This is a genomic window from Kribbella steppae, assembly GCF_004342025.1.
Classification (GTDB): Bacteria; Actinomycetota; Actinomycetes; order Propionibacteriales; family Kribbellaceae; genus Kribbella; species Kribbella steppae.
Window position 1 is genome coordinate 172615 of sequence record NZ_SLWN01000004.1, and the last position, 115343, is coordinate 287957.

General features: G+C 68.6%; 112 protein-coding genes (1 of these 112 running past the window's edge). 29 read left to right on the plus strand and 83 right to left on the minus strand.

What is annotated here, in order from left to right:
• Positions 1–384, plus strand: partial view of a GNAT family N-acetyltransferase gene (locus tag EV652_RS12845; protein ID WP_132209326.1) — the 3' portion only. 195 nt of this gene lie to the left of the window's left edge; 384 of the gene's 579 nt are visible here — the last part of the coding sequence; the start codon falls outside the window, past its left edge; the stop codon is at positions 382–384.
• A gap of 37 nt (positions 385–421) precedes the next feature.
• Here the strand turns inward: EV652_RS12845 and EV652_RS12850 are convergent, their stop codons facing one another.
• On the minus strand, positions 422–1903 hold the full coding sequence (locus tag EV652_RS12850) for a rhamnogalacturonan lyase (RefSeq protein ID WP_242001725.1): 1482 nt from the start codon (positions 1901–1903) through the stop codon (positions 422–424).
• Entirely contained in the window at positions 1866–2264 is a 399-nt protein-coding gene (locus tag EV652_RS45205) for a rhamnogalacturonan endolyase family protein (protein WP_242001726.1), read from the minus strand. The genes EV652_RS12850 and EV652_RS45205 overlap by 38 nt, the downstream gene beginning before the upstream one ends.
• Positions 2265–2407: 143 nt before the next feature.
• Between EV652_RS45205 and EV652_RS12855 the strand changes: the two genes are divergently transcribed.
• The gene (locus tag EV652_RS12855; protein WP_132209327.1) at positions 2408–3202 is read left to right on the plus strand and encodes a GNAT family N-acetyltransferase; all 795 of its coding nucleotides are present in this window, start codon (positions 2408–2410) and stop codon (positions 3200–3202) included.
• Positions 3203–3250: 48 nt separating this feature from the next.
• Here EV652_RS12855 and EV652_RS44015 read toward each other — a convergent pair whose 3' ends face one another.
• Together EV652_RS44015 and EV652_RS12860 are read right to left on the minus strand one after the other, a co-directional pair.
• Positions 3251–3427: a hypothetical protein gene (locus tag EV652_RS44015; protein ID WP_158441154.1), complete on the minus strand. Its 177-nt coding sequence runs from the start codon at positions 3425–3427 to the stop codon at positions 3251–3253.
• A 120-nt stretch (positions 3428–3547) separates the two neighbouring features.
• Positions 3548–4045, minus strand: coding sequence for a MarR family winged helix-turn-helix transcriptional regulator (locus EV652_RS12860; protein WP_242001727.1), 498 nt, complete (start codon positions 4043–4045; stop codon positions 3548–3550).
• Positions 4046–4142: 97 nt separating this feature from the next.
• Between EV652_RS12860 and EV652_RS12865 the strand changes: the two genes are divergently transcribed.
• Entirely contained in the window at positions 4143–4955 is an 813-nt protein-coding gene (locus tag EV652_RS12865) for a hypothetical protein (protein WP_132209328.1), read from the plus strand.
• Positions 4956–4964: 9 nt separating this feature from the next.
• On the opposite strand, the gene EV652_RS12870 is transcribed toward EV652_RS12865, so the two are convergent.
• Both EV652_RS12870 and EV652_RS12875 read right to left on the minus strand, forming a co-directional pair.
• On the minus strand, positions 4965–5708 hold the full coding sequence (locus EV652_RS12870; protein WP_242001728.1) for a YqjF family protein: 744 nt from the start codon (positions 5706–5708) through the stop codon (positions 4965–4967).
• 4 nt (positions 5709–5712) lie between these two features.
• Positions 5713–6039, minus strand: coding sequence for a hypothetical protein (locus EV652_RS12875; RefSeq protein ID WP_132209329.1), 327 nt, complete (start codon positions 6037–6039; stop codon positions 5713–5715).
• Positions 6040–6099: 60 nt separating this feature from the next.
• On the opposite strand from EV652_RS12875, the gene EV652_RS12880 reads away from it, so the two are divergent.
• Positions 6100–7182, plus strand: coding sequence for an epoxide hydrolase family protein (locus tag EV652_RS12880; RefSeq protein ID WP_132209330.1), 1083 nt, complete (start codon positions 6100–6102; stop codon positions 7180–7182).
• On the opposite strand, the gene EV652_RS12885 is transcribed toward EV652_RS12880, so the two are convergent.
• From EV652_RS12885 to EV652_RS12935, 10 genes are all read right to left on the minus strand, one after another.
• The gene (locus EV652_RS12885; RefSeq protein ID WP_132209331.1) at positions 7179–8180 is read right to left on the minus strand and encodes a sugar phosphate isomerase/epimerase family protein; all 1002 of its coding nucleotides are present in this window, start codon (positions 8178–8180) and stop codon (positions 7179–7181) included. The genes EV652_RS12880 and EV652_RS12885 overlap by 4 nt on opposite strands.
• A 228-nt stretch (positions 8181–8408) precedes the next feature.
• Positions 8409–13790 carry a ThuA domain-containing protein gene (locus tag EV652_RS12890; RefSeq protein WP_132209332.1) on the minus strand — a complete coding sequence of 1794 codons (5382 nt, stop codon included), beginning with the start codon at positions 13788–13790 and terminating at the stop codon, positions 8409–8411.
• A gap of 124 nt (positions 13791–13914) precedes the next feature.
• Positions 13915–15075 carry a xylose isomerase gene (gene xylA / locus EV652_RS12895; RefSeq protein ID WP_132209333.1) on the minus strand — a complete coding sequence of 387 codons (1161 nt, stop codon included), beginning with the start codon at positions 15073–15075 and terminating at the stop codon, positions 13915–13917.
• Entirely contained in the window at positions 15072–16235 is a 1164-nt protein-coding gene (locus EV652_RS12900) for a Gfo/Idh/MocA family protein (protein ID WP_132209334.1), read from the minus strand. Before EV652_RS12900 ends, xylA begins: the two co-directional genes overlap by 4 nt.
• Before the next feature lie 26 nt (positions 16236–16261).
• Positions 16262–17305: a substrate-binding domain-containing protein gene (locus tag EV652_RS12905; RefSeq protein ID WP_132209335.1), complete on the minus strand. Its 1044-nt coding sequence runs from the start codon at positions 17303–17305 to the stop codon at positions 16262–16264.
• Positions 17306–17315: 10 nt separating this feature from the next.
• Positions 17316–18359, minus strand: coding sequence for an ABC transporter permease (locus EV652_RS12910; protein WP_132209336.1), 1044 nt, complete (start codon positions 18357–18359; stop codon positions 17316–17318).
• Positions 18356–19858 (minus strand): sugar ABC transporter ATP-binding protein, encoded by a 1503-nt coding sequence (locus EV652_RS12915; RefSeq protein ID WP_199238156.1) that lies wholly within the window; start codon positions 19856–19858, stop codon positions 18356–18358. Before EV652_RS12915 ends, EV652_RS12910 begins: the two co-directional genes overlap by 4 nt.
• On the minus strand, positions 19855–21126 hold the full coding sequence (locus tag EV652_RS12920; RefSeq protein ID WP_132209337.1) for an ROK family transcriptional regulator: 1272 nt from the start codon (positions 21124–21126) through the stop codon (positions 19855–19857). Before EV652_RS12920 ends, EV652_RS12915 begins: the two co-directional genes overlap by 4 nt.
• Before the next feature lie 580 nt (positions 21127–21706).
• Positions 21707–22396, minus strand: coding sequence for a hypothetical protein (locus tag EV652_RS12930; protein WP_132209338.1), 690 nt, complete (start codon positions 22394–22396; stop codon positions 21707–21709).
• Positions 22397–22640: 244 nt separating this feature from the next.
• On the minus strand, positions 22641–23450 hold the full coding sequence (locus EV652_RS12935; RefSeq protein ID WP_132209339.1) for a dienelactone hydrolase family protein: 810 nt from the start codon (positions 23448–23450) through the stop codon (positions 22641–22643).
• Between the two features lie 178 nt (positions 23451–23628).
• Here EV652_RS12935 and EV652_RS12940 point away from each other — a divergent pair, with 178 nt between their 5' ends.
• Positions 23629–26484: a S8 family serine peptidase gene (locus tag EV652_RS12940; protein ID WP_242001729.1), complete on the plus strand. Its 2856-nt coding sequence runs from the start codon at positions 23629–23631 to the stop codon at positions 26482–26484.
• Between the two features lie 51 nt (positions 26485–26535).
• Here EV652_RS12940 and EV652_RS12945 read toward each other — a convergent pair whose 3' ends face one another.
• The 5 genes from EV652_RS12945 to EV652_RS12960 form a co-directional block, all read right to left on the minus strand.
• On the minus strand, positions 26536–27909 hold the full coding sequence (locus EV652_RS12945) for an amidohydrolase (RefSeq protein WP_132209340.1): 1374 nt from the start codon (positions 27907–27909) through the stop codon (positions 26536–26538).
• A 610-nt stretch (positions 27910–28519) separates the two neighbouring features.
• Positions 28520–29272: an aminoglycoside phosphotransferase family protein gene (locus tag EV652_RS12950; protein ID WP_132209341.1), complete on the minus strand. Its 753-nt coding sequence runs from the start codon at positions 29270–29272 to the stop codon at positions 28520–28522.
• 16 nt (positions 29273–29288) lie between these two features.
• Complete coding sequence (locus tag EV652_RS45780) at positions 29289–29420, minus strand: hypothetical protein (protein WP_255512592.1); 132 nt, start codon at positions 29418–29420, stop codon at positions 29289–29291.
• Positions 29421–29529: 109 nt separating this feature from the next.
• The gene (locus tag EV652_RS12955; RefSeq protein ID WP_132209342.1) at positions 29530–30447 is read right to left on the minus strand and encodes an NADP-dependent oxidoreductase; all 918 of its coding nucleotides are present in this window, start codon (positions 30445–30447) and stop codon (positions 29530–29532) included.
• 201 nt (positions 30448–30648) lie between these two features.
• Positions 30649–31281, minus strand: a complete 633-nt coding sequence (locus EV652_RS12960; protein ID WP_132209343.1) for a dihydrofolate reductase family protein — start codon at positions 31279–31281, stop codon at positions 30649–30651.
• A 215-nt stretch (positions 31282–31496) separates the two neighbouring features.
• Here EV652_RS12960 and EV652_RS12965 point away from each other — a divergent pair, with 215 nt between their 5' ends.
• The gene (locus tag EV652_RS12965; RefSeq protein WP_132209344.1) at positions 31497–32141 is read left to right on the plus strand and encodes an alpha-ketoglutarate-dependent dioxygenase AlkB; all 645 of its coding nucleotides are present in this window, start codon (positions 31497–31499) and stop codon (positions 32139–32141) included.
• A 10-nt stretch (positions 32142–32151) separates the two neighbouring features.
• Here the strand turns inward: EV652_RS12965 and EV652_RS12970 are convergent, their stop codons facing one another.
• On the minus strand, positions 32152–32604 hold the full coding sequence (locus tag EV652_RS12970) for a hypothetical protein (RefSeq protein ID WP_132209345.1): 453 nt from the start codon (positions 32602–32604) through the stop codon (positions 32152–32154).
• A 155-nt stretch (positions 32605–32759) separates the two neighbouring features.
• Here EV652_RS12970 and EV652_RS12975 point away from each other — a divergent pair, with 155 nt between their 5' ends.
• From EV652_RS12975 to EV652_RS12985, 3 genes are all read left to right on the plus strand, one after another.
• A complete protein-coding gene (locus EV652_RS12975) occupies positions 32760–34037 on the plus strand; it encodes an MFS transporter (RefSeq protein WP_132209346.1) in 1278 nt (425 codons plus the stop codon).
• Entirely contained in the window at positions 34037–34675 is a 639-nt protein-coding gene (locus EV652_RS12980) for a pyridoxamine 5'-phosphate oxidase family protein (protein ID WP_132209347.1), read from the plus strand. Before EV652_RS12975 ends, EV652_RS12980 begins: the two co-directional genes overlap by 1 nt.
• A 78-nt stretch (positions 34676–34753) precedes the next feature.
• Positions 34754–35893, plus strand: coding sequence for a sensor histidine kinase (locus EV652_RS12985; protein ID WP_242001730.1), 1140 nt, complete (start codon positions 34754–34756; stop codon positions 35891–35893).
• A 1-nt stretch (position 35894) separates the two neighbouring features.
• Here EV652_RS12985 and EV652_RS12990 read toward each other — a convergent pair whose 3' ends face one another.
• Positions 35895–37112 carry an alpha-hydroxy acid oxidase gene (locus EV652_RS12990; protein WP_132209348.1) on the minus strand — a complete coding sequence of 406 codons (1218 nt, stop codon included), beginning with the start codon at positions 37110–37112 and terminating at the stop codon, positions 35895–35897.
• Positions 37113–37228: 116 nt separating this feature from the next.
• On the opposite strand from EV652_RS12990, the gene EV652_RS12995 reads away from it, so the two are divergent.
• On the plus strand, positions 37229–37927 hold the full coding sequence (locus EV652_RS12995) for a FadR/GntR family transcriptional regulator (RefSeq protein ID WP_132209349.1): 699 nt from the start codon (positions 37229–37231) through the stop codon (positions 37925–37927).
• Here the strand turns inward: EV652_RS12995 and EV652_RS13000 are convergent.
• Positions 37924–38352, minus strand: a complete 429-nt coding sequence (locus tag EV652_RS13000) for a DUF6069 family protein (RefSeq protein ID WP_132209350.1) — start codon at positions 38350–38352, stop codon at positions 37924–37926. The genes EV652_RS12995 and EV652_RS13000 overlap by 4 nt on opposite strands.
• Before the next feature lie 150 nt (positions 38353–38502).
• Between EV652_RS13000 and EV652_RS13005 the strand changes: the two genes are divergently transcribed.
• The 6 genes from EV652_RS13005 to EV652_RS13030 all read left to right on the plus strand — a co-directional run bounded on the left by EV652_RS13005 (position 38503) and on the right by EV652_RS13030 (position 43402).
• Entirely contained in the window at positions 38503–39654 is a 1152-nt protein-coding gene (locus EV652_RS13005) for a sensor histidine kinase (RefSeq protein ID WP_132209351.1), read from the plus strand.
• A 76-nt stretch (positions 39655–39730) separates the two neighbouring features.
• Positions 39731–40378 (plus strand): response regulator transcription factor, encoded by a 648-nt coding sequence (locus tag EV652_RS13010; protein ID WP_132209352.1) that lies wholly within the window; start codon positions 39731–39733, stop codon positions 40376–40378.
• 22 nt (positions 40379–40400) lie between these two features.
• Entirely contained in the window at positions 40401–41066 is a 666-nt protein-coding gene (locus EV652_RS13015; RefSeq protein WP_132209353.1) for a response regulator, read from the plus strand.
• 33 nt (positions 41067–41099) lie between these two features.
• A complete protein-coding gene (locus EV652_RS13020; protein ID WP_132209354.1) occupies positions 41100–41561 on the plus strand; it encodes a hypothetical protein in 462 nt (153 codons plus the stop codon).
• An 88-nt stretch (positions 41562–41649) separates the two neighbouring features.
• A complete protein-coding gene (locus tag EV652_RS13025) occupies positions 41650–42567 on the plus strand; it encodes an ABC transporter ATP-binding protein (protein WP_132209355.1) in 918 nt (305 codons plus the stop codon).
• The gene (locus EV652_RS13030; protein WP_132209356.1) at positions 42557–43402 is read left to right on the plus strand and encodes a DUF2705 family protein; all 846 of its coding nucleotides are present in this window, start codon (positions 42557–42559) and stop codon (positions 43400–43402) included. The genes EV652_RS13025 and EV652_RS13030 overlap by 11 nt, the downstream gene beginning before the upstream one ends.
• On the opposite strand, the gene EV652_RS13035 is transcribed toward EV652_RS13030, so the two are convergent.
• From EV652_RS13035 to EV652_RS13050, 4 genes are all read right to left on the minus strand, one after another.
• Positions 43395–44675, minus strand: coding sequence for a glycoside hydrolase family 125 protein (locus EV652_RS13035; RefSeq protein ID WP_132209357.1), 1281 nt, complete (start codon positions 44673–44675; stop codon positions 43395–43397). The two genes, EV652_RS13030 and EV652_RS13035, sit on opposite strands and share 8 nt — an antisense overlap.
• Positions 44676–44684: 9 nt before the next feature.
• On the minus strand, positions 44685–45881 hold the full coding sequence (locus tag EV652_RS13040; RefSeq protein ID WP_132209358.1) for an ROK family transcriptional regulator: 1197 nt from the start codon (positions 45879–45881) through the stop codon (positions 44685–44687).
• Between the two features lie 71 nt (positions 45882–45952).
• A complete protein-coding gene (locus tag EV652_RS13045; protein WP_158441155.1) occupies positions 45953–47518 on the minus strand; it encodes an alpha-amylase family protein in 1566 nt (521 codons plus the stop codon).
• A gap of 39 nt (positions 47519–47557) precedes the next feature.
• Positions 47558–48760: a cysteine desulfurase-like protein gene (locus tag EV652_RS13050; protein ID WP_132209360.1), complete on the minus strand. Its 1203-nt coding sequence runs from the start codon at positions 48758–48760 to the stop codon at positions 47558–47560.
• Positions 48761–48888: 128 nt separating this feature from the next.
• Between EV652_RS13050 and EV652_RS13055 the strand changes: the two genes are divergently transcribed.
• Positions 48889–49839: a DMT family transporter gene (locus EV652_RS13055; RefSeq protein WP_242001731.1), complete on the plus strand. Its 951-nt coding sequence runs from the start codon at positions 48889–48891 to the stop codon at positions 49837–49839.
• On the opposite strand, the gene EV652_RS13060 is transcribed toward EV652_RS13055, so the two are convergent.
• The 4 genes from EV652_RS13060 to def are packed head-to-tail and all read right to left on the minus strand — an operon-like array spanning position 49828 to position 53717.
• Positions 49828–50817 carry a DMT family transporter gene (locus tag EV652_RS13060; RefSeq protein ID WP_132209362.1) on the minus strand — a complete coding sequence of 330 codons (990 nt, stop codon included), beginning with the start codon at positions 50815–50817 and terminating at the stop codon, positions 49828–49830. The two genes, EV652_RS13055 and EV652_RS13060, sit on opposite strands and share 12 nt — an antisense overlap.
• A 49-nt stretch (positions 50818–50866) precedes the next feature.
• Positions 50867–52246 carry an RsmB/NOP family class I SAM-dependent RNA methyltransferase gene (locus tag EV652_RS13065; RefSeq protein WP_132209363.1) on the minus strand — a complete coding sequence of 460 codons (1380 nt, stop codon included), beginning with the start codon at positions 52244–52246 and terminating at the stop codon, positions 50867–50869.
• Positions 52243–53172: a methionyl-tRNA formyltransferase gene (gene fmt, locus EV652_RS13070; RefSeq protein WP_132209364.1), complete on the minus strand. Its 930-nt coding sequence runs from the start codon at positions 53170–53172 to the stop codon at positions 52243–52245. Before fmt ends, EV652_RS13065 begins: the two co-directional genes overlap by 4 nt.
• On the minus strand, positions 53169–53717 hold the full coding sequence (gene def, locus EV652_RS13075; RefSeq protein ID WP_132209365.1) for a peptide deformylase: 549 nt from the start codon (positions 53715–53717) through the stop codon (positions 53169–53171). Before def ends, fmt begins: the two co-directional genes overlap by 4 nt.
• Before the next feature lie 162 nt (positions 53718–53879).
• Here def and EV652_RS13080 point away from each other — a divergent pair, with 162 nt between their 5' ends.
• Both EV652_RS13080 and EV652_RS13085 read left to right on the plus strand, forming a co-directional pair.
• On the plus strand, positions 53880–55172 hold the full coding sequence (locus tag EV652_RS13080; RefSeq protein ID WP_132209366.1) for a C39 family peptidase: 1293 nt from the start codon (positions 53880–53882) through the stop codon (positions 55170–55172).
• A gap of 4 nt (positions 55173–55176) precedes the next feature.
• The gene (locus tag EV652_RS13085) at positions 55177–56316 is read left to right on the plus strand and encodes a hypothetical protein (RefSeq protein WP_242001732.1); all 1140 of its coding nucleotides are present in this window, start codon (positions 55177–55179) and stop codon (positions 56314–56316) included.
• Here EV652_RS13085 and EV652_RS13090 read toward each other — a convergent pair.
• Both EV652_RS13090 and EV652_RS13095 read right to left on the minus strand, forming a co-directional pair.
• Positions 56309–56929 (minus strand): HAD family hydrolase, encoded by a 621-nt coding sequence (locus EV652_RS13090; protein WP_132209367.1) that lies wholly within the window; start codon positions 56927–56929, stop codon positions 56309–56311. The two genes, EV652_RS13085 and EV652_RS13090, sit on opposite strands and share 8 nt — an antisense overlap.
• A gap of 105 nt (positions 56930–57034) precedes the next feature.
• Complete coding sequence (locus tag EV652_RS13095) at positions 57035–58246, minus strand: MDR family MFS transporter (RefSeq protein WP_132209368.1); 1212 nt, start codon at positions 58244–58246, stop codon at positions 57035–57037.
• Positions 58247–58318: 72 nt separating this feature from the next.
• Between EV652_RS13095 and EV652_RS13100 the strand changes: the two genes are divergently transcribed.
• Positions 58319–59308, plus strand: coding sequence for an ArsR/SmtB family transcription factor (locus EV652_RS13100; RefSeq protein ID WP_132209369.1), 990 nt, complete (start codon positions 58319–58321; stop codon positions 59306–59308).
• Here the strand turns inward: EV652_RS13100 and EV652_RS13105 are convergent.
• The 11 genes from EV652_RS13105 to EV652_RS13155 form a co-directional block, all read right to left on the minus strand.
• Positions 59305–61329, minus strand: coding sequence for a primosomal protein N' (locus EV652_RS13105; RefSeq protein ID WP_132209370.1), 2025 nt, complete (start codon positions 61327–61329; stop codon positions 59305–59307). The two genes, EV652_RS13100 and EV652_RS13105, sit on opposite strands and share 4 nt — an antisense overlap.
• Positions 61330–61422: 93 nt before the next feature.
• A complete protein-coding gene (gene metK, locus EV652_RS13110; RefSeq protein WP_132209371.1) occupies positions 61423–62616 on the minus strand; it encodes a methionine adenosyltransferase in 1194 nt (397 codons plus the stop codon).
• A 182-nt stretch (positions 62617–62798) separates the two neighbouring features.
• Positions 62799–63914: a winged helix DNA-binding domain-containing protein gene (locus EV652_RS13115; RefSeq protein ID WP_132209372.1), complete on the minus strand. Its 1116-nt coding sequence runs from the start codon at positions 63912–63914 to the stop codon at positions 62799–62801.
• Between the two features lie 40 nt (positions 63915–63954).
• Entirely contained in the window at positions 63955–64443 is a 489-nt protein-coding gene (locus EV652_RS13120; protein ID WP_199238159.1) for a GNAT family N-acetyltransferase, read from the minus strand.
• Between the two features lie 12 nt (positions 64444–64455).
• Positions 64456–65754 carry a bifunctional phosphopantothenoylcysteine decarboxylase/phosphopantothenate--cysteine ligase CoaBC gene (gene coaBC / locus EV652_RS13125; protein ID WP_132209373.1) on the minus strand — a complete coding sequence of 433 codons (1299 nt, stop codon included), beginning with the start codon at positions 65752–65754 and terminating at the stop codon, positions 64456–64458.
• Between the two features lie 39 nt (positions 65755–65793).
• Complete coding sequence (gene rpoZ, locus EV652_RS13130) at positions 65794–66096, minus strand: DNA-directed RNA polymerase subunit omega (protein WP_132209374.1); 303 nt, start codon at positions 66094–66096, stop codon at positions 65794–65796.
• 2 nt (positions 66097–66098) lie between these two features.
• On the minus strand, positions 66099–66710 hold the full coding sequence (gene gmk / locus EV652_RS13135; RefSeq protein ID WP_132209680.1) for a guanylate kinase: 612 nt from the start codon (positions 66708–66710) through the stop codon (positions 66099–66101).
• A gap of 71 nt (positions 66711–66781) precedes the next feature.
• Positions 66782–67096: an integration host factor, actinobacterial type gene (gene mihF, locus EV652_RS13140; RefSeq protein ID WP_132209375.1), complete on the minus strand. Its 315-nt coding sequence runs from the start codon at positions 67094–67096 to the stop codon at positions 66782–66784.
• A gap of 103 nt (positions 67097–67199) precedes the next feature.
• A complete protein-coding gene (locus EV652_RS13145; protein ID WP_242001733.1) occupies positions 67200–67574 on the minus strand; it encodes a hypothetical protein in 375 nt (124 codons plus the stop codon).
• A 188-nt stretch (positions 67575–67762) separates the two neighbouring features.
• Positions 67763–68131, minus strand: a complete 369-nt coding sequence (locus EV652_RS13150; RefSeq protein ID WP_132209377.1) for a hypothetical protein — start codon at positions 68129–68131, stop codon at positions 67763–67765.
• 8 nt (positions 68132–68139) lie between these two features.
• Entirely contained in the window at positions 68140–69153 is a 1014-nt protein-coding gene (locus EV652_RS13155; protein WP_199238160.1) for an EamA family transporter, read from the minus strand.
• Between the two features lie 68 nt (positions 69154–69221).
• Here EV652_RS13155 and EV652_RS13160 point away from each other — a divergent pair, with 68 nt between their 5' ends.
• On the plus strand, positions 69222–70076 hold the full coding sequence (locus EV652_RS13160; protein WP_132209378.1) for a LysR family transcriptional regulator: 855 nt from the start codon (positions 69222–69224) through the stop codon (positions 70074–70076).
• Here the strand turns inward: EV652_RS13160 and EV652_RS13165 are convergent.
• The 9 genes from EV652_RS13165 to pyrR are packed head-to-tail and all read right to left on the minus strand — an operon-like array spanning position 70073 to position 80762.
• A complete protein-coding gene (locus EV652_RS13165) occupies positions 70073–71083 on the minus strand; it encodes a DUF4037 domain-containing protein (RefSeq protein ID WP_132209379.1) in 1011 nt (336 codons plus the stop codon). The genes EV652_RS13160 and EV652_RS13165 overlap by 4 nt on opposite strands.
• Before the next feature lie 20 nt (positions 71084–71103).
• Positions 71104–71940 (minus strand): orotidine-5'-phosphate decarboxylase, encoded by an 837-nt coding sequence (pyrF, locus tag EV652_RS13170; RefSeq protein WP_132209380.1) that lies wholly within the window; start codon positions 71938–71940, stop codon positions 71104–71106.
• A gap of 23 nt (positions 71941–71963) precedes the next feature.
• Entirely contained in the window at positions 71964–72986 is a 1023-nt protein-coding gene (locus tag EV652_RS13175; protein WP_132209381.1) for a quinone-dependent dihydroorotate dehydrogenase, read from the minus strand.
• A complete protein-coding gene (carB, locus tag EV652_RS13180; protein WP_132209382.1) occupies positions 72986–76291 on the minus strand; it encodes a carbamoyl-phosphate synthase large subunit in 3306 nt (1101 codons plus the stop codon). Before carB ends, EV652_RS13175 begins: the two co-directional genes overlap by 1 nt.
• The gene (gene carA / locus EV652_RS13185) at positions 76291–77412 is read right to left on the minus strand and encodes a glutamine-hydrolyzing carbamoyl-phosphate synthase small subunit (RefSeq protein WP_132209383.1); all 1122 of its coding nucleotides are present in this window, start codon (positions 77410–77412) and stop codon (positions 76291–76293) included. Before carA ends, carB begins: the two co-directional genes overlap by 1 nt.
• Entirely contained in the window at positions 77409–77903 is a 495-nt protein-coding gene (locus EV652_RS13190; RefSeq protein ID WP_132209384.1) for a PH-like domain-containing protein, read from the minus strand. Before EV652_RS13190 ends, carA begins: the two co-directional genes overlap by 4 nt.
• Positions 77900–79210, minus strand: coding sequence for a dihydroorotase (locus EV652_RS13195; protein ID WP_132209385.1), 1311 nt, complete (start codon positions 79208–79210; stop codon positions 77900–77902). The genes EV652_RS13190 and EV652_RS13195 overlap by 4 nt, the downstream gene beginning before the upstream one ends.
• Positions 79207–80151, minus strand: coding sequence for an aspartate carbamoyltransferase catalytic subunit (locus EV652_RS13200; RefSeq protein WP_132209386.1), 945 nt, complete (start codon positions 80149–80151; stop codon positions 79207–79209). Before EV652_RS13200 ends, EV652_RS13195 begins: the two co-directional genes overlap by 4 nt.
• On the minus strand, positions 80148–80762 hold the full coding sequence (gene pyrR, locus EV652_RS13205; RefSeq protein ID WP_132209387.1) for a bifunctional pyr operon transcriptional regulator/uracil phosphoribosyltransferase PyrR: 615 nt from the start codon (positions 80760–80762) through the stop codon (positions 80148–80150). The genes EV652_RS13200 and pyrR overlap by 4 nt, the downstream gene beginning before the upstream one ends.
• Before the next feature lie 205 nt (positions 80763–80967).
• On the opposite strand from pyrR, the gene bldD reads away from it, so the two are divergent.
• Positions 80968–81480: a transcriptional regulator BldD gene (gene bldD / locus EV652_RS13210; protein WP_132209388.1), complete on the plus strand. Its 513-nt coding sequence runs from the start codon at positions 80968–80970 to the stop codon at positions 81478–81480.
• Between the two features lie 262 nt (positions 81481–81742).
• On the opposite strand, the gene nusB is transcribed toward bldD, so the two are convergent.
• Positions 81743–82153: a transcription antitermination factor NusB gene (gene nusB, locus EV652_RS13215; protein WP_132209389.1), complete on the minus strand. Its 411-nt coding sequence runs from the start codon at positions 82151–82153 to the stop codon at positions 81743–81745.
• A gap of 34 nt (positions 82154–82187) precedes the next feature.
• On the minus strand, positions 82188–82721 hold the full coding sequence (efp, locus tag EV652_RS13220; protein ID WP_242001774.1) for an elongation factor P: 534 nt from the start codon (positions 82719–82721) through the stop codon (positions 82188–82190).
• A gap of 186 nt (positions 82722–82907) precedes the next feature.
• Between efp and EV652_RS13225 the strand changes: the two genes are divergently transcribed.
• A complete protein-coding gene (locus EV652_RS13225; RefSeq protein WP_132209390.1) occupies positions 82908–83594 on the plus strand; it encodes a hypothetical protein in 687 nt (228 codons plus the stop codon).
• Here EV652_RS13225 and fxlM read toward each other — a convergent pair.
• Together fxlM and EV652_RS13235 are read right to left on the minus strand one after the other, a co-directional pair.
• Positions 83578–84777 (minus strand): methyltransferase, FxLD system, encoded by a 1200-nt coding sequence (fxlM, locus tag EV652_RS13230; RefSeq protein WP_132209391.1) that lies wholly within the window; start codon positions 84775–84777, stop codon positions 83578–83580. The genes EV652_RS13225 and fxlM overlap by 17 nt on opposite strands.
• Before the next feature lie 4 nt (positions 84778–84781).
• Positions 84782–85279, minus strand: coding sequence for a MarR family winged helix-turn-helix transcriptional regulator (locus EV652_RS13235; protein WP_132209392.1), 498 nt, complete (start codon positions 85277–85279; stop codon positions 84782–84784).
• 72 nt (positions 85280–85351) lie between these two features.
• On the opposite strand from EV652_RS13235, the gene EV652_RS13240 reads away from it, so the two are divergent.
• Together EV652_RS13240 and EV652_RS13245 are read left to right on the plus strand one after the other, a co-directional pair.
• Positions 85352–86245 carry an EamA family transporter gene (locus EV652_RS13240; RefSeq protein WP_132209393.1) on the plus strand — a complete coding sequence of 298 codons (894 nt, stop codon included), beginning with the start codon at positions 85352–85354 and terminating at the stop codon, positions 86243–86245.
• Positions 86246–86247: 2 nt separating this feature from the next.
• Complete coding sequence (locus tag EV652_RS13245; protein WP_132209394.1) at positions 86248–86859, plus strand: NAD(P)-dependent oxidoreductase; 612 nt, start codon at positions 86248–86250, stop codon at positions 86857–86859.
• A 144-nt stretch (positions 86860–87003) separates the two neighbouring features.
• Here the strand turns inward: EV652_RS13245 and EV652_RS13250 are convergent, their stop codons facing one another.
• The 9 genes from EV652_RS13250 to EV652_RS13290 all read right to left on the minus strand — a co-directional run bounded on the left by EV652_RS13250 (position 87004) and on the right by EV652_RS13290 (position 95944).
• Positions 87004–87747 carry a helix-turn-helix transcriptional regulator gene (locus EV652_RS13250; protein WP_242001734.1) on the minus strand — a complete coding sequence of 248 codons (744 nt, stop codon included), beginning with the start codon at positions 87745–87747 and terminating at the stop codon, positions 87004–87006.
• Positions 87748–88022: 275 nt separating this feature from the next.
• Positions 88023–88463 carry a type II 3-dehydroquinate dehydratase gene (aroQ, locus tag EV652_RS13255; protein WP_132209395.1) on the minus strand — a complete coding sequence of 147 codons (441 nt, stop codon included), beginning with the start codon at positions 88461–88463 and terminating at the stop codon, positions 88023–88025.
• Complete coding sequence (locus EV652_RS44585) at positions 88460–88630, minus strand: hypothetical protein (RefSeq protein WP_199238161.1); 171 nt, start codon at positions 88628–88630, stop codon at positions 88460–88462. Before EV652_RS44585 ends, aroQ begins: the two co-directional genes overlap by 4 nt.
• A gap of 29 nt (positions 88631–88659) precedes the next feature.
• Positions 88660–89745: a Gfo/Idh/MocA family protein gene (locus tag EV652_RS13265; protein WP_132209396.1), complete on the minus strand. Its 1086-nt coding sequence runs from the start codon at positions 89743–89745 to the stop codon at positions 88660–88662.
• A 54-nt stretch (positions 89746–89799) separates the two neighbouring features.
• Entirely contained in the window at positions 89800–92589 is a 2790-nt protein-coding gene (locus EV652_RS13270; protein WP_132209397.1) for a carboxypeptidase regulatory-like domain-containing protein, read from the minus strand.
• Positions 92590–92676: 87 nt separating this feature from the next.
• Positions 92677–93777, minus strand: coding sequence for a 3-dehydroquinate synthase (gene aroB / locus EV652_RS13275; RefSeq protein WP_132209398.1), 1101 nt, complete (start codon positions 93775–93777; stop codon positions 92677–92679).
• Between the two features lie 118 nt (positions 93778–93895).
• Positions 93896–94393, minus strand: a complete 498-nt coding sequence (locus EV652_RS13280) for a shikimate kinase (protein ID WP_132209399.1) — start codon at positions 94391–94393, stop codon at positions 93896–93898.
• The gene (aroC, locus tag EV652_RS13285) at positions 94390–95595 is read right to left on the minus strand and encodes a chorismate synthase (protein ID WP_132209400.1); all 1206 of its coding nucleotides are present in this window, start codon (positions 95593–95595) and stop codon (positions 94390–94392) included. The genes EV652_RS13280 and aroC overlap by 4 nt, the downstream gene beginning before the upstream one ends.
• An 88-nt stretch (positions 95596–95683) precedes the next feature.
• Entirely contained in the window at positions 95684–95944 is a 261-nt protein-coding gene (locus EV652_RS13290; protein ID WP_132209401.1) for a PIN domain-containing protein, read from the minus strand.
• Between EV652_RS13290 and EV652_RS13295 the strand changes: the two genes are divergently transcribed.
• Positions 95937–96677 (plus strand): siderophore-interacting protein, encoded by a 741-nt coding sequence (locus EV652_RS13295; RefSeq protein ID WP_132209402.1) that lies wholly within the window; start codon positions 95937–95939, stop codon positions 96675–96677. The genes EV652_RS13290 and EV652_RS13295 overlap by 8 nt on opposite strands.
• 143 nt (positions 96678–96820) lie before the next feature.
• Positions 96821–97939, plus strand: coding sequence for an ADP-ribosylglycohydrolase family protein (locus tag EV652_RS13305; RefSeq protein WP_132209404.1), 1119 nt, complete (start codon positions 96821–96823; stop codon positions 97937–97939).
• Here the strand turns inward: EV652_RS13305 and EV652_RS13310 are convergent.
• The 11 genes from EV652_RS13310 to EV652_RS45220 form a co-directional block, all read right to left on the minus strand.
• The gene (locus tag EV652_RS13310) at positions 97924–98172 is read right to left on the minus strand and encodes a BBE domain-containing protein (protein WP_242001735.1); all 249 of its coding nucleotides are present in this window, start codon (positions 98170–98172) and stop codon (positions 97924–97926) included. The two genes, EV652_RS13305 and EV652_RS13310, sit on opposite strands and share 16 nt — an antisense overlap.
• A 54-nt stretch (positions 98173–98226) precedes the next feature.
• Entirely contained in the window at positions 98227–98934 is a 708-nt protein-coding gene (locus EV652_RS13315) for a prepilin peptidase (protein ID WP_242001736.1), read from the minus strand.
• Positions 98935–98965: 31 nt separating this feature from the next.
• Positions 98966–100009 (minus strand): DUF2330 domain-containing protein, encoded by a 1044-nt coding sequence (locus EV652_RS13320; protein ID WP_132209406.1) that lies wholly within the window; start codon positions 100007–100009, stop codon positions 98966–98968.
• A 9-nt stretch (positions 100010–100018) separates the two neighbouring features.
• Complete coding sequence (locus EV652_RS45215; RefSeq protein WP_242001737.1) at positions 100019–100423, minus strand: BBE domain-containing protein; 405 nt, start codon at positions 100421–100423, stop codon at positions 100019–100021.
• Complete coding sequence (locus EV652_RS13330; RefSeq protein WP_132209407.1) at positions 100410–101234, minus strand: shikimate dehydrogenase; 825 nt, start codon at positions 101232–101234, stop codon at positions 100410–100412. Before EV652_RS13330 ends, EV652_RS45215 begins: the two co-directional genes overlap by 14 nt.
• A gap of 1 nt (position 101235) precedes the next feature.
• Complete coding sequence (gene mltG / locus EV652_RS13335; protein WP_132209408.1) at positions 101236–102429, minus strand: endolytic transglycosylase MltG; 1194 nt, start codon at positions 102427–102429, stop codon at positions 101236–101238.
• Positions 102426–102884 carry a Holliday junction resolvase RuvX gene (ruvX, locus tag EV652_RS13340; protein ID WP_132209409.1) on the minus strand — a complete coding sequence of 153 codons (459 nt, stop codon included), beginning with the start codon at positions 102882–102884 and terminating at the stop codon, positions 102426–102428. The genes mltG and ruvX overlap by 4 nt, the downstream gene beginning before the upstream one ends.
• A gap of 10 nt (positions 102885–102894) precedes the next feature.
• Entirely contained in the window at positions 102895–105564 is a 2670-nt protein-coding gene (gene alaS / locus EV652_RS13345) for an alanine--tRNA ligase (protein WP_132209410.1), read from the minus strand.
• A 5-nt stretch (positions 105565–105569) separates the two neighbouring features.
• Positions 105570–105809, minus strand: coding sequence for a DUF6167 family protein (locus EV652_RS13350; protein ID WP_132209411.1), 240 nt, complete (start codon positions 105807–105809; stop codon positions 105570–105572).
• Positions 105806–106228 (minus strand): DUF948 domain-containing protein, encoded by a 423-nt coding sequence (locus EV652_RS13355; RefSeq protein ID WP_132209412.1) that lies wholly within the window; start codon positions 106226–106228, stop codon positions 105806–105808. Before EV652_RS13355 ends, EV652_RS13350 begins: the two co-directional genes overlap by 4 nt.
• A 144-nt stretch (positions 106229–106372) precedes the next feature.
• Complete coding sequence (locus EV652_RS45220; RefSeq protein WP_132209684.1) at positions 106373–106525, minus strand: excalibur calcium-binding domain-containing protein; 153 nt, start codon at positions 106523–106525, stop codon at positions 106373–106375.
• Between EV652_RS45220 and EV652_RS45225 the strand changes: the two genes are divergently transcribed.
• Complete coding sequence (locus EV652_RS45225; RefSeq protein WP_242001781.1) at positions 106497–107351, plus strand: hypothetical protein; 855 nt, start codon at positions 106497–106499, stop codon at positions 107349–107351. The genes EV652_RS45220 and EV652_RS45225 overlap by 29 nt on opposite strands.
• Here EV652_RS45225 and EV652_RS13365 read toward each other — a convergent pair.
• From EV652_RS13365 to EV652_RS13380, 4 genes are all read right to left on the minus strand, one after another.
• Complete coding sequence (locus EV652_RS13365) at positions 107348–107674, minus strand: nuclear transport factor 2 family protein (RefSeq protein WP_132209413.1); 327 nt, start codon at positions 107672–107674, stop codon at positions 107348–107350. The two genes, EV652_RS45225 and EV652_RS13365, sit on opposite strands and share 4 nt — an antisense overlap.
• The gene (locus tag EV652_RS13370) at positions 107671–109038 is read right to left on the minus strand and encodes a replication-associated recombination protein A (protein ID WP_132209414.1); all 1368 of its coding nucleotides are present in this window, start codon (positions 109036–109038) and stop codon (positions 107671–107673) included. Before EV652_RS13370 ends, EV652_RS13365 begins: the two co-directional genes overlap by 4 nt.
• A 173-nt stretch (positions 109039–109211) precedes the next feature.
• Positions 109212–111641 carry an accessory Sec system translocase SecA2 gene (gene secA2, locus EV652_RS13375; RefSeq protein WP_132209415.1) on the minus strand — a complete coding sequence of 810 codons (2430 nt, stop codon included), beginning with the start codon at positions 111639–111641 and terminating at the stop codon, positions 109212–109214.
• 52 nt (positions 111642–111693) lie between these two features.
• Positions 111694–112491, minus strand: coding sequence for a GNAT family N-acetyltransferase (locus tag EV652_RS13380; protein WP_132209416.1), 798 nt, complete (start codon positions 112489–112491; stop codon positions 111694–111696).
• Positions 112492–112595: 104 nt separating this feature from the next.
• Between EV652_RS13380 and EV652_RS13385 the strand changes: the two genes are divergently transcribed.
• On the plus strand, positions 112596–113198 hold the full coding sequence (locus EV652_RS13385; RefSeq protein WP_199238162.1) for an AMIN-like domain-containing (lipo)protein: 603 nt from the start codon (positions 112596–112598) through the stop codon (positions 113196–113198).
• Positions 113199–113264: 66 nt separating this feature from the next.
• Here the strand turns inward: EV652_RS13385 and EV652_RS13390 are convergent, their stop codons facing one another.
• On the minus strand, positions 113265–115280 hold the full coding sequence (locus tag EV652_RS13390; protein ID WP_132209417.1) for a GxGYxYP domain-containing protein: 2016 nt from the start codon (positions 115278–115280) through the stop codon (positions 113265–113267).
• Positions 115281–115343: the final 63 nt, after the last annotated feature.

A 115343-nucleotide genomic window follows, 5' to 3' on the forward strand; every position in this document is an offset into this window, starting at 1 on the left:
AGCGCCGTCGCCGTCTGGACCACGCCGGCCACTCCCCCGGACGCCTTAGCCGCGTACGCCGACGAACTCACGAGACTCGCGGGGTCGCGGGCAGCACTGGCCAAGGAGTGCGAGCAGGCAATGGGCGTCTTCCGGCCGCGCGAGCCGGTCTGGTTCCTCGCTCTGGTCGGCGTCGATCCGGACCGCCAGAACCAGGGACTGGGCCGAGCCGTCATCACTCCCGGCCTGGCCGCCGCCGACGCCGAGCACTCCCCGGCGTTCCTCGAAACCCACGAACCCGCCAACCTCACCTTCTACGAGTCCCTCGGCTTCACGGTCACCGCCGAACTGGAACTCCCCCACCACGGCCCCATCCACTACGCCATGTACCGCCCACCCCACTGAGGAGAGGCGCCCCGCGAGACGCCTCTCCCGGGCCAGGTCAGGGGTTGAGGAAGCTGGCGTGGGGTGGTTGGTTGTACGCGGTGTTCTGCCAGGCGACGGCGACCCGGTACATGCGGTCCTGCATCAGGGAGACGCGCGAAATACTCGTCGAGTCGGTGGTCGAGTAGATCCGCAACGCCGTGTCGTCCGAGGTCGGCCAGATGACCTCCTCGCGCCAGTCGCCGAGGATGTCGGCCTGCAGCGCCGGCGTGGCCTTGGTGCCGTTGTTGGAATGCACGCCGCTTGCCGTCAGCAACCGGGTGTCGCCGGCGGTGCCGTACTTGTCGATGTGGGTGCCGTCCAGCAACTCGCGCTGCCCGTCGCCGTCCCACCAGATCACGAAGTTCGTCGACCCGGGTTTCCGGCCGGCGACCTGCGCACCGTTCGTCGCCGAACGCAGCCCGGCCACCGCCGACGACCACACCTCGGCGCCGGCATTGCCTGACCAGATGTCATCGCCAACAGCACGACCGTTGTCACAGCCACACGAGGCAGCACGCCATATTGTCTGACCAGTACGCGCGTCGGCCACCCAGTCAGCGGGCTTGGAACTGTCCTCGGACGGTTTGAACACCTCGAGACCGGCGCGACTCGGCACCAGATCGCCGACGTGGTACGCGTCGCCGTGACCCAGTCCGTTGGTCCACAAACCGTTGCCGTTGTCATCGATCGCCATCGCGCCGTACATGATCTCGTCGCGGCCGTCGTTGTCGACATCGGCGATGGACAACTGGTGGTTGCCCTGCCCGGTCCACGCCGACCCGTTGGTCGAACTGTTGCTGTCGAACGTCCAGCGCCGAGTCAGCGTCCGGTTCGAGTAGTCCCACGCGGAGATCACCGACCGGGTGTAGTAGCCGCGGGCCTCGATGATGCTCGGCCTCGCTCCCGAGACGTACGCCGTACCGGCAAGGAACCGGTCGACACGGTTGCCGTACGAGTCGCCCCACGACGAGACCGTGCCGCGCGGCGGGACGTAGTTGGCGGTCGCCAGCACCTCACCAGTGGTGCCGCTGAACACGGTCAGATACTCCGGACCGGTGAGGATGTAGCCGGACGAGTTCCGGTGGTCGGCGTTCGCGTCGCCGATCACCTGGCCGGTGCCGGAACGCGAGCCGTCGGCGGTCTTCACCGCGACCTCCGCGCGGTTGTCACCGTCGTAGTCGAAGACCTGGAACTGGGTGTAGTGCGCACCCGCGCGGATGTTGCGGCCGAGGTCGATCCGCCATTTGCGGGTGCCGTTGAGTTCGTACGCGTCGAGGTAGACGTTGCCGGTGTACCCGGCCTGCGAGTTGTCCTTCGCGTTCGTCGGGTCCCATTTCAGGACGATCTCGTACGCACCGTCGGCGTCGAGGTCGGCGACGGACGCGTCGTTGGCCGTGTAGGTGTAGGCAACACCGTCGGGCGTCGTACCGCCCGCTGGCTTCTGGATCGGGACGTCCTGACTAGTCGCCAGGGTGGACACCTCGCCATCGGCTGCCATGGTTTCCATACCGCCGGCCAGCGGGTGAACGCTGTAGCGCGTTGGCCGGAGCTCCGGGGTCGAGGTAGTTGGTGACCTTGGTCGTCGCGATCCGGGTGGCGTCGCGATAGACGGCGTACTCGATCCCCGCGGGATCGTCGTGCAGCAACCGCCAGGACAGGAAGTTGCCCTTGGCCGTCCGCAGGCTGACCAGACCACGATCGAGGTTGGCCGTGTCGGTGGGGACGATGTTGTTCAGGGCCGTGGCTGGGTCCGAGGTGGGTTCGGCCGCCGGCGTGGCTTGCGCGTGGACCGCCGTGAGTCCGGCGGTGACGGTGGTGATCGCGACCGCAGTGGCGACAAGAGGATTGAGACGTTTCATCGTGACCATCCAGGTGTGGGCGGGGACTGGAAAGCGTTTCCCGAAAGGTAGAAGACGCCTCTGTGCGTGTCAATAGCGCTACCCAGGGTGAATCGTTCGAATTTGACGAGCGGTGAACCGGGTCGGCGTGTCAGAGTCCTGCGGTGACCTCGACGAATGAGCAGGCTGCCGCGTTGCTGGCGGCGTACGACGACCAATTGCGCGGCGCGGGCGAGAGCGCTGACGTACCGACGAGCCAGGACGGACCGGTGATTCGGGTCGAGTACCCGAGTCGCGGGTTCGCGAGCTATCGCTCGCTCGAGGGCCTCGACGGCGCCGAGGTGGATGCGTTGATCGCACGGCAGCGGGACTACTTCGCCGCCAAGGGCAAGGCGGTCGAATGGAAGCTGCGCGGCCATGACCTGCCGGCGGACCTTCCGGACCGACTGCGTGCGGCCGGCTTCGAGCCCGAGGACGAGGAGACCGTCCTCATCGCAGAGAGCGCAGCGATCGCCGAACGCCTCCGCGGCCGCGAATCCGTGGACGGCGTCACTGTGCGCCTGACCACGGACGAGGGCGACTTCGCGCGAATCGCCGCGATGGAGTCCACCGTCTGGGGCGAGGACTGGTCCTGGCTGACCGACGAGCTGGTCCGACACAAAGCGAGCGGACTCACCGACATCTTCGTCGCCGAAGCCGCCGGCCAAGTCGTCTCCGCGGCGTGGGCCGTCTACAAGAAGGGCACCGACTTCACCGGCCTCTGGGGCGGCTCAACGCTCCCCGAATGGCGCGGCAAGGGCATCTACAAGGCGCTCGTCGCAGTCCGCGCAGCCCGAGCAGTCGAACTCGGCTACAAGTACCTCCAGGTAGACGCCTCCGCCGACAGCTCCCCCATCCTCCAACGCCTAGGCTTCCTGCCCGTCACCACAACCACCCCCTGGGTCCACACCCCCGCCTAACACTGGCGCTGGCGGGGATGCTCCACCCCCCGCCCAACCACACCGGGGTTAGCGGGAGGCGGCGGGGCGGAGCCAGCGGAATGCGCGGCGGGCGGTGCTTGTGTCCTGCGCGGGCTGCGGCTGGTTGCGACGCTTGGCCGCGCGACGGCTGGGTTGCTTGGGTGGGATGGTGGGCTCGGTCTTGCCGAAGTGGCTGAGGGAGACCATCAAGTTCAGCGGTTCCATCTGTCCGTCCTCCAGATCCGGGCGCCCCTGTGGGTGCCTACATCCAGACGTCGGAGCCGATCGCCACTTCTTGACATCCGCGTCGCGTCGGAGTCGAAACTCACTCTCCGTGTCGCGCGGTCACTCGGAGTCCTTCTCGGTGGCCTGGACCAGGCGGCGGAGGAGGGCTTCCAGCCGGATTTGGTCGCTGGAGGAGAGTTCGTGGATCAAGGTCTGCTCGACGTGCTGGATCTGGTCGATGCCTTGTTCCCAGAGCTTGTGGCCGGCGGGGGTGAGAGTCGCGCCGACCTTGCGGCGGTCGTCGCGGTCGTGGGTGCGTTCGACGTAACCGCGTTTCTCGAGGGCGTCCAGGCGGTTGGTGAGTGCCGCCGCTGACATGCCCAGCTGCTTGGCCAACTCCCCCGGCGTGGCGCGGTACGGCGTACCTCCGCGACGGAGCATGTGGAGCGTCTTGAACTCCCACCACTGCAATCCGTACTCCGCCAGCACCGCGTCCCGGTGCCGATCAAGGTACTTCGCCAGCACCTGCAACCGAACCGCGATCCCTTCGACCCGCCGATCCAGGTCGGGCAGCTCGTTGGCCCAGAGGTCGACATGGTCATCCACTGAATCCTTCACCCGTCTAACTTTTCAGCGACTGAAGGTTAGTTGTCAAATATTTCGACGTCGAAATACTCTGCGGGCATAGTCACTGCTCACCCCGTGAGGACATTCCATGGCCCAGCTCGCCGTACCCGCAGCCATCACCGCCGCCACCCACCTGATGCGCGCCGCTCAGTGGACCGCCGCAACCGACCTCCTCCGCGCCACCACCACCGACGACCCAGCCGACCAGCGCGCCTTGAGCCTTGCGCTGGCCGAGGTCGCCGTAGACCGAGACTTTGCCCAGCAGACGGACCATGCCACCCCGGCGCTGGCCGCCGCGGCCGAAGCCCTCAACGCGTTGCCCGACACGACGGCTGCCTGGGACCTGGAGCTGCTCAACCTCCGGAAGACGTACTCAGGCCAGCTCTTCCGCGCATCGCAGCAGCCGGACACCGGAGGCGGTGGTGAGGAACAGGACCCGCACCGTGATCGGGCGGAGCTGGCGGAGTGGGCGGACAGACTGCGGGAGCGAGCGCCTGATGGGGTGCGGCGCGGGATGACGTGCTTCTACGCGGGAGTCATTGCCGACAACCTGCTCGGCAAGCACGAGACTGCGTTCGCCTGCTACACCGAAACCCTCGAGCTCGGGGAAGCAGGTGGGGACGATCTGCTGGCTTCGTTGGCGTTGCGGCACCTCGGGGACCATGCGCACACGGCCGGCGATCTCGCGCTGGCGCGGCAGCAGTGGGAGCGGTCGACGGAGCTCCGGCAGAAGGTGGGTCACCTCTTGGGTGCGCTGGCCCAGCAGACGTTGCTGGCGGTGCTTCTCCGGGATGAGGGCGACGCGGCCGGCTCGCGTGCACTCGCGACCGAGGTGCACAGGTGGTCCGGCCAGGTGGGCCTGTCGTTCATCAGCAACCAGACCGCCGAGCTGATGGGCTGAGTGCATCGCTCAGGGTCGTGCGGGAGTTCCTGGGGCGGCGAACGGGAGGCCGAACTCGGCGGGGACGCCGGGGCTGTACATCACGTGGTTGGGCGGGCCGGTCAACCCCATGAGACCGACTGAGGCCAGGAGGCCTTGGTCGTCGAACCGCACCAACTCGGCCGTGTGGAGGGACCAGGGCGGGTGTTCATTGGGGAGGTACCAGGTGCGGCGGGCTCGGCGGGTGTGGAGGCCCCAGCGGGCGGTGAGGAAGTGTTCGAGGGGGCCGGGCTCCAACGGTTGGCCTGTCCGTACGCCGATCGTGCTGGCGGCTTGGACACCTGGCCAGCGGACGGTCGACGTGTAGGTGTGGTGGTTGCCATCAGCAACATGAGTCATACGGGCCCAGCGGTACGGGAGGCCGAAGACGGTTCGGGCGGCCGCAACGACGGCCAGGCGGTCGGCGTCCAGGCTGAGGAACACCACACCGCGACGGCCCGAGGTGTCGACGGAGTACAGGCGGATGTTGGTCTCCAGGAACGTGCCCCAGTACGGGACGGCCGGGCCGTGCGCGAGGCCGGTGTCGACCATCCGGAAGGGCACCAGGCCGACGTACGTGCGTCCCTCGAAGGTGTCCGGCGCGACACCGGGTGGGAAGAAGTTCGCGACCTCGGACGGGTCCACGGACCAGTGCAGGAAGGTCAGGTCACGCCACCCCTGCCGCAGAATCCGCGGTCGCCGAAGCGCAGGTGCCTCGGGCCAGATCGAGTCCACCGGCTCAGTCGGCGTTGGGCCGGACCTCGCAGGTCGGGCGGCCGTCGTTCAGTTGGCAGACGATGTACGGCGTACCGTCGCCGGACTCACCGGTCGCACGCCACGGCATGACCGCGTCGCCACTGAGCAGCGTGTCGAGGGTCTGGAGCTCCGGATCGCGCTGCTCGGCGTGGTGCCGGTACCCGGCGGCTCCGAGCGCCAGCGCGATCGCCATGCCGAGCAGATTCACCTCGGTCGGCTGATCCGGAGCGACCGAATCAGCCGCCGGCTCGAGCCTGATCCCGTGATCCGGAACCTCGACGATCCGCGCGACGTACCTGCCAGCTGTCATGGCACCGAGCGTAGACCCAGAGGTCACCAACTGTCCGCTACTGCTCCTACCGTGGGTGGAATGGAGATCAGGGAGTTTCGGGCCGAGGTTCCGCAGAGTGAGCTGGACGAGCTGCAGCAACGGCTGGAAGCGACCAGATGGCCTGATCAACTGCCGGATGTGCAGTGGTCGTACGGCGTGGAGCTCGGCCGCCTGCAGGAGCTCGTCCACCATTGGCGGACGTCGTACGACTGGAGGCGGCTCGAGCAGAGGATCAATGCATTGCCGCAATTCGTGACGGAGATCGACGGTCAGCGCGTGCACTTCATGCACATCAAGCCGGGGGTCAAGAACCCAGTCCCGCTGCTGATGCTGCATGGGTGGCCAGGTGCGGCCAGCGACTTTCTCCAGCTGGTCGAGCCACTCAAGGACAGCGGGTTCGAGCTGGTGATTCCGACGATGCCCGGGTTCGGGTTCTCCGGGCCGACGGCGACGACCGGGTGGGGTGTCGACCGGATCGCCAGGGCGTGGGCCACGTTGATGGAACGGCTGGGATATCAGCGGTACGGCGTCCACGGCTACGACTGGGGTGCGCGGATCGCCCCCGCGTTGGCCCGCCTCGTGCCGGACCGGGTGATCGGGCTGCATCTCGACAGTTTCGTCGCGTTCCCGACCGGCGACGAGGAGTTCACCGAGGCGGAGCGCGAGCGTCTGGCCGGCCTCGATCGGTGGGCCGGCGAGCGATCCGGATACGCGTCGATCCAGGGCACCCGGCCGCAGACCCTCGCCTATGCGTTGGTCGACTCCCCCGTCGGCCAGCTCGCCTGGAATCTCGAGTGGTACGACGACTACGGCCATCGAGTCGGTGTCATCGGCAACGACCCGATCCTGGACTCGGTGACGCTGACCTGGTTGACCGGCACGGCGGGATCGCAAGCACGCCTCTATCGCGAGGCGCAGTCGACCTGGACAGCTGAGATCCCCTACTGCCCCGTGCCGACCGGGATCGTGGTCTTCCCCGGTGACGCGACCGTCCGCAAGCTCGCCGAGCGCGAGCACAACGTCGTGCACTTCCAGGAGTTCGACCGCGGCGGACACTTCGCCGCCCTGGAGGTCCCCGACCTGGTGATCGGAGACCTCCAACAGTTTTTCAGAGGACTCTAGGAAGAGAACGCGGCGTCGAAGGAAGCGGTCGGCGGGTCGAAGGCCAGCGAGCGGACGAACTGGAGCGCTTCGGCCGCGCCGACCAGGCGGTCCATCCCGGCGTCTTCCCATTCCACCGAGATCGGGCCGTCGTACCCGATCGTGTTCAGCATCCGGAAGCACGCCTCCCACGGGACGTCGCCGTGACCGGTGGACACGAAGTCCCAGCCGCGGCGCGGGTCGCCCCAGGCCAGGTGCGAACCCATCCGGCCGTTGCGTCCGTTGCCGACCTGGCGCTTCGCGTCCTTGCAGTCGACGTGGTAGATCCGGTCCTTGAAGTCCCACAGGAAACCGACCGGGTCGAGGTCCTGCCAGACGAAGTGTGACGGGTCCCAGTTGAGCCCGAACGCCTCCCGATGCCCGATCGCCTCCAGCGTCGCGGTGGTCGACCAGTAGTCGTAGGCGATCTCGGACGGGTGCACCTCGTGGGCGAACCGGACACCGACCTCGTCGAACACATCGAGGATCGGGTTCCACCGGTCCGCGAAGTCCTTGTAGCCGGCCTCGATCATGGCCGGCGGCACCGGCGGGAACATCGCGATGGTCTTCCAGATCGCCGAACCGGTGAACCCGACGACCACGTCGACGCCGAGGGCGCGAGCCGCCCGAGCGGTCGTCTTCATCTCCTCGGCGGCACGTTGCCGCACACCCTCGGGGTCGCCATCGCCCCAGATGTGCGCCGGCAGGATCGCCTGGTGGCGCTGGTCGATCGGGTCGTCGCAGACCGCCTGGCCGAGCAGGTGGTTGGAGATCGTCCACACCTTGAGGTTGTACTTGTCCAGGATGTCGCGGCGGTCGCGGACATACGCGTCGTCCTCGGCGGCACGCCGTACGTCGAGATGGTCACCCCAGCAGGCGATCTCCAGCCCTTCGTAGCCCCACGAGGCAGCCAGCCGGGCCACCTCCTCGAACGGCAGGTCGGCCCACTGGCCGGTGAACAGGGTGATCGGTCGAGCCATGTCCTCTACTCCTTCGTCGAACCGGTTCTTCTGGTACTGCGTTCAGCCGGGGCGAGCTGTGGATCGGAGATGCCGGGGTGTCCCCGGCGGCGCCTGGAGCGCGGGGCGGCGCCGGGGACGGGGACCGGGTGGTCCCCCGCCGGCCGCGGGAGAGCGCGCTGCCGACCCCTGCTGGGGCCGAACCAGCCGGGACGGCGGCAGGTGTCGCGATCTCCCACGGCGACGTCATCAGGCCAGCCCGGCCTTCAGGTCCTGGCCGACGGCGGTGAGCAACGTGCGGGCCGGTACGTCGCTGACAGTCCGGGCCTTGGCGAGGAACAGGTCGAGGGCGACGGCCGCCACAGCCGGCTGGTTGCGACGGACAGCACGCTCCGCCAAGCCCAGCTGGACTTTCATCACCGTGGCAGTTGCCAACGGCACCGTCCCGGCGACCTGGTAGCGATCCACCAGCTTGACCGCCTCCGGGTACGACACGACCACCGTGAACGGCACCGTGGTCACCGACTTGTTGCCTGCGACATCCACAGCCGACGCCGTCAGCTCGTGCGCCCCAAGACCGAGGACTGCACCGTCGAGCTTCCCGGCCGGCGACAGCGCGCGGCCATCGACCGCGAGCGTCACGTCCCCGGCCGGACCAGACAACGCATCCGACGCCGTGGCCGCAACCGCAGCAACCGAGGCCACCCCGAGCGACCCGCCGGCAGCCACCCCGGTGACCGCTACGACAGGCGCCGTACGGTCGATCTTCACCGTGGTCGACTCGGCCGTCGACACGTTCCCCGCAGTGTCACTAGCCCGCACCTGGATCGTGTGCGTGCCGTCAGCAGACAACGTCACCGGAGCCGTGTACTCGGACCAGTCGCCGGTACCGACCTTCTGCTCCACGTACACCTGCCCCGCCTGGTCGTCCGTCGCCATCGCGGTAGCAACAACGGGAGCGGTCCACCACCCACCGAGCCCGGAAGGGGTCGACGGATTCAGCGACAGATTGACCGACGGAGCCACCGTGTCCCGGACCAACTTGAAGTAGTCGAACCGCGCCGTCTTCGACGCGACCTGATCCGCCCCGAAGGCGTACACACCGAACGAGGCCGACTCGAGCGCCGGGTTGGTCACCGCCGGCAGCGCGGTCCACGCCACGCCATCGGCACTGTAGGACCCGGTGAACGTCGACCCGCTCTTCGCCAACCGCAGGTGCCAGACACCCTGCGTCGCCGCAGCGTTCGGCGCCGGCTCGACCACCGCATCCGCGACCTCACTCCGCAACTCCAGCCCACGTGTCACCGCGGACCCGGCTGCGTTGGTCGTCAGATAGTCGAGCTTCACGTAGTTGGCGTCATCGGCGTACACCATCAACCCGGCCTGCTGGTACCGCTCGTCGAACGCCGACGCGTCCACCTTCGTCTCGATCGTCCAGTCACCGTCCGGCGCCGGCTGCAGCATCAGGTTCTTCGGATTGGTGTTCCCGCCCTGGTAGATGTCGCCATTGCCGGTGTCGATCTCCAGAGCATCACCCGCCACCCGGAAGGCCGCCGGATCGGGCCGTACGACGCCCGACCACCGGCACGCGTCCAGCGTCGTACCCGCGAACTCGTCATCCGGGGCCGGCTGCTCGGCGGTGTCGTCCGGCGTGATGATGAAGTGGTCGAACGACGCCGTGATCGGCAACGCCTCGGCCCGGTTCGTCAGCCCGAACAGCCCGATCCGCGGATTCGAGATCCCGGCCAGCTGCTTGGTCTCCGGCATCTCCGTGAACGTCGCGCCATCCGCACTGTAGGCAGCCTTCAAGGACGACCCGTCCGAGGTGAACCGCACCCACACGGTGTCCGGGTACGACGCACCCAGGTTGGCCGTGTTCGACGCGGCGACCTCATTCGGTACGCCGGCCTCCTCGCGAATGAACTGGAAGATCCGGTCCGCCGCCGACGGCGATCCGGTCGACCGGCCCTGGAGCACCATCTTGGCGTAGTTGTCGTCGTCGCCGTACACGATCAATCCGGCTTGCTGATACGCCAGCCGGGCGGGCAACGTGAGCTTCGTCGTCGCCTGCCAGGCACCCGCCGGCAACGGCTGCAGCACGATGTTCGGCGTGCTCGAGTTGCCGGTCCCGTAGATGTCGGTCGCCGTCAACGGGATCGACAGATTGCCGTCGGCAACCGACAGCTCCTGGTTGCCCCGGACAACAGCGGACCATCGTTCGGTGTCGAGCGCCGTACCGTCGAACCCGTCGGACCGTCCGGTGAGACAGGCCGGCAGCGAAGGCGAATCCACAGTCACCGTCACGGTCACCGAACCCGCTGCACCGCGGGCATCCGTCACCGTCACCTTGGCAGCGAAACTCCCAGCCGTCGTGTAGGTGTGACTCACCGACGCACCGGTAGCGGTGGCTCCGTCTCCGAAGCTCCATGCGTAGGTCAACGGCAGGTCACCCTCGGCATCGGTCGCAGCCGCTGTGAAGTCGACCTTCAACGGAGCCTTGCCCTGCGTCACCGATGCCGATGCGGTGACCGTGGGCCGCTGATTCTCCGTCACACCCTTCCCGATAAAGCGAACCCAGTTGACGTTCAGCTGCCCGGTCGTCTTGACGAAGTACAGCGGACCGCTCGCCAGCGAAGCCCCACTGACGTCGCCCGTGAAGTCGCCGTACGTCTGCCATCCACCTGTCGGAGACACCTGAATCGTCGCCACCACCGGGCCATCAGTAGGCGAACCCTGACGGACCTGCACCGTCGCGCCCGCCTCCGGGGATGCAGCCCGCAACTGAATCTGATCGATCAGCGTCAGGTTGGTCGGCTTCCAACCCCACCAGTCGCCGTCCTCGATCCACCCGATGTTCTTGCCACCGCCGGCCACATCGCCGGTGTCCTCAACCTGTACGCCGGGTGTCGATCCTGGTCCGCCGGTCTCGGTGAAGTACTCCGCCTCACGCGTCTTCGGCTGCAGTTGCACGACCTTCTGCGTGGTGATCGTCCCCGTCCCCGGCGCGCCCTTGTCCGTGTACGTCACGGTGACGATGCCGAAGATGTTCGCGCCGACGTGCCCTTGGTCGCCAGGTAGCGGGAATGTCCCCTCACACCCGCGGTACTGCTCATAGCCGTGCGCGTGCTCATCATGCCCGAGCGCCGGCTGGGTGATCACGTCATTGCAATCGACCACCCCGTCCTCGGGGTCGGTCACTGTCACCTTGTAGCGGATGGTGTCCCCGAAGTCGAAGAACCCACCGTCAACCGGAGCCTGCACGGTGATCGTCGGTGCCGTGTTCCCGGCCGTGATCGTCCGGTTCGACACCGCCGTACGCCCGTCCGGATCGCTCACCGTCAGGCGAGCCGTGAACACGCCAGGCGTCGCATAGGTGTACGACGGTTTGGCCTCGGTGCTGTCCGTCGTACCGTTGCCGTCGAAGTCCCAGGCCAGCGTGATCGGTTGTCCGTCCGGATCTCGCGAACCGGTCGAGTCGAAGGCAACCGTCAGCGGCGCCGGGCCCGACGTCTTGTCCGTGCTGAACTGCGCGATCGGCGCCCGATTCCCTTGCACGTAATCGATCCGGTAGATCCCCGAGTCGGCGTTGTTACCGCCGAACCCGCTCCCCCACTCGATCACATACAAGGCACCATCGGGTCCGAACTGCAGTGCGTGCGGCCGGATGAAGCTCTGCTTCTGCAGCATCCGCGACACGTCGACCACACCGCTGCGCTCGTCGTTCAACTGCACCGAGAACAGCCGGCTGTCGTTCCAGTCCGCCCACACCGCCTTGCCGTCGAAGTACGCCGGCCACTTCCGATCCGACGTGCTGTCGGCGTTGTACTGATACGCACCACTCGTCATCGGTGCACCACTGCCACCGATCTCCGGTACGCCGGTCGTCGACTTGCCCATCCACAGAGTCGCCGGGATCGCCGCCGGCAACTGCGTGATGCCGGTGTTGTTCGGCGACTCGTTGACCGGTGCGTTGCAGTTGAACACAGCACCCGACGTCCCGGTGGCGAAGTCGTGGTCGTTGTACGGCGTGTTGTTGCCGACGCAGTACGGCCAGCCGTAGAACCCCGGCTTGTCGAGGATGTCCCACTCGACCCGCCCGTCCGGCCCGCGCGTCGGAGACACCCCGCCCGCGTCCGGTCCGTAGTCCGCGACGAACAAATGGTTCGTGGTTGGGTCGATCCCGATCCGGAACGGATTCCGGAAGCCCATCGCGTAGATCTCCGGCCGCGTCTTCGCCGTACCCGCCGCGAACATGTTGCCGGCCGGGATCGTGTACGTGCCGTCCGCCTCCGGGTGGATGCGGAGGATCTTCCCGTTCAGGTTGTTGCTGTTGGCAGCACTGCGCTGCGAGTCCCACGCGGCCCGTCCGGACCGCTCGTCGATCGGCGTGTATCCGTCGGAGTCGAACGGATTGCTGTTGTCGCCGGTGGCCACGAAAAGGTTGCCCTGACCGTCGAACTCCAGCGCACCACCCGCGTGACAACACTGATCCCGCTGCGTGTCGATCCGCAGTACCTGCTTCTCACTCGCGAGGTCGAGGGTGTCACCAGTCACCTTGAACCGCGAGACCCGGTCGAAGGGCTCGGTGCCCGCCGGGGAGTAGTACAGGTATAGAGAGCCGTTCTCGGCGAAGGCAGGATCCAGCGCGATCCCGAGCAGCCCGAACTCCTGCCCGGTGTAGACGTTCAGCGTGCCGGCAGTCACCACGGAACCGTCCGGCTTGACGATCTTCACCGCGCCGTTCCGGTCGATGTAGAAGACCCGGCCGTCACCGGCGATCGCGAGCTCCATCGGGTTCGACGTGTCGTCGTCCAGCGTCACCTTCTGGTAGCTGTCACTCAGGGACGCGCCACAGTCGGCGGCCTCCACACCAGCGGCAGTCTTGATCCCGCCCAACAACAGCTGCCGGAAGGCCGGTTCGGCGTACGACGCGATCGTGTGCCCCATGCCCGTGTACCAAGCCCGGCCACCGTCATAGTCCTGACACCACGTGATCGGGTGCTCCGGACCCATGTTCCCGCCCGTGTACGACGATTCGTCGAGCGAGGCGAGGACGTGGACCGAGTCGCGCGGGTTGGTGCGGTAGTTGTACCACTCGTCCGTGCGCTGCCAGATCGTCGGCGCTTCCGCCGTCGACGGGTGGGCGTGGTCTTCAACCTTCACCGTGCCGGCCGGCGTACCCGGTGGGTGACTGTCGAAGTAGCTGCCGACGAGCTCGCCGTACCAGGGCCAGTCGTACTCGGTGTCGGACGCGGCGTGCACACCGGCGTACCCGCCACCGGCCCGGATGTACCGCTCGAAGGCGGCCTGCTGGTCGGCGTTCAGTACGTCGCCAGTCGTCGACATCCAGATGACCACCTCGTACTTGGCCAGCTCGGTGTCGTTGAACAGCGACGCATCCTCGGTCGCGGTGACGGTGAAGTTGTTCGCCGCGGCGAGTTCGGTGATCGCCTGGATGCCGGCCGGGATCGAGTCGTGCCGGAACCCGGCGGTCTTGCTGAAGATCAGTGCATTGAACGTCTCGTCACCGTGGCCGGGATGAGCCCGGGCCGGTAGGGGTATCAGCAGTGTCGCGATCAGGGCGAGCACGAGCGCACGAATCACCGTGCCGTGCCTGCGTAGCTGGATCATGCGGAGCTCCTCATGGGTCGGATAAGGTGCGCGCTCCATCAGTCGGGGCGGGAAAGACCCCAGCTACTACAAGTCCCGTGCTCTGCCCTGCGCGGGAGTCAGTACTCTCTCCAAATCAGGCTGGTCAGCGAACGCCGAGCAGGTGCTCCATCGCCAGCTGGTCCAGCTTCTCGAACCCGAGACCGCGCTCGGCCAGCGCCTCCCGGTCGTACTTCTCGTTGCGGAGGTCGGCCAGCGTCTCACCCTCGGCCAGGGTGGGCTCGGACAACTCCGCGACCTTGGCCGCGGCCAGCGCCTCGGCCACCTCCGGGTCGGCCCGGAACGCCGCCACCTTGTCGCGAAGGATCAGGTAGTTCCGCATACAGCCACGCGCGGTCTCCCAGACGCCTTCCTCGTCCTCGGTCCGCGGCGGCTTGTAGTCGAAGTGCACGTAACCGTCGTACCCGGGCCGGCCGTCGGTGCCCTGCAGCACGTCGACGGTCCAGAACGCCTCGCGCAGGTTGCCGGCGCCGAAGCGCAGGTCCTGGTCGAACCGCGGACCGTGCTGCCCGTTCAGGTCGATGTGGTACAGCTTCCCGTGCCACAGCGCCTGAGCGATACCGTGCGCGTAGTTCAGCCCGGCCATCTGCTCGTGCCCGACCTCGGGGTTGATGCCGACCAGTTCCGGATCGGCGAGATCGTTGATGAAGGCAATCGCGTGGCCGATCGACGGCAGCAAGATGTCACCGCGCGGCTCGTTCGGCTTCGGCTCGATCGCGAACCGGATGTTGTAGCCCTGCGCCCGCACGTACGCACAGAGCAGGTCCATCGACTCCTTGTACCGGTCGAGGGCCGCGTTGACGTCCTTCGAGCCGCCGGACTCGGCACCTTCACGACCGCCCCAGAGCACGTACGTCGACGCGCCCAGCTCAGCCGCAAGGTCGAGGTTGCGCAGCACCTTGGACAGTGCGTACCGCCGTACCGACCGGTCGTTCGCGGTCAGGCCGCCGTCCTTGAACACCGGGTGGCTGAACAGGTTCGTGGTCGCCATCTCGACCACGATGCCGGTGTCGGCCAGTGCCTTGGTGAACCGCTCGAGCACCTGCTGCCGGGTGCCGTCGTCGGGCACCACGTCGTCGTCGTGGAACGAGATCGCCGCGGCACCCAGTTCCGCGAGCTTCTCCACCGCGTAGACCGGGTCCATCGCCGGGCGGACCGCCGTACCGAAGACGTCGACGCCCTGCCAGCCGATCGTCCACAGACCGAACGAGAACTTGTCGTCCCTGGTCGGGGTATAGCTCTTCATTCAGGAATCTCCTGCCATTGTCGTGAGGTCGAACTGGCCTCGACCGCGGCCAGCACCCGCTGGACCCGCAGCCCGTCGGCGAACGACGGTGTCGGATCGGCTTCATCGGCGATCGCGGTGACCAGGTCGACGACCTGATGGGTGAACCCGTGCTCGTAACCGAGCAGGTGGCCGGGCGGCCACCACGCTCCGACGTACGGGTGGGCGGACTCGGTGGCGAGGATCCGCCGGAAACCGGCGGTGCGCGCGTCCTCGGTCGCGTCGTAGAAGTGCAGGAGGTTCATGTCCTCGAAGTCGAACGCGAGGCTGCCCAGGCTGCCGTTGATCTCGATCCGGATCGCGTTCTTCCGGCCGGTGGCGAAGCGGGTCGCCTCGAAGACGCCGAGTGCACCGGAGCCGAACCTGGCCAGGAACACGGCCGCGTCGTCGACCGTGACCGGTCCCCGTTCGCTGCCCGCCGTACCGGCCAGACCGGAGTGCTCGGCCGCGACCGGGCGCTCCTTCACGAACGTCTCCAGCTGACCGCTCACCTCGGCGATGTTGTCGCCGGTGATGAACTGGGTCAGGTCGATGATGTGCGCACCGATGTCACCGAGCGCGCCGGAGCCGGCCTTCTCCTTGTCCAGCCGCCACGACAGCGGCGCCTCCGGGTCGGCGATCCAGTCCTGCAGGTACTGCGCCCGGACGTGCCGGATCGTCCCGAGTTTGCCCTCGGCGACGAGCTGGCGGGCCAGCGCGATCGCCGGCACCCGGCGGTAGGTGAACCCGACCATCGACCTGATCCCCTTGGCCGCCGCCGCGTCGGCCGCCGCCGTCATCGCCTCGGCCTCCTCGACCGTGTTGGCCAGCGGCTTCTCGCACAGCACGTGCTTACCGGCCTCGAGGGCGGCGATGGCGATCTCGGCGTGGCTGTCCCCCGGCGTACAGACGTCGATCAGCTGGATGTCGTCGCGGCCGAGCAGCTTGCGCCAGTCGGTCTCGGTCTCCGTCCAGCCGAGCTTGGTCGCCGCGGCCGCGACCGCCTCGGGGTTGCGGCCGCAGAGCACGTTCATCGCCGGATTCAGCGGCAGGTCGAAGAAGCGCGGCGCGCTCCGCCAGGCCTGCGAATGGGCCGCACCCATGAACGCGTAGCCGATCAGGCCGATGCCCAGGTCTGTCATTGTCGAGACTCTCCTTTAGCTCGCAGTCAGCTTTCGAAGGCAGTGGGCAGGTACTGGTCCACGTTGTCCTTGGTCACCACCGGCGCGTACAGCTGGATGGTGCGCGGCACCTCGACCTCCACCAGGTCGCCGAGGGCCTTCTTCTGCACCAGCAGCCGGGCCAGCCGGACACCGTCCGCACCCTGCGTGGACGGGTAGATGACGGTGGCCCGCAGCAGGCTGGTGCCGGACTTGATGTCCCGCATCACGTTCGCCGAGCCGGCCCCGCCGACCACGAAGAACTCCTTGCGGCCGGAGTTCTTGATCGCGGCCATCACGCCGACACCCTGGTCGTCGTCGTGGTTCCAGATGGCGTCGAGCTTGGGAGCCGCCTGCAGCAGGTTGGCGGCGGCCTTCTCACCGGACTCGACGGTGAACTCGGCGGCGACCCGGTTGCTCACCTTCAGGCCGCAGTCGGCCAGCGCCTCCTTGAAGCCCTGGCTGCGGGCCTGGGTCAGCGGCAGCGAGTCGATCCCGGCGATCTCGGCGATCACCGCGTCCTTCTTCCCCTTCATCTCCTTGCAGATGTAGGTTCCGGCCGAGACCCCCATCCCCTTGTTGTCACCGAGGATCGTGGTCCGGGCGGCGAACGTGCTGTCGAACTCCCGGTCCACGTTCACCACCGTGATACCGGCCTCCATCGCCTTGATCGCCACCGGGGTGAGCGCGGCGCCGTCGAACGGCAGCAGCACGATCGCGTCGACCTTCTGGTTGATGAAGGTCTCCACCTGGCTGATCTGCAGGTTCACATCGTTGGTGCCCTCGGCAACGATCAGCTCGACGTCGGAGTACTTCTTCGCCTCCGCCTGGGTGGCCTTGGTGATGGCACCCATCCAGCCGTGGTCGGCCGCCGGTGCGGAGAACCCGATCCGGACCTTCTGGCCGGGTTCGTCGTTCTTGCCGGACGCGACCCCCTGAGGTGCGGCGGCGTTGTCTTCCTTCTCGGCCTCCGGGGTGTTGCTGGTGCATGCTGCCAGCGCGACCATGCTCAAACCGGCGATGATCAGGGTACGGACGGAACGTGCGGACATCATTGTCCTCCTAGGTGTTCAGAGTTCGAGCGGCGAGACGTTGCTGCAGCAGGACCGCGATCACGATGATCAGACCCTTGGCCACCGACTGGGCGGAGATGCTCAGGTTGTTCAGCGTGAAGACGTTGTTGAGAGTGGTGAAGATCAGGACGCCGAAGACGGTGCCGACGATGGTCCCGCGACCACCGGACAGCAGCGTGCCGCCGATCACCACGGCCGCGATCGCGTCCAGTTCGTACAGCTGACCGTGGGTCGCGCTGCCGGTCGTCGTCCGGGCCATCAGCATCACCGCGGCGATCCCGCAGCACAGCCCGCACAGGACGTAGAGGGCGACGGTGTGACGCTGGACCTTGATCCCGGCGAGGCGGGCGGCTTCGGCGTTGCCGCCGACGGCGAAGGTACGGCGGCCGAAGGTGGTCCGGTTGAGCAGCACCCAGCCGGCCGCGGCGACCAGCACGAAGATCCAGACCAGCACCGGTACGCCGATCAGCGAGCCACCGAAGAAGTCGACGAACGCGTTGACCGAGATGATCTGCGTCTTGCGATCGGCGATGATCTCGGCCAGACCGCGGGCGGCTGCCAGCATCGCCAGGGTCGCGATGAACGGCACGATCTTGCCGTAGGCAATGAGCACCCCGTTGACCAGACCACACGCCGACCCGACCACGAGCGCCGTGGTGACCATGAAGATCCAGTGGAAGTCCGCCGCCATCTGCTGGGTCGCCAAGGTGGTCGCCCAGACCGACGCGAGCGCGACCATCGCACCGACGGACAGGTCGATCCCGCCGCCGGTGATGACGAACGTCATGCCGATACTGACCACGCCGATGACGGCGGCGAGCCGCAGGATGGTCAGCACGTTGGCGCCGGTGGCGAACGTGTCGCCGGCGGTGACGATGCCGACGATGCAGAGCAGGACCAACGCCACCACCAGGCCGACGTTGCGTCCCGCACCACCCCTCAGCAGACCGCGCGACCGCGGCGCCGCAGGCGGAGTGACGGTCGCTTGCGACGACGCGGTTTGTTCAGGTGGGCGTGCGATGTCATCACTCACACGGCACTTCCTTCCATCACCAGGTCGAGTACCTGGTGCTCGTCGATGTCTTGCGCGGGTCCGCTGTACACGGCCCGCCCCTCCCGCAGTACGACGACCCGGTCGGCGAGACCGAGCACTTCCTCGACCTCGCTGGAGACCATCACGATCGCGACCCCATTGGCGGCCAGCTTGTGAATCAGGGCGTAGATCTCGGACCGCGCACCCACGTCCACACCCCGGGTCGGCTCGTCGAGCAACAGCACGCGGCAGTCCCGCAACAGCCAGCGGGCCAGCACGACCTTCTGCTGGTTGCCGCCGGACAGGTTGCGGACCGGCTGGTCCACGCCGACCGGGCGGACATCCAGTGCTCTGGTCAGTTCGGCGGCCGCTTCCCGCTCGGCCCGGCCGTTCAGGAATCCCCCGCTGGCGAACCGCTGCATGGTCGACACCGTGATGTTCTTGTACACCGCCTCGTCCAGCAGCAACGCCTGACTCTTCCGCTCCTCCGGCGCCAGCCCGACACCCGCCTTGACCGCGGCCTGCACCCGGCCCGGTCGCAGCGTCACGCCGTCGACCCGTACCGACCCGGTTGCTGCCCGGCGAGCGCCGTACACGGTCTCCAGCACTTCGGAACGACCCGAACCGACGAGCCCGGCCAGGCCGAGGATCTCGCCGGCCCGGACGGTGAACCCGATCCCGGCGAACTCGGCCGGCCGGGTCAGGTCGGCCACTTCGAGGACGACGGGCGCCGTACTGAGGATCTCCCGGCGCGGCGGGAAGACGTACTCGATCGAGCGGCCGGTCATCAGCCGGATGAGTTCCTTGGTCGGCGTCTCCCGGGCGTCCAGACCGGTCGCAACGGTGGCGCCGTCCTTCAGCACGGTGACGCGGTCGCCGACCTGGCGGATCTCCTCGAGCCGGTGCGAGATGTAGACGACGGCGACACCGCGCGCGGTCAGGCCGCGGATGACCCGGAACAGGTTGGACACCTCTTCGGGGTCGAGCACCGCGGACGGCTCGTCCATCACGATCAGCCGGGCGTCCCGGGACAGCGCGCGGGCCATGCTGACCACCTGTTGCCCCGCGGACGGCAGTGAGCCGACCGTGCGGTGCGTCGGGATCTCGCTGTGGCCCAGGCCCTGCAGGATCTCGCGGGCCCGAGCAGTCGCCTCGTGCCGTCGGCTGAAGCCGAACCGGGCCGGCTCGTGACCGAGAAAGATGTTCTCGGCAACGGTCAGGTCGGGCACCAGGTCGAGTTCCTGGTAGATCGCGGCGATCCCGCGCTGGATCGCGGCGGTCGGGGTGTTGAGCTGCACCTGTTCGCCGTTGATGTGGATCGTGCCGGCATCGGGTTGGTGGGCACCGGTCAGCACGCGGATCAGCGTGGACTTGCCGGCGCCGTTCTGGCCGAGCAGGCAGTGCACCTCGCCGGAGCGGACGTCGAGGTCGACGCCGTCGAGTGCCCGGACGCCCGGGAACTCCTTGACGATGCCGGTCATGGTCAGCAGGTCGGTCATTGGGCGACCCCCGTTTCGGTCCGGCCGATCACCGTCGGGTCGACGAAGACCTGGTCGAGGGAGATCTGCGCACCACCACGCACCGCCGCGGTGAAACCGAGCTCCGACCTGACCACCCGGCAGCCGCCGCCGTCCGGGGCGATCACGCGGTCGCGGATCGCCGTCTCCAAGGGTTCCTTCAGCCACGGCCCGAGCACGGCGAAGTAGCCGCCGAGCACGAGCACGTCCGGGTTCAGGATGTTCACCAAGATCGCTCCCCCAATTCCCAGCCACGTTCCGACGTCCTTGAGTGCCTTCAGCGTCCGGGGCTCCCCCGCCTCGGCCCGCGTGGTGATCTCGGCCAGTCGTCGCTCCACGTCCAGCGACGGATCACGGACCGGATCGTCCTCATCCGTTGCCTTATGCAACAGTGCGGTCAGGCCGACGACCGTCTCCCAGCAGCCGGTCCGGCCGCAGCCGCAGATCCGACCTTCCGGCGCGACCGGCATGTGCCCGACCTCGCCGCTGTACCCGCTCCCGCCGCGGAGCAGATGCCCGTTCGACACCACCCCACCACCGACACCGACCGCACCGGTGAGCAGCACGATGTCCTGGATCGGCTCGGCCTTCCGCAGTTCCGAGTACGCCGCCAGCGCCGCGAGGTTCGCCTCGTTGTCCACATGCAGCGGGTACGCCGGTTCGCCCAGCCGCTCGCGCATCTCGCGGATCACCGGGACCTCACCCCAACCCAGGTTCGGAGCCAGCTTGAGTTCACCGGTGTCGCCTTGGACCAAACCGGGGACGGCGAGCGTCACGCCGGCCACCTGGCCGCCTCGAGCATCCACAGCCGCCACGGATTCGCGCACCAGGTCGGCCAGCCGGTCGAGCGTCGTACCCGGGCCGAGGTGGGCGACGTCCAGGGGAATCCGTCGTTGGCAGACCGTGTCGCCGGCCAGGTCGAGGGCGGTGACGGCGAGGTAGTCGACGTTGATCTCGGCGCCGACGCCGCAGACTCCGGTGCCGTCGAGTTCGACGAGCTGTCCGGGGCGGCCGAGGGCACGAGTGGAGTCGGCCGGGCCTTCGCGGAGCAGGCCGCGCTCGACGAGTTCGGCGACCAGGCTGCTGACGGTCGCCTTGTTCAGACCGGTGTCGGCGGCGATCCGGGCCCGCGATCGCGGGCCGAGGTCGCGGACGTGACGCAAGACGACCGAGAGGTTGTTGCGGCGGAGCGAGACATGGTCCGCGGCAACAACCCGGTTGCCCGGGCGGCGGCCGTCCGTCAGCGACATGCGACTCCCACCCCATCCCCTTGCTGTGAGCCCGGTCACAGACTTTGTCTGTTGAACCAACAAACTAAGTAGGGGCGGGAACTGGCGTCAAGATGTTGCGACCAAGTTTTCGCCGACGCTACTGGGGAAGCGCTCTCTCCGACTAGAGCCGGGGTTGGTTCCGGAACTTGCGCGAAGCTCGTTCGACTCTTGCGCGGTCCATCGAGCGTTTGTACGCTCGGCCCACTCTCCTGACCGCCCCACCAGGAGCTTCACATGACCTTGTCTCGTCGCACTTTCCTCGCCGCCACCGCCGTGACCGCCCTGGGCGGCACCCAACTGGCTTCGGCCGCCAGCCCGGATCACGCGTTCAACATGCTCTCGCCGTGGATGGTCGGGGCGGATCAGCGACATCGCGGGCGCGGATCACTACTACAACAACGTGAATCAGCAGGACCAGGCCGGCTGCAACGCTTTCGGGATCGACTATCAGCCCTGCGTCATTCCGGGTGATCTGCAGTCCGGGCATCGACGCCACGGCGACCTATGTGGCGGCAGTTCTACAACCTGGCCCGCGTCGGTGTGCAGGGTCTCCGACGACTTAGAAGAGCTCGAGGCTGTCGGAGGCGAGGGTGATGACGGCGTCGTCGAGGTAGAGCCGGCAGGCGATCGCGTGCCCGGCGCAGGTGAGCAATGCCGGGCCGGCCGCGTCGACGACGCGGTAGGCGACAGGGTGCTCGCAGCGCTCCACGGCGCCCTCGTTCTCGCGGTGGCAACCGAGCACGTGGCAGGAGACGGTCTCGCCGACGTTCATCAGGGTGAGGCCGTGCTCGGGGCAGACGCCCCAGCCGACGCCGCACGACTGGCCCTCGCTCGCGGCCAGGCGGATCAGGCTGCCGGCGGTCGCCTCCAGCTCACCGGCGATGGTCCGGAAGGTGCTGGCGGCCTGGTCGAGGTCACGACGGAAACGCCGCAGTTGAGGGGTTTCCGGCATCCCGCGAGTGGCTGCCTGCAGGTTCTCCGACAGCGACATCGCGGCGACGGCGATCTCGTCGACCCGGACCGGGGTGTTGAACTCGCCGAGCGCCGTACCGTTCACCCGGCCGTTGGGTCGCGGGGTCCACTCTGGCTCACGAGTCTCGTCCGGCGCGGGCCTCGGTTGCTCCTCCGCCTCGTCCGCCGGCATGTGGTTCAGGTGAGGCTCCGGTTGCGAACCGTGACCATTGGTCCCGTTCGCAGCCGCGGTCCCGTTCACCGGGATCCGGCTCTCCTGCGCTGTCCGCCCGTTCATACAGCCTCACTCGTCAAATGCCTGGCCATCGCCATGCCCGCCCCCTGATGTGCCTCCGGTGGCCGATCGTGCCATGTCCCCGGTGCCCACGACCAGAGGAAATCACCCAGCGTCACGCACTGCTCCCCCTCACTTGCACAACGCAACAATCCGCCCCAGACTTCGGACACATTCCCCACTCAGCGTTGACATAGTCACACGCTGAGCATTCCTCAACGTTGCTTTAACATTTCCGCACGCACTGTCACCGCGAGGTAGCAGTCAGGTGCTGACGGAGAAATTCGACGGTTTGGGCGCGTGCCGACAGCGCCGAGTGGGGCGGGTCCTCGCTCAGGTCGCGGGTCAGCACCGAGTGGGCCATCTTGCGGTAGCCGTCCGGGTTGCCCGGACTGCTGTCGAGCTCGATCACCTCGAACGCGTCGCCGAGCTCTTCGCTCAATGTGGTGAACCGTTCCGTCGGTGACACCCGGTCGTGGCTGAAGCGCAGTCCCAGGACGCACAGACCGTCCGTGCGCGCCCGTTCCTTGACGACCTCGAGCTCCTGCCGGGACAGCCCCGGATCGCGCCGCAGCCGGCCGGTGACGGCGAATGGCGTCGACGGCTGGCTCAGCACCGGCGCCTTCACCACGTCCTCGACCGCGGCGGCGAGTGCGAAGCCGCCGGTGAAGCACATCCCGATCACACCGACGCCGCGTCCCGGCGTCCGCACGGCCAAGTCGGCGGCGACGGCCCGCAGATACTTCGTGATCGGTCGCTCGGCGTCGGCCGCGAACGCGCGGAACTCCTTCGCCACACACAGCCGCGCGAGCACCCCCAGGGCGTAGCCGGTCGTTTCGGGGCGTCCCGGCGTACCGAACGGGGACGGGATGACGACCGTGAACCCCTCGCTGACGAGGTGGTCGCCGAAACCGAGCACCTCGGGGGTGAGTCCCGGGATCTCGGGGATCAGGACGACGCCCGGCCCCGCGCCCTTCTCGAAGCAGTCGTAGGTCAGCCCCGCTCCGGTGAACGGCGCCCGCCGCCAGCCGGTCAGATCGGAACTCGGTGCCGTCATCGCGCCTCCTCGGAAGGTGGTGCCCAAGCTTAGAGTGCCCGGGCGGCGACAACCTGTGCCCGAACGGGCTGGCGGAAACGTCGATTGCAGCTTTTGACAGTTGCTTCGGGGAGCGAACTGGACCAGACCTCTGACATACTCCGGGCGACTATCACTTTGAGACCCTGGGGGGGTCCCCGTGTCTTTCCGTCCTGCCCACTTGCTGCGCCTGGGTCTGCCCGCAGCCATGGTCGCGGCGACGCTGGTAGCGGTCATCGGTTCGTCCGGTACCGCCGAGGTGTCCGCCGAACCACGCCCGTTCCCGGCGAAGTCCCGCCCCGACAGGGTGAGCGGACCCGCCTACGAGGCGAAGTCCGTGATCGTGAAGTTCAAGCCGAAGGCGACCACCTCGGCCCGGAAGGCCGCACTGTCCAAGGTCAAGGGCACGCCGGACGTGTCCGTCACCTCCGACGTGGTCACCGTGACCGGTGACGGGCCGGCTCCCGAACTGCTGAAGAAGGTCAAGGCCGACCCGGCGGTCGAGCTTGCCTCGCTCAACTACATCCGGCGCAAAGACGCCACCCCGAACGACTGGCTCTACGTCAACTACCAGAAGTACCTGCGGAACGTCCGAGTCAACCAGGCCTGGGATCTGTCCAGGTCCGCCGGCACGCAGACGGTCGCCGTCCTGGACACCGGTGTCGACGCCGGCCACCCGGACCTGGCAGGCCACCTGCTGCCGGGCTACAACACCTTCAACACGGCTCTGCCGCCGAACGACGGTGACGGCCACGGTACGGCGGTGACCGGCATCATCGGGGCCGGGACCGGCAACACCATCGGCATCGCGGGGGTGGCCTGGAACGCGAAGGTCCGGCCGGTGAAGGTGCTCGACGACACCGGCAGCGGTAGCGACGCGAACGTCATCAACGGCATCAACTGGGCGGTCAAGAACGGCGCCCGGGTGATCAACATGTCGCTCGGCGGCGACGGTGACAACCCGATCCTGCACACCGCGATCAAGAACGCGGTCGCCAAGGGCGTCGTCCTGGTCGCCGCGGCCGGCAACACCGGTGTGTCGGCCCCGCACTACCCGGCCGCCTACCCGGAGGTCCTGTCGGTCGGCGCCACCAACTGGTACGGCGCGCTGACCGACTTCAGCACCTACGGGGACACGGTCGACATCGCGGCCCCCGGCTTCAACATCACCAGCACGGCACCGCGCGCGCAGACCCCGCCGGGCTACGACCCGTACTGGATCGGCCTCAGCGGTACGTCGTTCTCGTCGCCGATCGTCGCGGGTGTCGCGGCGCTGGTGCGGAACAAGTGGCCGTCGTTCACGCCGGCGCAGGTCATGGCACGTCTTAAGACGACCGCCCGTGACGCCGGGCCGCGCGGCAACGACCCGTACTACGGTGCCGGCATCCTGGACGCGTACTACGCCCTCGGCGGCAAGTGGACCACCGACTACCCCGTCGCCGGTGCCGACGGCAACGACCAGCCGGGCCGGGCGAGGGCGCTCACGGCCCCGGTCAGCTCCACGATCGCTGTCGAGGGTGACGTCGACTGGTACGTGGTGACCTCGGCCGCGGCCCGAAACCTCAAGGTGTCGCTCACCGGCTCGGAGTTCAACCTCGACCTCCCGGTGAACATCGGTCCACGCGTCGAGGTGTACAACGCCGAGCTGGAGCCGCTGGCGACCGCGGTGAACCCGTTCCCGGCGAACCCGAACGTCCCGGTGCCGTTGACCGCGACCGCGAACGTCAGCGTCGCTGCAGGCGCCACGTTCATTGCCGTACGCAACGACAACGGGTCGCGCGACACTCGCCCGTACACGCTGAGCTTCACCGAGGAAGGATCGGGCGGCACGAGTCCCGGGACCGCGTACCCGGTGCGGGACGTCGATCCGCCCGACCTGTCGGCGGGGATGTTCGTGACCACCAAGCCGTCGGTGACGTTCGCTCGTGCGGTGCTCGCGACCAGCGTCACGCCGAGCACGGTCCGGCTGGTGAACGGCAAGACCGGTTCCACCGTGGGCGCCACCGTCCAGTACGACGAGGCGACCAAGAAAGCCCAGATCACGCCGACCGCTCCCCTGCTGGACGCCGCGCCGTACCGGATCGTCGTCAATGGGGTCCAGGAGGCCGGCGGTACGCCACTTGCACCGTTCAGCAGTGTGTTCTCGACGATCGACCAGGCGCCGGCGGCGCCGGTGTTCGACGCGAGCGGCGCGTACCTGGCCGCGAACCTGGCGTGGAAGTACTCGACGCCGCTCTCGGATCTCGACCAGGTGATCGTGCGCCGCAACGCCGGGAGCGCGGTGCCGACGTTGACCACCGGCACGCTCGTCTACGCGGGTACGGCGTCGGCGGTCAAGAACACCGGCCTCGCGCAGAACACGACGTACACCTATGCGGCCTGGGTGAAGGACCGTACCGGCAAGGTCAGCCCGGTGGCGGTGTCGCGACTGTGGGGGATGAAGACGGGCATCGCGATGTCGACGACGCTGCTGAAGTACGGCGGCTCGCTGACGATCAAGGGCAGCACGCTGCGGATCGACAACGTGCCGTACGCCGGGTTGCCGGTCAACCTGTACGTGCGGCCGAAGAACGGCACCAAGTTCACTCTGCTCGCGGCGCTGAAGACGTCGTCGACCGGGAACATGTCGTTCGTGCACAAGCCGCTGGTGTCGTCGGTGTACATGCTGACGTTCCCCGGGAACGCGGATCTGATGGGGACCCGGACGGTGGACGTCACCGTGCAGGTGACGCCGACGATCTCGGCGACCCTGGCGCCGGCCGCGATCAGGCTCGGCCAGGTGACGAAGTTCAACGGGTACGTCGCTCCGGCACACTCCGGTCAGTACGTCTACCTGCAGCAGTACGGGAACAAGGTCTGGAAGTCGATCGCCTGGATGAGGATGAGTTCCTCGGGCGGGTACGCGTTCGGCATCAAGCCGGCCGTTCGTGGCCAGATCGCCTACCGGGTCTGGTTCCCGGGCGACGCCGACCACACGCAGGCGTTCACCGTGAACAAGATCCTCACGATCAGCTGATCAGTTAGCAGCATCGGTACGCCCCGGCCGCTCTGGCCGGGGCGTACTGCGTTAAGGGGCGTAGTGCTGGACCGCGCCTCCCTTGGAGAGGTCGACCAGCGTGTGGGCGAGGTCTTTTGCGTCGGCGAGGACCTCGTCCAGATTCATCGTGGTGAGTTGCCGATCGCGGACCACGACCTGACCGGCGACGAGGACCGTGACGACGTCGGAGGACCGGACCGAGTAGACGAGGGCTGCTCTGGCGTCGTGGACCGGTTGGCAGTGCGGGCCGGAGAGGTCGACGAGGGCGAGGTCGGCTTGGCGGCCTGGCTCGAGGGCCCCGACCTGGTCCGCGAGGCCGGCGGCTGCCGCGCCGCCTCTCGTGGCCAGTCGGAGGGTGTCGGAGACGTTCATCCACTCGGCGTCCTGCTCGCGTTGCTTCTGGGTCAGCGCGACCATGCGCAGAGATTCCCAGACGTCGAGCGTGTTGTGGACGGCCGCTCCATCCGTCCCGATACCGACCTGCAGACCGATGGACTGCAGGCCTTTGATCGGCGTGACTGTGCCCATCGCGAGCTTGAGGTAGACCTTCGGGCAACTGGCGACGGTGGTGCGATCGGCGTACCGCTCGAGGATCGGCAGGTCGGGGTCCCGGATTCCGCAGCCGTGGGCGATGAGTGCGCCCGCGTCGAGTACGCCGGTTCGCTCCAGCACCTGCATCGGTGTCACGCCGAGCCGGTCGAGCGACGACTGTGTCTGATCCTCGGTCTCGGCGGCGTGCAGGTGGATCCGGAATCCCTCCGCTCGCGCGATGTCCGCCGTACGACGTAAGTCCTCGTCGCTGACCGTGTAGGTCGCGTGGGGGCCGAGGCTGGACGTGATGCGCGGGCCTAGGGTGGGGAGGTCGCGAGCTGTGGCGATGGCGGCTTCGATCGCTTCGGGGCCGGTCGACGAGAAGAACGTGGGCGCCAGGTCGGCGCGGATGCCGGACTCCAGGGCCGCTTCGGCGATCTGGTCGGCGTGGAAGTAGTGATCGACGAACGTGGTCACGCCGGCGAGCAGCATCTCCGCACACGCGAGGCGCGCGCCGACCCGGACGCGCTCGGGGGTCAGATTCACCTCCATCGGCCAGATCCGCTGGTTGAACCAGTCGTCGATCGACAGGTCCTCGGCTGCGCCGCGCATCATCACCATCGGACTGTGCGTATGCGAGTTCACCAACCCCGGCACCGCAATCAACCCGGTCCCGTCGATCACCTCCGAAGCCGCCTCGGGTGCCGCCGCTCCGTCGTCAGCCTGCGCCGCCGCGCTCGGGGTGACGCCGGTGGCGGTGATCGCGGTGATCTGGTCGTCCTCGATGTGGATGTCCTGCCCCTCGTCCACGCGGCAGTCGCCGGACTCGGGCACGATCAGGACCGACACATTACGGATCACCAGGTACGACATCCATCCTCCAGCCGGTCGTCGTACCGCAGTCTTCCAGGGACGTGGTTCGCGACGCGCCGCCGCGACCTCGCCGCCGTCGGCAGGTGGACTCGACCGCGCAACCCAGCGCTGTACGACGTACCTCTCCTGACCTTCGATGCCTAGGTCGTGCCTTCGCCGGCGACACGCGGGTCGACCCAGATCCACCTGTCGCCGCCATCCCCAGCTGGACGGTAGCCGAGTGCCCAGCCTCGAACGTCATCGGCTGTCCGCCCCATGCGCTCCGCGGCGCGACGACGTTCCTCCCAGTCGTCGACGTAGAACACTTGGCCGTGACCGGGACCACCGGACAGCCTGACTACCTGGCGGCTGTTGGCCATTTCAGACCAACCGCCGACCACCCTCGCCCATAACGGCATGATCGGTGCTGCCACCGACAATTCCAGCTGTTGGCGGTCATCAATGTCCGGTCAGACGTAACAGTTCCGTCGGATCACGGCGAGCCCCTTGTGTCGCGGTTCGCGAGGCGCTGCTGGTTCGCGTCGCGGCGGCGCTCCGCGATCGTCACGTTCGGGTCGTGCGGGCCAGTCCACCTGGCAGCACGGCCTTTGCCGCTGGCCTTCCGTGCGCCCTACAACGCCCGACGCAGAGCCGGCGTGATCGAGTCCAGCCTCCGCAGCTCACCGGCGAGGAACTCCAGCGAGCCGGCAGCTCCAGCCGCGTCGATCGGCCAATGCTGCACCTGCTCGACTATCTTCAACTTCGCCTGCTGCAGCGCGGGGATGATCGTCGGCCGGTCGGTGAGTCCGTAGGCGTCGACCAACACCCGGAGGCGGTGGGGCAGGTCGGGCAGCGGATCGAAGCCGGTCTCGGCGAGCTGACGGTCGGACTCCAGCGGCAGGAATGCCCAGGCGGCGGATGCGAGATCGAGCAGCGGGTCGATCGGCCCGGCTGCATCCCAGTCGATGAAGGCGACCGGTACACCAGCTCGATAGACGGTGTTCCACGGGCCCAGGTCGCCGTGCGACACGATCTCGCCGGGATTGGGCGCGTGGGGATGGAAGCGGTAGCCGGTGTGCTGCGGCTGGAAGCTGCGGGACGCCTCGTGCAGGTCGCGAAGCAGGTGCCCTACGGCGGCCAGTGCATCGTCTGTCCGGGCGTACGCCGGGAGCGGGTTACCGCGCCCCGGCTCCCACTCCGGATCCGCGAGTACGTCGCCTTCGAGGAACGTCAGCACCTCATGGTCGCCCTCGATGCCGACGACCCGGGGTGCTCCGTGGAAGCCGACGGCCTCGAGGTGCGTCAGGTACTCGTGCACGGCCGGCGTCCACGGGCCGACCGGGCGGAGCAGGTCGGAGCCGCGGCGCTCGAGACCGCTCGTCATCCGGCCTCCCAGGAGCTCATCCAAGGCTCGGTGGCCCCGGCTCGATGCGGGAGGTCGCAAGCACGGCAGCGGTCGCCACCCAGGAGACCGTGTCGGAGTCGGCGAAGGCACCGACGTTCGGGATGTTGATCGAGAAGCGCCTCGTCACGCGCCCAACCGTAGTAGGACGAACTGGATCGTGTCGCCCGGGAGCAGGTCCGTCTCCACTTCGACGAGCCCGTGCCAGCTGCTCGGCGTACTCGAGCTGGGCGTCCCGACTAACCGTGCTCTTTCACCGTGATGATGATCCTGCCGCGCGTGCGCTCTGCGAAGGCGGCGGGGGCGGCCGCCAGGTCGCGGACGGTCGTGACAAGCGGTGTGAGCCGCCCATCGCGGAGGCGAGCGGCCAACTGCGCCAACTGTTCGCGGTTGGGCTCGACAACGAAGAAGATGGCCCGGCCGTCACTGGGATGGATGGTCGGCGGATCGGCGATGGTGACGAGGGTGCCGCCGGGGCGTAACAGCGTGGTGGAGCGGTCGCGGATCTCGCCGCCGATCACGTCGAGCACCACGTCGACCTCGCCGGCGTCCTCGAGGCGGTCGCCGTCCAGGTCGAGGAACTCGTGGACGCCCATGGTGCCGGCCAGGTCCCGGTCGGAAGCCCGGCCGGTGCCGATGATGTGGGCTCCGGTCTCGCGGGCCAGTTGTACGGCGACCGAGCCGACGGAGCCGCCGGCGCCGTGGATGAGGACGGTTTGGCCTGTCTGCAGGTGAGCGTGGTCGAACAGCGCTTGCCAGGCGGTCAGACCAGAGATCGGTAGGGCGGCCGCGGCGATGTGGTCGACGTCGGCGGGGAGCGGAGCCAGGTTGCGGGCCTCCACTGCGGCGTACCCGGCGAGCGAACCGTTGCGGGCCCAGTCGGCCAGCCCGAAGACCCGCTGACCAACGGTGAGACCGGTGGTGCCGTAGCCGAGCTCGACGACCACACCGGACAGCTCGTGGCCGGGGACACTTGGCGTGCGGTCGCGGCCGGCTCGGTCGGTCCAGGTCCCTGGCCAGTCCAGCTCGCCGCGGGTGAAGCCGGCGGCGTGGACTTGCACGATGACGTCGTTCTCGGCGGCGTGGGGGTAGGGCAGCTCGGTCAGGGACAGCCCGTGGCCGTCGGCCTCACGGTCCCGGGCAGTGATGGCACGCATGAAGGTCCTTTGCAGTGGTCGTTGTGCTGGCTCGAGATCGACCCTACGTAGGCGTGGCCCGCGATCGGTGGGCCATTCGGCGGCGGTTTCGATGGGCCACTTGGGCGTGTGATTGGCCTACTCCCAGCATTACGCGCGGACCTCCGGCCGGAAAAGTACGGCGGCAGATTCCATCCGCCGGGCCATGGGAGGGGACGACGTTCAGATGCCTGCGCGGGTGAAGGTCAAATGCGTGACTCCGCTGGGCGAGGAGGTGGCCTCGACCTTGTAGTCCTTCTCGACGCCCTCCAGTCCGTCCCAGAGCCGCATGCCACGGCCGAGCAGGATCGGGACCACCACCGCGTGCAGGTAGTCGACGAGCCCGGCGGCAAGGAAGTCGCGGATCATGGTCGGACCTCCGCCGAGGCGTACGTCCTTTCCGCCCGCAGCCTCGCGAGCCGTCTCGAGCGCCTCGGCCGGCGACGCGTCGAGGAAGTGGTAGGTCGTGCCGCCCTCCATCTCGATCGACGGGCGCGGGTGATGGGTGAGGATGAAGACCGGGGTGTGGAACGGCGGGTTGGGACCCCACGCGCCCTTCCACTCCGGGTCCTCGTGCCAGCCGGGGTGGCCGAACTTCCCGGCGCCCATGATCTCGGCGCCGATCCCCGGATCGTGCTGCCGGACGAAGGCGTCGTCGACGCCGCCGCTACCGCCGGCCTCCCACGACCGGGTGGCGAACATCCATTCGTGCAGCCGATCCCCGGCGTGACCGAAATGCGCGTCGGCGCTCTGACCCTCACCGGCGCCGAAGCCGTCGAGCGAGATGGAGAAGTTGTGGACGCGGGCGAGTGACATAGAACCTGCTCCTTCGATCATCGTGGTCGTAGATCCGGTCGCTGTCGTGGTCGTGTCATTGAGCGTGCACCGAGTCGACCCATACGTCTAATGCCAGTCTTCGTGCCGATCCATAGAAAACGTTGATATCGCTGGTCGCCACTCAGCGGGCGGTGTCACCACCACGGCGGTTCCGCCATGGGAACATCTGTTCGAATCTCGGGTATGGTGGGGTCATGGCGGGTGATCTTCAGGGCTCGTTGCTGGATGCGTTCGAGGATCCTGCGCTGGGCCCGGTGGACGGGGTCCGGCGGACGGACCTCGGTCGCGGCGCGTGGATCGACGTACTGCCGCGCTGGCTGACCGGGGCGGATCAGGTGTACGAGCGGTTGGCGCGAGACGTGCCGTGGCAGGCCGAGCGGCGGCAGATGTACGACCGGGTGGTCGATGTGCCGCGGCTGCTCTGCTTTTACGGGGAGAACGAGGAACTGCCGTTGCCGATCCTGGACGAGGCCCGCGACCTGCTCAGTGAGCACTACGCGGAGGAACTGGGCGAACCATTCTGTACCGCGGGGTTGTGCTTCTACCGCGACGGACGCGACAGCGTGGCCTGGCACGGCGACCGGATCGGGCGCGGCGACCGCGAGGACACGATGGTCGCCATCCTCTCCGTCGGCGAACCACGGGTGCTGGCACTGCGACCGCGCCCCGGTGGCTCGAGCGGCCCGGTCAGCTCGACGGTCCGGTATCCCCTCGGCCACGGAGATCTCATCGTCATGGGCGGCTCCTGCCAACGCACCTGGGAACACGCCATCCCCAAAGCGTCCGGCCACATCGGCCCGCGCATCAGCATCCAGTTCCGCCCCCGCGGCGTCCGCTGAGTGCGCCATGTCAGGCGGCGGCCTGGGCCGGTTGGAGGGGTTGGTAGACGTGGTGAGCGGAGGCTATGTAGAAGCCGAGGAGAGGGACTCCGGCGGCTCGGCAGGTGTGGGTGGCGGCTGTTGCCCATTCGGTGTCCAGCTCGGGCCAGGTAGGTGGGCCAGGGCGGCCTAGAGCCAAGAGCAGGGACGTGCCGGGAGCGGTGCGGACAGCGGGCATGATCGGGGTCAGGGCAGACGTGCACATGTCGCCGGCCTCCAACGAGCGGCTGCGATGCTCGAACTCCGAGGGCAGGTCGACGGCGACGGCGGCTCGGTAGCGGTTGTCTTCGTCGCACAGGACGACGGTGAACGTGCCGCGCTGGCGGTCGCCGAGGCTCACCAGGAGGTCGACGACGTCGGCGGCCAGGTCGGGATCGGAGAGTGGATGGTCGGTCCAGGTCTGTGGGAGGTCTTGGAAGCTCATACCTACAAGGTGCCGTCGTTTCGACCCCCGATCTGAGTTATCCACAGACCAATTTCGGCCCAGCAAGTGGCCCATCAACTGGGTCCTGAAGTGGATCTGCCCGCTGGGCCGCCACGCTCCTAGGCTCAAGACATACCGAGTCGAGGGAGACGACGATGAGCATCACGATCGACCGCATCCGCAGCGGACGCGACAGCGTTCTCCCGCCGGCCGGTGCGCCGCGCGACCTGGCGATGGCGCAGCTCGCCAACTCGGTCGGCGATGGGGCGTTCATCGTCACGAGTGCGCTGTTCTTCACCCGCCTGGTCGGGCTCTCGACGGCCCAGGTCGGGCTAGGCCTCACAGTCGCTTGGTTGGTCGGGTTTCTCGTGGGTGTTCCGCTGGGCAATCTCGCCGATCGGAAGGGCGCCCGCGGGGTTGCGGTGGTCCTGGCGTTGACGACGGCGGCTTCGGTCGGGTCGTTCACGGTCGTGCGGAGCTTCCCGCTCTTCCTGATCGCCGCGATCGTCTACGCCAGCAGCCAAACCGGCCTCACCGCCGCCCGGCAGGCTCTCCTCGCCGGTCTGGTCGATCCAGCCGAGCGCACCCGCATTCGCGCGTTCCTCCAGTCCACAGTCAACGCCGGACTCGCAGTCGGCGCGGCACTCGGCGGTATCGCGCTCCACTACGACACCGCGACGGCGTACCTGACTGTCTTCGCACTCGACGCCCTCAGCTTCCTGATCGCCGCCCGACTCCTCCACCGAGTGCCACGCATCGCAGTCAGCACCAGGGTCAAGGGCGAGCCGCGCCTCGCCGTACTGCACGACCGTCCGTACGCCGTACTCGCGCTGCTGAACGCGATCATGCTGCTCTTCATGCCTCTCCTCAGCCTGGTCGCGCCACTGTGGATCGTCACCCGCACCGACGCACCGGACTGGGTCGTAGCGTCGCTCCTGATCGTCAACACGATCGGAGTCACGCTCTTCCAGGTGCGGGCCGCACGCAGCGTGCGAGACCTCCGCACAGCCACCCGCTCGGTCCGGTACGCCGGAGTCGCCATGCTGGCCGCGTGTGCGGTGTTCGCCATCTCCGCCTTCGACATGGGCGCTACGACGGCTGCCGTCGTGCTCATCAGCGGTGCAGCACTTCTGACGCTGGGCGAGATGAAGCTGGCCTCCGGCGCGTGGGAGATCAGCTTCGGACTGGCGCCGGCCGACAAGCAGGGGCAGTACCAAGGCTTCTTCGGCACCGGCCCCGCCATCGCCCGCATGCTCGGTCCGGCGCTGCTCACTACCGTCGTCCTTGGGTGGGGTCCGATCGGCTGGATCGCTGTGGGTGCAGTGTTCCTGGGTACCAGTTGCGCAACTGGTCCCGCCGTACGATGGGCTGCGCGGACGAGGGCCGTCAACGAGGACGCCCTGCCGTCGCTGGTAGAGGAGAACGCCGCCTGATGGAGATCCCCGGACTGGTAGAGATCACGACGTACGACGAGCTGCGGGAGATCGTGCCGGCACCACTGGCTGCCGCCGCGGGCAAGACCCGCAAGGAGTTGCACGAGCTGGACCGGCAGTGGCTGGCCGCGTCGCCGTTCTGCCTGATCGCCACCTCGGCGGCGGACGGCACCTGCGACGTCTCCCCCAAGGGCGACCCGGCCGGGTTCACCAAGATCTTCGACGACAGCACGATCGCCATCCCGGAGCGGGCGGGCAACCGGCGGGTCGACGGGTTCACCAACCTCCTCAGCAATCCGCACGTCGGCCTGATCTTCTTCATTCCCGGGCGCGGTGACACGCTCCGGATCAACGGACGGGCCCGGATCGTCAAGGAGGCACCGTTCTTCGACGAGATGATCGTCCGGGGCAACCGTCCGCAGCTGGCCCTGCTGGTGGAGATCGAGGAGGTCTTCCACCACTGCTCGAAGTCGTTCCTGCGGTCGCAGCTGTGGAAGCCCGAGACCTGGGAGCCGGACGCGATGCCGAGCCGGGCGAAGATCTCGAAGGCGCTGGAGCGCAAGGACGAGGACCTGGCCGAGCTGGAGGCGTACTACAGCACGGCGTACGAGGAGAAGATCTACCAGGTCAAATACTGAACTACCGCGGAGGGAGCAGTCCGGGATACTCCGTGGCGACGATGACACCCACCTCCCGGACCTCTACGGTTTCGTACTGTGACCACGACTGAGCCGATCGCCGCGCCGACCTGGGGAGCCCGGGTACGGCGGATCGCGCTGCCCGTGGTGCTCAGCGTGTTCATGGTCGTGGGCTCGTTCGGCGCCGCCAACGGTCAGCCGGACCGCCGGGAGCCCGACTGGTTCATGGTCGTGCTGCTCCTGATCGGGTCGGTGTCGCTCTACTGGCTCCGGACCCATCCGGTCCCGGTGCTGTGGGCAACGGTCGGGTCGACGCTCGTCTACATGCTGATGGAGTACCCCTGGGGTCCGGTCATCTTCTCGTTCGTGATCGCCGCCTTCTCGGTGATCCGCCTCGGTCACCGGCTGCAGGGTTGGATCGGCATCGCGACGCTGTACGTCGGCCATGTCGGCGGCCGGATGATCCTCGGCATCAACGAGCAGGGCGTGTACCAGATCCTCCTGGTCGGCACATGTTTCGTCGTCCTGGGATTCACCGCGGAGCTCTTCCGCGCCCAGCGGGACCGGGCCGCGGCGACGGCCAGAACGCGGCGGGAGGCCGAGCTGCGGAAAGCCGGCGAGGAGCGGCTGCGGATCGCGCAGGAGTTGCACGACGTGGTCGCGCATCACATCTCACTGATCAACGTGCAGGCGTCGACCGCGCTGCACCTGGTCGATCGCCAGCCTGAGCAGGCCGGTCCGGCCCTGGCCGCGATCAAGGACGCGAGCAAGGAAGCGCTGGTCGAGCTGCGGTCGATCGTCGGCATCCTGCGGCAGTCGGACGAGTCGGCGCCACGGCAGCCGGTGGCCGGCCTCGAGCGGCTCGAACACCTGGTCAGCCGGACGTCACGCGCCGGTCTGGAGGTTCACACCATCGTCCACGGCGATCCACACCCGTTGCCGACCGGGCTGGACCGCGCGGCGTTCCGCATCATCCAGGAGTCGCTCACCAACATCGTCCGGCACGCTAAGGCGAACGCCGCGACCATCCGCATCCAGTACGGCGACCAAGCGCTCGTACTGCAGGTGGACGACGACGGTCAGTCCCTCACCGGTCCTCCCAAGGAGGGCAACGGCATCATCGGCATGCGAGAACGAGCCACCGCCCTCGGCGGCACCCTCACCGCCACCCGCACCCCCGCCGGCGGCCTGCGCATCACCGCCCACCTACCGCTGTAGGTCAGCTGGACGGCAGGCGGACGTGGGAGGGGTTGAGGTCGGCTACTCGGGAGACGCCTAGGAGGGCCATCGTGCGGCGGACCTCCTTGGTGAGGATCTCGGCAGCGCGGGCAACGCCGCGTTCACCGCCGGCCATCAGGCCGTAGAGGTAGGCACGGCCGACCAGGCAGGCGTCGGCACCCAACGCAATGGCGGCGACGATGTCGGCACCGGAGAGGATGCCGGTGTCGAGGTAGATCTCGGCGTCGCTACCGACTGCCTTGCGGACGTCGGGAAGGATGCGCAGCGGTGTGGGCGCACGGTCGAGCTGGCGGCCGCCGTGGTTGGAGAGCACGATCGCGTCGGCGCCCGCGTCGACCACCCGGCGCGCGTCCTCGACGGTCTGGATGCCCTTGACGATCAGCGGGCCGGACCAGATCGACCGCAGCCAGTTGAGGTCGTCGATCGTCATCGTCGGGTCGAACAGCTTGTCCAGCAGTTCGGCGACCGTACCGTCCCAGTTGGACAGCGAGGCGAACGTCAGCGGCCGCGTCGTCAGTAGGTTGGCCCACCACGCCGGGTGCAGCGACGCGTCCAGCACCGTCTTCGCGGTCAGCGACGGCGGGATGGTGAAGCCGTTCCGTACGTCGCGCAGCCGGGCCCCGGCCACCGGTACGTCGACCGTCAGCATCAGCGCCTCATACCCGGCCGCGGCCGACCGCTTCACCAGGTCCTCACCCGCGTCGCGGTCCTTCCACACGTACAGCTGGAACCACTTGCGCGCATCCGGCGCGGCGGCCGCGACGTCCTCGATCGACGTCGTCCCCATGGTGGACAGCGCGTACGGGATGCCGATCTGCTCGGCGACCTTGACGACCGCGCTCTCGCCCTCGTGGTTCATCATCCGGGTGAACCCGGTCGGCGCGAACGCGAACGGCAGCTCCGAGCGCCCGCCGAGGATCGACGTACCGAGATCGATGTCGGAGACGTTGCGCAGGATCGACGGCTGCAATTCCATCTCGGCGAACAGCTGCCGGGACCGGCGCAGGCTGATCTCCGCCTCGGCCGCACCGTCGGTGTAGTCGAACACCGAGCGCGGCGTCCGGCGCTTGGCGATCGCGCGCAGGTCGGGAATGGTGAGCGCCTTCTCCAACCGGCGGTCGGTCGCGTTCACCGTGATCGGCTTCGGCCGCAGCAGCGGCTTGAGCTCGGACCATTTGGGCAGCTGTCGATCGGTCATCAGAACTCCGGAACGGCCGGCAAGGGTGACCAGGCGGCACCTGATCGTGTGGTCGGACCACAGCATAGCCTGTGGTCCGACCACACAGGTAGAGTCGTCCACATGGGGAGCTGCGCGTGAAGAACTACGAGCTGGTCCTGCATCGGGTCGAGGCCGAACTCGCGGCGGGACGACTGCGGATCGGCGAGCGGCTGCCCGGGGAGCGGGTGCTGGCCGAGCAGCTGGGGATCAGCCGGCCGTCGGTGCGGGAGGCGGTCCGGGTGCTGGAGGCGATGGGCGTGGTCCGGACGGCCACCGGGTCCGGTCCGGAGGCCGGTGCGGTGATCGTCGCCGAGCCGGTGTCGCCGCTGACCGCCGTCCTGCGGTTGCACCTGGCAACCAATCACCTGCCGATGGGCGACGTCGTCCAGACCCGCATCCTGCTGGAGTCGTGGGCCGCCCGGGAAGCGGCCGGCCGGCCGGTGGAGGGCGGTGAGCTGAAGCTCGCGGAGGACTTGCTCGACCAGATGGATGCTTCCGGGTTGTCCCCCGAGGAGTTCCATCTGCTCGACGCAGAGTTCCACGTGGCGTTGTCCGGTCTGGCGGGGAACGTACTGATCGCGGCGGTGATGGCGTCGTTGCGTTCGGCGATCCACGGCTACGTGCTGGCCGCCGTACCCAATCTGCTGGATTGGGAGGCGACCACGGTTGGGCTGCGGGCCGAGCATCGCGCCATTCTGAAGGCGATCCGGGCCGGCGAACCGAACGCCGCCGCCGACCTGGTCACCGCCCACATCCGCGGCTTCTACCAAGCCGCCCGCCTCAATATGCCTTAGCAGCGCTCGGTGGCGGATAGTGCGGTGCGGCGGAGGCCGAGGATGACTGTGGCGCCGACGATGAGGTGGAGCGAGGCCAGGCCGAGCTTGGCGCCGATGCCGACGCCACCGACGAGTGGGCTGCCGAGCGACAGGATGCAGGCGGACACGGCGAGAATGGTCCAGACCTTGCGGGCGTTGGGGCTGCGGCGTTCCAAGAACGCGAGCAGGCCCCAGCCGGCGAAGGCCATCGCGGCCGACGCGAAGAAGACCGAGCCGGCGCCGACGTGGATCTGACGAGAACCCTGCATGGCTTCGAGGTCGATACCGGCCACCGGTGCAAGGATCGCCCACACTGCGAGTGCGGCGACCACGGTGATTCCGATGACCGCGAGCCGGCTGCGGCCTTCCACGCGGATGGGACGGACATCGAGTTGGACTGACATGAGTTCCTCCTGAGGGTTGGATCCCCAACGTCGCCGATCACCCGCTCCGGCGGCATCGGCCACAGGGCTCGGCCGACCTGATCCGAAGTCGGCGAGGCATCGACTTTGGTCGGTGGTGACGGACCGCGGTCGCGGCCTAGGGTCGGCGGCATGCAGGAGAGTTGTGCACCGGTACGCCGGAATCGCTGGGCCGACCTGATCGCGATCGTCGCGGTCGGTGGGTTGTCCGCGGCCACGATCGTCGGTCGGCACTCCAACGGCGCGGAGCGGCAGTGGCTGATCCTCGACATCGCGGTCGGGATCGTTGCCACCGGCCTCATTCTCGTCCTGGCCCGTCGCCCGGTGACGGGCGCGCTCGTGCTCGCCGGACTCGCCGCCCTCTCCCCCGCCGCGACGCCGCCGTCCACCGTCGGCACGCTGACCGTCGCACAACGCCGTCCGCTCCGTACGGCGGTCCTCATCGCGTTGGCGGGGACAGTCGGTCACCTCATTCAGGGGCTCTGGCGGCCGATCGGCAACCTCCCCTTCTTCTGGTTCGCCGTCCTCGACTTCGCCGTGCACGCCGCGCTCCTCGGCTGGGGCCAATGGACCCAGGCCCGACAGCAAGTGCTCGACTCACTCCGCGAGCGTGCTCAGCGGGCCGAGGCCGAGCAGGGTCGCCGGGTGGCCGAGGCGCGGGCGCTCGAGCGCACCAAGATGGCGCGTGAGATGCACGACGTACTCGCGCATCGGCTGTCACTCCTGGCGACGTACGCCGGTGCCCTCGAGTACCGGCCCGATTCGTCACCCGAGAAGCTGGCCAAGGCGGCCGGGGTGATCCGTGCCGGCGTCCACCAGGCGCTCGACGAACTGCGCGAGGTGATCAGCGTGCTGCGCGACACCGAGATCGACGAGCTCCCCGGCGGCCGCCCCCAGCCCACCTTCCAGGACCTCCGCGCGCTCGTCGAGGAGTCCCGCGAAGCCGGTACGACGATCGCGTACGACGACCGGGTCACCGACCCCACGACGTTGCCTCCGGCAACCGGACGAACGGCGTACCGGGTCGTGCAGGAAGGACTCACCAACGCGCGCAAGCACGCGGCCGGGCATCCGGTGACAGTCAGCGTGACCGGGGAGCCAGGTGACGGGCTGCGGATCGAGCTGACCAACCCTGGTTCGAATGGCACCTCGCTCACCCCCGGTAGCGGTACCGGGCTGGTCGGCCTGACTGAGCGGGTCGAGCTCGCCGGCGGCACGCTGGATCACGGGAAGCGGCCCGGTGGCGGGTTCCGGCTCGAAGCCTCGCTACCGTGGCCGTCGTGAGCGAGCGGAGCGAGGTCATCATCAAACACAGCCCATCTTGTGCCTCATCCGCGCCCGGAGCGAAGCGAGGACGTGGATGAGTATTCGCGTATTGGTTGTCGATGATGACGCGCTGGTCCGGGCGAGCCTGGAGATGATGCTCGACGGGACGAACGGTATCGCGGTGGTCGGCCAGGCGGCCGACGGGGACGAGGTGCCGGCGGCGGTCGATGCGCACTTCCCGGACGTCGTACTGATGGATCTGCGGATGCCGCGGGTGGACGGGATCGTGGCGACCCGGCGGGTGCGGGCCCGGACCAATCCTCCGGAGGTCGTCGTCCTGACGACGTTCGACACCGACGAGAACGTGCTGCACGCCCTGCGCGCCGGGGCGAGCGGGTTCCTGCTGAAGGACACCCCGCCGGCACAGATCGTCGACGCCGTACGGCGGGTTGCCGCCGGCGACCCGATTCTGTCGCCCGGGATCACCCGACGACTGATGGACCGGGCCGCGACCCAGGCGGACGCACACACGATCGCGCAGGAGGCCCTCAAGCGACTGTCACCGCGGGAGTACGACGTGGTGCTCGCGGTGGCTCAGGGGAAGTCGAACGCCCAGATCGGTTCCGAGCTGTACATGAGTGTGGCGACGGTCAAGGCGCACATCTCGCACATCCTCACCAAACTCGAACTCGGCAACCGCACCCAGATCGCGCTCCTCGCGCACGACGCGGGCTTGGCCTGACGGATGCTCTAGCGTGGGCGGCATGATTCGGGTGCTGCTGGCGGATGATCAGGCGTTGGTGCGGGCCGGGTTCCGGTCGTTGCTGAACGCCGAGGACGACATCACGGTGATCGGCGAGGTGTCGGACGGCGCCGAGGCGGTCGCGGTCGCGCGGGCGGAGAAGCCCGATGTGGTGCTGATGGACATCCGGATGCCCGGCACCGACGGGCTGGAGGCGACCCGGCAGATCGGCGCCGACGCGGAGCTGGCCGACGTCCACGTGGTGATCCTGACGACGTTCGACCTGGACGAGTACGTGTTCGAGGCGTTGCGGGTCGGGGCGAGCGGGTTCCTGGTCAAGGACACCGAGCCGGTCGAGCTGCTGCAGGCGGTGCGGGTGGTCGCGCGCGGTGATGCGCTCCTCTCCCCCGGTGTGACCCGGCGGCTGGTGGCGGAGTTCGCGACGCGGAGCCGGCAGCCGCATGCCAGCAAGGAGCTCGACGTCCTCACCGACCGGGAGAAGGAGATCGTCGCCCTGGTCGGCGAAGGGCTGTCGAACGACGAGATCGCCGAACGCCTCGTGCTCAGCCCGGCGACCGCGAAGACCCACGTCAGCCGCGCGATGATCAAACTCGGTGTCCGCGACCGCGCCCAGCTCGTCGTCGTCGCCTATCAGACGGGCCTGGTCCGGCCCGGCTGGCTCGGTTGACCTTCAACCAGGTCGAAGGCGGAGGGTCCAGGCATGACTTTCCTGGACGAGATCACTGCCGCTGTCGCCCTCGGTCGCCAGGGTGAGCGCGACACCGCGCGGAGCCGGCTGACCGATCTGTGGGACGAGGCCCGTGACGATCAGTTCGCCCGGTGCATGGTCGCGCACTACCTGGCCGATCTGCAGGACGAAACCGCTGACGAGCTGAGCTGGGACCTCCGAGCGCTGGCGGCGGCCGGAGCGGCCGAGCAGACCGAAGGTGTCCCGTTCACGGTGGAGGCGATGCTGCCGTCGCTGCATGCGAACCTGGCCGATGACTACCGGCGCCTGGGGCAGGTTGCGGAGGCTCGGCGTCACCTGGCGTGGGCTCGGGACCGCCTCGGGGTGTTGGGTGATGACGCGTACGGCGACCTGATCCGTGGTGCTGTGGAGCACGTTTCCGACGCGCTGGCCGCCGGACGGACCGAGCGACTCGAGTCCAATCCGAGCAGCTGATCCGGCCGCGTGTACTCCGGCTGCGGTACCTGCGGTGACTCCTGCCGGACGACGCGCGGACCAGGTCTTGACCGGCAGTCTCGACGGTATGAACGAGACAGGTGCTCCGCTGGTCGAGGTGACCGGGCTGACTAAACGCTACGGCGACACTCTCGCAGTCGACGGTGTCGATCTGACTGTCCTTCCCGGGGAGGTCTACGGGTTCCTCGGGCCGAACGGTGCCGGGAAGACGACGACCCTCCGGATTCTCACCGGGCTGATCGCGCCGACGAGCGGTGACGTGCGTGTGCTCGGTGGTGCGCCCGGGCAACCCGACGTACTCGGGCGAACCGGGTCGATGATCGAGTCGCCCGCGTTCTACCCGTACCTGTCCGGCCTGGACAACCTGCGGCTGCTGGCCGAGTACGCCGAGGTGCCCCGGCGGAAGGTCGACGAGGTGCTGGAGCTGGTCGACCTGGCCGATCGGGCCCGGGACCGCTTCTCGACGTACTCCCTGGGGATGAAGCAACGGCTCGGCGTCGCCGCGGCCCTGCTCAAGGATCCCGAGCTGGTGATCCTGGACGAGCCGACGAACGGGCTCGACCCGGCCGGTATGCGGGACATGCGCCGCCTGATCCGCGAGCTCGGCTCCGGCGGCCGGACCGTGCTGCTGTCCAGCCATCTGCTCGGCGAGGTGCAGCAGATCTGCGACCGGGTCGGCATCATCAACTCCGGCCGGATGGTTGCCGAGCACAACGTCGAGGAGCTGCGCGGGGAGCAGGAACTGGTCGTCCGGGCCGCACCGCGGGAGCAGGCGCAGTCGATCCTCACCAACTTCCTCGGCGCCGGGGCGGTGCACCAGTACGACGAGACGCTGCGGGTGAAGGTGCAGCCGGAGAAGGTCGCCGAGGTGAACCGGATATTGGTCGAGGCCGGGATCGCGGTGTCGGAGTTGCACAGCACGGAACGCGCTCTCGAGGACGTGTTCTTCGAGCTCACGAGCGAGGAGAAGGCCGATGTTGGGTAGTTACCGCGCGGAGGTGCTCAAGCTCCGCAAGCGTTCCGCGGTCTGGGTGCTGTTCGGGGCGGGACTGGTGCTGAGCCTGATCTTCGGCTACCTACTGCCGTACCTGGGCTACGCCACCGGCGACGAGAACCCCCAGACCGACGGCGTACCGCGCAGCGAGATCCTGCGCGGGATGCTGCCGGAACGGGTGATGGACAACACGATCGGTGGCTACCCGATCTTCGCCGGCGCGCTCGCGCTGGTGCTGGGCGCGATCGTGGTCGGCGGCGAGTACACCTGGGGCACGCTCAAAACGATCCTCACCCAGCGCCCGGGACGCGGTACCGTCCTGGCCTCGCAGTTCCTCGCACTGGCGACCATGATCGCGGTCTGGGTGCTGGGCATCTTCGCGGCCTGCGCGCTCTGCAGCATCGGGATCGCGGCCGCGGAGGACGGCTCGATGGACTGGCCCGGAGTGACGGCCATCCTCGAGGGACTCGCCGGTGGCTGGCTGGTGCTGATGATGTGGTGCCTGGCCGGTGCGGTCCTGGCCGTTGCCTTCCGGAACGTCGCGCTGCCGATCGGGCTCGGCGTGGTCTGGATCCTCGGGATCGAGACGTTGCTGGCCGGTGTGGTGAGCAGCCTGCTGCCCGATCTGGACGTCGTGTCCAACGCGTTGCCGGGCACGAACGCGGGCTCGCTGGTGTTCAGCGTGACCGGGATGGTGGCCGCCGACGCGCCACCCGGGGTTCGCGACGCGGTCGGCGGTGGACGTGCCCTGCTGACCTTGCTGGCCTACTGCGCGATCTTCGCCGTACTGGCGGTCTGGACGACCCGTCGCCGGGACGTCACCTGAACCCTGCATGTACCCCTGCATGTACCAATGCCAGCTCGCAGAACATCGCGTTGGCCCAGGAGAACCACTCGCGGGTAAAGACGGTCGGATCGTCGACGTGGAAGGACTCGTGCATCTGACCCGTCCCACCGGTGGTGTCACGGAGGAGCTCCAGCAACTGCTGGCGCTCCTGCGCTGACGTGCTCGTCAAACCCTGCACAGCAAGGGCGATCGGCCACACCTGGTTCGGCGGTGTGTGCGGACTGCCGATCCCGACAGCATGCTCACCGCGGAAGTAGTACGGGTTGTCGTCACTCAGCAGCAGCCGACGGGTGGCGAGGTACGTCGCATCATCCGCCGCGGCGTACCCGGTCAGCGGGATCGACAGCAGGCTCGGCATGTTGGCGTCGTCGATCAGCAGCGACTCGCCCATCCCGTCGACCTCGTAGGCGTAGACGCGGCCGTAGACAGCGTGCTCGACCGTGCCGTACCGGGCGATACCGTCGTCGATGTCGGCCCTCAGCTCCTTCGCCCGATCGGCCAGCCCTGAGTCCTTCAGGACCTCGGTGGCGATCACCTCCAGATACCCGAGCACCACCGACGCGAACATGTTGCCGGGCACGTTGAACCCGAGCTCGGTCGCGTCGTCACTCGGCCGGAACGCACTCCACGACATCCCGGTCGGCCGGGTCAGCCGTCCCCGCCCCTCGCGGACCAGCGTGTCTGTCGGTACGTCGTCATGCCGCTGGAACCGGTACGGCGACCTGTTCTCGTGATCCTGCTCGACCGTCCACAACGCGATGATCGCCTCGGCCGCGGCCTTGAACCGCTCGTCGATCACGTCGGCCCGGCCGGTGATCCGCCAGAGCCGGTAGGCCAGCTCGAGAGGGTAGCAGAGCGAGTCGATCTCGTACTTGCGTTCCCACACCCACGGCGACATCTCGATCTCGTCGCCGGTGTGCCCGGCGCCGTTCGCCTCCCGGTTGAACGCGTTCGCGTACGGGTCGAGTACGACGTACTCCAGCTGGCGATGCAGGACGCCGATCAGCAGGTCCTGCAGGGCACGGTCCTCGGGACACAGCAGCAGATACGGGCGCAGCTGGGCAGCCGAGTCGCGCAGCCACATCGCCGGGATATCCCCGGTGAGCAGGAACGTGGTCCCGTCCGGCAGCCGCTCCGCCACCGCGGGCAGGTTCTCCGCCATCGATCGCCGGAACATCTCCGCGATCACCTCGTCGCCGGTGGCCCGGCGTACCTCCTCGGTGGCGCGGGCGAGCACCTCGGCATCGATCATCAACAGACTTCACCTTTCAGCAACAAGTTGGCCTTCCGGCAGGAGTACCGACGGGTTCGGCGAGAAGGTCTGGTCGAGCACCAGGCTGGCGGCTCCGATGGCGCCGACGTCCGCGCCGAGCGCCGTACCGGCGACCTCGAACGGATGCACCGAGCGGACCAGGAAGCGTTCTTTCAGCGCGGTCTGGACGGCGTCGCTGAAGAATGGCGCGAGTTGCTCCCAGTGCGGACCGCCGAACACCACCCGCTCGAGGTCGAGCAGGTTCGCGATGTCCTCGACCACCTTGGCGATCCGCTCGGCCAAAGCGGCAACGATCTCGCGGGCCACGCCCGGGCCGGATTCGGCCACCGAGCACAGCCGGGCGAACGCCGCGTCCACTGCCTGGCGGTCGTCCAGATCGATGCCCTGAGCAAGTACTCCGGCCTGGACCGCCTGCTGCACCAGGTACCGCGGCTGGCTCGTCTCGCCGACGCAGCCGCGCCGGCCGCAGTAGCAGACCGGCCCGTCGGGATCGACGATCACGTGACCGATCTCGCCGACGTTGCTGGACGAGCCGCGCACCACCTCGTCGCCGATCACCAGCCCGGCCCCGATCCCGGTGCCGAGGTAGAAGAACACGAAGCTGCCGTGCCGGTCCGAGCCACCTGCCCACTTCTCGGCGGCGGCCGCAGCGGTCACGTCCTTGTCGAGCAGCACCGGGAGGCCGGTGCGCTCCCGCAACTCGTCGCGCAGCGGGACCAGGTGCCACGCCGACAGGTTGGGCGGATCCACGACGACTCCACGCTCCACGTCGATCGGACCGGGCGCTGCGATCCCGGCACCGATCACGCGCTCGCGCGGCGCCCCGGCCTGGCTGATCACGTCCTCGATCGTTGCCACGATCCTGTCGATCAGCACATCGGGATCGTCGGCGTACGGGGTGCCGACGCTGCGCCGGGCAACCACCTCGCCGGTGAGGTCGAGCACCACGACGGTCACGACGGCCGGGTCCAGGTGGACGCCGACGGCGTACTGGCCGGACGGCTCGAGCTCGAGCAGGGTCCGCGGTTTGCCGAGGCCTGTGCTCTTCTGCCGGCCCGCCTCGCGGACGAGACCGGCGTCGAGCAGCCGGCGGATGATGTTGGAGATCGCCTGCCCGGACAGACCTGTCGCCTCGGCCAACTCCACCCGGCTGAGTCGCTCGGTCCGCCGGATGGCGTCCAACACGACCGCGTCGTTGAAACCACCGACACGATCCAGATTGGTCCCCCGGCGTGCTGCCACTAGTCCCCCAGATGTCACGGTAAAACCGGGTCGGCGCCCCACGCGCGCGACCAGTCGTAGTGGATCGTCTCGTCACCGGATCGCCACGTGTTCGGCGCGGTGTTCACCAGCCAGTCGGCCGGCTCGATCCCGGACGCGTCCCCACCACTGAGCGCCAACCGTATACCTTCGCTCAACGCGCGATCCGACTGCTCGGTCCGCGCGGCCGGATCGACCGAGACGAAGAGCGCCGTACCAGATCGTGCGACCAGGTCGAGGAACCGCTGGTTCAGCTCCCACGGCGTCTGCGGCGTGCACGGGACGCAGTCGGCATCGACGGCGAAGAACCGGTTGTGCTGCGGCAATCGGAACGCGAGCGTGTTGACGCCCATCTTCCGGGTCCGCTCCCAGTCACGTCCCGAGGTGTCGTCCCCGGTCCGCTGTACGTCGACCAGCCCGGCCGCGAGGTGGCCGACGGTGTTGCAGCCGATCAATACGACTTCCTCCGCGGCCGAGCGGATCTCGCGGTAAAACGCCAGCACGATCTCGGCCGTCGTCCGCGTGGGGTCGTGGAACTGCCAACCGCTGTTGGTGAGCTCCGAACCCATCGCCGGTCCGAATCGGCCGAAGACGTCGTACGTGCTGAAGTCGTGCTTGACCAGCTCGAAACCCCAGTCCTTGAACCGCTGCAGATCCGCGCGGACCAGCTCGAGCACTTCCGGGTACGACGGGTCGAGTGCACGGCCGTCGTCGACCCCGGCACGACCCCACCGGCTGGGCTCGCGGACCCGCAGCGGTCGGAACCACAGACCGGGGCGAGCACCGATCTCCTTGATCGCGCCGGCCGTTCCGGCCAGGTCGTCGAAGACTCCAGGGGTGCCGACGTCCCAAGGGCCTCCGGACGCATTACCGCCCGGGTACCAGCCGTCGTCCACGACGCTGAAGGGTTTGACCGGGTGGCCGTCGGCGAGTTCGACGATGGTCGTGGCGTCCTTGAGGACGGCCTTCTCGTCGAAGTTCTCGCCGTACGCGTAGTACCAGTTGTTCGCCCCGACCACCGGCGCGGGCTCAGGTCGCGCCGGTAGCCGGGAACTCATAGCGGCGACCGCTGCATGCAGCGTCAGCCAGGGGGTGCCCGCGTCTTCGAACCGCTGGACGGTCGCGGCGGTGAGCATGCGGCCGTTCAGCTGAGTCGGGCCGCCGCCGTTGCGGAGATCGAGCCAGAGGGTGAAGCCGTCCGCGTCGACCGTCCACGAGCAGAATGCGTTCGGCTGAACGTTCACACCGGAGCCGGTGGTCTGGCCCGTCCGTGGGTCGTGGGCGAGGAAGTACCACGGCAGCAGCCGCTCGGGTTGCTGGTGCCGCCACTGCAGGTCGCCGTACGAACGCTCCCAGGCGTCGCCGAGGATCAGGGCCTCGGCGGGCAGTGGTTCGGACCAGCGGATGGCGACTCGGGAGACGGCCTGCGCACTGACGCCGATGGTGCCGTCGGACCAGGTCACCTCACTGCCTGCCGCCGACCAGGTGGCGCCGTTGCGGACGGCTGTGGTCAGGGTGTCCGAGGGGCCGACCTGGACGAAGACCGCGCTCGGTTCGTTCACCTGACTCCCTTGCGGACGGAATTTCCCCACAGACTTTAGTTAGTCGGTCGAGACAGCGTCAAGACTCCCCACAGCGGCGAGGAGGCGGTCGACATCGGACTGGTCCGTGTAGGGCGCGAGGCCGACGCGGACGGCTCCGGCGGCGCCCAGACCGAGGTGCCGAGCCGGCTCGTAGGCGTAGAACGAACCCGCCGGCGCGTTGACGTTCACCGCCGCGAGACGCTCTGCGACCGCAGACGGCGTCCAGCCCTCGACGGTGAAGAGCAAGGTCGGCGTACGACGTGCCGCGTGACCGTAGAGCGTGATGCCGGGGATCGCCGCCAGCCGGGCTTCCAGGACGTCCCGGAGGTTGTCCTCGTGCTCCTCGACCAGCTGCAACGAGCTCTGCAGTCGCTCGCGCCGGGTCGCGCCGGTGCCGCCCAGACCGGCCAGGAAGTCGACGGCCGCGGTGGTGCCGGCGAGCATCTCGTACGGCAGCGTGCCCAGCTCGAAGCGTTCCGGTACGACGTCCGTCGCCGGCGCGAGCTTGTCGGGCCGAAGCGTCTCGAGCAGCTCCGGCGAAGCGGTGAGCGCGCCCAGATGAGGGCCGAAGAACTTGTACGGCGAGCAGACGTAGAAGTCGGCGTACGTCGCGTCGATCGGCGCGTGCGCGGTCAGGTGGACGCCGTCGACGTACAGGAGCGCGCCGGCCTGGTGGACGAGGTCGGCGATGCGAGCGGTGTCGGGTCGGGTGCCGATGAGGTTGGACGCGCCGGTGACCGCGGCCAGCCGGGTGCGGTCGTTGAGGAGCGGCGCGATGTCGTCGAGCTCGGAGGTCTCGGTGTCGAAGCTGAGCCAGCGGATCGTGGCACCGACCGCCTCGGCGGCCTGCACCCACGGGCGGACGTTCGCGTCGTGGTCGAGCCGGGTGACGATGACCTCGTCGCCGGGCGCCCAGGTCTTCGCGAGCGTCCGGGCGAAGTCGTACGTCAGCTGGGTCATGCTGCGGCCAAACACGATGCCCTGCGGGTCCGTGCCGAGCAGGTCGGCCGTCGCCTCGCGGGCGGCCACGACGATCTCGTCGGCCCGGCGCTCGGCGGCGGTGAGTGTGCCGCGGTTGGCCATGGCCGACGTCATCGTGGCGGCGACCGCATCGGCGACCACCTGCGGGGTCTGCGAGCCACCGGGACCGTCGAAGTGGGCGGCCCCTTCGTCGAGGGCGGGGAACTGCTTCCGGACAGCAACAACATCGAAGACACCCATGGCGGTTATCCTCTCCCGACACCGCCGCGACTGCCACTGGTCGTCCATTTCTCACCGGCAGTGCCCGATGGCGGGCAAATATGTACAGGTTGTCGGTCAGGTAGTGCAGGATGTCAGGAGTGAGCACCGTGACGACTACTGACCGGGTCCCGCTGCAGGCCTGGCTTCCGACGATGCTGGCCCTGGCGGCCATCTGGGGTTGCAGCTTCCTGTTCATCTCGGTCGGCGTGCGGGAACTGCATCCGCTCTACCTGGCGCTCGGGCGGGTCGTCGCCGGCTCGCTGGTGCTGCTGATCATCCTGGCCGTGAAGCGGGAGTCGCTGCCCCGCGATCCGCGCCTGTGGGTGTACTCGTTCGTCGTCGGCGCGGTCGGATCGGCGATCCCGTGGACGCTGTTCGGGTACGGCGAGCAGCGGATTCCGTCCCTCCTGGCGGGGATCTGGAACGGCATCACCCCACTCGTGGTCCTGCCGATCGCGGTGCTGATCTTCCGCACCGAGACGTTCTCGCTGCAGCGGGTGCTCGGTCTGATGGTCGGGTTCGGCGGCATGCTCGTCGTACTCGGTGCGTGGAACGTCCAGGGCGGCGCGAACCTGACCGGTCAGCTGCTGTGCATGCTCGCGGCCGTCTGCTACGGCTTCGCGGTGCCCTATCAGAAGCGGTTCATCGCCGGCACGACGCTGTCCGGTACGGCGTTGTCCGCCAGCCTGCTGATGTGCGCAGCGGTCCAACTCGCGGTGGTCGCTCCGATCATCACCGGTGAGGCGCCGCCGGCGCCGTGGTCGCTGTCGATCGAGGTGCTCGGCAGTGTGATCGCGCTCGGAGCACTCGGGAGCGGGCTCGCGTTCGTGCTCAGCCTGCGCAACATCCGGCTGATCGGCGCCAGCCGGTCGTCGATGGTGACCTACCTGATGCCGATCTTCTCGATCCTGGTCGGCGTGATCGTGCTGCACGAGCACATCACCTGGTACCAGCCGGTCGGCGCGCTGATCGTCCTGCTCGGCGTCGCGGTCTCGCAGGGCTTGCTGCGGAACCTCAGGCGCAAGCCGGCGCTGGCTGCCGAGGCGTCAGCGGCGTAAGTTCGGCACGGCGGCGACCACTACAGCGACCAGGGCGAGCAAGGTTCCGGCGACGACCGGGAAGGTGACGGCCTTGTCGGCGGCCGGGACGAACAGGTCGATGAACAGGCTCCCGATCAGCTGACCGGCGAGCGTCCCGAGGCCGAGCACGAACACGCCCACCACGCGGACCACAGCCGCGGCCGCGCTGATGAAGATCACTCCGCACGCGCCGCCCAAGTACAGCCAGGGCTCGCTCGGCAGGTGCTGCGGTGCACCCCGCATGGTCAGGTCGACGAGGAAGACCGCGAGCAGGGCGACGAAGCCGACGAGGAAGTTGACCACGCCGGCCGCGACCGCGCCGTACGCGTCCCGTGAGGCGGTGCGGGCGACGCGCCCGTTGATGGCTTGCTGGACCGCCGCACCGATGCCGCCCAGTGCAGGCAGTACGGCGAGCAGCAGGCCGTCCGGGTGACTCAACTGCGAGGACACCGCGAGTACGACGGCTGCGAGCGCCAGGACCGCCCCGACGACGCGGAGGGTGGTATACGGCTGGGGACCGGCCGGACCGAAGCCGAGGCGATCGACGACCAGACTGCTGACGGCCTGCCCGGCCACGCCCGCCACGGTGAAGACGGCTACTCCGATCACGGACACCGTGATGGATTGGGTCGCGACCAGGAACGCGCCGGCCAGTCCCCCGATGCACTGCCACCAGCGCAGACCGCCGTGGCCGCGCATCGGCGTCCGGATGGCGCGCCAGACGTTGCCGAGTGAACGGCGGATCGGCGGCACCAACGCCGTACCGATCAGCAGGATCAACAGGCCGGTGCCGAACGAGATCAGCGCGGCCGCGACACCATCGGCGAGAACGTGACCGAGTTCGCCGTTGAGCCGGGACTGGACCGCGACCAGCATCCCGATGCCGAACGCCGCGCTCAGCCCGACGACCTGGTGGTGCTGGGCCGAACGGGCAGGGCGGGTGGCGGTCGTTGTCACCCCTCTATCATGACCGTTCGCCGTCTTGCACCTGACAACAGGGTCCACATTACGACCGCCGGATCAACGCCAGATACATCGCGTCGGTGCCGTGCAGGTGCGGCCACAGCTGTACGTCGGGACCGTCGCCGAGATCGGGCACACCCGGGAACAGCGCTCGGGCGTCCTCGAGCACGGCGTCGTCCCGCTTGCCGAGTACGGCGTCCACCACCGCGTGGGTCTCGTCGAGGTGTGGCGAGCAGGTGACGTATGCCACCACGCCACCCGGTCGGACCGACGTGATCGCCGAGTCGAGCAGGTCCTCCTGCAATGGCTGGAGCTCGACCACGTCTTCCGGCGTACGGCGCCAGCGGGCCTCTGGTCGACGGCGAAGCGCGCCGAGGCCGCTGCACGGGACATCGGCGAGCACCCGGTCGAACGACCCGGCCGGCCAGGTGGGCTTGGTGCCGTCGCCGACCAGCACCTGGTGGTCGCCGGGGATCGCGCGAAGGTTGGCGCGGACAAGGTCGGCGCGGTGCTTGAGCGGCTCGATTGCCGTCAGCTGGCCTTCGCGCTGCTGAACGATTGCCGCGAGCAGAGCGGACTTGCCGCCCGGCCCGGCGCAGAGGTCGAGCCACTTGGTGTCCGAACCGTCGAGCGGGGCCGTCGCCAGCGCGGTCGCGACCAGCTGCGAGCCCTCGTCCTGAACACCGGCCCGACCAGTGGCCACCGCGTGGATCCGGCCGGGGTCACCACCACCCTGCAACACGGCCGCGTACTGCGACCAGCGAGCCGGCGACGCACCCGCCTCAACCAACTCATCGACATCCGACAGCCCCGGCCGAGCCACCAACGTCACCCGGGGCGGCGCGTTGTCCGCATCGAGCAGTTCTTCAAGGCCCTTGTCGTCCAGCGCTTTCACGAAGGCTTCGATCACCCAGCGGGGATGGGCTTTCGCGATTGCCAGGTAACCGAGCCGGTCGTCCTCGATCCTCGGTGCAACCGACGCGATCCACTGGTCGAGGGAGCGTTGGCTGATCTTGCGGAGGACGGCGTTGACCAGGCCGCTGCGTTTCTGGCCGATCTCCGAGCGGGTCAGCGTCACCATCTCGCTGACCGCGGCGTACGAGTCGACTCGCATCCGCAACAGCTGATGCGTGCCCAGGCGGAGCAGGTCGAGCAGCTCCGGATCCAGGTCGGCGAGGGGGCGCGACACGTTGCGGGCGAGGAAGGCGTCGTACGTGCCCTGCCAGCGCAGCGTGCCGTGCACGAGCTCGGTGCAGAACGCGGCGTCCCGGCCGCTGAGGCGTTGGTCGCGGAGCGCCTTGTTGAGCGCGAGGTTCGCGTACCCGCCCTCGGCGGTCACCTGCCGGATCACCTGGTAGGCGACCCGGCGGACCTGATCCGGACGTCGCTGCGGCGCCCGGTTGCGAGGCGAACGATCACTCACGTGGACGGTCCCAGGCGGTCCTCATCGGTGAGCCGGACGCCACGAGCCCAGTCGGCCGCGGCCATCGGCTTCTTGCCCTGCGGCTGAACCGTCACCAGCTCGACCGCCTTGCTGCCGGTACCGACCTTCACGCTCGACTTGGTCGCCTGCAGCTCACCAGGCTTCAGCTCCTCATCGGTCTGCCGGACGGCGAGCACCTTCAACCGCTCACCACGGAACGTCGTCCACGCGCCCGGTGCCGGGTTGCACCCGCGCACCAGCCGATCCACCCGCTGCGCCGGAGCACTCAGGTCCAGCTCGGCGTCCTCGACGTTGATCTTCGGGGCCAGCGTGACACCGTCGGCCGGCTGCTCCCGCGCCTCGAGTACGCCGGCCTCGACCCCGTCCAGCGTGTCGACCAGTAGCTTGGCGCCGGACTCGGCCAGCCGGGTGAGCAGATCACCGGAGGTGTCCTCGGGACCGATCGGCTCGGTGAGTACGCCGTACACCGGGCCGGCGTCGAGCGCCTTCACGATCCGGAACGTGCTCGCCCCGGTCACGTCGTCGCCGGCGATGATCGAGTGCTGCACCGGCGCGGCCCCCCGCCAGGCCGGGAGCACCGAGAAGTGCAGGTTGATCCAGCCGTGCTTCGGGATGTCCAGCGCGGCCTGGGGCAACAATCCGCCGTACGCGACGACCGGACAGCAATCCGGCGCGATCTCGGTCAGCCGGGCAAGGAACTCGGGATCGCTCGGCTTGACCGGCTTGAGAACCTCGATCCCGAGCTCCTCGGCGAGCTGGGCGACCGGCGACGCGACCAGCTTGCGGCCGCGGCCGGCCGGTGCGTCCGGACGGGTGACGACGGCGACCACTTCGTGGCGGCTGGCAACGATCGCCTTGAGGGCGGCGACGGCTGGTTCCGGCGTACCGGCGAAGACGACTCTCACAGGCCGAACCCATTCATCGAGTGCGGTGACACCTTCACCGTCGGTACGCCGCTGAGGCCGGACCAGTCCGCCTCACGGATCGCCTTCATCGCCTGCTTCCGGGTCTCGGTGTCGAGCCGGTCGATGAACAGGACGCCGTCCAGGTGGTCGGTCTCGTGCTGGATGCAGCGCGCCAGCAGGTCCGAGCCCTCGATCAAGACCGGATCGCCGTACATGTTGAAACCCCTCGCGATCACCGACTGGGCCCGGACGCAGTCGAAGGTGAGGCCGGGGAGTGACAGACAGCCCTCCGGGCCGAACTGTTCGTCCGCGGACAGCGCCAGCTCCGGGTTGACCAGGTGCCCGAGCTCGCCCTCGATGTGCCAGGTGAAGACACGGAGGCCGACGCCGATCTGGGGCGCGGCCAGGCCCGAGCCCGGGGCGGCCTGCATGGAGTCGGTGAGGTCCTGGACCAGGCGGCGCAACTCGGCGTCGAAGTCGACGACCGGCGCGGCCTTGGTGGTCAGGACGGGGTCGCCGAACAGGCGGATGGGTGTGACCGACAACAGACTCTCCACAGCGCTCCACGGACCTGGACCTGGCAAGTCTAGTGCGCTCCGCCGGTGGGTTCGGGCCGGGAGGGGGCCTCCACATTGTTGCCACAAGCACGTACTGTGGTCTCAGGCGTACCTACAGTCACAACCGTCACACGCCCAACGGGAGACCCAATGCCCACAGCAGCACGGGGGGCAACTCTGATCCTCCTGGGTGCCTTACTGGCCCAGGCACCCCTTACCGCAGCCGCCTACCAGCCGCGCGACCGTACGACGTCCAGCGCGCCGGCCACCGCGATCCCCGCCAGCGAGCCGACCACTGCGGTCCCGTCCACCGAGACTCCCACCCAGCCTGTCGCCCAGGACACTGCGGCGCGGTCGTGGAGCGAGGTGGTGAAGCAGGTGACCGAGACCTCGCCCAACAGCCTGGAGCTGCGGTCCGCAGACAGCTCGGCACGGGCCTCCTCGGTGATGCGCTGCTTCAAGCTCGAGGAGGAGAACTACTGCCTCGGGCTGGGCTTCGTGGATCAGGTGCCGAGCGGGGCGGCGCTGCAGGAGATGATGGCGCCGCCGCCGAGCGTGAGTGCCGACGGCGAGGTCGGTGTGGAGCAGGACATCCCGACCGGTGACCTCACCCCGCAAGCTTTCGTCGCGGAACGCGCGTCGATGCCGAAGAGCGCCCGCGTCAACGCCGAACTCGACGAGATGCAAGCCGCCTGGGACGGCCGCGACAAAGCCCGCTCTCTCCGTTTGCTGGATGCGTCCTCCGAGCCGACCCCACCGACTCCTACCGCACCCCCGACAGCGACTCCGACCGCTCCGACCACGCCGGTCCCGAGCACGCCGATGCCTACGCGGAGTGCGCCTAGTCGCGGGACGCCGACGCCGGTGCCTACTCCGGTGGCGCCGGTGAAGCTGCCGACGTCGTCGTACATCATGAAGGGCTTCCGGACCTCGCAGGAGAAGGGGTACTGGTGCGGTCCGGCGACGTTCCAGTCGATCGACTGGGCCGACGACAACCAGAAGGACACCCAGGCGTCCTGGGCCAAGGACCTCGGCACGACGACCTCCGGTACGGCGATCTCGGCGATGGTCAAGCAGACCAACCTGAAGACCAACTGGGACCTCGCGGCCGGCACCTACATCGTCCAGAACGTCGGCCACTGGAACGCGCAGAAGTTCTTCACCGTGCACCAGAACCACCTCGGCGACGGCCGGCCCGCGCCGGTCATCGAGCACACCCAACTGCTGAAGCGCTACTTCCCGTACCTGGCCTTCAACCACAGCGGCCACTACCAGGTCGGCCGCGGCTACGACCGGGCGAAGGGCACGATCGCGATCTACGAGGTGTTCAACGAGCGCCGGTTCAACAGCCGCGGGAACGTCACCGACGGCCCGAAGAACATCCCGGCGACCGCCCTGTTCAACGCGACCCTGGCCAACTCCTTCAAGAACATCGGCCTCTGACTCCATGCGTCGTCTGACCCTGGCTGTCCTGGCCGTCCTGCTCGTGGCCGGCTGCTCCTCGTCCACTGACGACTCCAGCAGCCCATCCAGTACGCCGACCAACCCCCGTACGACGGCAACACCGCCAACCACGACACCGTCAGCGCCCACCGACACCGGTACGGCGCTGCCGGTGTGGACGAAGATGATGCGGCAACCGGTCGACGGACAGCACCTGGTCACGCAGCAGCGCAAGTACCTCGTCACCCGCGGCAGCGATGAGGCGGGAACGACGACCATCACCGACCGGGCCAGCAAGAAGGCAGTCGTCCGACACGTCCCGGCGGCCGGCTTCGTTGCCCAGTCGCCGGTGGTGATCGACGACCGGTGGGCGCTGATCGAGGACATCCGGTCCGACGGCCCGGACCCGGAGATCCGCGTCTACCGCTACGACCTGACCACCGGCCGGCCCGCGGACCTGAGCAAACTACTGCCGAAGGTGTCCGAGCCGGAGATCGGCGCCTCCGACGGCACCTTCGCCTACAGCTCGACCGACGCGCGCAACCGGTCCTGCCTGATCATCGCCGAGCTCGCCACGCTCAAGTCGCGGACCGTCGCGTGCGTGCCGGGTCCCGGGTACGTCGCCGATCCGGTCGTGTCGGCCGACACGGTGACGTTCAGCGAGATCACCGCACCGGAGAGCGCTCGCCGCTGCAAGCGCATCCTGACCGCCGCACTGTCGGGCGGCCGGGTGCGCCCCGTGCCGGCGGCGACGAACTGCATCCAGTGGAGTGGCGCCTCCTTGCGCGGGGCAACGGTGTGGTCCGAGGTCGGCGCGACCGATCCGGACCAGTACCAGAGCAAGGCGTACGTGCGTGAGTCGGTCGACTCCCCCGCCCGCGCCCTCGGTGTCGTCGTCACCGACACGATCATTGCCTGTGGCCATTGGATTCTCTGGGAGACCAGAACCGTCGACGACGGCGACGAGGCGTACCAGATCAACCGCTGGCGCCCCGGCCTGCAACAACCGCAGCGCATCTACACCGGAAAACCAGGCACCGCGCTGACTCCGCTCACGTGCCAGGACAACACGGTCTACGTCGAGGCGGCCCAGCTCGCGACCACCCCGGCGTACACCGAAACCTTCTCCGCGCCGGCTACTTGAGTGGCAGTCCGCGGTCGCGGAGGTGCTTGCGCAACGACGCGGCGTCGGTGAAGAGCTCGGCGTCGAGGCCGACCGCGCGGGCGCCGTCGACGTTGTGCTGTACGTCGTCGGTGTAGAACGTGCGCGCCGCGTCCAGGCCGTACCGCTCGAGCAGGATCCGGTAGATCTTCTCGCCCGGTTTCACCGTCTCCTCGACGCCGGACACGATTTCACCGTCGAATCCGGTCAGGATCGGGAACGCCTCCTTCGCGACCTCCCACTTGTCCGCCGAGAAGTTGGTCAGCGCGTACGTCGGGATGCCCAGCTCGCGCAGCTCGGTGACGAGCTCGACGGTGTCCTCGAAGACACCTCTGACCATCTTCAGCCAGCCGGTGTCGTACGCCTCGATCCACTCGGTGTGCTGGGGGTGCAGCGCGGTCAGCTCCGCGATCGCCTCCTCCCACGGCCGGCCGGCGTCCAGCTGGTGGTTCCAGTCCCGCGTCGTCACCTCGGTCAGGAACCGGGTGCGCTCCTGCTCGTCCGGGATCAGGTCGGCGTACAGATAGTCCGGGCTCCAGTCCAGCAGCACCCCACCGATGTCGAACACCACTACGTCGATCGTCCGCTCCGTCATGTCCGCAACCCTATGCGAACGGCGCCGCCGCCTTGACGGTCCGCAGGATCGGCACGGTCTCCAGCGCGGTGACCGACTCCAGCGCCGCGGTCGCGAGCGCTCACGTCATGCGGTCGCCGCGTTCGCGGCGGCTCGAGCGTGCAGCGCCGGCGCCAGCGCGAACTGTCCGATGAAGATAACCACACCGAGCAGCGCGCAGCCGATCCACGTGGCGGTCGGACCGAAGAACTCGAGGGAGTTGGTCCCGGCCAGCGGTCCGACCACGGTGCCGATACCGAAGGCCATGCCGGACATGCCCATGTAGCCGCCGCGCAGGTCGACCGGAGCGAGGTCCGCGAACACCGCACCGATCACCGCCGCGAAGCCGATCTCCCCGATCGTCCACACGACGACCGAGAGCCCGTAGCCCCACCAGTCGTGCACGACCGCGCCGATTCCGAACCCGAGACCGACGACCAGCATCGACGCGGCGAGCAGCTTCGGCCGGTCGAACCTCGCCAGCCGCTTGCCGAGGAACGGCTGGACCAGCACGATCACCACGCCGTTGAGGGCGATCACCAGCCCGTACGTCGACGACGGCAGGCCGTCATCCGCCATCGCCAGCGGCAGCGTCGAGTAGCCCTGGAAGTAGATGGTGGCGTAGCCGATCTGGAGCAGGATCATCAACAGGAACACGGTGTCCCGGAGTGCCACCGGCAGCAGTGGCCGGCGCGACGTGCCCTCGTCCAGGGCCGGGCGGCTCTCCGGCACCATCATCCAGATCACCAGGCCGGCGATCACCGACGTACCCGCGTTCAGCCAGAAGAGCAGGCCGTAGCCGATCGAGGCCAGCACACCCGCGCTGACGGTGGAGATGGAGAAGCCGAGGTTGATCGCCCAGAAGAGCAGGCCGTACGCGCGGACTCGTTCACCCGGCTGGAGCAGATCGGCCACGGTCGCCTGCACCGCCGGGCGGAACAGGTCGCCGAGCAGGCCGACGAGAAACGCCGCCGCCCAGATCGTCGCCATCGACCGGGCCGACCCCAGCAGGATGAGCGCGCCGGCGGTACCGAAGAAACACAACAGCATGGTGACGCGGCGACCGACGCGGTCGGCCAGCCAGCCGCCGACGAGCTGCGACGCCACCGAACCGGCACCGACCGCAGCCGCTACGGCACCCGCCGTACCGGCCGACAGGAGGCGGTCCTGGGTCAGGTAGAGAACGAGGAACGGCTGGACGAAGCTGCCGAGCCGGTTGACCAACTGGCACACCCAGAGCGCCCAGAAGGCCCGCGGCAGGGCGGGCGCGGGCGACTCGACAGCTGCGGCAGAACTCATGAGGACAACTCTCGGAGACGGCCGTAGTACTGTCGACGATTAGGCACAGGACTAATCGGTTAGGGTGGCACCGTGATCACGATCAGGTTGAACGCCGGAGACGTTGGCCGGATCCGGTTCGCCCTGTCGCCGGTGTGGGAGGCCGTCACCAGCGTCCGGGCGCTGAGCAACAACACCGCGCGCAGCGTGCACGGACCGTGGTTGCAGAAGGTCCGGCCGATCATCGACGGCCCGGATCTGACGTTGCTCCGGGCCCTCGTTCCGCCGATCGGGTACATCCCGGACTTCATCACGCCGGCGCCACCGCGCCGGTCGACCAGCCTGGAGTCGGGCCTGGCCGCGATCGCCGCCACGCCACATCACCTGGTGGTCGACGAGCTCAGCAAACTGCACCACGACACCCCGCACCCGCTGCTGCCGGAGCTGATCGCTCAGCCGGCCAAGGCGCTGGACCTGATCACGTCGTCGCTGGAGAGCTACTGGCGACGCGCGATCGAGCCGGAGTGGCCGCGGATGCGTGCGCTGTTGCAGGAGGACCTGGCGTTCCGGCTGGACGAGTTGGCCAGCGGCGGCATCGAGCGGCTGTTCCGCAACTTGCATCCGTCGGTACGGTTCAGCGGCACCCGGATCGAGATCGACCGGCCGTTCATCTGTGACGGCGAGCCGATGGCCGGGCAGGGTGTGCTGCTGGTGCCGGGCGTGTTCACCTGGCCGGCGGCGCTGTCGGTGACCGCGGCGCCACACGTCCCGACGATCACCTACCCGCCGCGTGGTCTCGGGCGGTTGTGGGAGGACCGGCAAGACACCACGGAATCACCGCTCGCGGACCTGGTCGGGCGGACCCGCGCGGCGATCGTGAGTCACCTGGATCTGCCGATGTCCACAACACATCTGGCCCACCAGCTCGGGGTGTCGGCGCCGACGTTGAGTGTGCACCTCAGCATCCTGCGCAACGCGGGTGTGGTCGACTCACGCCGCGACGGTCGGGCCGTGCTCTACTACCGCACCTCGCTCGGCAGCCAACTGCTGACCGCGTCCACTCCGCTGGCAACCACGGCCTAGCCGAAGCTCGGCGGATCTACCTGGACGCGGACCGACCCGGGATTCTTCTTCGCACTCCGAGCGGACTGGGCCTCCTTCAGAGTCCGCGCCAGGGCCGAGCCGGCTGCGCGCGGCGTCCGCACGACCGCACGCACCGTCTCGTCGTCGACGTCCACCGGGCCAAGGACTTCCAACCCAGCGGTTGCCGGCAGCAACTGACGGAGGCGGCCGATCAGGTCGGTCACGGCCTCGGACGGACCGGTGAGCTCGGCCAGCTTGGCGGCCGGGGCCAGGCGGGCGGCCCGGCGTTCCTCGACCTCACGGGCCGCGAAGCCCTCGGGACTCCAGCGGACGACTGCCTGCAACGGCAACGCGGATGGTTCGCCGACCAGGATGACGGCGCCGTTGGCGCGGACGAGGGCAGCCGCGTTGAACCACCGCCGTACCGCCTCCTCCGGCGCACGAAGGTCGGGGCGAGCGAGCATCAGCCAGGTGTCGAGCAGCAAGGCTGCGCTGTAGCCGCCTTCAGCAACCGGCTCGGCGCCGGGTGTGCTCACGATCAACGCCGGCTTGTCCGGTACGACGTCCAGTACGTTGTCGCCTCCCGACGTACGCACGACCAATCCGGGGAACGCGCGCCCCAACTCCTCCGCCGTACGACGAGCGCCGACCACCGCAGCGCGCATCCGAGTGTCGCCACACTCCGGGCACCTGTGGTCAGCCGCAGGCCTACCGCAGATGCTGCAGCTCGGCGGCCCGGCTCCCCCGGTCCGACGCAAGGTCCCGCCACACGTCGAACACCGCGAAGGGGCCCGGCACGTCTGACACACCAGGCTCGGCAGATACCCCGCTCGCGGCACCTGCACCAGCACAGGCCCGGACCGCAAACCCTCCCGCGCGATCTCGAAAGCCCGATGCGGCAACCGCGCCGCCCGAGCCCCCGGATCACGGGCGAGATCGGTGTCCGACTCCCCCGCGATGTGCACCGCGGGAGCGGCCGCCCGGATCACCGTCCGGTCCGCGATCAACTCGGCCGCGAACCCGGATTCCAGCAGCGTGGCATCCTCCACCGACCGTGCGAACCCGCCGAGCAACGCGGCGCACTGCTGCCGATACGCCCGCAGCAGAAGGACTTCCCGGGCATGGGGATACGGCGCACGTGGCTCGGCGTACGAATCGTCGCCGTCGTCCCACAACGCGACCAGCCCGAGATTCGCCACCGGCGCGAAAGCCGCCGCCCGGGTCCCGATCACCACCCGCGCGCACCCACGGAGCGCCGCGAGGAAAGCCCGATAGCGAGCAGTGGGACCGAGGTCCGCCGACAGCGTGACGAACCCGTTCGCCCCGAGCACCGCCGTACAGGCCGTCGCCAGCCGCTCGAGATCACGCGCATCCGGCACGAGCAGCAATGCACCACGACCCGACGCCGCACACACCGCCGCGGCCTGCGCGAACGCGAGCGCCCAATCAGCCCCCGGTACGGCGGTCCAGATCGCGCGCGGCGCTTCCGACCGGCCGACCGCATCGAGGAAGCCTTGCGGGTACGACGACCACTCGGAACGCGAGGTGGACAGCGGCGGCGGCGCGGGCTGGTCGCAGCGCAGTGGCTCACCCTCGACCTTCGCGTGCCGTGGTGGGACGGCCAGTCGGGTCACGTCCGCGAAGACCCCGGCGTACCGGTCGGCGACGGCGCGGCAGAGGTCGGCGATCTCCGGCGTCAACACCTGCTCGGGCGAAACGACCTTGCGGATCCGGGCCAGCTTGCCGTCGTGGTCGGAGGACTCGAGCCGCTCCAGCACGAACCCGTCCAGATCCTTGCCGGCGAAGCGGACCTTCACCCGCACGCCCGGCTGCGCGGCCTCGGCCACGTCGTCGGGCACGAGGTAGTCGAACGGGCGGTCCAGGTGCGGTAACGAGACGTCGACCGCGATCCGGGCCACCGGCAACGTCGAGGTGATCCCGGCCGGCTCTTTCGTCCGGGACTTGCGAACGGTGTCCCGCAACAGCGTCAGCTGCTCAGGCGATTCCCCGTTCGATGTCACCGGGAAACTCTAGTCCGCCGAGGCGACAGTGCGTGGGACGACGTCGGCCCGGCTGTGGACAACCGCCACAGCCGGGCCGAATACGCCGTGTTCCTACTTGTTGACGGCTGCCTTCAGTTCCTCGACCCGGTCGGTCCGCTCCCAGGTGAAGTCCTCGCCGGTGCGGCCGAAGTGGCCGTTCCGCGCGGTCTGGGCGTAGATCGGCCGGAGCAGGTCAAGGTCCCGGATGATCGCGGCCGGCCGCAGGTCGAACACCTCACGGACCGCAGCGGCGATCGTGTCGACCGGCACCGTCTCGGTCCCGAACGTGTCGACGTAGAAGCCGACCGGAGCGGCCTTGCCGATCGCGTACGCGACCTGGCACTCGACCCGGTCCGCCAGCCCGGCGGCGACGATGTTCTTCGCCACCCAGCGCATCGCGTACGCGGCCGACCGGTCCACCTTGGACGGGTCCTTGCCGGAGAACGCGCCACCACCGTGCCGCGCCATCCCGCCGTAGGTGTCGATGATGATCTTCCGGCCGGTCACGCCGGCGTCGCCCATCGGGCCGCCGACCTCGAACCGCCCGGTCGGGTTCACCAGCAGCTTGTAGCCGGCCGAGTCGATGTCGAACTGCTCGAGCACCGGGTCGACCACGTGCTTCTTGATGTCCGGGGTCAGCATCGAGTCCAGGCTGATGTCGGCCGCGTGCTGGCTGGACACCACCACAGTGTCGATCCGGACCGCCTTGTCGCCGTCGTACTCGATCGTGACCTGGGTCTTGCCGTCCGGCCGCAGGTACGCCATCGTGCCGTCCTTGCGGACCTCGGACAGCCGGGCGGACAGCCGGTGGGCGATGGTGATCGGCAGCGGCATCAGCTCGGGCGTCTCGTTCGAGGCGTAGCCGAACATCAGCCCCTGGTCGCCTGCCCCCTGCAGGTCCAGCGCGTCCTTCGACGCGTCCGAGCGCGTCTCGTACGCCGTGTCGACCCCCTGCGCGATATCCGGGGACTGACTGCCGATGGCCACGGTGACACCACAGGACGCGCCGTCGAATCCCTTCAGCGACGAGTCGTACCCGATCTCCAGGATCCGTGCCCGCACGATTCCCGGGATGTCGACGTACGCCGCCGTGGTGACCTCACCCGCGACGACGACCAGACCCGTGGTGACCAGGGTCTCGACCGCTACACGGCTCTTCGGGTCCTCGGCCAGCAACGCGTCGAGAATGGAGTCGCTGATCTGGTCAGCGATCTTGTCCGGATGACCCTCGGTCACCGACTCGGACGTGAAAAGGCGCCTCGCCACAAGTTCTCCTCGGATTCCTCTTGTCGCGCGGCGGTGCTACGACCGCGCGTCCCCCCATGCACCGGCGGTTGGCGATGCATCTTGGGGAAGTATGCCAGCAGTTTCCGCCCGAGTCCCGGTGACACTCCGAATTCATCCGCTATTCGAGACGTATGATCATATTCTGGACAACCGGCCAGTCTTCAGGCGTGCGGACCAACCGCCACGTCGCCCTGGGTGAGCGATGGTGTGCAGCCCAGCATCGCAGCCAACCGGTCCACCTCGGCCTCCAGCCGGCGCTGCCGGGTGCGGCTGAGGGACGTCAGCGCCTCGACGGTGACGTGCAGCTTCCGGCCGGACTTCTTCTGGTGCCACACACCGGCGACGATGCCGTCGACCAGCAGGAGCGGGTAGTTGCCGGCCTGACCACGCGCGAGTGCTCTGGTGAACGCCTTGCCGGGGAAGAGCAGCTCCCTGGGGAAGCTGCCGACGCCGTACGCGTCGAAGTACGGCAGCAGCCTGACACCGCGCACCGGGTCGTCCGGGAACTCGTCGTCGCCGGGTGCGCACCAGGCAGGTTGGCCGGCCAACTCCACCTGCGGCAGGCCATCGAAGTATCTCTTCACGAACCCGAGGCTGGTGCTGAGCCAGCGCGCGAACTGCTGCGGCGTCGCGGGCCCATAGGAGTACAGGTACCTGTGGAGGAACTCGGTGAACGCCTTCTCGGCGGGCAGCGGCTCGAACGGCTTGAAGCGATGCGGGTTCGAGTACGTCGTGTTGCGGCCACGGTTCGGTCCGTAGCAGAGGACACCGGCGTTGGCGGCATCCGGGATCACCTGCCGCCAGCGCGGCCAGTTGCCCTGGAAGGCCTCCATGACCGGATCACCTGCCCACGGGCCTGTCCGTCGTACGACCTCCTCGGTCAGTTCGTCGACGGTCAGGTCGTCCTCTGCGAGCGCATCACCGATTGCGGCGATCACCTGAGCGGTCTGCTCCGGCGTCATCCGGATGGCCTCGGGCCGTGGCGGACCGGGCGGCAGAGCCGACAGCGCACCGGTCCACAGCGGCAGGTCGTCGAGTGGCAGCAGATGCACGGTGCCACGCGGTCCGAGCGACTTCACGACCCCGTCTGCCTGCTGAACCGTCTCCCGGGTCGCATTGTCGAGCCGGAGTGCTACCGACACCTCCCCCGCCGACAACACCTGCGCATGCGCACCACACATAGCCCGAACGGCGTCCGCCGCGGAGGCCGCCAGGTTATCTGCCAGGTGGTGTCGCCGCATCCGCCGGGCGACCACGGCCGGCCATGAGATCTCCATGACCCCGACCCTAGCGCCAGAAGCGGACAGGTTCCGACCGCTATGTCCGAGCGGTCAATCGGAAGACCTGGCGCGAACCACCTTCGGGCCCGTCCGGCGCAGGCTCGGCAGGCGTGAAGCCGAGCCGCTCGTAGAACACCCGGGCACCGCTGGTGATCGCACCCGGATGGTCCGCGCCGAACGTCACGACGTCGACCACCTCGCCCGCGGCGAGGCCGTTCCCGTTGGTGAGCCGCTCCATCACAGCGCTCATCAGGCTGCTTCCGACGCCTTGACCACGCAAGCGATCGGAGACGACAAGCCAGTGGACCGCGAAGCGCGGTGACGAGCCGCCGAACAGCACCGCTCCGGCCGGCTCTCCGGCCGGGCCGAACGCTACGAGCGCCCGCTGCTGGACGACGTGTTCGTCCACCGCGCGCTGGAAGCCCGGGTTGCCGACCATCGGACCGAACCAGTGCTCGACCTCACCGGCGAGCCCCAGAATGACCGGCACATCAGCCTCGGTCGCCAACTCCACCCGCACCGCCACACCAGCCTCCAGTCAGTGCCAGTGGGTGGCGACCAGGTTCCAGATCACGCCCGCCAGGGCGTCCTTGCTGCCCGACGGCACCGGGAGGGCGTTGCCTTCACGGTCGAGGATGACGGCTTCGTTGTTGTCGCTGCCGAAGACCTTGCCGCCGGAGACGTCGTTCACCACCAGCAGGTCGCAGCCCTTGCGTTCCAGCTTCGCCCGGCCGAGCTCGAGGACGTCGTGCTCAGCGTCACCGGTCTCGGCCGCGAACCCGACGATCACCTGGTCGGCACGGCGGCGGTCGTGCGAGATCGTCTGCAGGATGTCCGGGTTCTGCACCAGGCTGACCGCCGGGACCGAGCCGTCGGAGGTCTTCTTGATCTTGTGCTCGGCGACATCGACCGGCCGGAAGTCCGCCGGGGCCGCCGCCATCACGATCGCGTCCGCGTCACCCGCGCGGCCGGTGATCTCGTCGTACAGATCCCTGGTGCTCGTCACCGGGACGACCTGGACGCCCGCCGGGTCGGGCAGCTCGGAGTTGGCCGCGACCAGGGTCACCTTGGCGCCGCGGGCGGCTGCGATCCGGGCCAGCGCGTAGCCCTGCTTGCCGGACGAGGAGTTGCCGAGGTACCGGACCGGGTCGAGGTGCTCGCGGGTGCCGCCGGCGCTGATCAGGACGTGCTTGCCGGTCAGGTCGGCGACCGACTGGCCGGCGGCCCGTGCGGCCTCGTCGGCGAGCATCAGCTGACTGATCGCGAAGATCTCGGACGGCTCGGGCAACCGGCCGCGACCGGTGTCGGCGCCGGTGAGGCGGCCGACCGCGGGGTCGAGCACGGTGATGCCGCGGGACCGGAGCGTGGCGACGTTGGCCTGGGTGGCCGGATGCTCCCACATCTCGGTGTGCATCGCGGCCGCGAACAGGATCGGACAGCGGGCGGTGAGCAGCGTGTTGGTGAGCAGGTCGTCGGCCAGGCCGTGCGCGGCCTTGGCGATCAGGTTCGCCGTGGCCGGGGCGACGACCACGAGCTCGGCCGCCTTGCCGATCCGGACGTGCGGGACCTCCTGCACATTGTCGAACGGGTCGGCCGTCACCGGCTGGCCGGACAGCGCCGCCCAGGTCGCCGCACCGACGAACTCCAGCGCGGCCGCGGTCGGCACCACCCGCACACTGTGCCCGGACTCGGTCAGCCGCCGGAGCAGATCACAGACCTTGTACGCCGCGATGCCGCCGCCGACCCCGAGGACGACGTTCGGGCGAGCCTTGGCGGGAACGTCAGGATCCCCCGGGCCGTGAGTGGCTCCGGGGGTCTGGTCACCGGTTGCGGACATCAGCAGAGGACCCCGTTCCCGGTCGTCATCGCGAGTGGGTTACTCGGACTTCTCCGCAGCCGCGGCTTCCGCCTCGGCCTCGGGGTCGATGTCGGTGCAGGTCAGCACGCCCTCGTTGATCTCGCGCATCGCGATCGACAGCGGCTTCTCCTGGACGTGGGTCTCGACGAGCGGACCGACGTACTCCAGCAGGCCCTCGCCGAGCTGCGAGTAGTAGGCATTGATCTGCCGCGCCCGCTTGGCCGAGTACAGCACCAGCTTGTACTTGGAGTCGGTGTGGGTGAGCAGGTCGTCGATCGGCGGGGAGGTGATGCCGATGGCGACTGGTTCCTTGGCAGACAAGTTCAGCTCTTTCCAGGGATATGGGGTGATCGGATCAACTTTACCAACTGATCGGCGGCTTCCCGAACCGAGGCGTTCACGATCGTCACGTCGAACTCCTTCTCGGCGGCCAGCTCGAGCGTCGCGGTCTCCAGCCGGCGCTCCCGCTCCTCGGCCGTCTCGGTGCCGCGACCGACCAGACGCCGTACCAGTTCGTCCCAGCTGGGCGGGGCGAGGAAGACGAACTGCGCCTTCGGCATCGTCTCGCGGACCTGGCGGGCGCCTTGGAGGTCGATCTCGAGCAGGGCCGGCCGGCCCTCGGCGAGCTTGTCCAGCACCGGCTGCTTCGGTGTCCCATACCGGGCCGCCTTGTGCACGACGGCCCACTCGAGCAGCTCACCGTCAGCGATCATCCGGTCGAATTCCTCGTCCGACACGAACAGATAGTGCACCCCGTGCACCTCGTTGTGCCGCGGCTTGCGCGTCGTGGCCGACACCGAGATCCAGATGTCCGGGAACCGCTCGCGGATCTCCGCCGCCACCGTCCCCTTACCGACCGCGGTCGGCCCGGCCAGCACGGTCAGCTGGGCGTTCCCGCCGCCGGAGGTGCGTGGCGGGTCCTGCCGCGGAGCCATCGTCTCGTCCGTCCTGTGCGTGGTCATGTTCACACCAGTGTCCAACGAGCCGGCCAGGGTTTCGGTCTGGCTCACTCGGCGAATTCGCGTTCGAGGGCGGCGATCTGGTTCGAGCCGAGGCCGCGCACCCGCCGCGTCTCGGAGATCCCCGCGCGTTCCATGATCTGCTGGGCGCGGACCTTGCCGACGCCGGGGATGCACTGCAGCAGCGCACTGACCCGCATCTTGCCGATCACGTCGTTGGTCTGCCCCTCGTGGAGCACCTCCGTCGGAGACGCTCCCGAATGCCGGATCCGGTTCTTGATCTCGGCTCGTTGACGCCGCGCCGCCGCGGCCTTGTCCAGAGCGGCCGCTCGCTGCTCCGGGGTCAAAGAAGGAAGTGGCACCGTTTCACCTGTCCCGTTGTATGGCTTCGCAAGGGAACCTAACACGGGTTCGGGCAGGTCACGGTGCCAACTCCGCGAGCGGGCGGAATCGATCGTTCCAGTCTCAGTTCAACTGCGGGACGTCGACCTTGCAGGAGTCCTTCGCGTGCGTGCTGATCGTCTTGTACGCCGTCATCACGCCACCGGTCTGCTTGCTCAGCCGAGCCAGTTCGACACGGTCCGTACCCGCTGCCTTGGCCTTCTCGGCGAACGCGACCACGACACCCCAGTCGTCCTTCACCTCGGCCGGCGCGGAGCCCTGCAGTTTCTTCGCGTCCTCGAGGATCTTGGTGTAGTCGGCCGGGTTCTGCGGGTCCACGTTCACCGCGTTGGCGGCGTACCCGGCCAGATCGACGCAGTAGGCCTGCTCCTCAGTGCAGGCGGTCAGGGTGGCGGTGCCGGCGATCAAGGTCGCGGCGACGGCGAGTGTGCGCTTCAAAGCTCTCATCCTCGGGGGTCGGGAGGTCGGTCCTCGGGGGCGGTGCTGGTGGCGACGCTACAGCTAGTGACCAAACCATCCGAAACGGATGCTTTCCCGTCGGGGCTGTGATTGCTCACAGCTATCCGATCCCGCGGACATGGTCGGGGCCGGCCACTCCGGGCCGGCCCCTGCACCACGCAGCCTGATCAGCCCTCGAGGTCGACCTTGCAGGTGTCCTTGGCCTGCTTGGCGATGGCGTCGGAGGCGGCCTTGATCTTCTCGCCGTCGTTCTTGGCCAGCTCGGTCAGCTTGGCCGTGTCACCCTTCGCCTCGCTCACCTTCTCGGCGTAGGCCAGGAGAGTCTTCCAGTCGTCCTTCAGGTCGTCCGGCGCGGACTTCGACACCTTCTCGGCCTCGTCGCGCATCTTGTCCACCGCCGCGGTGTCCTTGATGTCGAGGTTCTTCGCCGACTCGGCATAGTTCTTGAGCTCACCGCAGTAGTCGCCGCCCGAGCACGCCGTCAACGCACCGACGCTCATTGTCACTACCGCCGCTAGGGCCGCAACCTTACGCATACCGATCCTTACTCTTCAGCGGAAAGACCGTCGCTCCCCGTCACCCCGCAACCCTGTCGAATCCCGGGGTCACGTTCGGGCCGGCCACGCCGTGAAGAACGTCGCACCCGTGGACTGGAACCGCGCCGTGATGTCCCGCGTCGCCCGGCCGACAACGCGACCGCGTTCGCGGTCACGATCACCGCGATGGCGACCCAGTCGAGCCGGCCGAGACGCTGATCGAGGACCACGAGCCCGACCAGGGCGGCCAGCACCGGGTTGACGCTCATGAACACACCGAAGAACTGTGCCGACACCCGGCGCAGGCTGAGCAGATCGACGAGGAACGGTACGGCGGACGAGAGCACACCGGCCGCGACGGCGTACGCGAGGGCCGCCGGGGTCGGCGGGTGGTGCCAGAGCACCACGATGCCGATCGGTACGTAGGCCAGCCCGGACACCGCGGCCGCGGCGCCCACACCCTGTACGCCGGGGAGCTCCCGGCCGATCCGGCGGTTGAGCAGGATGTAGCAGGCCCAGCAGAGAGCCGCCAGCAGGCCCAGACCTACGCCCAGGTAGTCCGTCGTCGCCTGCGGCCGGGTCAGCAGCACAACCGCCGGCGCCACGGCCAGAGCGCACAGCAGGTCGATCAGCCGCCGCGAGCCCAGCAGCGCCACCGCCAACGGCCCGAGAAACTCCAACGTCACCGCAAGCCCGAGCCCGACCCGGTCGATCGATGTGTACAACGACAGATTCATCACGGCGAACACCGCCGCCAACCCCAGCACCAGCCGCCACTGCTTCGCGGTCATGGCCCGGAGGTTCGGCCGCCCGACAGCAACCAGCACCACCCCAGCCACCCACTGCCGAACCGCCACCACTCCCACCGGCCCGACCACCGGAAACGCCAGAGCCCCCAGCGACGCCCCCACCTGGGTAGACAGCCCACTCCCCAGCATCATCAGTACGCCGGCGACGCGGCGCTCACGTGATGGCTCGAGGAGCTGCGCCGAGAGGTCAGGCTGCTGGGTGGTCACGGTCATGGATCGAGCGTGGGTTCCATGACAGCTCAGGCAAAATGCATCCGGGGTGGCATCTATACGCTGGGGTTATGGATGTGGAGCTCAGGCAGTTGCGGTGCCTGGTCGGGATCGTGGAGGCGGGGACGTTCACGGATGCGGCGATCGAGCTGGGCGTCTCGCAGGCGGCGGTGTCGCGGAACTTGCTGGGTCTGGAGCGGGAGCTCGGGGTCCGGCTGTTGCATCGGACCAGCCGGACGATCACGCCGACGACCATCGGCGTCCAGGTGCTGGCCCGAGCCCGGCAGGTGCTGGCCGAGGTCGACGAATTGGTGCGGGAGGCAACGACCGGGCACACCCGGTTGCGGGTGGGTCACGCGTGGTCGGCGGTCGGCAGGTACACCGCGGAGTTCCAGCGGCGATGGGCCGCCGAGCACCCGGAGATCGAGCTGCAACTCGTGCGCACGAACACAGCCACCGGCGGACTGGCCGAAGGGCTCTGCGATCTCGCGATCGTGCGGACGCAGGTCGACCAAACCCGGTTCGCGCACACGACGGTCGCGAAGGAACGCAGGTACTGCGCTCTCGCCGCAGACGACCCATTGGCGAAGAAGCGGACCCTCACCCTCGCCCAACTCAGCGACCGCACCATCGTCATCGACCGCCGGACCGGAAGCACCACAGCCGACCTCTGGCCCGAGGACGCCCGGCCGAAGCTCGAGTACACCCAGGACGTCGACGACTGGCTCTCGGCCATCGCCTCCGGCCGCTGCGTCGGCCTGACCCCCCACGCCACCGTCACCCAATACCGCCGCGACGGCATCGTCTACCGGCCCGTCCGCGACGCACCCCCAGTCGACGTCCACCTCATCTGGCACCGCCAGGACCCACACCCGGCCACCCAGGCCGCCGTCACCCTGCTGACAAACCTCTACCAGGACAACTAGTCGAACAGGGCGATGAGTTGGCGGCGGTCGCGGGCGGCCCAGAGGACGTTGCGGATCTGGTCGATGCCGCCGACGGGCCAGCGCTCGGCGATTCGCCGTACCTCCGGATCCTTGATGTCGGCAACCAACGCACCAGGGAAGTCACCCCAGACCACCTTGAAGGGCCGGTCCCACAACTGCTCCACGCCGATTGTCACCGGCGCAGTGATCTCCAAAGTGTTGTGCAGCTGAGCCACGCCCGAGTACGCCGCCATCAACGCCTCCTCGCGCTCCTGCCACGACCGGGCGACGAGCACCTTCGAGAACAGCGGCGACAACTCGGCAGCACAGGACAGCCGGGAGAACGCCGTCCCGAACCACTTCGAGTACGGCGCATACTGCCGCTCCATCAGGAAGCACAACCGCATCAGGTCGTGCACCAGCTGCGACCCGATCAACGCCGACCCGAGCTCGTCCCCCACGAACCCGGTCCGACCCGCCAGGTTCACCTCCGGATGGACCCGCCACCAGGCCGCGATCTGGAGATAGAGCCACACGTCGCGCGGATAGTAGGCGAGCCGCTCGCGAACCGGCGTCAGACTGATCTCGTCGTGGAAGACCGCGCCCGCGGTGACCATGCGCAGGTTCTGCTCCGGGAAGGTGAACCAGTCCCGCGCCCGGATCTCCCCCTCGACGTCGAAGTCCAACTGCTCGAGGAAGTAGCCGCGGAGCGTGTGGATGCCGTACTCCGTCGGCCGGTCGGCGAACCGGGTCGGCACCTCTCGACTGAGCGCGTCGGCCAACCGGTCGCCGTTCCGGGCCTGATCGTCCTTTCGCAGGAACAGCAGGACCCGCGGCTCCCAGTTGTGGTCTCCCGACATCGCGTCGTCGAAGCCCAGCACCTCCGAGCCCCGGCCGAGCAACGCCGCGCTGTACGGCAAGTCCGGGAACCACGCCTCGAGCACAGGCCGGACCGCCTCGGTATAGAACCGCCGGCTCAACTCCAGGCCGGAGACGAAAGCACCCATACCGAGAACGGTAGCGGCGGTCAGTACCCCAGAACGCGCCGGAAACCGTCGTTCGCCCGATCGGCCGCGTCCTGCAGGGCAGTGGCCGAAGGTCCGGCGCCCAGGATCTCCCGCGAGCTCGACGGTACGACGTTCCGCACGGCTGCACCGAAGACCTTGGTCAGCCCCTCGGCCGTTCCACCCTGAGCACCCAGGCCAGGAGCGAGCAACGGCCCGCGGATGTCCAGATCCTCGTCCGTCGACGCGATCGTCGCACCCACCACAGCACCAAAGGACCCAAGTCCATCCGCATCCGCGTTCAGCTCACGTAGGCCGTCCAGTACGGCGCCCGCGACCGTCGGACCCGCAACCGTCCGGGCCGACTGGAATTGCGGACCCTCTGGGTTCGACGTCAGCGCGAGCACGAACAACCCAGCACCAGCCGCTCGCGCTTCATCGATGGCCGGCTGCAGCGACCCGAACCCGAGGTATGGGCTGACCGTCAGCGCGTCACACGCCAGCGGCCCCTTCTCCGCCAAGTACGCCGACGCGTAGCCGGCCATCGTCGTCCCGATGTCACCGCGCTTCGCGTCGATGATCACCAGCGCACCCGCGTCCCGCAGCCGGATCGTCGCCTGCTCGAGGACGGCGATCCCGGCCGACCCGAACCGCTCGAAGAAGGCCGACTGCGGCTTGAACACCGCGACCCGGTCGGCCAGCGCGTCCACCACGCCGTACGTGAACGACGCCAGGCCCTCCGGCGTGTCCGGGAGTCCCCAGGCGTCCAGCAGATGCGCGTGCGGGTCGATCCCGACGCAGAGCGGGCCGCGGGTGTCCATCGCCGCCCGGAGCCGGGCGCCGAAAGGTTCGTTGCTCATGTCACTCCCGATGGGTTCATGGCTCATGTCAGTCCTCGGTTGATGCGGCGGATCAGGCCGGGCCCGCGGTAGATCAGCCCGGTGTACACCTGGACCAGGCTGGCTCCGGCGTCGAACAGCCGGGTCGCGTCGGCGGGCTCGAGGATCCCGCCGACCCCGATGATCGGCAGCGCTCCCCCGGTCTCCGCGTGGATGTGGGCCACCGTCTTGGCCACGGTCTCGGTCAGCGGCCGCCCCGACAGCCCACCGGTCTCACCGGCCAGCGGATGCGACTCGACACCCGGCCGGCCAATGGTCGTGTTGGTGGCGATGATCCCGGCGACGCCGACCTCGGTGCACACCTGCAGCAACTCGTCGATCGCCGACGAGGTCAGGTCCGGCGCGATCTTCACGAGGATCGGCTTCCCGGACAGCCCACCCACGCTCAGACCAGCCGCCTCGGCGTGCAGCGCGGTCAACAGCTCACGCAGGTGCCCGGCGTCCTGCAACTCCCGCAGCCCCGGCGTGTTCGGCGAACTCACGTTGACCGCGAAGTAGTCGCCGTACCGGTAGAGCCGTCGCAGCGACGTCACGTAGTCCTCGACGGCGTCTTCGAGCGGCGTCACCTTCGACTTCCCGATCGAGATCCCGAGCGGGTACCCGAGCGGTCCGTACGCCGTCAGCCGCGCAGCCAGCGCCTCCGAGCCGAGGTTGTTGAACCCCATCCGGTTGATCACGGCCTCGTGCTCGACCAGCCGGAACAGCCGGGGCTTCTCGTTGCCGGGCTGCGGGTGCGCGGTGACCGTACCGACCTCGACGAACCCGAAGCCGAGCGCCGGCCAGGCCCGCAACGCGAGCCCGTTCTTGTCCATCCCCGCGGCCAGGCCGACCGGACCCGGGAAGCGGACGCCGAAGACCGTCCGCTCCGAGCCGGCCTGCCAACGGGCCAGTCCGGGGACGCGGCCCAGCAGCCGCAACCCCTGCAACGTCCGCTCGTGCGCGACCTCCGCGTCGCCCTTCCCCAGCCGGAACAGGACCGGCCGGACGACCCTGCTATACGTCGACATCACTGCACACCGCGGATCCTCGGCACCCAGTCCTGCAGCGACCGCACGCCGATGTCCCCGCCCCGCTGAGCCTCGATCCCCTGTACGGCGGCCGCCAGCCCCTGCACCGTGGTGATGCACGGGATGTTGCGCGCCACTGCCGCACTGCGGATCTCGTACCCGTCCAGTCGCGGTGAGCCGCCCTTGGTGATCCCGATCGGGGTGTTGACGATCAGGTTGAGCTCACCGTCCTGGACCATCTGCACGATCGTCGGCTCGCCGTTCGGGCCCGGTCCCTGGCTGCTCTTGCGAACCGTGACCGCCTCGACCCCGTTGCGCCGCAGCACGTCCGCCGTACCTTCGGTCGCATAGATCTGGAAGCCCAGGTCGGCCAGCCGCTTCACCGGGAAGATCATGTGCCGCTTGTCCCGGTTCGCGACCGACACGAAGACCTTGCCGGACCCTGGCAGCGGCTGTGACGCCCCCGCCTGGGACTTGGCGAACGCCGTCCCGAAGGTGTCGTCCATGCCCATCACCTCGCCGGTCGAGCGCATCTCCGGCCCGAGCACGGTGTCCACCGAGCGGCCGTCGATCGTCCGGAACCGGTTGAACGGCATCACGGCTTCCTTCACCGCGATCGGCGTGGAGGTCGGCAGCGTGCCACCGTCGCCGACGGCCGGCAGCATGCCTTCCGCCCGCAGCTCGGAGATCGTTGCCCCGAGCATCACTCGGGCCGCGGCTTTCGCCAGCGGTGTCGCGGTCGCCTTCGAGACGAACGGCACCGTCCGGGAGGCACGCGGGTTCGCCTCCAGCACGTACAGCACGTCACCGGCCAGCGCGTACTGCACGTTCAGCAGACCCCGGACGCCGACACCGCGGGCGATCGCCTCGGTCGACGCCCGGATCTTCTCGATGTCCGCGTTCCCCAGCGTGATCGGCGGCAGCGCACACGACGAGTCGCCGGAGTGCACCCCGGCCTCCTCGATGTGCTCCATCACGCCGCCGAGGAACAACTCGTTGCCGTCGAACAGCCCGTCCACGTCGATCTCGACCGCGTCGTCCAGGAACCGGTCGATCAGCACCGGGTGCTCGAACGCCTCACCACCGCCCAGCCGCTCCAGCGCCGCGTCGAGCTCGGCCGAGCTGTAGACGATCTCCATCCCGCGTCCACCCAGCACGTACGACGGCCGGACGAGCACCGGGAAGCCGATCTCCTCGGCGATCCGCTGCGCTTCCTCGGCCGACCGCGCCGTACCGTGCTTCGGCGCCGGCAGCGACGCGTCCGCGAGCACCTTCCCGAACGCACCCCGCTCCTCGGCCAGATGGATCGCCTCAGGCGACGTGCCCACGATCGGTACGCCGGCATCCGCGAGCCGCTGTGCCAGACCCAGCGGGGTCTGACCGCCGAGCTGCACGATCACCCCGGCCACCGGGCCGGCCTGCATCTCGGCGTACACGATCTCGAGCACGTCCTCACAGGTGAGCGGCTCGAAGTACAGCCGGTCGGAGGTGTCGTAGTCGGTCGAGACCGTCTCCGGGTTGCAGTTCACCATCACGGTGCAGTAGCCGGCCTCGCGCAGCGCCATCGACGCGTGCACACAGGAGTAGTCGAACTCGATCCCCTGCCCGATCCGGTTCGGCCCCGACCCGAGGATCAGCACCGCCGGCTCGGTCCTCGTCGCAACCTCGGTTTCCTCGTCGTACGACGAGTAGTGGTACGGCGTCTCGGCCGCGAACTCGGCCGCACAGGTGTCGACAGTCTTGTAGACCGGCCGGATCCCGAGTGCCTGCCGCACACCGCGAACGACGTCCTCGGTCAGCCCGCGGATCTCGGCCAGCTGCAGGTCCGAGAACCCGTGCCGCTTGGCCAGCTTGATCACGTCAGGTGTCAGCCGCGGCGCGGCCGAGACCTGCAGAGCGGTCTCGTGGATCAGGTAGAGCTGGTCCACGAACCAGGGGTCGATCCGGGTGTTCTCGAAGATCTGCTCCGGTGTCGCCCCCGCACGGATCGCGTCCATGACGGTGCGCAACCGGCCGTCGTGCGGCGTCTTGATTGCCTCGAGCAACGGCTCCAGCTCGGTCGCCGGCGAGCCGGCCCAGGAGAACCGGGCCTCCGGCTTCTCCAGCGAGCGCAGCGCCTTCTGCAGTGCCTCGGTGTAGTTCCGGCCGATCGCCATCGCCTCGCCGACGCTCTTCATGTGCGTGGTCAAGGTGGCGTCCGCGGCCGGGAACTTCTCGAACGCGAACCGCGGCACCTTCACCACCACGTAGTCCAGCGTCGGCTCGAAGCTGGCCGGCGTCTGCCGGGTGATGTCGTTCGGGATCTCGTCCAGGGTGTAGCCGATCGCGACCTTGGCGGCGATCTTGGCGATCGGGAAGCCGGTCGCCTTCGACGCCAGCGCGGACGAGCGGGACACCCGCGGGTTCATCTCGATCACGATCAGCCGGCCGTCGGCCGGGTCGACCGCGAACTGGATGTTGCAGCCGCCGGTATCGACCCCGACCTCGCGAATGATCCCGATGGCCAGGTCCCGCATGACCTGGTACTCGCGATCCGTCAGCGTCATCGCCGGGGCGACCGTGACCGAGTCGCCGGTGTGCACGCCCATCGGGTCGACGTTCTCGATCGAGCAGATGATCACGACGTTGTCCGCCTTGTCGCGCATCACCTCCAGCTCGTACTCCTTCCAGCCGAGGATCGACTCCTCGATCAGCACCTCGGTGGTCGGGCTGGCGTGCAGGCCGGCGCCGGCGATCCGGCTCAGGTCGGCCTCGTCGTACGCCATCCCGGAACCGACGCCGCCCATCGTGAACGACGGCCGCACCACCAGCGGGTAGCCGAGCTCGTCGGCCGCGCCGAGGACGTCGTCGAGGGTGTGGCAGATCCGCGACCGGGCCACCTCCGCACCGAGCTTCTCGACGATCTGCTTGAACGACTCCCGGTTCTCACCGCGCTGGATCGCCTCGACGGACGCGCCGATCAGCTCAACGCCGTACTTCTCGAGGACGCCGTTGTCGTGCAATGCGATCGCCGCATTCAGGGCGGTCTGGCCGCCGAGGGTGGCGAGCAGCGCGTTCGGGCGCTCCTTCTCGATCACCTTCTCGACGTACTCCGGGGTGATCGGCTCGACGTAGGTGGCGTCGGCGAACTCGGGGTCGGTCATGATCGTGGCCGGGTTGGAGTTCACCAGGATGACGCGGAAGCCCTCTTCGCGCAGCACCCGGCAGGCCTGAGTCCCCGAGTAGTCGAACTCACAGGCCTGGCCGATCACGATCGGACCGGAGCCGATGACCAGCACCGACTCGATGTCTGTACGACGTGGCATCAGCTACGACCTTCCATGAGTTCCACAAACCGGTCGAAGAGGTACGCCGAGTCGTGCGGACCGGCCGCCGCCTCCGGGTGGTACTGCACCGAGAAGGCGAGCACCCGACCGTCCTTGCCGGTCAGCTTCAGTCCTTCGACCACGTTGTCGTTCAGCGACACATGACTGACCTCCGCCGTCCCGTACGGCGTCTCGACCGTCTCCTCGATCGGCGCGTCGACCGCGAACCCGTGGTTCTGCGCGGTGATCTCCACCTTCCCGGTGGCGCGATCGAGCACCGGCTGGTTGATCCCGCGGTGCCCGTACTTCAGCTTGAACGTGCCCAGTCCGAGCGCCCGCCCGAACACCTGGTTGCCGAAGCAGATCCCGAAGTACGGCTTGTTGCGCTCCAGCAGGGCCTTCAGCAGGTCCGTCGGGTGCTCGGTCGTCTCCGGGTCGCCCGGTCCGTTGCTCATGAAGATGCCGTCCGGGTTCACCGCCAGCACTGCCTCCAGCGAGGCGGTGGCAGGCAGCACGTGGACCTCGATGCCGCGCTCGGCCATCCGCTTCGGCGTCATCGATTTGATCCCCAGGTCGAGCGCGACGACAGTGAACCGCTTCTCGCCCTCTGCGGGTACGACGTACGGCTCGAACGTGGTGACCTCGGAGGCGAGGTCCGCGCCGACCATCTGCGGCTGCTGCAGCACCTTCTCCAGCAGCGCGGCTGGGTCGAGGACCTCCGTGGAGATCCCCGCTCGCATCGCACCGCGCTCACGCAGGTGCCGGGTCAGCGCCCGGGTGTCGATCCCGGAGATCCCGACGATGCCCTGCCCCTGCAACTGGTCGTCGAGCGAGCGCGTGGCCCGCCAGTTCGACGGCACCCGGGCCGGGTCGCGGACGACGTACCCGGCGACCCAGATCTTCTGCGACTCGTCGTCCTCGTCGTTGATCCCGGTGTTGCCGATGTGCGGTGCGGTCTGGGTGACGATCTGCCGGTGGTACGACGGGTCGGTCAGCGTCTCCTGGTAGCCGGTCATCCCGGTGGTGAACACCGCCTCGCCGAACGTCTCGCCGGTCGCCCCGTACGACGTACCGGTGAAGGCCCGGCCGTCCTCCAGGACCAGCAGTGCTGGCTGGCTCATCTTTGCTCGGCTCCGATCAGGATCGAGATGGATTCGGTCAGAGGGGCGGTGTCTGCCTTCCGGCGGGGCCGGAACCCGGTGTCGAGCGCGCGGCCGTCGTGGTTCCAGGTGACCACCACCAGGCCGGACTTCTCCGCGGTCACCTTGCCGGCGATCCCGCGGTCGGTCCGGACGCCGGTCAGGTGGTCCACGGGGATGAACACATCCGCCGCCCCTTGCCGGTGGAAGATCAGGCCGGCCTCGCTGACGGCCAGGTCCGCGGTACTGCGGACGCCCAGTTCGTGCACGGCGATCCGGTCCATCCAGTCGCCTGCCGCCGTGGTCGCGACGTACACACCCTCCACGCCTCGCGTCTTGTCCTCGGCCGGTGCGACCGGCAGTGGCGCGAGGTCGGCCTGCCGGGACTGACGGTTCCGCCAGCCCCGGAACATGCCGTAGTAGCCCGCCGCGATCACCAGCAGCGTGCCGAGAATGCCCAGGAAAGCTTTCACCGAGCCACCCGTTCTTCCAAATGACACAGCCCGTCCAGGACGGTCGGCGTACCCCTCAGGAACGTCGCCACCACCTTGCCCGGCAGCGTCATCCCGTCGAACGGGGTGTTCCGCGACAGCGACGCCGACTCCCCCGGTACGACGGTCCGCTCGGCAGCGGGATCGATCAGTACGACGTTCGCCGGCGCACCCACCTCGAGCGGCCGGCCGTGGTCGCCGGCCTGACCGATCGCCGCCGGCCGGTAGCTCATCCGGTCGGCCACGTCCGCCCACGTCATCAGCTTGGTGTCGATCATCGCGTGCTGGACCACACTCAGCGCCGTCTCCAGGCCGAGCATGCCGAACGCCGCCGCGCTCCACTCGCAGTCCTTGTCCTCGACCGGGTGCGGCGCGTGGTCGGTGGCGACGATGTCGATGGTGCCGTCGGCCAGGCCCTCGCGGACCGCCTCGACGTCCTCTTTGGTGCGCAGCGGCGGGTTCACCTTGAAGACCGGGTTGTAGGAGGCGGCCAGGTCCTCGGTCAGCAGCAGGTGGTGCGGGGTCACCTCGGCGGTCACCGCGAGCCCGCGGTTCTTCGCCGCCCGGACGATCTCCACCGAGCCCTTGGTGGACAGGTGGCAGATGTGCAGCTTCGAACCGACGTGCGCGTTCAGCAGGATGTCGCGGGCGATGATCGCCTCCTCCGCGACACTCGGCCAGCCGGTCAGGCCGAGGACGCCGGACAGCGCGCCCTCGTTCATCTGCGCGCCTTGGGTGAGTCGCGGCTCCTGCGCGTGCTGGGCGATCGTGCCGCCGAAGGCCTTCACGTACTCGAGTGCGCGACGCATCAGGGCGGCGTCCCAGACGCAGTCGCCGTCGTCGGAGAACACCCGCACCCGGGCCGCGGAGTCGGCCATCGCGCCCAGCTCCGCGAGCTGCGTCCCCAGCCGGCCCACCGTGACGGCGCCGATCGGGTAGACATCGGCGTACCCGCCCTCGCGGCCGAGCCGCCAGACCTGCTCGACGACTCCGGCAGTGTCGGCCACCGGGTCGGTGTTGGCCATCGCGAACACCGCGGTGAACCCTCCGAGCGCGGCGGCGCGGGTGCCGGTGAGGACGGTCTCCGCGTCCTCCCGGCCGGGCTCACGCAGGTGGGTGTGCAGGTCGACCAGCCCCGGCAGCGCGATCAGGCCCTTGGCATCGACCGTCTCGACATCCTGAGGCGTGTCAAGGTTGGTGCCGACGGCAACGATCTCTCCGTTGTCGATGAGCAGGTCCGCGACCTCACCACCAACGATCTTCGCTCCGGTGATCAGGTATGCGGTCATGCGGTCTGCTCCTCAGGGGTTGTGTCGTTGCTGCCGGAGAGCAGCAGGTAGAGAACGGCCATCCGGATGGCGACGCCGTTGGTGACCTGTTCGACGATCACCGAGCGGGTGGAGTCGGCGACCTCGGCGCTGATCTCCATCCCGCGGTTCATCGGGCCGGGGTGCAGCACGAGCGCCTCGTCCGGCAGCTGTGCCATCCGATGCACGTCGAGCCCGTAGCGGCGGCTGTACTCGCGGGCGCTCGGGAAGAACGCGTCGTTCATCCGCTCCCGCTGGACTCGCAGCATCATCACCGCGTCGCTCTTGGCCAGCACCGAGTCGAAGTCGTACGACGTGGCACACGGCCAGTTGCGCATGTCGACCGGCAGCAGCGTCGGCGGCGCCACCACGGTCACCTCGGCGCCGAGCGTCGACAGCAGCAGCACGTTCGACCGGGCGACGCGCGAGTGCAGGACGTCGCCGACGATCGTGATCCGGCGGCCCTCCAGCGAGCCGAGGTGGCGGCGCATCGTGAACGCGTCGAGCAGTGCCTGGGTCGGGTGCTCGTGCGTCCCGTCACCGGCGTTGACCACCGAGCCGGTCATCCAGCCCGAGGTGGCGAGCAGGTGCGGCGCGCCGGACGAGCCGTGCCGGCAGACGACACCGTCGGCACCCATCGCCTGCAGCGTGAGCGCGGTGTCCTTCAGACTCTCGCCCTTGCTGACGCTGGAGCCCTTGGCGGAGAAGTTGATCACGTCGGCGGACAGCCGCTTGGCGGCCGCCTCGAAGGAGATCCGGGTCCGGGTGGAGTCCTCGAAGAAGAGGTTCACCACGGTCCGGCCGCGCAGCGCCGGCAACTTCTTGATCGGCCGGTCGGCCAGCGACCGCATCTCCTCGGCCGTGTCGAGGATCAGATTCGCCTCGTCGCGGGACAGATCCCCCGCACTCAACAGATGCCTCATGCCTTCGCCCCCGCCCCTGTCTTGTCAGTGCCCTTTTTGTCGGTGTCTGTCCGGTCGGCGATCAGTACGGCGTCGGCGCCGTCGTACTCGGTCAGGTGGACGGTGACGCGCTCGACCAGGGAGGTCGGCAGGTTCTTGCCCACGTAGTCGGCGCGGATCGGCAGTTCGCGGTGGCCCCGGTCGACCAGGACGGCGAGCTGGACCGCGCGCGGCCGGCCGATGTCGCCGATCGCGTCCAGCGCGGCCCGGATGGTGCGGCCGGAGAACAGCACGTCGTCGACCAGGACGACGACCTTGTCGTCGATCCCGTCGGCCGGGATGTCGGTGTGTTCGAGTCCGCGGGGTGGTTTGAGACCGATGTCGTCGCGGTACATCGTCACATCGAGTGACCCTGTCGGCACACTCTGCCCCTCAACGGCCGCGATCCGGGCCGAGATGCGGGCGGCCAGGCCGACGCCGCGCGTGGGGATGCCGAGTAGGACAACGGGGTCGGCACCGCGGTTGCGCTCGAGGATCTCGTGCGCGATCCGGGTCAGTGCCCGGGATATGTCGGAAGCGTCCAGGACCGTGCGCGGCGCCGGTGTGTGGGCGTCGCTCTGGGCATGGTTCATCGCTACCGTTCCTCCTTTCCCGCCTCTCTGGACGGGTCTTTAAAGGACGTTCGGACCGCTTGACATGGTATCGGATGTGACACGCCGTCTTGACGCTGGCCTCTGGCCCGGAATATTGTTACTCTGTGTAACCGAGGGGGGTTTCACCGACCGGGCCGTTCCGGCGGCCCGGACATGACGAAACTAGTCGGAGGGAAGAACCAGCGTGCCTAGCGAATACGCGAAGACACTGGGTGGCAAGTTGCGTGCCATCCGCCAGCAGCAAGGGCTGTCGCTGCATGGCGTGGAAGAGAAGTCCAAGGGTCGCTGGAAGGCGGTCGTCGTCGGCTCGTACGAGCGCGGCGATCGAGCCGTCACGGTCCAGAAGCTCGCGGAGCTCGCCGATTTCTACGGCGTGCCCATCCGTGAACTGCTGCCCGGTTCGGCCAGCGCGGCTGCTGCGGCTGCCGCTCCGCCCCGGTTGATCCTCGACCTGGAGGCCCTACAACACCTCGACGCGAGCGAGGCCGGTCCGCTGACGCGGTACGCGGCCACGATCCAGGCTCAGCGCGGGGACTACAACGGCAAGGTGTTGTCGATCCGTCAGGACGACATGCGGACCCTCGCCGTGATCTACGACGAGTCGCCCACGACTCTGACCGAGCGCTTCATCTCCTGGGGAGTACTGAACTCGGAGGCCAAGGGCGACGTCGAAGAGTCCGAAGTGGCCGGCGCCTGATCCAGTTGGCGTGAGAGACGGTCGGGGCTCGTAGCAGCTGGCCCACGGCCGCCTGCCTTCTCACTCCGAAAGACAGGTTCGATCCGACCAGACAGGTTATTTCCGACCAGGCGGGTACCACCTCATCCGCCGCACAATGGCTGGGGGCCGTTCGCCCCGAGCCGCCAACCACGGGGACGCCGAGTTGGCCCGGGACCGTACCGAGACGGTCACCGGGCTTGATCCCCGAGGAACTCCGAGAGGGCTCGCCCCCCTCGCCCCCTCAGACGCCGAGGGTGGGCTTGAGCTGCAACAGCCGGGCCAGCAGCCCGTTCACGAACGCCGGTGACTCGTCGGTGGACAGATCCCGCGCCAGCGCGACCGCCTCGCTCACCGCGACCACGTCCGGCACCTGGTCGTCGAACAACAGCTCGTAGCTTCCGATCCGCAGGATGTTGCGGTCCACGGCCGGCATCCGGTCCAGCGACCAGCCGACCGAGTGCGTGTCCAGCAAGTCGTCGATCACGTCGATGTGCTTCGCCACACCCTCGACCAACGCCACGGTGAACTCGTTCACCGGCGGATCGTTGTCGGCCACCCGGTCGGCCAGGGTGCCGCCGACCGGCAGGCCTCTGACCTCCGACTCGTACAGCACGTCCAACGCGCGCTTGCGGGCCTTGCTACGGGCAGACATGTTCTGTTGTCAGCTCTCTTGTCGAACCTGGGCGTCAGGAGGTGACGCGACCGAGGTAGTCCCCGGTGCGGGTGTCGACCTTGACCTTCTCGCCCGTGGTCAGGAACAGCGGGACCTGGATGTCGTAGCCGGTCTCCAGCTTGGCCGGCTTGGTGCCGCCGCTGGAGCGGTCGCCCTGCAGACCCGGCTCGGTGTACTCGACCGTGAGCTCGACCGAGGCCGGGAGCTCGACGTACAGCGGGAGGTCGTCGTGCACCGCGACGATGGCGTCCTGGTTCTCCAGCAGGAAGTGGGAGGCGTCGCCGACCACCTCGGGCTGGATCTGCAGTTGGTCGTAGGTGGACTTGTCCATGAACACGTACGCCGAGCCGTCGTTGTACAGGTACGTCATGTCGCGCTTGTCGACGGTCGCGACCTCGACCTTGACGTCCGCGTTGAAGGTCTTGTCGACCACTTTGCCGGACAGCACGTTCTTCAGCTTCGTCCGGACGACGGCGCCGCCCTTACCGGGCTTGTGGTGCTGGAACCAGACGACGGACCACAGCTGCCCGTCCAGGTCGAGCACCATGCCGTTCTTGAGGTCGTTCGTCGTTGCCACGCGGGTGAGCCCTTCGAGATCGATCAGCGGTAACACCGGATTGTAGCGGTCACCTGCCCGATCCTTCGATTCCGCGACTCCGGCCCAACGGCGCGCGGCCCCCGGCGGGCCTTACGCTGGCAGTCCGGAGTGACAGCCAGGATGCCGGGAGGCACCGTGGAGTTCGCGATCTTCATCGTGATCATGATCGTCGTCAGCCTGGTCGCCAAGGCCAAGCAGCGGTCGGCGAAGCCCGGCGAGCCCAATGCCCGCGTACAGAAGCTGATCGAGCGGCTCCAGGCCCAGCAGGGCTTCAACCAGCCGACCCAACTCCAGCATTCGGTCCAGTTCCAACCGCCGGCGCCGTACCAACCGGCGGCACAGGTCCAGCCCCCGGCGCAGTGGCTGCCGTCGTACGGACCGCCGCAGGGTCACCGCCCGCCGCAGAACAACCTGCCGACGCCCAGGCGCGACACCGACACCCGGGTGATTGAGTTGATGAACGCCCGCAACGAGGTGGCGGCCATCCGGCTGCTGTGCGACGAACAGGACATGGGCATCCTCGAGGCGCAGGAGTACGCCCGCGCCCTGGTCGCGCCGGCGGACCAGAAACCCCCCTCACCCCAGACCTCGCAGTCGGACCTGGAGTCGGAGCCGAAGTCGGATCCGGATCCGGAGGGATCCGAGACCCGCTACGTCGGTTCGGCCGCGTTCGCCGAGTCGATCTTCGATCTCGACCGCGAGGAGGACACCTGGGCCAGCGGCTGGGTCGACACCCCCGAGCCCGACGATCGCTCCGACATCGACGAGCTCTGGCAGACGGTCCGGAACCCGCCGCGCCCCGGGACTACCCAGCCCAGTTGACGATGAAGCACCCGTGCCGCCGGGTGATCCGGAACCCGGCCGGTACGGCGGCGTGGACCGGATAGACCTGGAACGACGGCCCCGGCCCGTGCCGGTGATGGGCGTCCCAGATCCGCAACTGGTCGACCAGGCGATCGATCAGATCAGCCGCGTCGGGCCCATGACCGTTGACTCCCAGCTCCAGGAACGACGCCGGTCGGCGCCTGGCCGGGCAGGATGTCAGATAGGCAACACTGTCCCGAGTCGCCATCGCCGCGGCTCCCCAGCGCGGAGTCGGCGCGGCTGACTGCGCGGATCGTTCCGCGGACAGAGCGCAGTACCCGGGCAAAGTCCCCGCGAGCCAGAGGTTGAGGTCGGAGAGCGGCTCCTCGCGGTTCATCACGACACCTGACCAGACCTGCTCGCGCGGCTGCTCCAGGACGCCGTCGTACGGATGCGCCTCGATCTCCTGGTCCTCGTCGAAGCTGACATACACCTGGTCACCCGCGATCGGAACGACCCGCTCGTAGTTCGCCCCCGCGCCCTGCATGCAGACGAACCCGCACAGCGTCGTCGACCGGCTCTCCAGATGGTCGTCCACCCGATCGAACGCGATCGACCGGGTCTGCCCCCGCAACCGCAGCGGTACGACGATCCGCCCGCCGGGCCGGAGCTGGTCGATCCAGGCCGACGCGATGTCCCACGCCGTCACGGTCACCACGATCCGGTCGTACGGCGCGCCCTCCGGGACCCCGAACTCACCGTCCGCCCGCACCACGCGGACGTCGTCGTACCCGGCCGCGGTCAGCACCACGCGAGCCCGGTCGGTGACCTCGGGATCGATGTCGACCGTGGTCACCGATCCCTTCGGCCCGGCCAGCTCGCGCATCAGCGCCGCGTTGTAGCCGCCGGACCCGATCTCGAGGACGTGGTCGCCGGGCCGGATGCCGGCCTGCTCGAGCATCAGCGCGACGATACTCGGCTGCGACACCGAGCTGATCGCGATCCCGGCCGCGTTCCGCTTCATCAGTACGACGTCGTCGGCGTACGCCCGGTCCAACGGCGCCTGGGGAACGAACAGGTGCCGCGGCACGGCCTGGAACGCGGCCGCCACCCGCTCGTCCCGAATGGAGCCTTCGGCAACCAAATGCCGGATCAGGGCCGCACGCAACGACTCGGCCTGGAACGAGTCGTCGGCGCTCATGGCCTCAGTCTCTCTTGTCCCCGAGCGACTCGAGCAAGGTCCGCAGGAGATCCACGAACTGCTCCCGCTCGGCCGCCGACAGCCCGGCCAGCAGCTGGTTCTCGGTCTCGATGTGGGCCGGCAGCACGGTGTCGATCAACCGCAGGCCCTGCTCGGTCAGCGTCACCCGGATGCCACGCCCGTCGGTCTCGCTCGGCGTCCGGGTGACCAGACCACGCGCCTCGAGCCGGTCCAGTCGCTGGCTGATCGCGCCGGACGTGACCATCGACGACCGCATCAGACCGGCCGGGGTCAGGCTGTGCTCGGCGTTGCTGCGACGCAACGTCGCCAGCACGTCGAAGGACGCACGGTCGAGATCGTGCCGCGCGAAGTTGCGCCGCAACTCACCGTCGAAGAGCTGGTTGAGCCGGCCCACCCGGCCCACCACTCCCATCGGCGACGCGTCCAGGTCCGGCCGCTGCTCGCCCCACTGCTCGAGCACCAGGTCGACGTGATCTGCCATCTGTTCAGGGTAGTCCAGATCGCTTAGCGCTGAGGGATTGAAGATTGCTTAGCGCTGAGATACTTTATCTTAGTGCTAAGCAATCGAGTCACTCTTCTCCTGATCACGGCGATCACGCCGATGCTCTGGGGCACCACCTACCTGGTGACCACAGAGTTCCTTCCACCGGACCGTCCGTTCCTGGCCGCGCTGATCCGCACGCTGCCGGCCGGTCTGCTGCTGATCGCGATCACCCGCCTGCTGCCGCGCGGCAGCTGGTGGTGGCGGTCGCTCGTCCTCGGAACGCTCAACATCGGGGCGTTCAACGCGCTGCTGTTCATCGGCGCCTACCGGCTGCCAGGCGGGGTGGCCGCGACAGTCGGTGCGATCCAGCCGCTGTTCGTGGCCCTGCTGTCGACCGGTCTGTTGCGTGAGCGGCTCTCACTGCGCACTGTCCTGGCTGCGATCGGCGGTGTGTTCGGTGTCGGCTTGCTGGTACTGCGAGCTGACGCGCGCCTCGACACCTGGGGTGTAGTCGCTGCTCTCGCCGGCGCAGTTGTGATGGCGTTCGGCGTCGTACTGAGCAAGCGCTGGACCTCACCGGCTCCCCTGCTGGCCACGACTGGCTGGCAACTGGTCGCCGGCGGACTGGTTCTGCTGCCGGTCGCCTTACTGACCGAGGGAGCGCCACCCGCGATGACCGTCCAGAACATCCTTGGCTACGCGTACCTGACGATCCTCGGCTCCGCGGTCGCCTATGCCCTGTGGTTCCGGGGCATCCGGGATCTGTCCGCCACCGATGTCACGTTCCTACTGCTCCTGAGTCCGGTGACGGCGACCATCCTCGGCTGGCTCGTGCTCGACCAGCGTCTGACCACTCCTCAGGTCATCGGCGGGCTGATTGTCCTCGTGGCGCTCGTGAGCGCCCAGATCAAGCGGAGAGCCACCGCGCCGCCGGTACTGGTTCCAGCGGCGGAGAGGTGCTGAGCATGCGCCTCCTCGTCTTCGGAGCGTCCGGCGCCGTCGGCAGCCGGGTCGTCCAGGAAGCAGCTGCCCGCGGCCACCAGGTGACACCGGTCAGCCGAACCGCATCCGCTCACTACGTTCAAGGCGATGCCTCCGACCCGGACGACGTCGCCAGGCTCAGCCAGGACCACGACCTGGTCATCAGTGCGACCCGGCCGCGCCCGGGCCAGGAGGGCGAGCTTGTCCAGGCAGCCAAGGGACTGCTGATCGGTCTGCGGTCCAGCGGCGTACGTCTCATCCTCGTTGGTGGAGCGGCGAGTCTGATCGTTCCCGGCACGGAGCTGATGCTCGTGGACTCTCCGGACTTCCCCGTGGACCTGCGTCCGATCGCCCTCGCCTGCAACGAGCAGTTCGACCTGGTCCGCGCGAGTACCGATGTCGACTGGACCTACGTCAGTCCCCCGGCCCTCCTCGAGCCAGGTACCCGGACCGGCACCTATCGACTGGGCAGCGACCACCTGGTGACCGCCGACGACGGCACGTCGTACATCTCGATGGAGGATTTCGCCATCGCCGTGGTCGACGAGGCTGAGCAGGGGCAGCAGGTCGGTCGCCGATTCACGGTTGGCTACTAGGGCAGTCGGGGTGCCCGATCGGCTGTACTGCGGCTCGGTGTGCCGGCACCCGCACGAGCCGATTCTTGAAGTGTGTCAACTGCAGCGGCGAACACGACAACGCCGGCCCTCGCGCGAGGCGAAGGCCGGCGGTTGGCGATCCAGTTAGATGAGGCCCTCACGCAGTGCGTAGGCGACGGCGTGCGACCGGTTCTTCAGTTGCAGGCGGCTGGTCACGTCGTGCAGGACGTTCTTGACCGTCCGCTCCGAGTAGGACAGCTCCCGCGCGATCTCCTGCGTGTCCTTGCCGTCGGCCACCAGCCGCAGTACCTGCGTCTCGCGGTCGGACAGCCCGGTGTGGGACAGCCCACGCGGTGCCAGCACGTGCCGCTGCATCCGCGACACCTGACCGAGCAACCGGCCCAGCAGATCCGGCGGCAGGCTGCCGTCACCCGCGGCGGCGGCCTGCACCGGCTGCACGATGCGGTCGGCCGTCGCCTCGGTACGCCGAAGCACGCCGGACACTCCCAGCTCGACCGCGGCCATCAACGCGTCGTCGTCGATCGTGCTGCCGATCAGCACGGTCCGGCGACACCCCCGTTGCGTGGCCGACCGGAGCACCTGCACCGCTGCCGTGTCGAGCGAGTCGACGGCGATCAACGCGACCACTGGCGGGGCGGTGCGCTGATCGGTCGATTGGCTTTGCAACGACTGGGCCTCCACCGACTGGACCTGCACCGACTGGACTGGTACGGACCGGACCTGCAGCGACTGGCGCGGCAGCGCGGCCAGGTCGGCGTCGGTGATCAGGACGACCTCCGGCCGCTGCCCGAGCGCGTGCACCAACCCGAACTGCGACAGTGGGTCGAGGGCCTTCACCCAGACAGGAATACGTGGTTGCGTCGTCATACTCGTCACTCCCCCAGAGCGTTGATGAACGGAACGGACTGAATCCGTAGTCACACGAACCCCCCAAATCGTCGATTCCGATCGTGCTCCCGAACCTTCAGCCAGCCTTAAACCGGTGACGGCCGGATCACGATCCAACGCCCAGCGTGAACCACTGGCATTTCACCGACGTCTCACCCCGATCTCTCTTGTCCGGAGACCGGTGAAACAGGCCCGTCAGTCCCGCCGGAACCTGCCCACACCTGCTAGATGCCCGAAAGGGCAGGTTGGTTGCGTCAGTCCGTCAGGGAGCTGATCGCGCGCAGCGCGAGCCGGAAGGAGTCGACGCCGAAACCGGCGATGGTGCCCGTGGCCACGCCGGCCACCACGCTGGTGTGCCGGAACTCCTCGCGGGTCGCGGGGTTGGTGAGGTGGACCTCGATCAGCGGCGCGGTCCGCTGGGCGCAGGCGTCGCGCAGGGAGTACGAGTAGTGCGTGAACGCGGCCGGGTTGAGCACGACCGGGAGCTTGCCGTCCGCCGCCTCGTGCAGCCAGCCGACCAGCTCGGCCTCGTCGTCGGTCTGCCGTACCTCGACCTGCAGCCCGAGCTCGGCACCGGTCTTCTCGCACTCCGCGACCAGGTCGGCGAACGTCGTCGTCCCGTACCTCTCCGGCTCCCGCGACCCCAGCCGCCCGAGGTTCGGTCCGTTCAGCACCAACACGCGTCGCCCAGTCACGCCAACACCCTAATGCAGGGCATCGCGAACCAGGACCCAGCGTCGTCGTCAGGTACGACCACGTCATCGTGGTCGAGCCGGCCGAGATCATCGGAGCCGAGCCGCGCGGCCTGAACCGGCTGTACGTCGCACTCACCCGCGCGGTGTCCCGGCTCGACGTCCTGCACTCCGCAGATCTCCCGCCCGAACTCGCCACTCAGGACCAGGGAGCTCCGGGACCACCCATGCGCTTGGCGTAGTCGGAGCCCCGGGCCAGTTCACCTCGACGCACTGGCTTGTCGGTGAAGGCCGAGGCGTAGATGGCCGCCGCGAGCTCGATCGTGTTCCGGGCTTCCGCGAGCGGAACAGGCGCCTGCGAGCCGGCCGTCAGTGCATCCAGTACGGCGTTGAGCTGAGCAGTGTGCCCACTCGGGACCACGGGAAGGTCTTCGGACCAGGCCGATGCCACCGCGTCCTGTGAAGGCCCCGGCGTGATCGTCCAGTCCTCGTTCTTGTAGCCGTACAGGTGCTCCAGCTCAGCCGTCGCGTTCTCGTAGTCGAAGCGGAGCTGGGAGGTCTGCCGCGGCGACACCAGCGAGTTGACGATCGACGCCACCGCGCCGTTCTCGAAGGTGACCAGGGCCATCGAGACGTCCTCGGTCTTGGTCGGGCGGGCCTGCCGGGCCGCGATCGCGGTCACCTTCTCCCACGGACCCAGGATCGACAGCAGCAGGTCGAACTGGTGGATCCCGTGACCCATCGTCGGTCCGCCACCCTCGACCTCGAAGGTCCCACGCCACGGCATCGCGAAGTACTCGTCGTCCCGGTACCAGGTGGTGTTGCACAAGGCAACCAACGGCCGGCCCAGCACGCCGTCCGCCGCGAGTTCCCGCAACCGCACCGCCCCGGAACCGAACCGGTGCTGGAAGATACACACGACCTGGGCCGACGACGCGCGCTCCGCGTCGAGCAGCGTGTCGAGCTCGTCCAGCGACAACGTCGGCGGCTTCTCCACCAGGACGTTGACGTTCGCCGCCAGGCATTCCGCGGCCAACGGGACGTGCGAGCTCGGCGGCGTACACAGGTGGACGAGGTCGACGTCGCCGGCCGCGAGCAGTTCGGTCAGGCTCGGGTACACGGCGGGGATGTCCCACTTGGTTGCGAACGCCGTCGCCCGGTCGAGCTCGACGTCGACCGCGCCGACAAGCTGGGCGCGATCCGCACAGGCCACCACCGCCCCGGCATGGGCGTTGGCGATCCCGCCGGTGCCGACGATCGCGATCCGGTACTTGCTGTCAGACATACAGGCCCTTTCAGGAGGCTGAGTCGATCTCTTTCTGACCTTCTGGTCGTTCCCTCAGATGCCGTAAGAGATGCGTACGTCGTCGACGTAGGCACTGCCGTAGTTGGAGCTGTTGGCGTAGAACGCGATCCCGGCCAGGGCGGGCATCGAGGTGCGGAACGGCTGATCGTCGCTGATCCGCGTCCCGTCGAGGTACAGGTCGAACCGCTCGTTCACGGTGTCCACGACCAGGCGTACGTCGTACCAGCGGCCGAGCTCGTACGGCGCAACGGTGCGAGAGGTCGAGCCCTCGTACGCGATGATGTTGCCCTTGTCGAAGGCCAGGCTGACCGCGGCGGCGCCGCTCGCGTTGTAGAGGTAGGGCAGGCCGAACCAGTTGCTGCCCGACACGTACGGCTGATCGCGCATCACCCGTGCCTCCACTGTCACCAGCCCACGCAGCGGAGTCGCGAACACCTGTGAAACCCCGGTCCCGGCCGTGCCTCCGGTGTTCGCCGTACGGGTGAGCCGGACGCTCCGATCCGACGCCGACGGAACCTCGACGACGTCCACCGCATTACCGGTCGCACTCACCGTCCAGCCAGCGCTGCCGTCGGGAAGCGCGCCGGTCGGCAGATCGTCGAACTCATGGACCTGCAGGTCCTCGCGTTCCGGATCGGCCAGCAGGAACGCACCGGCATCGGCAGTGGTCGCCGGCAGCACCGAGATGCCGCCGCGCTCCACGACCTGCCGTCCTTCGAGTTCCGCCACCACGGTGTAGCCGCCGCCCATCGGCACGTCCGGCACCACGAATCCACCGTCCGCGCCCGACCGGGTCGAACCAATGACCTCGTCGCCGGCCCGCACGGTGACAACGGCGCCTGCCAGCGCCTCCGCCCGCTGATCGAGCACCCGGCCGGCGATCGACCCATCGGTGTCCTGCAAGACAATCGTCAGATCCTGCCTAGCGGTATCGCCCCGGCGTACGACGACCGTCGCAGTCGCGGCGTCATAGCCGTCCTTGCTCGCCTTGACACTGGCAACCGTGCCGAACGGCAGGCCAGCGATCCGGTAGAAGCCACCGGCCTGAGTAGAAGCACGATACGTATGACGCGGTGTCTCGACAACCACGGTCGCGCCCTCCACCGGGTGACCGAACTGATCACGGACAACCCCGTTGATCGACTCCCAGTTCTGCCGCTGCGGCGTCCGGTACTCGAAGGCGCCCAAGTCGGGCAGGCCCTGGTAGACCGGCGTACCGGCGTAGTCCTTGCCACCGTTGTCCGCGATCGCGACCCCGGTGCCGACCGCCGCTGATCCCGAGGTCGGCACGAGCGCCAAGGCTCGTTCCAGTCGTGGCCCGCTCTCCTCGGTGCCGTACGGTCCGGTCAGCGCAGCCGTGAACAGCGGGTCGCCCAGCACCGGACGAGCATCGGACTGCGGTACGACGAGCGACGCGCCGCCGTACAGGTTGTTGTCGTAGGTGATCGTCGGACTCGTGGTGAGCGACGCGTTGGCGCGGGTCGAGTAGAGGATGTTGTTGCGGATGTCGTACGTCGCATTGAGCGAACTGCCGTACCCGTAGATCAGGTGGTCGCTGCGATCGCTGTAGATCGTGTTGTTGTAGATCTTCGCCGTCGCCGCCCGATCCGAATGCAGATAGATCTGGTAGCGCGAGTTGCCGGCGATGGTGTTGTAGCGGATCACCGTGTCGCCGAACGAGAACTGGCAGATCAGGATCCCGTCGCCGTTGTGGTGGACGAAGTTGTACTGCACCACGATCCGGGTCGTCGCCTTGTCCGGGTCGATCGCGTTCGAGTCCGCGCCACCGGCCTTCTGCTGTGTCTCGTACACCTCGTTGTGCTGGATCACCACGTCGTCGGCGTAGTACGCCTCGATCCCCGACGTACCGGCGCGGTAGACCACGTTGCCCTCGACCAGGCCGCCGCGCACGTCGGTCAGATACATCCCGTTACAGGCGTAGTCGTTGCCGTCCTGCTGGATGAAGTTGTTGCGGATGACAACGTTCGTGTGCGGGGTGAACCGTGGGTCGGTGGCGTTCGCGCGCTCACCCCAGCCGGTCTTCACTGCACCCTCGCTAGACCCGGTGTGTTGTTTGACAATGATGCCTGCGAACGATGTGCGCTTGACTGACGAGTTCTCGACCAGGATGTCGTTGAGGACGGTCGCCGTACCGGGTGCAGCGATGTCGGCGACGGTGCCGCGGAAGACGATGCCGCCGGTGTTCTTCGAGCGGTCCCACCCGGTCTGGAAGGTGACTCCGGGCTTGTTGCCGGCCACGTCGCCGCCGATCCAGTTCACCTCGCCGGTGACGTCGTGCACATCGACGCCGTCGATGACGAAGTGGCTGAGCGTGCCGCCGACGTCGCCGGCCACCTGGATGCCGCGGAGGTCGCGCAGGTTCGTGCCGGGCTCGCCGGTGAGCGGCTTGGCGTTGGTGACCTCGAGGTTGCGGATCTCCCAGTCGTGCTGGTTGAACAGGCGGACCGTCTCGGCGACCTCACCGCCGCCGTGGATCGCGGGCTTCGCGCCCGGGCCGTACTTGTCGATCACGATCGGGCGGTGGGTGGCACCGGAGCCCTTCGGCCACAGTTGGCCACCCCAGCTCTGACCGGCCCGGAGCAGGATCCGGTCGCCGGGATCGAAGGTGGTCTCGTTGACCTTCTGCAGGGTGCGCCAGGCCCGGTCGGGCGACGTCCCCTTGGCGTCGTCGGAGCCGTGGACGGCGTCGACGTAGTACTCGGTCCCGTCTCCTCCGGCCGCCGTCGCGGCCGCGCTGGACGGCAGCAGTCCCACCCCGAGCAACACCACGCCCAACACGACGCGCCCCAGCCTCATGCCCATCGGAAAGCCCTTTCCAAGATGTCTCCAGCATCTTGGAGGGGTTTCCACCGATGTACAAGGGTCCGTCCGGCAGGTGACCGGTTCCGGTCAGCTGACCTCTGCGTACGCCGCGACGAGCAGACTCGGGTCCGGAGCCTCGAGGATGGTCGGCTTGGCCAGGCCGTCGAGGACCACGAAGCGGAGCCGGTCGGCCCGGGTCTTCTTGTCCAGCTTCATCGCGTCCTGCAGCTGCGGCCAGGCGTCGGCCCGGTACGCGACCGGCAGCCCAAGGGATTCCAGTACGGCGCGATGCCGGTCGGCGGTGGCGTCGTCGAGGCGACCGGCCGCGCGGGCCAGTTCGGCGACGAACACCATGCCGATGCTGATCGCGGCGCCGTGCCGCCACTTGTACCGCTCGACCCGCTCGATCGCGTGGCCGAGCGTGTGGCCGTAGTTCAGCGCTTCCCGGCCGATCGCTCCTCCGGCCGTGGTGGTCCGCTCACGCAGATCCGCGCCGACCGTGTCCGCCTTCACCTGGATCGCACGCGCGATCAGTTCCTCGGTGGCGTCGTACGCCGGGCTCGAGGCGCCGGCCGGGTCCTTCTCGACCAGGTCGAGGATCACCGGGTCCGCGATGAACCCGCACTTCACGACCTCGGCCAGACCGCTCACGTAGTCGTTGCGCGGCAGCGTCTCCAGCGCGGCGAGGTCGCACAGCACGCCGGCCGGTTCCCAGAACGCGCCGACCAGGTTCTTGCCCTCGGCCGTATTGATCCCGGTCTTCCCGCCGACCGCGGCGTCGACCATGCCGAGCAGCGTCGTCGGAATGTGGACCACGCGAACACCGCGCAACCAGGTCGCGGCAACGAAGCCGGCCAGGTCGGTCGTCGTCCCGCCGCCGACGCTGACGATCGCGTCCGAGCGGGTGAACCCGGCCTGCCCGAGCACCGACCAGCAGTACGCGAGCACCTCCGCGGTCTTGGCGTCCTCGGCGTCCGGGATCTCGATCGCGTGCGCGGTGTACCCGCTCGCGGTGAGGTCGTCGCGGATCGCGTCGCCACTGCTCCGCAACGCGCGCGGGTGGATGACGGCGACCCGCTGCACGCCGTCCCCGAGTAGCCCGGGCAGTTCCCCGAGCAGGTTGTTGCCAATGACAACGTCGTACGGCGCCGCCGCGGCCACTCGGATCCGGGTGGGTTCGACGGTCATGGGGCCTCCCGGCCTGGACTGAGGAGCGCAGGGAGCGAAGCGACCGGTGTGACGAGGGAAGGCCGGGAGCCAAGGCCCCATGACCCTGCCGGCGCCGAAGGCCCGGCCAAAAGCAGAGTCATCCGAGGTGCTCCAGGATCTCGTCGGCGATCTGGTCCGGGGTGCGGTCGTCGGTCTGTACGGTCAGCTTGGCGACTTCGACGTACAGCGGACGGCGCGCCTCCATCAGGTTGCGCAGCTGGGTGCGGACGTTGCCGAGCAGCAGCGGGCGGGCGACACCGAGGCCGACCCGCTTGGCCGCCTCGCCGAGGCTGACGTCCAGGAAGACCACGTTGTGGCCGGCCAGGTCCGCCCGGGTGGCCGGGTCGAGGATCGCGCCGCCGCCGAGCGACAGCACCTCGTCATCCTCGAGCGCGGCGACGATCGCGGCCCGCTCGAGGGCGCGGAAATGCGCCTCGCCGTGGTCGACGAAGATGTCCGAGATCGGCTGGCCGGCGCCGGCCTCGATATCGGTGTCGGTGTCGCGGTGCTTGACCCCGAGCCGCTCGGCCAGCAGGGCCGCGATGGTCGACTTCCCCGATCCCGGCGGTCCGACCAGAATGACAACCGGGCTCACTGCTCTGCCCACTCCCGCGGTGTGATGGTGGCCGGCAGGTTCGCCAGGTACGCCTTGTGGTTGCGCGCGGACTCCGCGACCGAGTCGCCGCCGAACTTCTCCAGCGCGACGTCGGCCAGCACCAGCGCCACCATCGCCTCGGCCACGATGCCCGCCGCCGGTACGGCGCACACGTCGGAGCGCTGATGATGCGCCGCGGCGGCCTCGCCGGTGCTGGTGTCGATCGTGCGCAACGCCCGCGGCACGGTCGCGATCGGCTTCATCGCCGCCCGCACCCGCAGCGTCTCGCCCGTACTCATCCCGCCCTCGGTGCCACCGGAGCGGCCGCCGGTCCGCCGGACGACGCCGTCCTGGGCGACGATCTCGTCGTGCGCCTGCGACCCCGGCGTCCGGGCCAACTCGAACCCGTCTCCGAGCTCGACGCCCTTGATCGCCTGGATTCCCATCAGCGCACCGGCCAGTTTGGAGTCGAGCCGCCGGTCCCAGTGCACGTAGCTGCCGAGGCCCGGCGGAAGCCCGTCCACGACCACCTCGACAACACCGCCGAGCGTGTCACCGGCCTTCTGCGCGGTGTCGATCTCGGCCACCATCGCCTTGCTCGCGTCCGCGTCCAGGCAGCGCACCGGGTCCGCGTCCAGCTTCGCGACGTCGTCGTACGACGGGATCACGCCGTACGGCGCCTTGACCGTGCCGAGCTCGACGACGTGGCTGACGATCGTCACGCCGTACGCCTGGTTGAGGAAGCGGGCGGCGACCTCGCCGAGCGCGACCCGGGCCGCGGTCTCGCGGGCGCTGGCCCGCTCGAGCACCGGGCGGGCCTCGTCGAAGCCGTACTTCTGCATGCCGGCCAGATCCGCGTGCCCGGGGCGCGGGCGGGTCAGCGGCGCGTTCCGGGCCAGGTTGGCCAGCGTTTCCGGGTCGACCGGGTCGGCCGACATCACCTGCTCCCACTTCGGCCACTCGGTGTTGCCGACCTGGATCGCGACCGGGCTGCCGAGTGAGAGTCCGTGCCGGAACCCGCCGATGAACGTCACCTCGTCCCGCTCGAACTTCATCCGGGCGCCGCGGCCGTAGCCCAGCCGACGACGAGCGAGGGCGTCGGCCACGTCATCCGTGGTGACCTGGACGCCTGCGGGAAGACCTTCGAGTACGGCGACGAGCGCTTGTCCGTGCGACTCGCCGGCGGTGAGCCAGCGCAGCATGCCCCGATTCTTCCACGCGCCACCCACGGCCCCGACGCCGGTCTCATCCCCCTTGGCCGCGCCGACGAGCGGAGCGCGAATGCGGGTCTCAGTCGCCGAACGGGTTGACCAGCCGCACACCGGTCCGCTCCACGTCCGCAGTGTTCCGGGTGACCAGGGCCCAGTCATGAACCAGCGCGGTAGCCGCAAGCAGCCCATCCACCAGCGGCAGCGGCGAGCTGGCATTCAGCCGCCCCCACAGCTCGGCGATGTCGACGGTGACGGGAATGATCCGGTCGGCGTACCCCGCGATCAGCCGTTGACTCCAGCTCTCGATCACCGCGGCCTGCGCCGGATCCCGGATGGCCAACCGCTCGATCCCCTGCCGGACGCGGCAGTTGGTGCGGGTGACCGTGGCCGCGGACGAGCTGGACCGGTTCGAGTACGTCGGCCCCGACCAGTTGGTGCAGATCTTCCTGCCGCCGCGGTTGGGAGCGCCGCTGGTGCTGCCGAAAACCGAGCGGTGGTGGCCGGAGTGGCAGGAGTTGGAGGAGCAGACCCGGCCGGTGCTGCGGAACTACACAGTGCGCGCGTTCGATCCGGTGGCGCGGCAGCTGAGCATCGACTTCGTCGTGCATGGCACCGGCCCCGGGTCCAGCTTCGCCCAGCGGGCCCGGTCCGGCGACGAGCTCGGCGTACTGAGTGACGGCGCCGACTACTCGCCACCGGAGGACACCGAGTGGCAGTTGCTGGTCGGTGACGAGACCGCGCTGCCGGCAATCGCGTCGATCATCGAGCAGTTGCAGCCGGGTGCGCGGGCGGTGGCGTTCCTGGAGGTCCGCGACCGGAACGACGAACTCCCGATTCCGCGGCATCCCGGCGTACGCGTGCACTGGTTGCACCGCGGAGACGTCGCGCCAGGGAAGAGCGACGTACTGCTGAGCCGGCTGCGGCAGACGGCACTCCCCCGCGGCCGGGCCTACGCGTGGGTGGCCGGCGAGTCGTCGCTCGTCACCTCGGTACGACGCCATCTGGTGACCGAGCGGGGTCTGGAGAAGCCGCAGGTCTACTTCTGTGGCTACTGGCGCCGCATGCACGCCTGAGCGCGGTCGGAGGAGAGCGCGTCCCGGAAGGACAGCACGACGTCGAACGTCTTGCCGAGTGCCGAGTTCTCACAACCTGTCGAGACCTGCGCGGCCTGACCGCCGGCGATCGCGGCGACACCACCATCGATAGGGTTTCCGCCATGAGTCGGGCTGCGGAAGAGACGTGGCGGGCGCGGATTCGCGGCTGTCTGCTGGGTGGGGCGATCGGTGACGCGTTGGGCGGCCCGGTCGAGTTCGAGAGCGGTCAGTCGATCGTTGCCGCGCACCCCGAACGGCTCCGGACCTTCGTCTCCGGCTCCGCCGGCTGGCCGCCCGGGACAATCACCGATGACACCCAGATGACGCTGTTCACGGTCGAAGGGCTGATCCGGGCGGGAGTGCGGACCGATCGCGGGATCGGGTTCACGGTGGCGGTGGTGCACCACGCGTACGACCGCTGGCTGGACACACAGACTCTTCAGGCTCCGTCCGGTGAACGCGACGGCTGGTTGCAGGGCGAGCAGTGGCTGTACGCACGGCGAGCTCCCGGCAACACCTGTCTCAGTGCGTTGACGGGAGCGCGCAAGGGCGGTGACCGGATCCCGCAGTTCGGCGGGCAGGCTGCCAACGACTCCAAGGGTTGCGGTGGAGTCATGCGCGTCGCGCCGTTCGGACTGCTGCCGGCGAAGTGGTTCGACCGGGACTGGGTGTTCGACTCAGCCGCGGACGCAGCGGGATACACGCACGGCCACCCGACCGGAAAGCTCGCGTCCGGTGCATTGGCCGTGATCATCCGCGAGATCTGCGGCGGCGCCGACCTCAATGCGGCGCTGGACACGACCGCGGCGGTGCTCGCCGAGCGGCCGGACCACTTGGAAACCAGCACGGCGCTCGCCGCCGCCCGGCAGGCCGCAGCCAGCGGCAACCACGGACCGGCGACTGTGGAGCAACTGGGCGGTGGCTGGGTCGCTGAAGAGGCTCTGGCGATCGCTGTGTACGCCGCACTCGCCTACCCCGAGCCCGAGCAGTTCCTGGACGCACTGGCGTTGTCGGTCACTCACTCCGGTGACAGCGACTCCACCGGTGCCATCTGCGGCAACCTCCTGGGCGCCCTCCACGGTGAGACGGCTCTACCTGCAGAACTCGTCTTCACCGTCGAGGGCCGCCCCGTCATCCTCCAACTGGCCGACGACTTCGCCTTGGAGTTCAGCACCCCGACCCGCCTCCACGGCGACTACGGACCCCACACTGCCTGGAGCACCCGCTACCCCGGCTGGTGACTACTTCGGTTCGATCGACAGCTTGTGGTGGAAGGTGTTGGCGGGTCCCACTTCGCCTTGATCTGCTGGAGGCGCGGGTAGTTGCCGAGGTAGTACAGGTCGTGCCACGGGACGCCGGACTTGTTGTACGCCGGGTCGGCCAGATCGACGTCCGGGTAGTTGATGTACGAGAGCCGGCGTTGATCGCGTTCGGGACCGGCACGCCACCGGTGTCCTGGTAGATGTCGGCGCACAGCTTGCGCAGCCAGGTCCCCCGCATCAACCAGCTGGCTGAGTCCCCGGATCCCCTATCCGACGTACAACTCCGCGAGTGATCCACCGAGTACGACCCCGGCCAGCGCGCCGATCAGCATGAACGGCCCGAACGGGACCATCTGCTTGCGCGTCATCACCTTCCCCACGATCAGCGCGATGCCCACGATCGCACCGAGGAAGAAGCCGCCGTACAGACCAGTGATGAACTCACCCCAGCCCAGCCAGCCGAGCGCCATCCCGAGCAGGCCCGACAGCCGGACGTCGCCGAATCCCACACCCCGCGGAAACACGAACCACAGCACGTAGAACACCGCGAACCCGATCACCCCCGCGAGCACCGCCCGCCGGAACGACCCCCACTCCCCCGACACCACGGCCGCGCCGAGCAGCGCCAGTCCGATCACCAGGTACGACGGCCAGATGATCGCCGACGGCAGATAGCGCGTCCGCGCATCGATGTACCCGAGCACCGCCCCCGCCACGGCCAGCAGCAGCCAGGCCACCAGCACCGCAGTCGTCCCGAGGAACCACCCGACCAGTCCCCCGGACACCGCCGCGAGTAGACCACACCAGAACGCCGCTCGCCGGCTGGCCAGGTCGGCGTACGGAATCTTGACTTCGCCCTCCTCCAGCGTGGGCTCGGGGATGCGCCGCATCAGCCACGGGCCGATCAGGTACGCCGCAGGTCCGCAGAAGACTACCCCGGCCCCTGCGGCGAGCAACGCGTTGTCAGCCGGCACGATCCAGGAGCCTAGACGATTTCGCCGACCGCTACGCGCGGTCTGTGGATGACCGGCGGACCAGGATCCGCGCGATGACCGCCGCGCCGGCGCCGAGCAGCAGGACGCCGCCGGCCAGCACGCCGATCGTGCTCCAGAAGCCGTCGTTGCGGGTCACGTACTCGATCCGCTGGAACTCCTCGTCGGACGCGGCCCGCTCGAAGGTGAAATCGTCGGTGATCCGGCTCGGATCGCGGTAGGTGACCGAGTAGGCCGTCAGGTAGTCGGCCGGCGCGGTCAGCACGTGGTCCTCGACCCGTCCGGCGTACAGCAGTTCCGGTTTCACGTCCGCGTCCGGCAGCTTGGTCGCGTCGACCCGATGCGCGGCGGCGACGTACACGGTGACCGTCTGCTCGCTAATCGCGCCCTTGCTGAGCCGCATCGGGTAGACGATCCGGTCCGACGCGAACGTCAGCCGCAGCGGCGGCGTCGCCCCGCTCATGCTCTCGCCGGCCTGCTTCGGCGCGAGCTTCACCGCGACGATCTCCCACTTCTCGGTCAGGTACGGCGTGAGGTTCTCGGCCAGCCCGGACGGTACGACGTACCCGTTCGTACCCAGCCAGTCGGTCACCGCGGTCCCACTCGTGCCCTCGAGTCGCGCGACCGAGAACGGTCCGAGCTGCATCTCCTGGCGCACGTTCACGCCGGCACCGGCCCTGGGCGCGCCGGCCGAGTCAGGACCGCTGCCCATCACGCCGAGGTCCCGGAACGGCCAGTAGGTCTTGCGGACGACGACCTTCGGCCGCGTCATCCGGTCCAGCCGGTTGAACAGGCCGGTCTCGCCGAGTTCGACCTTGGCCGCGGCCGGCACCGGCATGATCCAGGCCGCCTTCTTCGACGAGCCGTTGATCGCCATCGACAGCGTGATCTGCTCGGTGCCGTCGTCGTACTGGACCAGCGCGTTCTCGCCGTACGCCCGGGCCCGCGACTCCGCGTCGGGGAGATAGCCCCCGCACGCGCACGCCCAGGCAGGTGTTACTCCGGCCGCCACGAACCCCAGAGCCAGCACACCTGCGACAACTCGCCAAACCTTCATGGCGGGAGACTAACTAGAGAAGGGTGTAGGCAGTGTGGAAGAAGTGACCGGGTCGTACTTCTTCTTGACCGCGCGCAGCCGGGGCAGGCTCGTGCCGTAGTACGTGCTGACCGAGCGGCCGGTCTCGACATAGTTCACGTAGCCGCCGGCCGAGTACGTCCGGACCGCACGGTGCCCGTTGGTGATGAAGGTCTGCGCGACCCGGACCTGTGCCGACGACGGGTGGGCCGCCATCCCGGAGTACCACTGGATCACCCCGAGCGGCCTTCGAAGCCGGCCCGTGAGAGAGCGGGAGAAGCTGTTCCAGTTCGGCGCGGCCGCGGTGGCGGTCTTGGTGTCAGAACAACTGTTCAGTGCGACGGCGGCAACAGCGCCGCCTGCTTTCAGTAACGTCCGGCGGTCAAGCTGGCTCACGATCGTCGAGCTCCTCACGCGCGGCGGCCCTCATGGCCGCCAGAGGTGCAGGCGACCTACCGGTCATCATCTCCACCTGGAGGGTCGCCTGATGCACGAGGAGATCAAGGCCGTTGAGCAGCTCTGTACCGATCCGGTGCGCCGCGATCGCCAGCCCGGTCGGCCACGGGTGGTACGCCACGTCGAACACCACCGGGGCGACACTCGCGAAGTGCTCGGCCCACGGGTCGACGGCACCGCCGGGCAACGTGGAGACGCACAGGTCGAACCCGCCGATCTGCTCGACCTGCGAGAAGTCGGCGACCGACGTCTTCAGACCCAGCTCGGCCGCCAGATCCAGGAGTCGCTCTGCCCTGGCGAGGTCCCGTACGACGATGGTCACCTCAGTGACCTTCAGCCCACGCAACGCGGCCAACGTGGACGCGGCGGTCGCCCCGCCGCCCAGGACCACGGCCGTGTCGGCAGCGGTGATCCCCCGCTCGGCGAAGGCGTTCACCAGCCCCGGTACGTCGGTGTTGTGCGCCGACCGCGATCCGTCCGGCTCGAACAGCATCGTGTTCGCCGCACCGATCAGCTCCGCGATTGGGTCGACGGTGTCCACCAGATCGAGCGCGACCCGCTTCAGCGGCATCGTCAGCGACAGTCCGCGGACGTCGTCACCGAGCGAGGCGACGAATCCGCGCAACTCGTCCTCGCCGACCTCGAAAGCGTCGTACCCCCAGTCCAGACCGAGCGCGGCGTACGCGGCCCGGTGCATCGCCGGCGACAGCGAGTGCGCAATCGGCGAACCCAGGACAGCGCACCTGGTCAACTCAGCACCGGCCCTTGTGGGCGGCGCACCAGGCCTGCAGCTTCTTCACGTTCTGCAGGTGCTCGTCGGACGTACTCGCGAACGCCGTCTCACCGGTGTCGAGGTTGATCAGCGTGAAGTACAGCCAGGAACCCTGGGCCGGGTTGAGCGCCGCCCGCAGCGTGTCCTTGGTCGGCGAGTTGATCGGCGTAGGCGGCAGACCCTTGACCTTGTAGGTGTTGTACGGCGAGTCCATGTCGCGCTGTTCCGGCGTGGTGAACACCCCGCCGTCCTTGCCGACCACGTAGTGGATGGTCGAGTCCATCTGCAGCCGCATCCCGACCCGCATCCGGTTGTAGATCACCCGGGACACCTTGGCGTAGTCCTGCGGCCGGTTCGTCTCGGCGCCGATGATGCTGGCCACGGTCACCGCCTGGTACGGGTCCAGCTTCTTGCGCTGCGCGGTCTTGACCAGGTCCAGCTCGGCCGCGGCCTTCCCGTACTGCGCGGTCATCAGCTTCAGGATCGTGTACGCCGTCGCACCCTTCGGCACGTCGTACGTGCCCGGGTAGAGGAAGCCTTCGGCGTTGTTGCGCGCGTACGACGGCAGGCCCAGCGCGGCCGTTTTGCCCAGCGCTGTCGCGGCGGCACCGGCCGGCAGCTTGAGCTTCGACTTCTGCAGCGTGTCGCTGACCTCGGCCTTGGTCAGGCCGGCCCGGAAGCTGATCCGGGTGACCAGGATCGACTTGGTGGTGTTCAGCATCAGCTCGAGCGCGGCCTTGGCCGACATCTCCTTGTGCAGCGTGTAGGTGCCGGCCTGGATCTGGCGGGATCGGGGGTCGTCCCGGGCCGCCCGCTCGAACGCCCGGGCGCTCTTCACCACGCCCTTCTTCTCCAGCGTGTCCGCGATCGCCTGCGAGCTCTGGCCCTGGGTGATCTCGACCACCACCGTGCCGGTGCCGCTGCCCTCGAAGTCGGGTGCGGCGAACATCTGCTCGATCGCGTCCCGGCCCTTGCCGAAACCGATCACTGCCGCGGCCACCAGCGCACCGACGACGACCAGCGAGATCAGACCGGCGAAGCACCCGAACCCGCGCCGCGCGCGGGCCTTGCGGCGGTTCGCCCGGCGCTCGACCCGGCCCTCCGGCCGCAGCCCGAGGCCGGTGCCGAGGTCGTCGCCGTCAGTCACGTCGTCGTCCACCGATGTTCTGTTCACACGGGCCTCCCGGGTGGGTTCCCAGTCTCGCGCTCGACATCGAGTGCATGTTGCAGAATCACGACTGCCGCGGCCTGGTCGACCACGGCCCGTCGCTTCGAGCCCTTCTTTCCCCGTTCCCGGAGCATGCGTTCGGCGGTGACCGTGGTGAACCGCTCGTCCACCAACCGCACCGCCGTGCCCGGGTTGCCCTCCTGCACCTTAGCCCGCACCAGTTCCGCCGTGTCCCGGATCTTCACCGCGGCCGGCCCCTCGCCCCCGGACAGCGAGCGCGGCAGCCCGACCACGATCTCGACCGCCGCCAGTTCGGTGGCGAGTGCCGCGATCCTATCCAGATCGCCGGGCCCCCGGCGGACAGTCTCCACCGGGGTGGCCAGGATTCCGTCCGGATCGCTGCTGGCGACCCCGATCCGGACGTCACCGATATCGAGCGCGAGCCGCACACCACGTCTCATCAGGAACGCATCAGCCCGTCACGAGCTGGCCGATGGTGTGCTCGACCGCAGCCAGCGCGTCGTCCGAACCGGCCGGGTCGGTGCCGCCACCCTGCGCGACATCGTCCTTACCGCCGCCGCGACCGCCCAGCTTCTCGGCCGCGACCCGGACCAGGTCACCGGCCTTCAGCCGCCACTCACGGGCGGTGTCGTTGAGCGCGATCACCACACCGGGCTTACCGTCGTTCACACTCAGTACGGCGATCACGGCCGGCTTGTCGGCCGCCATCCGGCCACGCACGTCCAGGGCCAGCTTGCGCAGGTCCCCGCCGTTCACACCGTCGGGCGCGCGATGACCGACGTACTGGACTCCGAAGACGTCCTTCGGGTTCGCGGCCAGCTCGGCAGCGGCCGCCAGCACCTGGCCGGCCTTCATCCGCTCGAGCTCCTTCTCCGCGGCCCGCAGCCGCTCGGCCAGGTCGGCGACCTTCGCGGGCAGCTCCTCCGGCCGAGTCTTCAGGTTCTCGCTCAGCAACCGGACCAGCGCCCGCTCGCGGCCGAGGTAGCGCAGCGCCTCCAGGCCGACGAACGCCTCGAGCCGGCGGACACCGGCACCGACGGACGACTCACCGGTGACGGTCAGCGCACCGACCTGCGACGAGTGCTTCACGTGCGTGCCACCGCAGAGCTCGCGGGACCAGGGTCCGCCGATCTCGACGACCCGGACCTGCTCGTCGTACGTCTCACCGAACAGCGCCAGCGCACCCCAGTCCCGGGCCTCCGGCAGCGTCATGTACTGCGCCGACACCGGCAGGTCCTGGCGGACGGCGAGGTTCGCGACCTCTTCGATCTCGGACCGGGTCGCCTGGTCCAACGCCGACGACCAGGCGAAGTCGAGCCGGAGGTAACCGGGCTTGTTGTACGAACCGCTCTGCAGCGCGTTCGGGCCGAGCACCTGTCGCAGCGCGGCGTGGACGACGTGCGTCCCGGAGTGCGCCTGGCACGCGGACACCCGCCACTCGTGGTCGACCTCGGCGTGCACATCCAGGCCGGGCTGGAGGACACCCTCGAGCACCTCGACCTTGTGCACGATCAGGCCCTTGACCGGCCGCTGTACGTCGAGGACCTTCAGCTTCACGCCGTCGGCGACGATCAGGCCCTCGTCGGCGATCTGACCACCGGACTCCGCGTAGAACGGGGTCTTCTCCAGCACGACCTCGACGGTCTCGCCCTGCTCGGCGGACGGCGCGACCATGCCTTCCCGCAGCAGACCGCGGACTTGCGAGTCGGAGGCGAGCTCCTGGTACCCGGTGAACTCGGTGACGCCCTTCTCGCGCAGCTCCCGGTAGCCCGAGGTGTCCGCGTGACCGGCCTTCTTGGCGCGCGCGTCCGCCTTGGCCCGCTCGCGCTGTTCCTTCATCAGCGACTTGAAGCCCTCGGTGTCCACCTGCAGACCCTGCTCGGCGGCCATCTCGACGGTCAGGTCGATCGGGAAGCCGTACGTGTCGTGCAGCTGGAACGCCTTCGCCCCGGCCAGCTGTGCGCCGCCGTCGGACTTGGTCTCCCGCACCGCCACGTCGAAGATGCTCGTCCCGGCCGTGAGAGTCCGGCGGAACGCCTCCTCCTCGGCGTACGCGACCTGGCTGATCCGGCCGAAGTCGGGCTCCAGCTCCGGGTACGACTTCTTCATCTGCTCCAGGCTGACCGGGAGCAGCTCGACCAGGCTCGGGTCCTCGTAGCCGAGCAGACGCATCGAGCGGATCGCCCGGCGGAGCAGCCGGCGCAACACGTAGCCGCCCTGCTCGTTACCAGGGTTCACGCCGTCGCCGATCAGCATCAGCGCGCTGCGGACGTGGTCGGCGACCACCCGGAACCGGACGTCGTCGACCAGCTCGGCGCCGTACTTGCGGCCGCTCAGCTCCGACGCCCGCTCGATCACCGGGTAGATCTCGTCGATCTCGTACATGTTGTCGACGCCCTGCAGCAGGTACGCCACCCGCTCCAGGCCGAGACCGGTGTCGATGTTCTTCTTCGGCAGCTCGCCGAGGATCGGGTAGCCCTCCTTGCCGCCACCCTCACCGCGGATGTTCTGCATGAAGACCAGGTTCCAGAACTCCAGGTAGCGGTCGCCCGCCTCCCAGTCCCGGTCGGCCCCGAACTCCGGGCCGCGGTCGATCAGGATCTCCGAGCACGGGCCGCACGGGCCGGGGATGCCCATCGACCAGAAGTTGTCCTTCATGCCGAGCCGGACGATCCGGTCGTCGGGCAGCCCGGCGACCCGCTTCCACAGCTCGATCGCCTCGTCGTCCTCGTAGTACACCGAGGCGTACAGCACCGACTCGTCGAAGCCGTAACCGCCGTCGCCCTGCGGCCTGGTGACCAGGTCCCAGGCGTACTCGATCGCCTTCTCCTTGAAGTAGTCGCCGAAGGAGAAGTTGCCGTTCATCTGGAAGAACGTGCCGTGCCGAGTGGTCTTGCCGACCTCGTCGATGTCGAGGGTCCGGACACACTTCTGCACACTGGTCGCGCGCGAGTACGGCGGCGTCTGCTGGCCGACGAAGTAGGGCACGAACTGGGCCATGCCGGCCACGTTGAACAGCAGGTTCGGGTCCGGCGACGGCAGTGGTGCGCTCGGCACCACGGTGTGACCCCGGTCCTCGAAGTACTGCAGGAACCGCCGCCTGATCTCACTGGTTTCCATGGGTGTTACCGGTAGTCCTCACGCGTGTCTGTGGTTGTGTCGATGCCGAGGGCGTCGCGCAACTCGGTCTCCCGCTCGGCCATGCCCTCGCGCACCTCGTCGCCGAAGTGCCGGATCGCGGCGGCCACCTTGGCCGCGGACTCCTGCAGGCTCTCCGGGGCGAGCACCTGGGCGCGCTTCTTCAGCCGGGTCACGGCGTACACACCGACCGCGATGCCGATGATCAGCCAGAAGATCCGCTTCACCGGACGTCACCCCGCTTCCGTGCCTTGCGTTCGGCCTTCATCTCTTCCTTCACTCGCCGGCTGACGTCCCTGCGCTGGCTGTCACCGAGCGCCTTGCGGACGCCGTACGTGAACGCCGCCGCCTTCACCATCGGGCCGCCGGCGGTCGCCGAGAACAGCGACATCAGCGCGGCCGCGTTGGTCGTCACCGTGGTCGCGTTGTCGGTGATGGTGTCGACCTTGGCGAGCTGGGCGTTCGTGGTGGATACGGTAGTCGTCACCTCGCCGAGCAACGGGATGCTCGAGTCGGAGACGCCCTTCACCATGATCCGGGTCTCGTCCAGGACCTTGCCCAGCTTCAGGATCGGATAGGCCAGCAGGCCCACCAGGATGAGCAGCGCGCAGGCGGCTATCAGCCCCGCTACTTCACCGACGCTCATGGGAAACGATCCACCTTCCGTTGCGACCTCGTGGACCGCCCGACCTTATCGCGCGCCCTCGTCACACTCCGCTCCAGGACACCATCCCCCACATCACAGTCCCTCACCAAACCCTGATTGCCGACAGTCAGTGAAGCGCAACGGTCAGGAACTGCCGTTCTCGCAAGCGACGCCGTCGCCGTTGTGGTCCAACGCCTCGGAGTAGCCCGGATCTCCACGGTACAAGGGCGCCTTGCCGGCGGCGCGGACCTCGGCGCAGTCCTTGTAGGTGGTTGCGCTCGGCGACGGTGACGGCACTGTTGCGCTGGGTTCGGTCGCTGTCGCGCTGGGCTCGGTCGGCGTCGCACTAGGCTCCGTTGCCGTCGCACTGGGCTCGCTCGGCGTCGCACTCGGCTCAGTCTGCGTCGCCGAGCTGGACGGCGCGGACGAGGGCTGCGTCGACTGGGTCGGCCCCGCCGAGGTCTCGGTCGGTGATGCCGGTGCCGACCACGGCGGCTTCGGCGCGGCCGGCGTCGCCGAGGGTTGCGGCGAGGGGAACCAGCCCGTGACCGGATTCGCTGTCCTCGGGTTCCGCCGCGCCGGCTCGTCCGTCGGCGCCTGGGTGGGAGCCTCGGTGACCCCGTCGGGCGAGGAACCGAAGGGCTTGCCGACCGGCAGGCTGGTCGTCGTATCGCTGGATGGGGTCGTGCTCTCAGGCGCTGTCGGGGTCGACGGAACAGTGGTCGCCGAGTCTCGTCCCCCGAACGGGATGAAGAGGAGTACACCGACCAGCGACAGCACGGTCGCCACGAGTGCGCCGAGCTTCAGCACGGGCGGTCCGCCGTACCGGCCGATCGGTCCACGGACCGGCTGTCCGTCTTCGTCGATCCAGAACGCCCACCCGGCCGGCGGACTCGGCCAGGAACGACGAGGTTTGAAGTTTTTCGGTGGTCGCCACCGCGCGTTCGGCGGTTCCGGCCAACCGGGTGGCGGGTTGAACTGCCTCAAAGCAAACCCTTTCACCCCCAGGTCGCCTGGCAGCCTACCCACCTGTGCCAACGGCACAAGACGGACCCCCGCTGAGCAGCAGTCGAAGCTGACCGTGAGTATCCGGCCGCAACCTACAGTGGCGGCGTGCGACTAGTCGAAGGCGACGGTCAGTGCCCGTACGGCGCCGTCGGGCGTCCAGCTCAGCTCCATGCTGCCGGTCCCACCGCCTGCCCAGCGGAATCGGACTTTCCCGGTCGCGTCCAGGTCGGCGCCCTCACCGTCGAGCAGGGTCATGGTCTCGGTCGGAGGGTTCTCGCGGTAGGCCGCGGCGATCGCCGTATGGCCGTGGAAAGGGCCGGCCGGGACGTTCACGAACGTCATCGTGGCGTCGTCGGCGAAGCGGTGGGCGAAGGTGTCCCAGTCGCCGGTGGTGACGGCGTGGTTGAAGGCGTCCACGTGGTCCGTCGTACGGCTCACTTGCGGTCCCGGAGGATCCTGCGGATGTTGGCGACGCGATCGGCGTACGACGCCTCGCCGCCACGACGCGTCGGGTTGTAGTAGTCGGTGCCGTCGATCACGTCCGGCGCGTACTGCTGCGGGACGATGCCGCGCGGATCGTCGTGGGAGTACTGGTACGACGAGCCGTGGCCGATCTTCTTGGCGCCGGCGTAATGGGCGTCGCGCAGATGGGATGGGACCGGGCCGACCTTGCCCGCCTTCACATCGGCGATGGCCGCGTCCACGGCCATGATCACCGCGTTGGACTTCGGCGCCAGCGCGAGTGCGACGACCGCCTGGGCCAGGTTGATCCGGGCCTCGGGCATACCGATCAACTGAACCGCCTCGGCCGCGGCCACCGCGACCCCGAGTGCGGTCGGGTCGCCCATGCCGATGTCCTCACTCGCCGAGATCACCAGCCGCCGCGCGATGAACCGCGGATCCTCACCGGCCTCGATCATCCGGGCCAGGTAATGCATCGCCGCGTCCACATCCGAACCCCGGATCGACTTGATCAACGCCGACGCCACGTCGTAGTGCTGATCCCCGGCCCGGTCGTACCGCACCGCCGCCCGGTCCACCGCCGTCTCGAGCGTCTTGAGATCGATGACCTCGGCCTCCTTGGCTCGGGCACCGCCGGCGGCGGCCTCCAGATAGGTCAGCGCCCGCCGGGCATCTCCCCCGGCCATCCGGAGCAGGTGGTCGCGAGCGTCCTCGGCGAGCTCGAACTCCCCGTTCAACCCACGCTCGTCGGTCAGCGCCCGATCCAGCAGTACGGCGATGTCGTCGTCGGTGAGCGATTCCAGCGTGAGCAGCAGCGACCGTGAGAGCAGCGGTGAGATCACGGAGAAGAACGGGTTCTCGGTGGTCGCCGCGACGAGCGTGACCCAGCGGTTCTCCACACCGGGTAGGAGGGCGTCCTGCTGAGCCTTGGTGAACCGGTGCACCTCGTCGATGAACAGCACGGTCTCGACGGTCCCGGTCGCCCGGGCCAGATCCCGCCGGGCTCCGTCGATCACTTGCCGGACGTCCTTCACTCCCGCGGTGACGGCCGAGAGCTCCACGAACTTGCGGTTCGTCTGGTGGGAGACGACCGCCGCGATCGTCGTCTTCCCGGTCCCGGGAGGTCCCCACAGGAGTAACGACATGGGCTGGTCGCCCTCGACGAGCCGTCGCAACGGCGAGCCGGGCGCGAGGAGGTGCTGCTGTCCCACGAGCTCGTCCAGACTGCGCGGGCGCATCCGCACGGCCAGCGGAGCAGCCGTGTGATCCACATCGGCCAAACTCCCGCCACCCCGAGCAGGCGCCACAGCCCCCGGAATCTCAAACAACCCATCGCTCACACCCAGAGCCTATCCAGCCCCACCGACACTCCAAGCCTGAACCGTACCGACGAACGGGTAGTGGTCGGCTCCACCGCCGCCGGACCGACCCACCCCCGCCTGGACACGAGGACCAGACCTGCACTCCGGCCGACTACTACCCGTCGTTCGGTACGCCAGCACAAACCCGCCGGCTACTTCTTCTTGTCTGGGAGCTCGTCCTCGTCCGCCTCGCGGAGTTCCTCGGGGAGGTCGGCTTCGTCGAACTCCTCGGCGGGGATCTCCTCGAACTGGGCGGCCGACTCGGGCTTGATGGCGTTGCGGAGGCGGCCGAGGATGCGGTCGGCCTCGGTGCCGAACGGGTTGTCGTTGATCAGGTACGTCCAGGTCGCCGTCGGCCGCGGCACACCGCTGGCCTCCTCGTCGAGCCCCTCCGCGGTGATCTCGGCCGTCTTCAACGTCTCGGCCGCGTCCTTCCACGCGTCGGCGATCAGGTTGTCGAAGGACGCGATCGCGGACTTGTTGAACTCGTCGATCGGCTTCATGTGCACGATGCCGCCGGCCAGCGACCGCAGATGGATGCCCTCCCGCAGGTCGGCCAGGTACGCCAGGTGGTCCGTCCAGCGCCGGTCCAGGTGGTGCAGCGCGATCCGCCGGGCGGCGTCCTTCACCACGTCCTCGTCGAGTTCCTCGACCAGTTCGTCGTACCGCTCCTTGGCCTTCTCGGCCAGCTCGGTGGCGGCCAGGTCCTCGGTGAGGATCTTCTCGCGGGTGTCGAGCAGGATCGCCCGCTGCTGACCGGTCAGCCGGTGGTACGACCAGGTGGTCCGGTGCAGCTCCGCGTTGGCGCCGTCCGCGACCCGCTGCGCGTGCTCGAGTACGCCGATCGACTTCCGGTCCGTGAGCCGCCCGGCCTCGTCCGGACTCGGCCGCAGACCCGACGAAACGGAGTACCGGGTGACGAGCTCGTCGGCCAGGCTGGCGAAGAACAGCGACCCGCCCGGGTCACCCTGCCGGCCGGCGCGTCCGCGCAGCTGGTCGTCCAGCCGCCGCGACGCGTGCAGACCCGTCCCGATCACGTAGAGGCCGCCCAGCTCGATGGCCTTGTCCTTGTCGTGCGACTCGTCCCGCCCACCGAGGCGGATGTCGGTACCGCGACCGGCCATCTGCGTCGACACGGTCACTGTCCCCGGCACACCGGCCTCGGCGATGATCGCGGCCTCCTCGGCGTCGTTCTTCGCGTTCAGTACGACGTGCGGGATCTCGGCCGTCTCGAGCCGGTCGCTCAGCTGCTCCGACTCCTCCACGCTGTGGGTACCGATCAGGATCGGCCGGCCGGTCTCGTGTACCTCGGCGATGTGCTCGACCAGGGCGGCGTTCTTCTGCTCGACGGTCAGGTACAGCCGGTCCGGGTCGTCGATCCGGATGTTCGGCTTGTTCGGCGGTACGACGGCCACCTCGACCTCGTAGAACTCCTGCAGCGACTCCCCGACGACGACCGCCGTACCGGTCATCCCGCAGAGCGTCTTGTAGCCGGTCACCAGCGCCTGCACGGTGATGCTGTCCAGCACCTCACCGGAGTCACTGACCGGCACGGCCTCCTTGGCCTCGACCGCCGCCTGCAGACCGTCGGGCCAGCGCTGCAGCTTGGCGATCCGGCCGCGGTTGTTGTTGATCAGGCTGACCTTGCCGTCGCGGACCAGGTAGTCGACGTCTCGGCGCAGCAGCACCTCGGCGTGGAGCGCGACGTTGATCTGGGTCAGCCGGTCGAGGTTGTCGTCCTCGTACAGGTTGATCCCGCCGAGCGTCTCCTCGACCTTGTCCGTACCGCGGTCGGTCAGCGCCACGGTCCGGCCGTCCCCGTCGATCTCGTAGTCCACGCCCGCGCGCAGCGTCCGGACAAGCTGTACGACGTCGTCGTCCAGCTCCTCGGTCCGGGTCGCGCCGGCCAGCACCAAGGGCACCCGGGCCTCGTCGATCAGCACCGAGTCGGCCTCGTCCACCAGCGCCACGTCCGGCTTCACCGTGACCCGGTCGGCCACATCGGTGACGAGCCGGTCCCGCAGGATGTCGAAACCGATCTCGCTCACCGGCGCGTAACAGACATCCGCCTGGTACGCCGTCCGCCGTTCCTCCGGCGTGGACGCCTGGCCGATGTGCGACACGCTCACGCCGAGCAGCTCGTAGACCGGGCCCATCCAGTCGGCGTCGCGGCGGGCCAGGTAGTCGTTGACCGCGAGCACCTGGACCGAGCGGCCGCCGATCGCGTACCCGGCCGCGGCGATCGCACCGGCCAGCGTCTTGCCCTCACCGGTCGCCATCTCCACGACCCGGCCCTGCAGCATCGCCAGCGCGCCGACGACCTGGCCGTCGAAGGCTCGCTCACCGATCGCCCGGTGGCCCGCCTCCCGGGCCAGCGCGAGGAACTCGATCTGCTCGTCCTCGTGCAGCCCACCGGTGGTGCGCAGTTCGGCGACGGCCTCGGTGAGCTCTTCGTCGGTCAGGGCCTGGACCGATTCCTCCGCCTCGCCGACCAGCTGGGTGAGCCGCTCGTACGGGCCGAGATCGATCGAACCGGGGCGCTGCAGCAGCCGGCGGAAACGAGACGCGATCTTCAGTGCCATGATTCGGCAACGTACAGCCTCGGCGTGTCGTTCCGTGCACCAGGTCAGCGTGTCAGGGTCGCCACGCGTACGGCGTGGTGGTCGTGACGGCGTGCAGACCCAGTTTCTGCAGGATCGGGCGGGAGTCCTCGGACGCATCCACCCGGAGGAACTCGTACCCGCGCTCCTTCGCCAACCGGGCCCGATGCGCGAGGACCGCGCTGTACAAACCCTGCCGCCGCCACTCCGGCAGCGTCCCGCCACCCCACAGACTGGCGAACCCCGTCCCCGGGTGGAACCGCACCCACGCCGCCGTCAGCGCCGGCCCGTCCGGCCCCTGCAGCGCGTCCTCGACCAGGAACACCGACAGCCGGTCCGGGAACATCCGCGCCTCGGCCGCCAGCCGTTCCTCGATCCGCTCCAGCCCGTTGTGCCACAGCGTGTCCATCAGTACGGCGATCCGGTGGTAGTCGGCCGGGCCGTCGGCCTCCCGCAGCCGCACCTTCGACGGCAAGGCGGACGGCCGGGCCAGAATCGCGTCGACCTCGCCGAGGATCAGCGTCTCCGGCTCCTCCGCGCTGAACCCGGCCCGGACCAGCCGGTCACCGAGATCGGCCGGTTCGTCGTACGCGTAGGTCTTCCACTCGAACGGCAGCCCGCGCTCGCGGAAGAAGGCGACCTCCGCCGCGATCACCGCGTCCGGGTCGTCACCCAGGCCGCGCGGGGTCTCGACGAACCCGGCACCGTCCGGTCCTTCGACGTACGACCGATGCACCAGGCCGTCGTGTTCCTGCTTCCAGCCGGGGATCGTGTCGGCATCGGGCAGCCGGATCCGGCGGTGGAACACCTCGAGCAGCTCGTCTGGGGTCATCTGCACATCGTGCCCGACCGGCTACCGGAAATCACCAGCCTCGAAAGTCAACCAGTTGGCAACTGGTGTCGTCCAAGTAAGTGTCCTCAAAGGGGGGAACCATCATGAACATCCACCACATCACTCGCAAGACGGTCCTTGCCGCTGTCGCCATCATGGCGATCCCCGCGGCCGCGATCGCCGCGCCGACCCTGGTCGGCTCATCCTCCGCCCCCCGCACCGCGTCGACGGCAACCGTCGCCGCCGCGTCCTGCCCGACCGGGTGGGGATCGTTGCCCGACTCAAAGAATCTGATGACGGGGGCACATGTCACCGGCGTCCGCACCGGCCGGCACGCCTGCTTCGACCGCCTGGTCGTCGACATCCGCGGCCGCGCCCCCGGGTACGACGTCCGCTACGTCAACAACGTCTACACCGACGGCGCCGGCTTCCTCGTCCCGCTGCGCGGTGGCGCGAAGCTGCAAGTCATCGTCCGCGCCCCGGCGTACGACGACAACGGACGGTCGACGTACAACCCGGCGAAGCCCCGTGAGCTGACCAACGTCGCCGGCTACAGCACGTTGCGCCAGCTCGCGTACGCCGGCAGCTTCGAGGGCCAGACCACGATCGGCGTCGGCGTCCGCGCCCGCCTGCCGTTCCGCGTCTACACCCTGCCCGGCCCGGGCTCGAACTCCCGCCTGGTCATCGACGTCGCCCACCGTTGGTAAGCCCCCGGTAAGCCCCACCCAGCGGTCGCCCGGTTCCTCCTCCCGGGCGACCGCGCTCCTGTTCGGCTACAGCACGCGGTTGAGCAGGTCGAAGAAGGTGTTGCCGAGGACCAGTTCGTACGGGTCCTTCAACAGTGGAGCCAGGTCGGCGATGTCGGACGGCGTCCAGCCCCAGGCGTTGATACCGCAAGCGATGAAGCGTGGGCTCGCGCCGTCCCAGTCAGCGATGTGCGCGTCCAGGGCCGCCTTGTACTCAGCGGCTTTCCCGGGTGCGCCGAAGGTCCCGATGACCGGCAGGCCGCCTCGCTTGACCAGCAGGTCACCGCCCTCCCAGGACTGGATGATGCCCTGGAGCGGGGTGTGGTCGTTGTAGCCCTGGGCGATCTCTTCCGAGAACGGGACCCAGCCGTTCGCGTCCCGATGGTTGTAGGCGTAGACGAGGTCCATGCCGGTGCGGCGCATGAACTCACCGGACAGCTTGAGATAGGCGGTCAACTGGTCGGCCGGCCACGAGCCCGGATAGGTGTACCCGGCGCCGGACGGTCCGCAGATCAGCAGGTCGTTGGCCGTCGCGGTCCGCTGGAAGTAGCTGAACAGGCCGGGACCGATCTCGGCCAGGAGCGGGCTGATCGTCCAGTTCACCATCGCCTCACCGCGGCGCGGGTCGTCCCACATGTCGCGCATCCGCCGCTGGCAGTACTGCACGTTGTCGCCCTCGCCGAAGGTCAGAGTGACGTACACCTTGTTCTTCGGCTCCAGCCGCCGTACCGGCCGGACCTTGACCGAGATCGGCGCGGTGAAGCCGGAGTGCACGGTGCCGTTCATGTAGAAGTCCGCGGGGATCACCTGCGAACCGCCCTGGGACGCGAGGTCGACACCGCTCCACTCGCCCGCGACGTCGTTCGAGAACCAGCCGGCGTACGGGGTGGTCGGCCCAACCTTGTCGAAGTGCTCGGTCAGCAGTTCGCCGGTCGGACCGTTCGGCGGCAGCCAACTCACCAGGGCCTTGGTCGCCACCACATAGTCGCGGAAGAACGGGAACGGCTCGACTCGGGTCGGCGCGGTGTCGGTGGCGGTGATCAGGTACTGGTTCCACATCTCGACGGTGATGACCAGGCTCGTCGTACCGGCCGGCGGGGCGAAGCGGTAGATCCAGTAGTTCCCGCCGTCGGCGAACCGGTTGCCCTCGCCGCCGATCGACGAGTTCGCACCCTCGAACAGGTACGGCGCCTCCTCCGGCGTGTTCGGCAGGAACCGGGCGATCTCGGTGCCGTTGGCCTTGACCGACACCGACAGCACCGACGCACCCCAGCCGTCGTCGCCGAACGAGTCCGCGAACTTGACGTAGACCGCCTCCTTGCCGAGTTTGGCGGAGACGTCGAGGTCGTAGTTCCCGCGGTTCGAGGAGTCGCGGATCTGCCGGGTCTCGCGAGCGATCTCCTGCCAGTCGAGGTCCTCGACCTGGACCACCATCGTCGGCGGTAGGCCGGTGAGCAGCTTCTGGTTGCAGCGCGGGAACAGGTTGTCCAGCTGCCAGCGGTACGTCTTCACCCGGTCGTTGTCGAAGACGCCGCGCAGGTCCTTCACGATCCGCAGGCCGTGCGCCTTGGCCTGGTCGGCGTCGGCGACGACCGCGTTCTCCAGACCGGCCAACGTGGTGGCGACGTTGAGGGAATCCGGTACGGCGGGATCGTGGACGATCGCGCCACGGATCCGATTCCGGAACTTCGCGATCACGTCGAGCGGGTCGTCGTACCGGGTGGTCGGCAGGCGCATGTCCGCCAGCCACTTGGCGTCCGGACCGTCCGGGCCGCCAGGGTTGAAGAGGAAGTACAGCTCGGGCTTGGTGCGGTTGACGATGCCTTGCAAGGTGGTCAGCAGGGTCTGGTCCCCGCCGCTCAGCTTGCTGACGTCGCCGTAGTGCAACCGCCCCGGCTGGCCGAAGGGCGGCAACAGCCGGGTCGCACCGGCCGGAGCATTGGCAGCGTTGTCGGAAGCGGCCGCGGGCAGGGCCTGGAAGACCCCGAACCCGCCTGCCGTCACCGCACCACTACCCGCCAGGAACGTTCGTCTCGAGACCATCGTGACCACTCCCCTGTCGCTGACATCGATGTCAAATCAGCGGGGAGATTAGCAACGTCGAGA

Coding starts and splice junctions, on each gene's coding strand:
- pyrF (WP_132209380.1), bottom strand. CDS start 71,940: ATGAGCAACGAACCTTTCGGCGCCCGGCTCCGGGCGGCGATGGACACC.
- EV652_RS12890 (WP_132209332.1), bottom strand. CDS start 13,790: ATGATCCAGCTACGCAGGCACGGCACGGTGATTCGTGCGCTCGTGCTC.
- EV652_RS13160 (WP_132209378.1), top strand. CDS start 69,222: ATGGATGTGGAGCTCAGGCAGTTGCGGTGCCTGGTCGGGATCGTGGAG.
- EV652_RS13175 (WP_132209381.1), bottom strand. CDS start 72,986: ATGTCGACGTATAGCAGGGTCGTCCGGCCGGTCCTGTTCCGGCTGGGG.
- EV652_RS13245 (WP_132209394.1), top strand. CDS start 86,248: ATGCGCCTCCTCGTCTTCGGAGCGTCCGGCGCCGTCGGCAGCCGGGTC.
- EV652_RS13355 (WP_132209412.1), bottom strand. CDS start 106,228: ATGAGCGTCGGTGAAGTAGCGGGGCTGATAGCCGCCTGCGCGCTGCTC.
- EV652_RS13000 (WP_132209350.1), bottom strand. CDS start 38,352: ATGTCAGTCCAACTCGATGTCCGTCCCATCCGCGTGGAAGGCCGCAGC.
- carA (WP_132209383.1), bottom strand. CDS start 77,412: ATGAGCCAGCCAGCACTGCTGGTCCTGGAGGACGGCCGGGCCTTCACC.
- efp (WP_242001774.1), bottom strand. CDS start 82,721: ATGGTGCTCGACCTGGACGGGCAGCTGTGGTCCGTCGTCTGGTTCCAG.
- coaBC (WP_132209373.1), bottom strand. CDS start 65,754: ATGTCCGCAACCGGTGACCAGACCCCCGGAGCCACTCACGGCCCGGGG.
- EV652_RS13115 (WP_132209372.1), bottom strand. CDS start 63,914: ATGGAGATCTCATGGCCGGCCGTGGTCGCCCGGCGGATGCGGCGACAC.
- EV652_RS12885 (WP_132209331.1), bottom strand. CDS start 8,180: ATGGCTCGACCGATCACCCTGTTCACCGGCCAGTGGGCCGACCTGCCG.
- EV652_RS13025 (WP_132209355.1), top strand. CDS start 41,650: ATGAACGAGACAGGTGCTCCGCTGGTCGAGGTGACCGGGCTGACTAAA.
- EV652_RS12950 (WP_132209341.1), bottom strand. CDS start 29,272: ATGACGAGCGGTCTCGAGCGCCGCGGCTCCGACCTGCTCCGCCCGGTC.
- EV652_RS13095 (WP_132209368.1), bottom strand. CDS start 58,246: ATGAGTTCTGCCGCAGCTGTCGAGTCGCCCGCGCCCGCCCTGCCGCGG.
- EV652_RS12920 (WP_132209337.1), bottom strand. CDS start 21,126: ATGTCGCTGACGGACGGCCGCCGCCCGGGCAACCGGGTTGTTGCCGCG.
- EV652_RS13200 (WP_132209386.1), bottom strand. CDS start 80,151: ATGAGGCATCTGTTGAGTGCGGGGGATCTGTCCCGCGACGAGGCGAAT.
- EV652_RS12990 (WP_132209348.1), bottom strand. CDS start 37,112: ATGACCGATCGACAGCTGCCCAAATGGTCCGAGCTCAAGCCGCTGCTG.
- ruvX (WP_132209409.1), bottom strand. CDS start 102,884: ATGAGACGTGGTGTGCGGCTCGCGCTCGATATCGGTGACGTCCGGATC.
- EV652_RS12955 (WP_132209342.1), bottom strand. CDS start 30,447: ATGCGTGCCATCACTGCCCGGGACCGTGAGGCCGACGGCCACGGGCTG.
- secA2 (WP_132209415.1), bottom strand. CDS start 111,641: ATGGCACTGAAGATCGCGTCTCGTTTCCGCCGGCTGCTGCAGCGCCCC.
- EV652_RS13270 (WP_132209397.1), bottom strand. CDS start 92,589: ATGGGCATGAGGCTGGGGCGCGTCGTGTTGGGCGTGGTGTTGCTCGGG.
- EV652_RS12905 (WP_132209335.1), bottom strand. CDS start 17,305: ATGTCCGCACGTTCCGTCCGTACCCTGATCATCGCCGGTTTGAGCATG.
- EV652_RS13320 (WP_132209406.1), bottom strand. CDS start 100,009: ATGAAGGTTTGGCGAGTTGTCGCAGGTGTGCTGGCTCTGGGGTTCGTG.
- xylA (WP_132209333.1), bottom strand. CDS start 15,075: ATGAAGAGCTATACCCCGACCAGGGACGACAAGTTCTCGTTCGGTCTG.
- EV652_RS12965 (WP_132209344.1), top strand. CDS start 31,497: ATGGCGGGTGATCTTCAGGGCTCGTTGCTGGATGCGTTCGAGGATCCT.
- EV652_RS13090 (WP_132209367.1), bottom strand. CDS start 56,929: ATGACGGAGCGGACGATCGACGTAGTGGTGTTCGACATCGGTGGGGTG.
- EV652_RS12945 (WP_132209340.1), bottom strand. CDS start 27,909: ATGTCGTACCTGGTGATCCGTAATGTGTCGGTCCTGATCGTGCCCGAG.
- EV652_RS13005 (WP_132209351.1), top strand. CDS start 38,503: ATGCAGGAGAGTTGTGCACCGGTACGCCGGAATCGCTGGGCCGACCTG.
- EV652_RS13150 (WP_132209377.1), bottom strand. CDS start 68,131: ATGCGTAAGGTTGCGGCCCTAGCGGCGGTAGTGACAATGAGCGTCGGT.
- EV652_RS13385 (WP_199238162.1), top strand. CDS start 112,596: ATGAACATCCACCACATCACTCGCAAGACGGTCCTTGCCGCTGTCGCC.
- EV652_RS13165 (WP_132209379.1), bottom strand. CDS start 71,083: ATGGGTGCTTTCGTCTCCGGCCTGGAGTTGAGCCGGCGGTTCTATACC.
- nusB (WP_132209389.1), bottom strand. CDS start 82,153: ATGTCTGCCCGTAGCAAGGCCCGCAAGCGCGCGTTGGACGTGCTGTAC.
- EV652_RS13050 (WP_132209360.1), bottom strand. CDS start 48,760: ATGGGTGTCTTCGATGTTGTTGCTGTCCGGAAGCAGTTCCCCGCCCTC.
- aroB (WP_132209398.1), bottom strand. CDS start 93,777: ATGACCGTCGAACCCACCCGGATCCGAGTGGCCGCGGCGGCGCCGTAC.
- EV652_RS13030 (WP_132209356.1), top strand. CDS start 42,557: ATGTTGGGTAGTTACCGCGCGGAGGTGCTCAAGCTCCGCAAGCGTTCC.
- fxlM (WP_132209391.1), bottom strand. CDS start 84,777: ATGAGCGCCGACGACTCGTTCCAGGCCGAGTCGTTGCGTGCGGCCCTG.
- carB (WP_132209382.1), bottom strand. CDS start 76,291: ATGCCACGTCGTACAGACATCGAGTCGGTGCTGGTCATCGGCTCCGGT.
- EV652_RS12865 (WP_132209328.1), top strand. CDS start 4,143: ATGGCCCAGCTCGCCGTACCCGCAGCCATCACCGCCGCCACCCACCTG.
- EV652_RS12960 (WP_132209343.1), bottom strand. CDS start 31,281: ATGTCACTCGCCCGCGTCCACAACTTCTCCATCTCGCTCGACGGCTTC.
- EV652_RS12975 (WP_132209346.1), top strand. CDS start 32,760: ATGAGCATCACGATCGACCGCATCCGCAGCGGACGCGACAGCGTTCTC.
- EV652_RS13250 (WP_242001734.1), bottom strand. CDS start 87,747: ATGACGACGCAACCACGTATTCCTGTCTGGGTGAAGGCCCTCGACCCA.
- EV652_RS13390 (WP_132209417.1), bottom strand. CDS start 115,280: ATGGTCTCGAGACGAACGTTCCTGGCGGGTAGTGGTGCGGTGACGGCA.
- EV652_RS12935 (WP_132209339.1), bottom strand. CDS start 23,450: ATGACGGCACCGAGTTCCGATCTGACCGGCTGGCGGCGGGCGCCGTTC.
- EV652_RS13085 (WP_242001732.1), top strand. CDS start 55,177: ATGCGTCGTCTGACCCTGGCTGTCCTGGCCGTCCTGCTCGTGGCCGGC.
- EV652_RS13295 (WP_132209402.1), top strand. CDS start 95,937: ATGGCCAACCGCTCGATCCCCTGCCGGACGCGGCAGTTGGTGCGGGTG.
- EV652_RS12915 (WP_199238156.1), bottom strand. CDS start 19,858: ATGACCGACCTGCTGACCATGACCGGCATCGTCAAGGAGTTCCCGGGC.
- aroC (WP_132209400.1), bottom strand. CDS start 95,595: ATGCTGCGCTGGCTCACCGCCGGCGAGTCGCACGGACAAGCGCTCGTC.
- pyrR (WP_132209387.1), bottom strand. CDS start 80,762: ATGAACCATGCCCAGAGCGACGCCCACACACCGGCGCCGCGCACGGTC.
- EV652_RS13020 (WP_132209354.1), top strand. CDS start 41,100: ATGACTTTCCTGGACGAGATCACTGCCGCTGTCGCCCTCGGTCGCCAG.
- EV652_RS12900 (WP_132209334.1), bottom strand. CDS start 16,235: ATGACAGACCTGGGCATCGGCCTGATCGGCTACGCGTTCATGGGTGCG.
- EV652_RS12875 (WP_132209329.1), bottom strand. CDS start 6,039: ATGACAGCTGGCAGGTACGTCGCGCGGATCGTCGAGGTTCCGGATCAC.
- EV652_RS13305 (WP_132209404.1), top strand. CDS start 96,821: ATGAGTCGGGCTGCGGAAGAGACGTGGCGGGCGCGGATTCGCGGCTGT.
- EV652_RS12880 (WP_132209330.1), top strand. CDS start 6,100: ATGGAGATCAGGGAGTTTCGGGCCGAGGTTCCGCAGAGTGAGCTGGAC.
- EV652_RS44015 (WP_158441154.1), bottom strand. CDS start 3,427: ATGGAACCGCTGAACTTGATGGTCTCCCTCAGCCACTTCGGCAAGACC.
- EV652_RS13265 (WP_132209396.1), bottom strand. CDS start 89,745: ATGTCTGACAGCAAGTACCGGATCGCGATCGTCGGCACCGGCGGGATC.
- EV652_RS45205 (WP_242001726.1), bottom strand. CDS start 2,264: ATGAAACGTCTCAATCCTCTTGTCGCCACTGCGGTCGCGATCACCACC.
- EV652_RS13195 (WP_132209385.1), bottom strand. CDS start 79,210: ATGACCGCATACCTGATCACCGGAGCGAAGATCGTTGGTGGTGAGGTC.
- alaS (WP_132209410.1), bottom strand. CDS start 105,564: ATGGAAACCAGTGAGATCAGGCGGCGGTTCCTGCAGTACTTCGAGGAC.
- EV652_RS12930 (WP_132209338.1), bottom strand. CDS start 22,396: ATGAACGGGCGGACAGCGCAGGAGAGCCGGATCCCGGTGAACGGGACC.
- EV652_RS12850 (WP_242001725.1), bottom strand. CDS start 1,903: ATGGCAGCCGATGGCGAGGTGTCCACCCTGGCGACTAGTCAGGACGTC.
- EV652_RS13010 (WP_132209352.1), top strand. CDS start 39,731: ATGAGTATTCGCGTATTGGTTGTCGATGATGACGCGCTGGTCCGGGCG.
- EV652_RS13080 (WP_132209366.1), top strand. CDS start 53,880: ATGCCCACAGCAGCACGGGGGGCAACTCTGATCCTCCTGGGTGCCTTA.
- EV652_RS13380 (WP_132209416.1), bottom strand. CDS start 112,491: ATGACCCCAGACGAGCTGCTCGAGGTGTTCCACCGCCGGATCCGGCTG.
- EV652_RS13155 (WP_199238160.1), bottom strand. CDS start 69,153: ATGACCGTGACCACCCAGCAGCCTGACCTCTCGGCGCAGCTCCTCGAG.
- gmk (WP_132209680.1), bottom strand. CDS start 66,710: ATGGCTCCGCGGCAGGACCCGCCACGCACCTCCGGCGGCGGGAACGCC.
- EV652_RS13035 (WP_132209357.1), bottom strand. CDS start 44,675: ATGATCGATGCCGAGGTGCTCGCCCGCGCCACCGAGGAGGTACGCCGG.
- EV652_RS12970 (WP_132209345.1), bottom strand. CDS start 32,604: ATGAGCTTCCAAGACCTCCCACAGACCTGGACCGACCATCCACTCTCC.
- EV652_RS12980 (WP_132209347.1), top strand. CDS start 34,037: ATGGAGATCCCCGGACTGGTAGAGATCACGACGTACGACGAGCTGCGG.
- EV652_RS13235 (WP_132209392.1), bottom strand. CDS start 85,279: ATGGCAGATCACGTCGACCTGGTGCTCGAGCAGTGGGGCGAGCAGCGG.
- EV652_RS13015 (WP_132209353.1), top strand. CDS start 40,401: ATGATTCGGGTGCTGCTGGCGGATGATCAGGCGTTGGTGCGGGCCGGG.